Raw genomic sequence first — 94,531 nt, forward strand, 5'->3', positions numbered from 1 at the left:
GAAGGCCCGGAAGCCACCGAAAGCCACGCCAGCCTGTTTCGCGAAAACCCCTCCGCCGTTTTCCTCCGCCATGTCAAACAGGGGTTGCACTGGGAGGACGACCGTATTCCGCTCTATCATTATTGCGTCGTGGCGCTGAACCATGTGCTCGAAGTCGTCACCTCCCTGCCCCCGGATGTGGAAATGCAGGTGCTCTCCCCCGACGATTTTCCAGACGCTTCCGAAGCCTGAGCCATGACCCTGTCCACCGACCCGACAGCCCTGAAAGCGGGCAACCTCAAGGGCGCGCTCCTGATGGTGCTCGCCATGTTCTGTTTCTCGCTTGAGGATATGGCGATCAAATCCGTGGCGGCACATCTGCCGGTCGGTCAGGTGCTCACGCTTTTCGGGCTGGGAGGCATGGCGGTGTTCGGGCTGCTCACCGCGCGGCGGCGCGAGCGGCTGATCCATCCGGTGATGGCAGAGCGCGTGATGGTGATCCGTGCGGGGTTCGAGGTCACGGGACGGGTGTTCTTCACTCTGTCGTTGGCGCTCACCGCGCTTTCCACCACCTCCGCGATCCTGCAAGCCACGCCTCTGGTCGTGGCCGCCGCGGGCGTCGCACTGTTTCACGAGCGGGTCACCATTGGGCGTTGGGCCTTGATCGCGCTCGGCTTTGCCGGCGTGTTGCTGGTGATCCGTCCCGGCCTCGACGGATTCACGCCGCTGTCCATTCTCGCCGTTCTCGGCATGATCGGCTTTGCCGGACGCGATCTGGCGACTCGAGCAGCGCCCGCCGTTTTGTCCTATGCTCAGCTTGGGCTCACGGGCTTTGCCGCACTCGTGTTCTCCGGTCTTGCCCTCACACTGTGGAGCGGCGGCTGGGTCCTGCCCTCCCCCGTTGATCTTGCCACATTGGTGCTGGCCGTCAGCGTGGGCGTCGCCGCCTATACCGCCCTCACCATGGCGATGCGCATGGGCGAATTGTCGGTGGTCACGCCGTTTCGCTATGTGCGGCTCCTGTTCGCAATGGTCCTCGGTGCGCTGGTCTTCGGTGAGCGTCCCGATGCGTTTGAGTTGATCGGCGGCGCGGTAATCGTCGGCACCGGCGTGCTGTTGATGCTCACCGCGCGACGTTGATCCACCTCAGACAAGCGCCCGGCGATACAGGTGCCATGTCGCGTGCCCGAAAACCGGAAGCGCCACGAACAACCCCAGAAACAGAGGCAACATGGCAAGGAAGGTCAGCCCTGCGATCAGCGCCGCCCAGACCAGCATGACAAAGAGGTTTTCGCGCACCACCCGCAGCGAATAGAGCATGGCCGTGACGAAATCGACCTCGCGCTCCAGAAGATGCGGCAGGGAGGTGACCGTCAACGAAAACAGGATAAAGGCCAGAACGCCCCCCACTCCCAGCTCCACCGCGATCATGGCCAGCCCGTTCGGCGTCAGGAAGACCTCGTAGGACGAGGAGATATTGGTCATCACCGACAGCCCCATGAAGAGGGCGAAAATCATATGGGCGAGGAAGGACCAGAACAGCACGTAGATCACGATGATCGCCCCCATCCACGGGATTTGCCGGTCCCTCTCCGCCGCAACCGAACCGATGATTTTTCGCCAATCGAGCGGCTCACCCCGCTCCAACCGCCGCGACACTTCGTAAAGTCCGACGGCAGCGAAGGGCGCGAACATCGGAAAGGCCAGCGAAACCGCGAAGGTCCAGAGCACCGTCCCCGCTCCGAAGATCACGAAACCAAACCCGATCAGCACATAGATCGCCGAAAAGAAACATCCGAAAGAACAGGCCCGCCGGTAATCGCGCCATCCGTCGTGCAATGCCGCCCTGAGATCGGAAAGCGTCAAACGTGCCACATCGGGCAACGGGGCTGCCGCCACCGCCGTAATATCCGTCATTGAAATGTCCTCCCTGCCGGACTTGCTGCCCGGCCTGCCTCAAGGAGAGGACAAAATGTCGCACCCTGTCAAGCGTGTGCTGCGTCACACGAGAGATGTCAGACATCAGGCCAGACTGACTTTCCTGTCCCATCTCTGGTCCAGATTGCATATGGAACAGGAAAAGCGCCCGTTCGTAACCGGGGAAGAGAACGGCGGGAACGAGTTCATCTTGCTCATTCGTCATAGCCCAGAGAATGTCGCCTTCTCGCCGTTTCCGTGGAAAAACACCCGTTCGCTGGCGCAGAAATTGCGGCTTCCAAATGGGCGCAAGCGCCTTTCTGGTCAGGCTTTTCGCGGTTGCTGCGGTTCAGGAAAAATCTTGGCCAGCTTGCGGAGGCTCTGGGCGGCTGCGGCAAGGAGGAGTGAACCGGGACCGTGGCCCCGGTGGGGCCGCGTAAGCCCGAAGTGAACGTCATTTGCGCCACATGGTCCACGTAATCGGAGCCGGTTCAGGCCAAGGATTCTTTTGAGGTGGGCAAAGAGCATCTCGACCTTCTTTCGCAGCTTCATCGAGATCACATATTGCTCGGTTTTGGCGATCTCGCGAGCGACCTGCCGGGCATCTTCATGTTCTTCGCGGGTGATCGACCGAAAGTCCATGTTCGGGCCGCAGTCCATTGGTTGGCAGGGTTGGAATGGGACGTGAACTTGGGCTGTACCTCGCTGCCCGCACCAAACGCGGCCTCGTCCAGCGTGTCGAGATATTCACCAACGGCCCGGGGCGCGTCAACGGGATCGACCTGTGCGGGTCCCATTCTTCCTTCGGCGTCGGGTTCTGCTTGTTCGCGTCCGCCTCGATCAGGCTGGCGTCGATGGCCATGCGCTGCCCGCTGACAAGGCCTTCCTCAATGCAGCGTGCAACCGTTGTCTCGAACAAATGCCGTAGCAGTTCGCTGTCACAGAACCGTCCATGCCGGTTCTTGGAAAAGGTCGAGTGATCCGGGACCCGGTCACTCAGATCAAGGCGGCAAGGTAACTGCGGATTCCGGATAGACCGACGAACCGGTCGATGGAGCGAAGCAGATGGTTCTGGGGCACATGGTCCTCAAGCGAGAATTCATAGAACAGCGCCGGTTGCGCCGCCTGCCGCGGTCCCATCATCGCCAGATACTCCCACCCTATGCGGGAGTTGAATCAGCCAACGGCCCTTCGATCAAGGGCGAGTTATTCAACGAAATACGCCCACTGCCGCCGTTCACTCACTTCCTCCATGTTGCGCTGCGGCTTTCTAAAACCGGACGTTCGCTCACTACTTGAAAACCGGTCTCCTTGAGGGGGCCATCATGCGCCGCTACAGGCTCTCTCTACGACAGGCTGCACGCCATCCGTAGCAGTTTAACTGCGCCAATTGGCATGAAGCTGCCTGTTCACAAATCCGTGACTCGCCAGCCACATCTTGTCTCCTTACCCATTTTTGTGCCGGTTAGAGGCAATTGATTCAACCTATGCGGGAAAATCTCTCCAAAACATTCAAAGCCATGGAACCCTCCTGAGTACCTTCCAACGACTTGAAACAGAAATGACTGGAGTACTACAATGATCGCCTCCCCAACAGGAACCTTCGACGACTTTCTTTACGCTCTCAGATCTTTTGAGAGTGGCGTCGATTATGAAAGATACCAAGCAAGTGTAATCACAGAATGGCAAATCCGCGATTGGGTGGGTGAAGAGAACTGGGCGACCTATCAGGCTGGCGAACTGACCTGGACGGAGCTCCAGTATCGCTCGGAAAATTCTCTGGGTTTTGTCGGTTATCAGTTTGGCGAGGCCTTGTTGATCGACCTCGGATATTATGAAGACGATGTCTTTTACGGGAATGGTGCCAGTTCGAACACCTGGGACGGAACATTCACGGGAAAGAACGGCATCAATTCGCTCGATGATCTGAAAACCGAGTTGCAGGAGAAGGTCATCCTCGACGCGTTCGGATACAACCTGAATGTCATCGAGAACGGTCTGCAAAACTCCGGTCAGTCTCTTGACGATTTCATTGGGCAAACCTTCACCTATACGGATGTTGACGGATCGACAGTTTCGGTCGAACTCACCCTGACCGGCATTCTGGCCGCGGCCCATTTGCGAGGGGCTTGGGGAACGCTCAACCTGTTGCAGGGCGGAAATGCCTCGACAGACGAATATGGCACCTCAATCCTGAAATATGTCCAGCAATTCGGCGGATATGATGCTCCCAAGGTTGAAACGCTGATTGATGATTATCTGGCAGGTGTCAGCATGGCTCCAACGGGTGGAGATGACAGCGGTAGTCTCACTCTCGCGTGGGCCTGGGGGTCCCACGAAGTGATCGACGGATTTGACCCAGCGCAGGATCGGATCAATTTTGTCAACCAGTTCGGAGCAAACGACATCAGAATCACCGAAAACGGCGGGGATGTCGTGATTGAGGTTCTGTTCAGCGGCTCCGCGCAACAGAGTTACACATTGAAAAACGTGTCGTTGAACGATCTTTCGCCATCGAATTTCGTCAATGTGTCCGGGACCAGGGATTTCATCGAAGAGGCGTTTACTACGTCTTCCGACACGGATACGTCTGTCCCGGATACGGCTGAGGACACGGATAGCATAGTTCCTGTCTCGGCCCCCGAAGTAGCAGAACCGGAAGCTGCGGAGCCGGAACAGACTGAACCCGAACTGGCCGTTTCCGTTGAAAATCCCACCGATGTCACCGAAGAAGCACCTGTGGCTGGAAGTGGCCAGACCGTCACGATCACTTGGAACTGGGGGGCGAATGCGGTCATTCAGGCTTTCAACCCGGCGACGGACGTTCTGAATTTCGGCTGGATGCAACCCGGCAATCTGAACGTAACCGAGAATGCGAACGGGGATCTGGTGATCGAAATTCCTTCGAACAACCAGAGCTATGTGTTCGAAGGGATCAGCCTGTCCGATCTGAGCATGGATAACATCGAGGCTCTTGACGCTTCGATGACCGCATTCTTTGCCGAACGCGTCGGCAGTGGCGCCTCCACGGAGACCGGGGAGACGGTGAGCGAAACACCTGAGGCTGACAATGAGACCGGTTCCGGCAACATGAGCGAGGACATGGACATATCAGACGGCGGCAGCGATGCCGGCGGTGATACCACGACGGACGTTCCGGCGGCCGATCCGGTGGAAGATACCCACGACCATGGCGATGACATGGGAGATGAGGACACGAGTGGGGACACCGGCTCGGAGGTCGTCGAAGGCGGCACGACGGTCGGCAATCAGGACAGTTCCGGCTCGGGCGAAGACACGCCCTTCGTTGGTGGCGGCACGATCCATGCGGTGAATTCCAGCGGTGCGGACATTGAGGGCTTCGACCCGGCGACGGACCAGTTGGACTTCGGTTCGATCTCGGTGCATGGGCTGATCCTGACGGAGACCCCGGACGGCGAGGCTGCGCTGCGCAATGTCTGGGGCAGCGATGCACAGGTCCTCAAGGGGGTCTCGGTTGCCGATCTGACGCAGGAATCCCTCGGGGTCGTTGGCAATGAGCATTTGCGTGAGGATCTCGGCGGTATCCTGTCCTGGGAAAAAGGGATCGGCCCGCGCGATGCGGACACGGTCTATATCCTGTCACATCAGGTCGGGAAGGTGACGACGATCACCGACTTCGATGCGGCGACGGACAAGATCAGCTTTCTCTATTACGGAACGCGCGAGCAACTGACGGTCGAACAGGACGGTGCGGATCTCGTGATCTCTACCGGAACGACGGGGCAGACCTTTATCTTCAAGGACCTTAGCCTGCGTGACCTGACGCCCGGACAGTTGGAGTTCCATTTCGACCAAGTGATGGAGGACAATCTGGAAGTGCCTTTCGGTGTCTCCCAGGAAGATGTGTCGCTTGTCAGCCGTACCAGCCTGCTGACGCCGGATGCACCAGCGGGCGCGACCACCGATGGGCATCAGGTCCGTGAAGGTTCCACGGTTCCGATCGGGCATGATCCGAGCGGCGAGCAATCCACCCACGGCGATCATAATCATGACGACATGGATATGAGCGGTGACATGGACATGTCGGACAGCGGCAGCGATGCCGGAGGTGACACCATGACGGACGTTCCGGCGACCGATCCTGTAGAGGATACTTCTGACGACGTGGATTATGTCGGTGGAGGCGATACGATCACGATCACATGGAATTGGGGGCAACATGATGAGTTCGACTTCAATCCGGCGGAAGATATGCTCGATTTCGGCTGGCTGACATCCGACAATTTCGATGTGCAGCAGACCGCAGAGGGTATCCTGATCGAAGTCGTAGGCAATGATCACAGCTATCTGCTGAGTGGTTTGACGGCTGACGATTTATCGGCAGAGAATTACTCTGCCCTCAATACATCGGCACAAGCAGAGCTCGACGCGTTCTTCCTATAACTTGAGGTATGGACTGATAAGGAGATAGGGGCATTTGAGTTAATCATTCGGTGCCACATGACGAATCGTGACCTGGTCTTCTCGGGCAAGACCAGGCCTCGCAGGAGAATAAATTCACCGCACGACTTGTGAGCAACTGTAGGACCAACCGGTCGGTCACCCGAAAGCTGCGCCAGGCCAACGAGATCTTTCGCAAAGACGAACCAATGAAGTGCCACTGGTTCGCCCGCACTGGCTAACGCGTATTTTGCGATGGCTGAGCTTGTCTCATCGATCCGTTGGCTTCCGAGGCAAAAGGCAACCGCTGCCCGGCACCGCAAACTGAGCTGCTGCCGGTATCGTTGACGGCAACTTAAGCTTTCATAGTTCGCTCCTCGCATGTGATAGGGCTTAGATAGCCGATGGTCGAGTGCCTGCGCTTTGGATTGTAGAACCGCTCGATGCCGTCGAAGACATCTGCACGCGCCTGTTTTCGGGTCCGCTAGGTTTTCGTTTGACGCGTTCGGTCTTCAACGAAGAGAAGAAGTTCCATTGCGGCGTTCTGCGCCTTTGAATGATCTCCCAGATATTGCCAGAGCGGCTCATGGAACAGGTGATCCATGATCTGCCATCAGTCGCTGGAATGGCTCGCCGGTATACACACTGCGCACCAATGCCAAGGCCGAACGCTTCATTCAAACCCTTCTGCGCGAATGGGCCTATGGAGCCGCCTATACCACCTCCGCCGCACGCAACCGCGACTTGCCAAGGTGGCTTGACTGGTTCAATGAAAAACGCCCACACTCAGCACTCAAAGGCCAAGCACCGGCTCAAACGCTGAATAACCTTCCGAGGTTCCACACCTAGGAACCACTCAACGTCTGAGGGCGATCCGCACACCAGCGCCGCGAGAACTCCGTCGGAAAGCCCCGAAAACAGGCCCTCGCCCAAGCAAGCCCTGCTGTTCATGAAGTTTTCATGACAACGTCATGAAGCTTTCATTGCGATTTCAGGACTGGTTTGGCACCTGCTCCTAGATTGATCCTCAGTGAGGCGGGGGCGTGCTCAGTACGACCGCAAAGACCCCGCGACAACAACAGCCACAGAGGGGAGGTCAGCACCGTGCCGAAAGACGTAATCAAGAAAGTTCAGAGCGCCCCCGCGGCGCGGGTCGTTATCTACTCCCACGATACGCTCGGTTACGGACATCTGCGGAGAAACCTTGCATTGGCGCGGAAGCTCCGGATGCTCCCCGACGCACCGGATGTCCTCATGATTGCAGGCATGCGCGAGGCCGGCGCCTTCGATATCCCCGAAGGCGTCGACCTCGTCATCCTGCCCGCCTATGCCAAGGGACGCTGCGGCAACTACACTTCGCAGCACCTTAGCCTGGAGCTCGGCCAACTCGCGGAGCTACGGGCGGGTATCATCCGCGCTGCCGTGAAATCCTTTCGTCCCGACCTCGTGATTGTGGACAACGTACCTCAGGGCGCGCAGCAGGAACTGCGGCCAACGCTGAAATGGCTGCGTGGCGAACCGGCGCGTGTCGTGCTCGGGCTGCGTGACGTCATCGACAGTCGGGAGGTTGTGCGGCGGCAATGGCTCCGCCAGCGCAATGTGGAATCCCTGACCCGCTACTACGACGAGGTCTGGGTCTACGGGGACCCGGAATTCTACGATCTCGTCGAGGAATACGGCTTCGGCCCGACCATCGGCGCGAAGGTCCGATTCACCGGCTATCTCGACCGGTCTGGCCAGGAACGATCGGCCACCGCGCGTCAGGCCGGACTGAACGTGCTCGGCCGCGACCGCCGCCCCTATATCCTGTGTTCGCTCGGCGGCGGACGCGACGGGCTTGAGCTCGGCGCTGCCTTTGCCGCGGCACGCATGCCCAAAGGACAGCGCGGCATCCTCGTCACCGGAAGCCAAATGACGCGCGAGGACCGGCGGGCGATCATCGCCATCGCCTCGGCCAATCCCGATGTCGAGATCGTCGAATTCGTGCCCGAGCTCGCCGGGCTGATCGACGGCGCCGAACGCATCATCGGAATGGGTGGCTACAACACGATCTGCGAGATTCTGAGCTTCGCGAAGACCTCTCTCATCGTCCCGCGCATCCGGCCGCGACAGGAACAACTCATCCGGGCCGAACGCCTGGCCAACGCCCGGATGATCGACCTTCTGCATCCCGACGCGCTGTCGCCCGAGGCGATATCGGACTGGCTGTCCCGACCGACCGACGCAGGCCGCGGCGGGAGCCCGGATCTGTCTGGCCTCGACCGGTTCGCCGAACTGACCTCCGAGGCGCTTTCCGCCGTACGCCCCACCCGCATTGCCGCCTAGAAACAGGAGAGTGTTCATGTCCCATTCGCCCCCCCGCATCGGTTACGTCTGCAAGCGCTATCCGCGGTTTTCAGAGACCTTCATCGTCAACGAGATTCTCGCCCACGAGGCGGCCGGGACGGAGATCGAAATCTTCGCACTCCGCCCCGTGCAGGAGACCCATTTCCAGGATCAGATTGCCCGGGTCCGCGCGCCTGTGACCCGCATTCAGGACAAGGTCCGGACCCCCGACGCCTTCCACCGCCTGCTTCTGCGGACGGTTGAGGTCTTTCCCGACGCGGTCGAAACCCTTCTTTCGGAAGCCGCCGCAAGTGCGGATCTGGCCCAGGGCATGGAGCTTGCGCTGGCCTGCCACGAAAAGGAAGTAGCGCATCTTCACGCCCATTTCGGAACGGTGGCGACGACCGTCGCACGACTGGCCGCGCGGATCGCGGGGATCACCTACAGCTTTACCGCCCACGCCAAGGACATCTATCACGACTACGACACGCCCGTCGCACTCGGCCAGAAGATGCGCGATGCGGCTGCGGTGATCACGGTATCGGACTACAACCTCGATCATCTCTCGGCGACCTTCGGAATGGACGCCCGCAATGCGGTCCGGATTTACAACGGCCTCGACCTGACGCGCTTCGACTGGCACGCGCCAACCGCGGAAGCGACCGAGATTCTCGCGGTCGGACGACTGGTCGAGAAGAAGGGCTTTCATATCTTGATCGAGGCGCTTCTGCTGATGCAGGAGGCCGGACACCCGGTCCGCTGCCGCATCGTCGGCCAGGGCGAGGAGGGAGAGAACCTCCGCCACCAGATCGCAGCCGCCGGCCTCGAAGGGCACGTGACGCTGGAAGGCCCCCTGCCCCAGTCGCAGGTGATCGAGCTGATGCGCCGGGCGGCCGTCCTCGCCTGCCCCTGCATCGTGGGCCATGACGGCAATCGTGACGGGCTGCCCACGGTCCTGCTGGAAGCCATGGCGCTTGGCACGCCCTGCATCTCGACGGACGTGACGGGGATACCGGAACTGGTCCGGGACGGTGACACCGGTCTTTGCGTCGCCGAGGGCGACCCCAAAGCGCTGGCCGACGGCCTGACCGCAATCCTGTCGGACGCGGAGTTGCGAGATCGGCTGTCGCGCGCCGGACGGGCGTTGATCGAGGCCGAATTCGACGTCGGGCGCAGCGCTGCAGCCCTCCGGACGCTCTTTGCCCAGGCTGTCGCCAACGAGGGTTCTCTGCGGGGGGTGGCCTGATGCGTATCGCCTATGTCTCGACCGATCCGGGAATCCCCGTTTTCGGCTGCAAAGGGGCCTCGATTCATGTGCAGGAGATGCTGCGGGCCTTCCTTGGCTTCGGCGCCGAGGTGACACTGATCGCGCCGGAACCGGCCGATCCCGCACCCGAGGGGCTTGGTTCTGTCCGGCTCCGCCCGCTTCCGCCCGCGCCGAAGGGCGATGCGGAGGCGCGGGCGACAGTGCTTCTGAACATGAACGCAGACGTCGCGGCGGCCCTTTCAGCGGAAGGTCCCTTCGACTTCGTCTACGAACGCCATGCGCTTTTCGCACATGCCGCGATGGAATGGGCGGCGGCGACAGGCGTACCCGGCGCGCTGGAAGTCAACGCGCCGCTCATCGAGGAACAGATCCGACACCGCAGCCTCGCCCGCCTGTCCGAAGCGCAGGCCGTGACCCGGCGCGCGATGATCTCTGCCGACCAAGTGCTTGCGGTCAGCACTGCGGTTGCGGATTACGCGCGCGGCTTCGGCGCGCGAACCCCTCACGTCGTTCCCAATGCCGTGAATCCGGCGCGCTTCGCCGAACCCGCGCAGTTCGAGGGCCCGTTCACCGTTGGCTTTCTGGGCACGCTCAAACCCTGGCACGACGTGGCAACGCTGGTCGATGCCATGGCGCTGCTGGTGCGCCTGGAACCGCAAGCACGACTTCTGATCGTCGGAGACGGCCCCGAACGCGAGGCACTGACCCATCAGGTCGCGGAATTCGGCCTTTCGGGCTGCGCCGAATTCACCGGCGCGCTTCCCGCAAAGTCGGTGCCCGAGCAGCTTCGGCGCATGCATGTGGGCACCGCACCCTATCGGGGCAGCGATCCGTTCTACTTCTCGCCACTGAAGCTTTACGAATACATGGCCGCAGGCCTGCCGGTCGTTGCAAGCCGCGTCGGCACGCTTGACACGGTGGTGGCCGAGGCCCGGACCGGACGGCTGGTACCGCCCGACGATCCTGAGGCATTGGCACGCACGCTTGCCAATCTGGCGCAGTCACCACAGGCGCTGCGGAAAATGGGCGCCACGGCGCGGCACGATGTTCTTGCGCACCATACCTGGGATCGCGTGGCCGAACGCGTGCTGTCCCGTGCGGGCCTGACATTCGACGGGGCCGCGTGATGGCATCCCGCGGACATCGACAGACCCGTCTCAGAGACACCTTGCCGGGACTACGCAGGGTTGTGATGCGGATTGCACCCTACATGCGGCCCCATCGCGCGCTTGCGGCCGGAGGCGCAGCGGCGATGCTTGCCGCCGTCGCGGCGAAGCTTCTCGAACCCTGGCCGCTGAAATTCGTCATAGACCACGTGGTTCAGGTGGGCGGCGAGGCATCGCTTCCGTCGCTGCTGGCGACGCTGCCCGTGACCACGGTTCTGGCGATCGCCGCCGGCGGGCTGCTTCTGGTCGTCGCCCTGCGCGCGATCTTCGAATACGCGTCCACCATCGCCTTCGCGCTTGTCGGCAACCGCGTCCTGACCGCCGTCCGGGCAGATCTCTTCCGCCACCTCCAGACGCTGCCGCTTGCCTTTCATACCAAGGCCAAGACCGGCGACCTGACCATCCGGCTGATCTCGGACGTCGGCATGCTGAAGGAAACCGCTGTGACTGCGGCCCTGCCGCTTGCGGTGAACGGGCTGGTTCTGGCCGGGATGATCGCGGTGATGGTGGTGCTGAACTGGCAGCTTGCGCTGCTGGCGCTTCTTCCGCTGCCGCTCCTTTGGCTCGCCTCGCTCCGGATCGGGCGACGCATCCAGGGGGTGAGCCGGAAGGTCCGCAAGACCGAGGGCGACATGGCCGCCACCGCTGCCGAGGCGATGGCCGGCATCCGCACCGTTCAGGCCCTCGGTCTGGAAGAGCGCGTTTCGTCCGGCTTCGGCGGCGCCAATGCGAAAAGCCTTGCCCAAGGGGTGAAGGCCAAGCGCCTGGCCGCGAAACTGGAACGGCTGGTCGACGTGCTGGTTGGGGTGGCACTGGCCGCGGTCCTCTATGTCGGCACGCTTTTCGTGCTCGACGGGCGGATCACGGCAGGCGATCTTCTGGTCTTTCTGACCTATCTCAAGAACACCTTCCGCCCGGTCCGCGACTACGCCAAGTATTCCGCGCGCCTTGCCAAGGCGACGGCTGCGGGCGAGCGGGTGATCGAACTGCTCGACACACCTGCAACCCTGTCGGACCGGCCCGGTGCAGTTGCCGCCCGGATCGACGCCGGTCGTATCGACCTCGACACGGTCGGGTTCAGTTACGACGGACAAGCCGTCCTGAGGGACGTCACACTGTCGATCCCCGCAGGACAGAGCGTAGCCATCACCGGTGTCTCGGGCGTCGGAAAATCGACCCTTACGAGCCTTCTGATGCGTCTCTACGATCCCGACACCGGCCGCATCCTGATCGACGGACAGGATCTGCGCGACGTCTCGCTGGCGAGCCTGCGCAGCCGGATCAGCTTTGTTCCGCAGGAAACACTGCTGTTTCGGGCCAGCGTCCGCGAAAACCTTGCCATCGCCGCAGGCCGGGAGGTGACCGGGGAAGAGATCCGGGCCGCCGCGCAATTGGCTCATGCCGACGGCTTCATCGAGGCCCTGCCCGAAGGCTACGACACTGTGCTGGCCGAACGCGGCGGCACGCTCTCGGCTGGCCAGCGCCAGCGGATCGCCATCGCCCGGGCCGCGCTGCGGCAGGCGCCGATCCTGATCCTGGACGAACCGACCGTGGGGCTCGACGGCCGGAACGAGGCCGCCGTGTCCGACGCAATCTGGCGGCTGGCCAAGGGACGGACGACGGTTTTCGTGACCCACGACCTGTCACTGGCCGCACGTGCGGACCGCATTCTTTGCCTGGAGGGCGGAGGCATCGGCCAGGACGGGACACATGCCGAACTGATCCGCGAGCCAGGGCTCTACCGGACGCTTTGGCAGCAGCAGAATGGAGGTCGCGATGCCATTGTCGCCGCCGAATAAAGCTCTGGCTGCACGCGACCCGGCACTGCCGGGGCTGCGCCTCCTGCTCGACGACGCGGCATTGGCGGAGGCGCTCGGGCAAAGCAAAATAATCCATCGCTACTTGCGCTACAAGCCCGGCACCTCCTGCCTGCGCGGCATCGAGATTTCCGGGGAGGAGGGGCCGGAATGGTATCTCGTCTTCGCCTATACCGAGCCCCGGTTCGCCGAGGCCGCGGAACGCCCCAAGTGGAGACACGGACGCCATAGCGTGCAACTCTTTCCAGACCAATGCGTCGCAATCGTCCCCGCGCGCCGGGATCGCAAGTTGCGGGCGCTGCGGCGGTTCATCGACCCCGGCCGGAATACCCGCATCCTGTCGGTCTTCGGACCGGACGCGACCCTCGTACCGCTTCGATACAAGCCCGAACGACGGCTCGTCGGACGGGTCGAGACCCGTGATGCCGCCTTTCTGCTGAAGGCGCATGCGCCCTCCGGTTTCAACCGTGCGCTTCCGGGTGCAGTTGCCGCCTCCGCACTCGGCGGGCCTGCACTGGTCCATGCCAATCCATCGCTCGGCCTCATCGCCTGCGACTGGCTGGAGGGAGACACGCTTGATGCCACAGCCGGCTCTGACGCTTTCGCCGCTGCTGGTGCGGCGCTCGCTGCGATGCACGGACGTAGGGCGGTTCTGCCGCCTCTGGCGCCACGAAACCGCAGCATGGGGGACGATACGCTCGAGGCGATCTGCGAATCTTTAACTCTCGACCCCAAGAGATTGTCAAAAATAGACTTTTTCACATCCCGGATGATTGCCGAGCAACGCGGAAGCATCGGCCAGTGCCATGGCGATTTCAGCGCGGATCAATGCCTTCTGACCGCAAACGGCATCCGGATCGTCGACTGGGATTGCGCAGGGATCGGCGACCAAGGGGCGGATCTGGGCAGTTTTCTCGCCCGGCTGGACGCAGAAACCCTGGCCGGACGGATGCCCGTCATCACCGCTCGGAGGCTCGGCACATCCTTCCTTGAGGGCTATGCCAAAGAGCGCGCCCTGCCCCGGACGGTCGAGGCACAACGATTGCGGCATCTGTTCATGCTTTCGACGGAGCCCTTCCGCGAACAATGGAACAACTGGGACCGGGCCATTCTCGGGCTGGTCGACCATCTCGAAACCGCACTCTCATGCCAGACAGCAGAAACGCCGGGGCTTTCCGCCGCGCTGACGCCACAGAGCGCGGAACGATTCCTTCGCGATGCCACGGGCTACAGCCTTTCGGGCGCGCCAAAGCTTCTGCGGCACAAGCCCGGGCGACGGGCACTCGTGCGATACGATTGCCAAGAGGGCCCGGCCATCCTGGGCAAGCTTCACGCGCGCAAACGAGACTGGCGGACACCGGCCGTTCATGCCCGGATGCGAGAGCTCGGGTTCGACGGCACTGGCGCCGGCGAAGCGGCTGTACCAAAGGCCTGGCCAGCCCCGGGCGACCAGAACCTCTGGTTCATGGAGGAGGTGGAAGGCACGGCGCTTTCGGAATTCCAGACCACAAGTGCCGATCCCGCCGTGTTCCGGCGAACCGGCCAGGCGCTGGCAGAACTGCATGCCGCCCCTCTGGACCTCGACCGCAACTGGAACCACGGAAACGAGCTTTCGGTCCTCGGCAAGGCCCTCGACACGGCACGAGAGACGCAGGACCCGGTGCATCTGGATCGTGCGCACATTCTGGCGGCACAGAAGCTTGCCGCACTTCCACCTGTGCAGGAGCGACCGATTCACCGCGACTTCTACCCCGACCAGGTCCTTGTCGCGCAGCGCAAGATCTGGCTTCTCGACCTCGATCTCGCAGCGATGGGCGATCCTGCCATTGATCTTGGGAATTTCGAGGCGCATCTGATCGAATACGCACTGCGGAGCACCGGCGACCCCTGGGCGCTTCAGCACCATGCAACAGCATTTTTCGCCGGATATGCAGACATGCGACCTGCGCCCGATCCCCATCGCGTGCGGGTGCTCCGTGATGTCTCGCTGCTACGCCACGCCCATATCGCCACGCGGTTCCCCGACCGCCGGGCCTTCGCGCCCGGGATCCTGGAGCTATCGCTTGATCTGCTGTCCGAGGTCGGGACCTGCGAGGCATCCTGACGCAGCCATCTCAGTCCATGCGGTAGCCGACATGGCGGATGGTCACGATCCGCTCCCCTTCTTCGCCGAGCTTCCGGCGGAGGCGGCCGACATAGACGTCAACGACGTTGGTCAGCGGATCCGCACTAAGCCCCCAGACCGCGTTGAGGATACGCTCCCGGGCCAGTACGCGACCGGAATTCGACATGAAGAGCAGAAGGAGATCGCGCTCCTTCGCGGAAAAATTGATTTCCCGACCGTCCAATGACACCGAAAGCGCCACCTTGTCGAAGACGATCGACCCCAGTTCGATCCGATCTTCACGGGTATCTATGGCATAGCCGTTCGCGCGGCGGCTCAGCGCCTCAATCCGGGCGACGAGTTCGTCGAAGTCGAAGGGTTTCGGCAGGTAATCGTCTGCACCTGCCTTGAGCCCGCCGACACGCTCGTCGATCCCGTCGAGCGCGGTCAGCATCAGGATGGGCGTCGTATCGGACCGCGCGCGCATCAGCCGACAGACATCGAGCCCCTGCATCCCGGGCAGCATGAGATCGAGAAGCACGACGTCGTAATGGTTGCCGGCCAAAAGCTCGAGTCCCGTCTCACCGTCCATGGCGTGATCGACGCTCCAGCCCTCGCCGGCAAGCCCCCGGCGCACGAAACCCGCGACACGTTCCTCATCCTCGATCAGCAAAATGTTCATGAAGCTGGCCCCGTCCTGTCGTTCTGGTCCGAGCGCCGCAGTATGACAACGCTCAGATTGGATAACGTTTGGAGCCGCGTGTTATTCCAATCTGTTGGTCGAATATTTTCCACGCCGTACTACGCGTCCCTTCGACCGCTTGTATGCGTGGTTTTTGGGGCAGTTCCAAAATAATCCTGACGCCCCCAGTTTCTACATCCTTGATGCTGGCGCTTCCACCATGTGCTTCCACGATCGCCTTCACGATAGGCAGACCAAGACCGCTGCCGTCCTCGCTGCCGCGGCTGGCATTGTTCCCGCGAAAGAAACGCTCAAACGCGTGAGCCTTTTCCTGATCGGTCATTCCCGGGCCGTCATCCTCGACGGTGAAGACATGCGCCTCGGGACCTGTTTCGAGCCGCGCCGATATCCGCGGCCCTCCGTATCGCCGGGCGTTCTGGAACACGGCGAGAATGCACTGCCGGAGCCGGGTCTCGTCGACACTGGCGTATACCGGGTCGGAGGGGTAGGCGAGATCGATGTGGCCGGGAAACATTTCCACCGCATCCCTGAGAATCTTTCGCAGGTCCGTCTCGTGCAGATGGAGCCGGAGCTGGCCGGCCTCGCGCCGGGCGATGGTCAGAAGGTCGTCGACGATCTGGTTGGTGTGGCGCGCTGCATCCCTGATCCGGCCGAGCGAATCCGACAGGTCGTCGGGAAGATCGGCACCTGTCCGCAGCGCCACCTCGGCCTCGCCGAGGATGATGGCGAGCGGTGTGCGGAGCTCGTGGCTGATGTCGGCCAGAAGCTGGCGGCGGTTGGCCTCGCCGCTTTCGACCCGCTCGGCGATCCGCTGGAGTTCCTTCGCACGTTCGCTGACCTGGGTTTCGAGTTCCCGCTGGCGTTCCGCATAGATCACGTCGCGCGCCTTCAGCGACGACGACATGTCGTCGAGCACAGCGCAGAGTTCGGCGACTTCCCGGCTACCGCCGACCGGCCCGGCCACAGGATAGACGCCGCGCTTGAGGTCCGCGAGGCGGTTGCCGATCTGGAGAAGCGGTGCGCGGATCTGGCGGTGGAACGACCAGAGCGCCGTGACTAGGACGGCCAGCGAGACGATGACCAGAGCGAAGACGACACGCCTGTTCGCGGCACGGAAGGCAGAGGCATGGGCAAGAACCTCGGCCACCTCGGCGCGCTCGCCCTCAATGGCGGCTTCGATATTGCGCGTCAGCAGCACGTCGATCCGGCGGTCGAGAAGGTCGGTCAGTCGGCTCAGTTGAACGTCCCTGTTAATCGCCCCCCCGGAAACGGTGATCGCGGAAAGGGCCGTCGTGATATCCCTCAGCTCCTCCTCGATCTCGGCGAGCAGTCCGAGTTCCGCAATCTCCTCGTCACCGACCATTCTTATTTCCCGCCCGATGACGTTCCGGATCGCGGCGATCAGGTCGGAGATTCGTGTCATGAGCGCCTCTTCGCCGACACCGCCGTCGCGGTCGCCAATCAGAAGCGCGTCACCATGTTGTTTGAAGAGCCGAAACACCGCCGCCTCAAGTTCCAGGTGTAGCTGATAGGATTCATGGGCGAGTTCCGTACGTGCCTCCCACTGCCTGTGCCGCTCGATCCCGTAGAGCGCCGCCGCAGTCGAGGCGACGATCAGGAACGCGAGAAGTCCCGCATAAAAGGTAAAAAGTGTACTCGCTCTCATTTCGTCATCCCGAAATACAAACACGGCAGGCGCGCCGTAAGGCACAGTCTGACCACCCGGTATGAGTTTTGCCTGTCGGATGCATGAACGGCAGATGAACGCAGGAAGACCCGGATTGGACCCGGCCAAACGGAAGCGAGGGACACAAGGCTGGCGCTGAAGACGTCGAGGGCGGCGAAGGCCCCCGTCACGAACATTCCATCGAACACCAAAGTCGGGATACTGGCCGAAGCGGACAGCGTGGTGGCCGCTGCGAGGAAGAGGATGTGCTTCATAGCAAATGGACTCATCTGGACGGTGGATTGTGAAGAGTCTACGTCCGTAAGCTGGTGGTATTCCGCAGGCATCAATCGGCAACGGATGCGACACGGCTCCTGGCTGTTCCGAAGCCTACGCAACACCTAGATCGACATGGCGCGCCGAGCGAAACAGAGATCGATGTGACTGAAACGCCCGAAGCAGCGACGGTCGACAGAAACCGGGAATAACTTAAGCCCTAGCGCGTAGACATTCGGAGGGTAAGGAGACGCGTGATGGATGCGACCCAATTTAATGACGTGACACTCATGGCCTGTGCCAACGGAGAGCTCGACGAATTGACCTTCGCAAAAATCCGTAAGGCCGCCGCAGACGATCCGGCCATCACCGGGCGTATCGAGATGTTCGCACGAACTGCATCGGCGCTTGGCACTGCGGCGACGGCCTGACCGCTCGTTCCCCTGTCGCAAGATCTGACCGCCCGTGTTGAAGCGACATGTGAAACCGCTCACACGGCTCCGGAAAAGACGGTTGTGCCGTTCCCCGCTGCGCCCGCCCGCACCGCCCCTACCGCCCAATGGTGCTGGCCGCGAGCGTCGCGCTTCTGGCGGGCCTCGTCGGCGGTATCTTGGCGACACTGACCGTTCGCGGACCGGCGGAACCAGCAGACCAGCCGGTGGCGCTCGTCGACATGGCGGGCGTTTCCGATGCACTCGGGTCGCTCGCGACCGGAGGGCACGAGGCCGCCGGGGACGGCGAAATCGTGATCATCGCCTCGTTCGAGACCGGCGACGGAGATTTCTGCGGGGAGTTCGAATTCGGCACAATGGGCGACGACATCGTGGTGTCGGTGGTCTGCCGCACGGAAGACGGATGGTAAACCCGTTTTGCGATGATCTTCATCGACAAGGGCAATACGAGCTACGCGCCAGTCTTCTCCCTCAAACCCCTCGACACCTACCTGTCGGGCATCGCGCCAGCGCGCCGCTTTCCGTCGACGACAAGGCCGCACGCCTCGGTGCCGGAGCCGATTGACAGAAGCGACGCCAGACCGTCGCCGCCACGGCCTACCGGGAGAAAAAACACCGCCCCGCCTTCTGCAGGGCGGTCTGGTTTTCGGAGGATGCCGCTGCTATGAGCCTGCCTGGCGATCAATCGTCGTCGTCGTTATCCCCGTCGTCATCGTCATCGTCGCGGCTGCTATCGTCGTCATCGTCATGACCGCCGTAGCCGTCATCGTTGTTCCAGCCGCCGCGGTTGTCGTCGTCATCGTTCCAGCGGGAACGCGATGGACCACTGCCGGAACTCTGGAAGATCGAGTTCAGCAAACGCAGAACCGGATCGTCACCCTGCGCCAAGGAAGGCTCGGGTAATGCGGTCATGAGCGCGGTGGCGACAACCGTGGCTGCCAGCGCGGTTTTGAAGGTAGGCATTTCGGTCTCCTTTCGGTGCAGGCCCACTCTGCTCGGGCTTCACAGGGACAACGGACGGGACCGGCGTCTATTCCGAACCGTTCGAACTTTTTTGCTCCATACCGATCGGGACCCGCCCCGCAAGGCGCAGAAAGGCCCGGCGACCGAAGACGAGCACGGGGTACAGCCGCGCCGCGCGGTCGGGCGATGCGAAAAGCATCTTTTGGATGCGGTTCAAAATACCGGTGCCTTCCGACGACAGAGTCGCAAGCAGATGAACAGCGGCGTCACCGTAAAAGACCTGCCTCTCCCACAGGGCGATCATTCCGGCGTCGAGGTCGTAGCCTTTGGCGCAGAGCACGGCGACACGGGGATCGGTGCTGCGCGCGTCGACAAGTTCGACCCGGCCCACAACCTCCCGCAACCGCACCAGGCGCAGATAGGAGGCGCAAAACAGGCATTCACCATCGTAGATCACGGTCAGTCCCGGACCGGTCATGAAATGTCTCCAAAAATTGCTATCATAAGGGAATAACGTCCGGGCTGACCCGTTATTCCCAAGACAATATAGAACGGAGACCGCGCATGACCACAACCGATGGCACCCTGACCGACCGCCCCGATATCGCCGCACGGCTCAGGCCGCTCCGCGACGCTCTGTCCCGGCCCGTGTCGCCCCTGTCGCTGGCAATATTCCGGATCGCACTCGGCGCGCTTCTGTTGTGGGACTGCTGGCGGTTCATCAAATACGACCGCATCTACCGTTATTGGGTCGAGCCGGAATTCCATTTCACCTACACGGGATTCGGATGGGTCACCCCCCTGCCCGAGCCCTGGATCTACCTGGCCTGGCTCACGGTCGGGCTTTCGGCACTGTTCGTCGCGCTTGGCCTGTTCTACCGTGTCTCGATCGTGATTCTGACGGTGACGTTCGGCTACTTCTTCCTTCTCGACAAGGCGGAATACCTGAACCACTTCTACCTCGTCATCCTGTTCCTGATCCTGATGTGCTTCCTCCCCGCGCACCGGAGCCTGTCACTCGACGCGAAACTGTTCCCGCGCGTGCGTGCCACCCACATTCCCTATGCCTCGGTGGCGATCCTGCGGGCGCAAATGGAGATCATGCTGGTCTTCGCGGGCCTCGTGAAGCTGACACCGGACTGGCTGGCGGGCGAGCCCCTCGGCCTCTGGCTCAGGGCCCAATCGGAGGATTTCCTGTTCGGGTTCCTGTTCCAGTACGACTGGGTGATTCTGGCAGGAACATGGAGCACCGTAGCGTTACACATCTTCGGCGCACCGCTGCTTTTGTGGAAACGGACGCGGCTGGCGATCTTCCTCGTCTACTGCCTGTTCCATTCGGCCAATTCGGTGTTCTTCAACATCGGCATCTTCCCCTGGTTGACCATCGCCGCAACGACGATCTTCTTCGCGCCGGACTGGCCCCTGCGTTTCGGGCGCTGGCTGCATTCCTGTTTCGAAGATTTGCCGGAACCCAAAACAGACCCCGCCCCCACGCGTGCAAAACCGGTCGCGGGCATCGCGCTACTGGCCGCAGCGGTCTGGGTGGTGGTTCAGGTGGCGCTGCCGTTGCGGGCCGGGACGATCCCGACCGAAGTCCGCTGGAGCGGTGACGGACACCGATTTTCATGGCGGATGCGGATCTTCGACCGGAATGCCGACGGCGTCTTTCTGGTGACTGCCGGTGATCAGAGCTGGACGATCGAACCAACCGATTACCTGACCCCGAGGCAGACGGGAAAGATGCTGGTGCGCTCGGACATGATCCACCAGTTCGCCAGTCATCTGGAACGGATCTGGCAGGATGCCGGATATGGCAACGTCGAAGTGCGCGCCGAGATATTGAAATCGCTGAACGGCCGCCCGCCACAGCGCTATGTCGACCCGGCAATGGACCTGACAGCGGTTACGCTCTCCCATACAGGACCCGACGGTTGGGTACTGCCGCTGGAAGAACCCGTCTGGGGAGTGGTCCACAACGCAGACCGCTGAGACCCGCGACGGACAAAGGACTTGCCAAGCTACCACCACTACGCTTAGTGCTTTGGCCCGCCGAAGTCCCAAGGGGAACGAGCCAGATTGGCCCTCGGACACCTCGCGAAAGGGAGACAAGCGTGGTTCGCAGCCAAAAACGACCGACCGCGCCGCCTTCGATTTCGTTCATGTCTCTACTCCGGTATCCGGAGGCAGCCTCAACATCCTCAAATGCTGGGGCGACGTGGATATCCCGCCCAAACTGAGCCTCCCCATGTGAAATGGCCCACCGTTATGTCTAAAGCGTTTATATGTTGCACAGCGTTTTTCTTTATTCTCTGCCTCAGATAAAATGAAAAACGCTTTAGGAAACGGAGGGCAGAAAATTGTGAACACGCGGCACAAGCCCGAGAAAACATTCCCGAAACTGAGGCAGGTTGATGTGCTTGTCGGGCAGGGAATGGCGCGTGTGGATACGATCCACAAAATTCGCATCGCTGAACAAACCTTCCACTTCTGGCGCAAGCAGTGCGACGGAAGTGGAACGGCCCAACTCAAGAAATGAACTGATACGGTTGTCGAATCGCAGCTGTCGCGTCAAGCGGCGTGTCGCCGTTCTGTCCCTGATCTGCCGGATGCATGGTTGTCTTCATGGTCGGCATCTGCCGCCGCATCATGAAGATTCGCGGAAAGAACCTTCAATGTGGATGACGCACTCTGCAGCTTTGGCGGTGCAGCTGCATCAACGGAATGACTTGTCCCTCATCTTGGCAGGGGCGTTCCTGACGATCGACTTTGATCGCCTGTTTCAGCTCCTTATGCCACCTTTCCCAGCAAGAATCAAAACATGTGCCAGTCTTGAGCATCGAATGCATAACGATAGCCAACTTGCGGGCAACAGCGACCGCGGCGTGCTTCCCCCCCTCATACCTTCTGGCCAAAGCCCCAGATCGTTGTCGCGGGTCACCCGCGTCAAGATGGTCATTGCGTCTTGAAGAGTAGCCCATGCAAATTGCGGTCGCCCCGCCGGGAGATATGCCCGTCGTAATATATCTCTCCAGATTGGTATCGGCCCGTCGTCAGATCCACCCAAGCGCCAGTGGCTCTCGATGTCCGAAAGTTGCCGGGGATCAATATGAGCAGGCTGCAAACCTGATCCCTGCGAGCGGCGGCAACGAGTTGCCAGCCCAGCTCGGCAGCGCGCCTGCGGGTCTTGTCCCAGCCCTCCAGCCAAGGCAGGACGGAATTTCTTTGACCAGCAAACACAACTGAATATGGTCGCCTGAAACCAAGCAACAGCCTCCGGCGAACCCGGAGCGTTCATTTAAGAGAAAATTTGCACTGACCGGTTCAATGGTATGGCCCGCCCCCGCCCGGCGGCAGTGACACTTCGGCATCCAGAAGGTGAAAGAGCAGACATACCATGGATATCGTGAGCATCGGCCTAGACCTGGCCATGACTGTGTTTCAGATCCACGGCGCTGGCAGCAACGAGTAGACCTTGATGAGGAAAACACTACGACGCCGTGCTGTCGCGCCATTTTCTGCTCAATTGCCGCCTTGCTTGGTCGGCATGGAAACCTGCAGCGGTTCACATTTATCAGGCGCGGGTGCTGTCCGGGCTCGGACACGAGCTCAGGCTGATCTCGCAGCAATTCGTTACCCCGAACATTAAATCGAATAAGAATGACCGAATTGATCTGCGGAGCCGCTGGCCGCCCGTCGATGCGGTTCGTTCCACAAAAATCGCCGGAACAACTGGAGCTACAGGCTGTCCACCGCATCCGGCAGAGGCTGATCTCGGACCGGACGCGGCTTGCGAAGCAGATACGAGGCCTGTCAGCTGAACATAGTGTCGTGATCACCCGCGACATCAATCGTCTACGCCAAGCCCTTCGGCAGATCGTGGATGGGTGCGGCAGAGACGACGGCGTGCCGGATATGATCCGCAATTGCGAAGCTTCGGGCCCAACCAGATCAGGCGTTGTAATCAAACGGAGTCCATATACATCCAAACACGCATCGCCTTCCCTTTGAGAAACTGGGAAAGCTGCTTAGCGCGCAAGGGCAGAAAGACTGTCTGCCTCACTCTCGGCGGAGAGCGGCGGACCTGCGTCGATTGAGACCAGATAGGCGTCTAGCGCATCGTGCGAGGACGCAGGGGCATAACCGCCCGATGCGACATCGGCGATCACCGCGAAGCGTAATACCCAAGTGTCATCGCTGTGGCAGGCGACAGCGATATGCGCCCGCGCGCTCCCATCGAACTCGAACTCCCGGCAAAGCGTACCGTCCGCATCGCGAAACGAGGCAATTGCCCGCACGACGCCGCCTGCCACATGGCGTTCTGCGCCGGAGGGGAGATCATTCAGTGTGGCCCTGACCACCGACGTAGAGAGCACAGCGAGGTCCGCCACAGTTGTTTGCGGTGTCAACGTCCGGCTCAGTAGCAGGCCGCCACCGAGGCCAATGGCTAGTGCAATGCTCGCTGCCAGCGCCAACGGCTGCCATTCGGTTTTTCGGCGTTGCCGCAACGGCACGATCACCTCTGGCGCGGTCTCTGCATTGGCGAAGGCCCTGTCGATTTTCGCTTTGAGCGGCTGAGGCAACGGTGCCTCGGATCGTGCCAGTGCAGCCTGTTTTAGTATATGCTTGGTCTCGCCGAAGAGCGCGACACGGTCTGCCACTGAGGAGTCCGCCTGCATGGCCACTTCGACAGCGCGTGAGGTTTCCGAGTCCAGTTCACCATCGGCGTAGGCCATCAGGATTTCATCGCTTAGCTTGGGTTTCGTCATGTCGCTCTTGCTCCCTGTCCCCTCGTCTACGCACAAGGTGGCACTATATTCCCAGTTTTTTCGCCAAGGCCACGCGGCCCCGCGCCAGCCGGCTCATGACCGTCCCGCGCGGGATGTCCAGGATCGCAGCCGCCTCGGCATAGGACAGTTCCTCATAGCACACGAGCAGGATCACCTCGCGCTGATCGTCCGGAAGCTCGTCGAGCGCCTTTTCCGTTGCACTCAGCATCAGGCGCGCATCCGTGATCTGCCGCCCGTCGATCGCCGCCGCATCGGGCGCGTCACTGACATCGATCTCGGTGCCCCGGGTTCTTCGCCGCCGCAACATGTCGAGCCAGGCATTGCGCAGGATTCGGAACAACCAGGGTTCGATCCGCTGAGACCCGTCATAACGGTCGCAGGCGGCAATCGCGCGCTCTACGGTCATTTGGACCAGGTCGTCCGCCAAGTCGGGATTCCGGCAGAGCGATAATGCGAATCTGCGCAACGGGACGAGTTGGGCGACGATGTCTTGTTCGAAACGGTGATTCATACCCGCCTGTCCACTGTCTGTTTGCCGCCCAGGGCAGATGGAATTATCTCTGGTCACAACCGTAAGCATCGCAACCTGTTTTGCAATACAACAATGGGAATTCTCAGGATGTTAAAAAAAATTCTGCTTGCTCACTTGCTTGCCTCTGTCGTGTTGTTCTGCGTTGCCGAAGCGCCATGGCCCGGGCTGGCCACGCCCGCATGGGCCGATGACGATGACGACGACGGTAGTAACGATAATGGTGGCGACAATGATGATGATGATGATGACAGCCGTAAGCCAAGCGCGTCACACAGCGGTGGTAGCAAGGAGGGGCTTTCCCGCCTGTTTCGGCGCGCCCCTGCGCAACCGCAACAGGTGCCTCGCGCGGCGTCGCGCTCCGCCCCAGTGCCACCGCCGCCGGAGCAGGCTGCGGCAGAGATCGTCACCAACGGGCTTTCGTCCGCAGACCTGACCACGCTTGAAAGCGAGGGCTATCAGTCGCTCGAAGTCCGGCAGTTGGCGCGCCTCGGTACGGAGGTCCGCCGTCTCTCGATACCACCGGGGGTCTCTCTGACCGACGCGCGCATGCGGGTGGGGGCGTTGTCCTCGGTATCGACTGTCGATTTCAATCACTATTACCGCACCGAGCAGGGCTTTGCACCGGATTGCCAAGGCGGCGACTGTCCCGCGCGGCTCAGCATCGGTTGGCCGTTGCCGCCATCGCGAAGCGGATGCGGCAGCGGTGTAGCCATCGGCATGATCGACACTGGCATCAACGATGCGCATGAAACCTTCGCGGGCGCCGCTCTCGAATTGCACCGGCTCTCGGACGACGGCCTGACGCCCTCCAGGAACCTGCACGGCACCGCTATTGCTGCGCTTCTGATCGGCGATCCGGCAACGCGTTCTCCCGGGCTTGTGCCCGGCGCCTCGCTGGTCGCCGTGGATTCCTTTCACCGGGAGGGCCGCGACGAGCGCGCCGATGTCTTTACTCTGACCGACGCGCTCTCCTTTCTCGCCGAGCGTGACGTGCGGGTGATCAACCTCAGCCTCGCTGGGCCCGAAAACGCGGTTTTGGAAGAGATCACCGCGCGGCTCGTCGCAGAGAACGACATCCTGATCCTTGCTGCGGCGGGAAATGACGGGCCACGCGCCGGGCCACGCTACCCGGCCGCCTTCGATCATGTCATGGCCGTCACCGCCATCGACCGCGACCGACGCGTCTACCGGCGCGCAGTCCAAGGGCCGCATATCGACCTCGCGGCGCCGGGGGTGAATGTTTGGACCGCTGCCTCTGTCAGCGGTGCACGCTGGAAGACCGGCACATCCTTTGCCGTTCCCTTCGCCACAGCGGCGGCGGCGATGCTGCGCGAAACCCATCCGGAGAGCAGCGCCATAGAGATTGCGGAAGCGCTGCGCGCAGGCGCCACAGATCTGGGGGAACCGGGGCGCGACGAGGTGTATGGCCACGGACTGGTTCCGGTCATCGAAAGCTGTGGCAGTCCACTGAAGAACCAAGACGAACCGATGCAGTAAATTTTTTTGCCTGCGGCGGGAATAGGACGGCGGGTCGGGCGTAATCCTCGCAGATACCAACGCAAGGAGCCCTCAATGCCCAGTTCCTCCGCTTCGATTTTCCAGATCGGACAGACCTCCAGCTTCACCTGCACCAGCCCAGCCGGGCGGCTTTCCGCCCGGATCATCGTGCCGGCCCAGACCAGCGGTGAGGCACCGCTTCTGGTACTGCACGGAATTTCCCGCAACGCCCGGGAACTGACCGAGCTCTTCCGTCCCGAAGCCGAGCGGACAGGTCGGATGATCATTGTACCGCATTTCAGCGAACGCGATTGGCCGGTGTTTCAGCGCCCCACCCGAAAAGCGCGCCCGGATCAGGCGCTGCTCGCGCTGCTGACGGCTTTCGAAGCCGCCTTTCCTGACCAGGCCGGCCCGGTCAGCCTGTTCGGCCATTCGGGCGGCGCACAACTGGCGCACCGCTTCGCGATGCTGTTCCCGCAGCGTGCCGCCGATCTGCACCTTGCTGCGGCGGGCTGGTACTGCCTGCCAAACGAGACCATGGCCTATCCCTATGGGCTGGCCGATAGCGCTTCCCCGCGCGATCTGTTCTGGGCGCGCCGCCATGGCGCCGGGCTGCGCCGCTTCCTCGACCGTCCCATTCACATCTATGTCGGCAGCCGCGACACCGCCCGTGACGAGACGCTGCGCCAGACGCCGGAGCTAGACCGCCTTCAGGGCCACACTCGTCTGGCGCGCGCGCGTACCTATGTTCAGGCGCTGCGCATGGCCGCCGCCGCAGAGGGCTGTCCTCCCCGGATCGCGCTGCGCGAACTTCCGGGCTGCGCACATGATGTCGCTTGGGCCATCCGGCGCGCCGGGCTTGCCCGGATGGTGACCACGCCCGCGCAAACCGGTCTTTCCAGCGCTGCCTGAACTTCTTCCCGCTCACAAACATTTTTCCGATCCTTTGAAAGGAGACCTCTCATGACCACCGCCCTGACCTCCCAACTCGATAGCGCGAAATGGAGCTTTTCGACCCGCCGCGTCGATCGCACTCAAATCTGCGACCTCGATACACGCTTTGCCGAGGCTCGCGCTGGCGATCTGATCCTCGCGCAGGTCGATCAGATCGGCCAGCACCGGCGCATCCAGTTGCCCTCCGGACGACCGTCGGATCTGTTTCCCGGTGATCTCGTGGTGCTGGCCTGCGGCGCGCGCTATGCGCCCGACCAGTTCGAAGGAATCGCCGAGATCGCGCCTGACGGGGCTGACATGCTGGCGGGCGGTGGTTGCATCGGCCGCATGACTGCCCGCAACGAGCGCATCAAACCCGCCACGCGGCTGCTGCCCAAGGGGCGCCTCCTGGGCCAGAACGGCGTGCCGGTAAATCTGTCGCAATTCGCGCTGCCCGACCCTGCACGTCCCTCCGAAATCCCGGTGATCGCGGTTCTGGGCACCGCGATGAACTCCGGCAAGACCCTGGCCACCGCACAACTTGCGCTGGGGCTGCGCCGGGCCGGCTGGAAAACCGCTGCGATCAAGGCGACCGGCACCGGTGCGTTCGGAGACTACAACGAATACAGCGATACCGGCGCGCATTATGTCGGCGACTTCACCGATGCAGGCATGGTGACCACCTATCTCGAAGAACTGCCCCGCATCCGGAATGGTATCGACCGGCTGCTGGGCGAGGCGCAGCGTCGGGACTGCGAGATTGCCGTGATGGAAGTGGCCGACGGGCTGTTCCAGCGCGAAACTGCGCAGCTCATCGCCGATCCATGGTTTCAGAGCCGGATTTCGGGCCTGGTCTTCGCCTGCGGCGATGCGGTGGCCGCCGCCGGCGGCGTGGCCGAACTGGCGCGACTGGGGTTGGCCCCCGACCTGCTGACAGGCATGTTGAGTTGTTCGCCGATGGCCAGCCGCGAGGCGGAAACGGCAACCGGCATCCCGGTGCTGCGCAAATCCGATCTGTCGGACCCGGCCGAGGCCAACGGCTTTGCGCTGCAGGCTGGCGCGGACTGGTCGCGCGCCGCATGAAGCAGATGCCCCGCCTTCTCGCCCCCGGGCGGCGCACGCCGCTTGCCCGGGTGACGCTGCTGACGCTGGTGCAGGGGCTGGGCGCCGCCGCCGCGGCCTTTGCCACGCGCGCGCTGTTCGAGGCGCTGCATGCCGGGGCGCCCGATCTGCCGCTGTTTCCGATGGTGGTACTTGGCCTGTCCGGTTTGGTCGTCGCCACGTCTCGGATCGCGGCACGGGTGCAGAGCGAGCGTCTGGCCCAGAGCTATGTGCTCGACCTGCGCGCCGCGCTTTTCGAACATGCGGCGGGCATGGCGGCTTGCGATGTGGCGGCGCGGCGCAGCGGATATATGAGCCTGCGTTTCGTTGGCGACATGACCGCGTTTCGCAACTGGGCAGGGCGGGGTGTGCCGCGCCTTGTCGCGGGCGGGATCCTGATCCCCGCGACATTGGCGGTGCTGGGCCTGCTCTCGCCCGCGCTGCTGCTAGCGGTGCTGCCGCCACTCGGTATCGGGCTGGTGCTGATCCTCGCTGGCGGCCTGCGTCTCGCGCCACTGCACCGACGCCTGCGCGCCCGGCGCGGGCGCATCGCCGCCGAGATGGCCGAACGCATGACCCTTGCCCCCGATCTCGACCGGCTGGGGCGCCGGAACAAGGAGCTGCACCGGCTGCACCGGCAGTCGGGACGGATGATCGAGACCGCGCTTGCCCGGCTGCGGCTGGCCGAGACGCTGACAGCCATTCCCGAGATGATGGCCGGGCTGACTGCGGTGCTGATCCTGCTGATCGGTGCCCGCGAGGGGCTTGGCACCGGGACCATTGCCGCCGCGCTTTCGGCTCTGGGCCTGCTGCTTGCGCCGATGCGTGACCTTGCGACGGTCTGGAACCTGCATGCCGGGTGGCGCGCGGCGCAGGAGAAATGCGCCGCCGCGCTGGCGCGGCGTCAGCGCCCGCCCTATGGCACGCGCGGGCTGCCTAAAGGCCCGGTTTCGCTGCGGATTGAGGCGCTGGAATTGCCAGGCCACCCCAAGTTTTCCTGCACACTGGCTGCTGGCGAGGCAGTCCGGATTGCACTTGGTGAACGCGCCGAAACCGCACTCTTCAACATCCTCCTGGGACGCGATCCAAAACCCGCCGGGCAGATTCAGCTGTCGGGCATCCCGCTCGACGAACTGAGTCGTGGCGCACTGCGGCGCAACCTCTGCCGGATCGGTCCCGATGTGCCGATGCTGCAAGGCTCGCTGCGCCGCGCGCTCATCTTCGGGACCGGCATCTCGATCGACGATGCGGTCCTGCGCGACAGGATCCGGCACCTGCGGCTGGACGAGGTGCTGTGCCCCGATGGCGATCTCGACCGCAGGATCACGGAAGGCGGCCGGACATTGTCGCTGTCAGAACGCACGGCTGTCAGCCTGGTTCGCGCATCCTTGTGTCACCCGCGTATTTTGTTAATTGGTCAAGACTTCGCTGCCGCGCGACCGGAAGTTACGAATGCCGTGCAGCGCTGGATCGATGGGACAACAACTACCGTTATCTGGGGCGAGTTGCTGGAGGTTCCGATAACCACAGCAACGCATTCGACATCTCTCCAAGCGAATTCATAGAGTAGGTTGCACATCGACTGAACGACTACCGGCAGGCGCCGGTAGGATCAGAGATGTGGTTTTCGAGGTACTGAAGTACAATGTCTTCGGGAATGGCGCCGTTGGTGTTTGAAAAATACCCCCGTCCCCAAAACCGACAGCCCCAATAGCGCTTGTGGATATGCCGGAACTCCCGTTGCACCCGGTAAGACGAACGGCCTTCACAGCTGGCACATTTCGGGCCTTTGTGCTTAGGTCTTTAATTATTAATGACCGGTATAAACTACGAACTACGCTACGACCAAGGTGACCATGCGCGTCCAGCTGCAACGCCCCGTGTCCGCATAGATTTGATTCTGTTGAAAAACTCTTTGGTCCTGATGCGTCTTGGCAAGCTATCGCTTTGATTTTTGGATGTCGGGTTCCTCCTGCCGTTTCATCCCATTGAGGGAACCATCGGCCTGAGCTTGGCCAGCTTCCGGAGGTTTTAGGCGATTGCTGCGAGGGTGAACTCGTCTTGAACGCCGCATGGGCCGCGCAATCGGAGTCGTCCAAGGCCGAGAATGCGTTTGAGGTGGGCAAAGAACATCTCAACCTTCTTCCTTCGCGCCTGAGCCTTGGGATTGAACTCTGAGGCCGTGCATTGCCGAGCGAAGTCTCTGACGATCTCGTATTTCTCGCGATGAACCGCGCGGGCCTCGGAGTTGGGACAGCATTTTTCCTTCAACTCGCAGCCTGTGCAATCAGACTTCAGCGCCCGATACTTGCGAGCCTTCCAACTCGGTGCATTCCGGGCGGGGTCGGAATAGGTTCGCCAGATCTACCGCATTTCCTTGCCGCCCGGACAGATGTAGCGGTCGTTCTCATCATCCCATGTGAAGTCGGATCGTGAGAACGTTCCGTCGGGGCACATGGCCTTCCAGCGAGAACTCATAGAACAGCGCCGCCTGCGCTTCCTGCTTCGGTCCCATCATGGCTCATTCTCCCGCTCGTTGAGAGAATTGAATCAGCAGTCCATGCACCAATCAAGGAAGAGTTTTTCAACAAAATCAGCCCAAACTATCGCTGTGCAAAAGCTCTGCTGGACACCTGAATTGAGTTTCCCGAAGGGTCTTTTGCATTGGCAAAAACATAGCCATCAGCCTGATGGACTTTGCTGAACTTCAATCCCGCACGATTGGCAGAGTCGCAAAAGAGCGCGACATCTTCGACATCGAAAACGAGCTTTACGAGGGCTTGTCCTTCCTTTTGCTTGGCCGATGCGAAATGTAACAGTATCGCACTACCACCGGCTCGTGGCCGCAACTCGACGATGCGGTCGCCTTCGGAACGTAAACATGAAAACCCGAAGTGCTTGGCGTAGAACTCCGCCATTTGCTCTATCTTCTTAGTGTAGATCACTATTCGCCCGAGTTTTACGTCCATTTATGAAGCCCTTGAATAGTCGCGCTTAAGAATGATTAATACAGAATGCTGCTCTGCGGCAGCTTCGTCCGCATTTCTGCCATTCGTGCTACGCGACAAAGACAAATAGGATGAGACGGTGCGGTGGCCGTGTGTCGAAGGGAGAGCTTAGCCCGAGCGGAGGCATACGGCCGCCGCTTCGCCCGTTTTGGGGTCTATGATCGCGGGCGCCCCGTTACGCTGGTGGTTTGCAGGAATGGAGAACCACCTTTGTGCCGGGACGCCATGTAACCGATCAACAGACGAGACTTTTCATGAAGCTGGGACAAGATTACCCTATCGAAATCGCTGCGGCGAAGGCCGGGATGAGCCGCGTGGCCGGACGCTGGTCGAGAGCGCATGGACGTATCGCTACCCCGCGTGTGTCGGGAAGAAAGTCTACTCTGCCACGAAGCATATGCCCGAGGAGGTCAGGGAGACCGCATGGAAGGCACAAGCGAGCTTGACCAAGCGACACCGCGCGAATTGTGCGCAGCAAACGTAGCCCGGTGGCCATCACCCCGGTGGCGCGGCAACGACAATCGCTAGATAACTGTATCAGGGCAAGCGACTTCCCAGACTGTGCGAAAAATTTGCAACAGAACCATGCTTTCGCATCCCCTCCGAAAATCGTTCAGCCCCCGAAGTCATCGAGCATAATGTCCTCGCGGTCCACGCCGAGATTCAACAGCATGTTGATCACGGATTGGTTCATGATGGGGGGGCCACACATGTAATATTCGCAATCTTCAGGTGCCGGGTGGTTCTTGAGGTATTCCTCGAAGAGCACATTGTGGATGAAGCCGGTATAGCCGCCCCAATCGTCCTCCGGCAGGGCGTCAGAGAGCGCCACGTGCCAAGTGAAGTTCGGGAACTCTTTCGCCAGTTCGTCGAAATCCTCAACGAAGAACATTTCGCGCTTGGAACGCGCGCCATACCAGAAGGTGATCTTGCGATCACGATTCTCTAGGCGCTTGAGCTGATCGAAGATATGCGAGCGCATCGGCGCCATCCCGGCCCCGCCCCCGATGAAGACCATTTCCTTTTGGGTGTCACGGGCAAAGAATTCGCCGAACGGACCGGAAATCGTGACCTTGTCGCCGGGTTTGAGGTTGAAGATGTAGGACGACATCTGCCCCGGCGGAATGCCTTCGGAGCGCGGCGGCGGCGAGGCCACACGGACGTTGAGCATGATCATGCCCTTCTCGTCCGGGTAGTTCGCCATCGAATAGGCCCGCTCAATCGGCTCATCCACAATCGACTCGTATTGCCAGAGATTAAACTTGTCCCAGTCTTCGCGATATTCTTCCTCGATATCGAAATCCTTGTAGGACAGTTTGTGCGCGGGCGCTTCGATCTGGATATAGCCACCGGCGCGAAAATTCACGTCTTCACCTTCGGGCAGGTCCAGAACCAGCGCCTTGATAAAGGTCGCCACGTTGTGGTTCGAGCGCACGGTGCACTCCCACTTTTTGACGCCGAAGACCTCTTCGGGCACTTCGATCTCCATATCCTGTTTCACGGCCACCTGACAGGACAGGCGGTCGCCACAGGCGGCCTCACGTTTGGTGATATGGCTTTCCTCGGTCGGCAGGATCGACCCGCCACCCGACAGCACCCGCACCCGGCATTGCGCACAGGTGCCGCCACCACCACAGGCCGACGGCACGAACAGTTTTTGCCCAGCAAGCGTCTGCAGGAGTTTACCGCCAGCAGGCACAGAAATCGTCTTTTCACCGTTGATGGTGATATTGACGTTACCGGAACTCACAAGTTTCGAGCGCGCCGCCAGAATGACCGCCACAAGCGCGATCACGATCAGGGTAAAGAGCACAACGCCCAGACTGAATGTCATCATGATCCTGACCCTCCCTTACAGTTTCACGCCGGAGAAGGACATGAAAGCCATCGCCATCAGACCCGCAGTGATGAAGGTGATGCCCAGCCCCTGAAGCCCGTCCGGGATGTCGGAATATTTCAGCTTTTCGCGCACACCGGCCATTGCCGTGATCGCCAGCGCCCAGCCAAAGCCCGAAGACAGACCGTAAGTGGCGGATTCGGCGAAGTTGTAGCCCCGCTCCACCATGAACAAAGAGCCCCCCATGATGGCGCAGTTCACCGTGATCAGCGGCAGATACACGCCAAGCGCGTTGTAAAGCGGCGGGAAATACTTATCGAGCACCATCTCCAGGATCTGCACCAAAGCGGCGATCACGCCGATGTAGGAAATCAGACCCAGAAAGGTCAGATCGACATCCGGGAACCCGGCCCAGGCCAGCGCGCCGGGCGCGAGCAGTTTGGTCAGGATCAGGTTGTTCGCCGGCACTGTCAGCGCCTGAACCACCATCACAGAGATGCCCAAGCCCATCGCAGTCGAAATTTTCTTCGACACGGCGAGGAAGGTACACATACCGAGAAAGAACGACAGCGCGAGGTTTTCGATAAAGACGGCCTTGACCGCCAGTGAAACGAGACCTTCCATCAGTGGCCCTCCACTGTCTGGATTTTATATTCACGCTCTTCGACCTGTTCCGGCTTCCACGTGCGCACGGCCCAGATGATCAGACCGATCACGAAAAACGCCGATGGCGGCAGCAACAGAAGACCATTGGGCACATACCAGCCGCCGTTGTTCACGGTTTCAAGGATGGTGACCCCCCAAAGAGAGCCGGAGCCAAACAGCTCGCGGATCACCGAGACGACCATGAGCAAAAGCCCATAGCCAAGCCCGTTGCCGACCCCGTCGATGAAACTCGCAATCGGCGGGTTCTTCATCGCAAAGGCTTCGGCGCGGCCCATCACGATACAGTTGGTGATGATCAGCCCGACGAAAACCGACAGCGTCTTGGAAATCTCATAGGCGTAGGCCTTGAGCACCTGATCCACGAGGATCACGAGAGAAGCAATCACGACCATCTGCACGATGATGCGGATCGAGCTTGGGATCTGGTTACGCAACATCGAAATGAACATCGACGAAAAGCCCGTCACCAAAGTCACAGCCAGCGACATGACGAAAGCCACCTGCATCGAAGACGTCACAGCAAGCGCGGAACAGATGCCCAGAACCTGCAAGGTGATCGGATTGTTATCGACCAGCGGGTCGATCAGTTGCGAACGATATGTCTGTGCCATCAGTTCACCTCTCCTGCTTGCAGATGCTCAAGGAAGCTGCCGTAGCCCGCTTGCCCCATCCAAAACCGCACAAGGTTGTCCACCCCGCGCGAGGTCAGCGTCGCACCGGCCAGCGCGTCCACATAGTAATCCGTGCCTTCGGGCGGCGGTGTTTTCGCCACCGTGATCGCCAGATCGCCATCCTCGTCAAAAAGCTTTTTGCCGTTCCACAGCGCTTTCCAGCGCGGGTTGTCTACCTCGGCCCCAAGACCCGGCGTTTCTCCGTGCTGGTAGAATTGCAGACCGTAAATATCGTTGCCATTCTCTTCGAGCGCGATAAAGCCGTAGAGCGTGGACCAAAGCCCGTAGCCTTCGATCGGCATCACCACCTTGTCGAGTGCCCCGCTGTCGTCGCGCAGCAGGTAGACCAGACGGTAAGCCTGCATCTGACCGCCGAGCCCGGCCGGGTCTTCGTCAATCGGACGCATGATCGACGGATCTTTCGCATCGGCCAGCGCATCGAATTCGGAGGTCTCGAACGCGTCGGTGAATTCACCCGTGGAGAGATCGAGCACATGCGGCTCGAAGGCCTCAAACGCCTCGTTCACCGGCACGGTGTCGTCGTAAACGCCCGCGACCTGCAAAATGTTGATCCGCTTGTCGCGCAGCTTGTTCTCGTCCTGGATCGGACGCAGCGCCACCGCAGCGGCGGACACGACCATCGAGGCCACGAGACAGAGTGCCACGGCGACAACCACCGTCTTGCCCACACTGTCCGGCGGCGCGTCGAGGAAACGACGGATCAGGCCTTTGTTTTCATTCGCTTCAGACATTGCGCTTGGCCCTCCGTTTGATGTTGGCCTGCACAACGAAATAGTCGATCAGCGGCGCGAAGACGTTGCCGAACAGGATGGCGAGCATCATACCTTCGGGGAAGGCCGGATTCACGACGCGGATCATCACGACCATAAAACCGATGAGCGCCCCGTAGATGTAACGCCCCATGTTGGTATGCGCACCGGACACAGGTTCGGTCACCATGAAAGCGAGACCAAAGGCGAAACCGCCAGTCACCAGATGCCAGTACCATGGCATGGCGAACATCGGGTTGGTGTCGGAACCGATAAAGTTCAGAAGACCGGAGAAGGCCATCATCCCGGCCATACAGCCGATGATCAGACGATAGTTGGCGATCTTGGTCAGCAGAAGGAAGGCAAGGCCGATCATACAGGCGATGGTCGAGGTTTCGCCAAGCGATCCTTGGATCGTGCCGACGAACGCGTCCATCCAGCTGATGCCATGGGCTGCGAATGCACCGACGCCTTCTGAGGCGCCAATAGCCAGAGCAGTAGCCCCGGAGAAACCATCGACAGGCGTCCAGATCGAGTCGCCCGACATGTAAGCCGGATATGCAAAATACAGGAACGCCCGCCCGACCAGCGCCGGGTTAAGGAAGTTCTTACCGGTACCGCCGAAAACTTCTTTGCCGATCACGACACCGAAGATGATGCCCAAAGCCACCATCCACAAGGGCGTCGAAGCCGGCATGATCAGCGTGTAAAGCATGGAGGTCACAAGGAAACCCTCGTTCACCTCATGGCCACGCACGACCGCGAAAATCACTTCAAAAATCCCGCCCGCGACCAGCGTCACGATGTAGATCGGCAGGAAATACAACAACCCGTGCAGCATATTCGCAAGGATGTTGTTCGGATTGAAGCCGATGCCCAGCGCCTCGATGACACCCGCACGCCAGCCCGAGGGACCGTATTCGGCAATCGCCATATTGGTCTGAAGACCGGTGTTATAAAGCGCAAACAGGATCGTCGGGATCGTGGCGATGACCACATAGGTCATGATGCGCTTCATATCGACATAAGTTCGCGCGTGGGGCGCGACAGTGGTGACCGTTTTCGGCGTATAGATGAAACTTTCCACCATCTCGTAGATGGCAAAATATTTCTCATACTTGCCGCCTTTTTCGAAATACGGCTCGATCCGGTCGAAGAAATTGCGAAGACCCAAAGCCTTACCCCTCCTTCTCGATCTTGGTGAGGCTGTCGCGAAGCGCGAGGCCGTATTCATATTTCGCCGGGCAAGCAAAGCCGCAGAGCGCAACGTCTTCCTCATCCAGTTCAAGGGCGCCCAGCGCCTGTGCTTGGTCCGTGTCCATCACGAGCAGCGCGCGCAAAAGCTGCGTCGGCAGGAAATCCTGCGGCATCAACGCCTCAAAGGTGCCCAGCGGCACCATGGCCCGACGCCCACCGTTCAGGTTCGACGTCAGAGCATAAAACTTTTTGGAGAACGCAGAGCCCAGCATTGGCTGGCACGCATATTTTGACGGCATCGGGCGAATCCAGCCCATCGGTATTTGTTTGCGATCCTCTTCGATGAGGGTGATCTGACGCGCATAACGGCCAAGATATCCCGTCTGCCCCGCCCCCGCGCGCCCGCTCAGGATAGACCCGGAAATCACACGGATAGGCGTGTCAGATTTCAAATCCTCGGCGCAGAGATCCTCCATAGAGGCCCCCATGACGGTGCGCACAAGGCGCGGGTTCGAACACATCGGACCGGTGAGCGCAATGATGCGGCTGGCGTCGAGCTTGCCGGTCAGCATCAGTTTCCCGATGGCGATCACGTCATGATAGCTGATCGTCCAGACAGTTTTCAACGCCGTCGGCGGCTCCAGAAAATGCATATGCGTGCCAGCCAAACCAGCCGGGTGCGGACCGGAAAAGCCAACCGCCGTGATGCCCGCAAGATCGCTTCCTGGAATATCCGCGCCGATCTCCTGACAGAGATAAGTCTTGCCCTCAGTGAGCACAGCAACCGCAGCCAGACCGCGCGCAAAAGCCTCAGCGTCCTGTTGGATGATCAGCGCGGCGTCAGCCGAAAGCGGCTCGCTGTCCATCGCGGTCACATAGATCGCGGCAGGTATCGTGTCAGGCGCAGGCACTTTAGAGTAGGGCCGGGTGCGGAACGAGGTCCAAAGCCCGGAGGCGCAGAGTTTCTGCGTCACACCCTCGACCGTGCTGTCATCACCAATTTGTGAAAAGTCGACCGGCTCGGTCGCCGTCGGGTCCACCTCGATTTCGACAGAGACAAGGACACGACGCGCGCCGCGATTGATTGCCTTGATTCTTCCGGACACAGGGGACGTCACCTGAACCTCCGGCGTATCCTTATGCGCCAGAACCGGTGCACCAGCGGCAATCACATCCCCTTCTTCCACCGCCAAACGCGGTTTCAGACCGAGATAATCCTGCCCAAGCACGGCGACGGTCCGGACCGCTGCTGCCTCGTCGATCCTGGCGTCAGGCGCGCCAAGCACCGGAACGTCGAGACCCTTCTTCAACACATGTTGCTGCACGTCTTTTAAGCCCTGTCCATTTTCCGGCTACCTTATGCGATAATGAGCCAAGGTATGGAAGGCTTCCAGGCACAGTTCTTTTACTTTAGTGTTGAACCCAATGCTATTCTGCCGCAGAAGCATGCAGAACACCGCAAGATTGAAATATCGCAGCTTAGTGGAGCAGCCTCGTGTCCGACTCTTTCCTCCTTTCTCGCCGTAGCTTCATGGTCATGCCGATCTGCCTGGCCGCCTGCAAGAAAGGGTGGTCCGTTCTGGAACTCACCGGCCTCACGATGGGCACCAGCTATTCCATCGTCGCCGTCGATCACACCAAGGATGTGAAAAAAGCCGAGCTGCAAAAAGCTGTCGATCTGGCACTGGCCGAGGTCAACACCCAGATGTCGAACTGGGACGCCTCTTCGGAAATTTCCCGCTTCAATGCCGCCGCTGCCGGCGACACGTTGACCGTCTCCCCCGCGCTTGAACATGTGATGCTGGCCGCTAGTCATGTGCACGATGCCACCGAGGGCCGTTTTGACGTCACCGTCGGTGCGCTGATTGACCTTTGGGGCTTTGGTGCAAAGGGCACCCGCATGGATGCGCCGAGCGATGCGCAGATCGCGGACGCCATGGCGCGCAGCGGCCAGTCCCGCTCGCTGAAAGTCGAAAACGGCACCCTCACCAAGATGAACGACGGCGCAGAGGTGTACCTCTCCGCCATCGGCAAAGGATTCGGCGTCGATCAGGTCGCGCGCGCACTCAAGAGCTTTGGCATCACCGATTACATGGTCGAGATCGGGGGCGATCTTTACACTGCAGGCCGCAACCCGGAAGGCAAAGCCTGGCAGATCGGCATTGAGACGCCCGAAGCCTTTGATCGCGGCGTGGCGCAGGTTGTCGGCGTTTCCGACATGGGCATGGCCACCTCTGGCGATTATCGCAACTTTTTCGAAGCGGGTGGCCAGCGCTATTCCCACATCATCGACGCCACTACCGGCCGCCCGGTCACCCACAACACCGCCTCCGTCACCGTGATGACCGAGAACGCGATGCTGGCGGATGCCTGGGCCACCGCGCTTTTGGTGCTGGGTCGCGAACGTGGTCTTGAAATCGCAAATCAACGTGATCTCGCGGTTCTGTTCATTGACCATGTCGTGAAAGACGGCGAGCATGGTCGCGTGAGCTATGCCTCGGACAAGTTCACCGCGCTGACCGCGTGATCTGACGAATATTTAACAGGGGTCGATCCATGTCGACGTTCATTCTCGCCTTCGGGCTTCTTTTAATTGTGATGGCTGGTATGGCGCTTGGCGTCATGTTCAGCGGGCGCACGATCAAGGGAAGCTGTGGCGGGTTGAATGCGGTCGAAGGCGCGGATCATTGTCTGGTCTGCAAGAAAGAGATCGACCCGAACAGCCCGCTGCGCGAACGCCTTGCCTGTCCGCGCGCCCGGAAGATGCTCGATGAGATGGAAGAGGACGCCGCCTGAGGCGTCTTTTTTTCGGCCCCTAGCCCTTGACCGGCACCAGCCCCAAAACCAGCAAAATCACCGCCGCGATCAGCCCGAAAATCCAAAGCTGAACCCGCGGCCCTTCGGCTTTCCAGACAGAACGATAGCGATAGCCCGCGAGACAGGCGATCACGAACAATGTCGTGGCCATCAAAGGTGAAAGCGTCAGCGGCGATCCGGTCAGGTTTTCAATCAAGACGGGTCTCCCGGTCGGAAAAAGTTTACTTGAGCGCGAATTCCTCTACCCTGAAAGACAGTTCAGGGAGAAATTCACATGCCAGCTTCTTATACCCCAAAGACCCGAGGCGCCATGGCAGACCAGCAGAGCCATAGCCAAACCGTCGAAACCAACATGTCCGCAGCGCAGGCGACCGTCGGCGATGTTTTGGCGATAAAAGGCGGCGACATCAACGCCATTCAACCTCAAGACACTGTGCAACATGCTGTTGAGATCATGAGCGAAAATCGCATCGGTGTCGTTCTGGTCAAAGATGCCCAAGGTGCGCTTTGCGGCATCCTGTCCGAACGCGACATCGTGCGGCAATTGGCACAGACACCGGGTCAAACCCTGCCCAAAACCGTTGAAGCGCTGATGACCACGGATATCAAGACGACCACGGCAGACGAGACCCTCGTCACCGTCTTGCGGCGCATGACCGATGGGCGTTTCCGCCATTTGCCTGTGATGGAGGGCGATGCCCTCATCGGACTGATTTCCATCGGCGACGTGGTAAATTATCGCCTTACCGCGCTGGAATATGAGGCGCTTCAACTCAAACAGCTCATTGTTGGTTAACCTGCGGGACCCGGGAGGCTAACGAACCGATTTTGCACCGCCCTTGTCAGTCATGATTGCGATGATCGTGATCCATGACAGCGATCACGTCCGGCAGGCCACGAACTGGTGCTATACGATCAGCGCGCAGCTTTGGTTCCGGTTAATGGGTCTTAAGCTAGTCGGGAAATTTCCAATGTGTCAAGTAGACTTTACACCTTATCAACTTAGCTCGCCATGGCATAAGGATGCGCTTCGCTTCGAGCCGTTAGATGCGAAGCCACATGCCCTCATTCCCGTTCGCTACCTGCCACCCCCGTCCACACATCCTCCGACACCTCCTGCCGCAACTTCGGCCCCTGCGCCAAGCGACGACCGAGAGCTACGATAAATGCCTCGTATCGCTCCCCTGCTTTTGACCGCGCTGCCTTGGCCGCGAGTTCCGGCAGAGCCGGTGTTGTTGCGAGCCAGACCTGACGCGCGATACCACGCATCTGCTACATGATGCGGCATGCGGCGATTGCGAATGGCGCCGTCTTCCTCATCCTCCGGTCCAGTCTCGGATACTCGACCCGGCTCTTCGTCCTGCGCTGGGACTGCCAGACGGCTCCAGTCATCCTCCCCCGAGGCGCCCACGTCCACCAAATCGGGTGGCGGCAAGACCCGCTCAGTAAACCGCGCATCTTCGCAATACCGAGCCTTCGTCGCCCGGATCGGTGGTGTGCCGGCCACCATGACGATCTCGTCGGATGGCGGCAGCTGCATGATTTCTCCGGGGGTGAGCAACGCCCGAGCGGTTTCCGACCGGGACACCATGAAATGGCTGAGCCAGGGTGCCAGACGGTGCCCGGCATAGTTTTTCATCGCCTTCATCTCGGTGGCGGTGCCGAGGGCATCCTATTGACCGCAAGGCCTGCCTTACGCTCTTCCCGACAAAGGCATTCCGCGTTTCCATAATGCTGCCCTTTCCCGGGCGCGGGGCTTTGAAAACGATGGCAGCCAAGCGGAGCAGGACCAATATCGAGATAAGACCCTCGACCGGTCCGGAAGCGGATCGGAGTGATCCCGCGTGTAAGGACGCTAGCCTGAAAGCCCTTGCCAGTCTGATCGGCCGCCAGATTGCCCGAGAGCAAAGAAGCGCAGGAACAGAAAGCAAGCCGGGGCAAGGGGCACTCTTCGACTTGACCAACAGCCCCTACGGCTCCTACCGTCGGAGCCTTGGCACATTTCAGTTGATACCATTATGGTATCGTGATGCAGAGGTTTGAATGAGGATCATCGCCCGCCGCACGCTGCGGCAATTCATCGACAGCCTCGCGGAGCAAAAGGAGCAGTCGGCGGTCAAGGCCGCACTTGATGCCTGGTTCGACGAAATCAGCAAGGCGGAGTGGGCGAGTTCCGCGGATGTGAAGAGACACTATGCGACGGCCAGCATCGTCACGGCCGAGCGGTTCGTCTTCAACATCGAGGGCAACGACTACCGCCTCGTGGTGGCGGTCGATTTCGAGAAGAGCATCGTCTGGATTAAGTGGATCGGCACTCACAAGGCCTACGACAAGATCGACGTGACGGAAGTGAAGCATGGTGACTGAACTCAAACCCATCCGCACCGAGGTGGACTACAACGCGGCGCTTGAGGAAGTCGAACGCCTCTGGGGGGCGAAGAGCGGAACGCCCGAGGGCGACCGGCTCGACGTGCTGGCAACGCTGATCGATGTCTATGAAGCGAAGCACCACCCGATGGACCCGCCCGACCCGGTCGAGGCGATCAAGTTCCGCATGGAGCAGCAGGGGTTGAGCCGCAAGGACCTGGAGCCGATCATCGGGCCGCATGGTCGGGTCTCGGACATCCTCAACCGCAAGCGCAGGCTGTCGATCGACATGATCCGGCAATTGCACGAACAACTCGGCATCTCAGCGGACGTACTGATCCGACCGAGCCGCTTCGACAAGGTGGTATAAGGAATCCGGTCATGACCTGCGTCGCTCTCTACGCTCGCTATTCCTCGGACAAGCAGCGTGAGGCGTCGATCGAGGACCAGTTCCGGATTTGCCGGGAACAGGCGAGGCGGGAGAAGTGGAAGATCGTCGGCACCTACAAAGATGCCGGTATCTCCGGCGCCAGCATGATCCTGCGACCGGGCATCCAGTCCCTGCTGCAAGATGCTCAGGCCGGGAAATTCGACATCGTGCTGGCCGAAGCGCTGGACCGCATTTCGCGCGACCAGGCCGATGTGGCCACCTTCTACAAGCATCTGAAGTTCGCCGGCGTGCCCATCGTCACCCTTTCCGAAGGGGAAGTCAGTGAGCTTCATGTAAGCCTCAAGGGCACGATGAACGCGCTGTTCCTCAAAGACCTCGCTGCCAAAACGCATCGCGGCATTCGTGGCCGCGTTGAAAAAGGCAAATCCGGCGGTGGGCTCTGCTGGATATACGGTCGTCAAGCAACTCGACGCACGCGGCAATCCGGTCCGCGGAGACCACGAGAGCAACGAGGCCGAAGCGAATGTTGTCCGCCGCATCTTCCGGGAGTTCGCATCGGGGATCGGGCCGCGCACGATTGCCCGCACCCTGAACGAGGAAGGAATTCCGGGGCCCAACGGGAAGCAATGGGGAGATACCACGATCCGCGGTCACGTGAAGCGCGGAACGGGCCTCATCAACAACGAGCTCTATATCGGTCGCCGGATCTGGAACCGACTGCGCTATATCAAGGATCCGTCCACCGGAAAGCGCGTCTCCCGCCTGACCCCGGAGAGTGAATGATTGATCCGTGAGGTACCCGAGCTGCGGATTGTCGATGACCCACTCTGGCAAGCAGTGCGCGAGCGACAAGCCGTGATCGCCGACAAATACGCAAATGTCACCGAGGCGGTCCGCAAGCACCACAAGAAGAACAAGCTCAATGGCAAACGTCGGCCTCAGTCTCTTCTGTCCGGCCTGGTCTATTGCGGGTGCTGTGGCGTGACCTACTCTCTACGTGGCGCGGGCCGCTTCGCCTGCTCGAACCGCATCAGCAAAGGCACCTGCTCCAACAGTCGCACCATCCGGCAGGAAGAGTTGGAGGACCGTGTGCTCTCAGGGCTCATGGATCGCATGATGGCACCGGAGATCGCGGCCGAGGCGATGCGTGCCTATGCGGAAGAGACCAACCGCTTGAACCGCGAGCGGCGTTCAAATGGCGATACCTGGCAGGCGGAACTGGCGAAAGTCGAAAAGCAGATCGCTCAGATCGTCGAGGCCATTGCCGACGGCATGTACCACCTTCGATGAAAGAGAAGATGACCACACTCGAAGCTCGCAAGGCCGAGCTGACTTCGCTTCTCGCTGATGCATCGGATGACAAACCAGACCTCCTGCCCACGGCGGCGGCAATTTCAGTGTCGGCATATTCAGTCCTTATCATCTCTGCCTCGGATTCGGGCAGCTCAAATCTTTGGGCTATTGTGCATGGTGGATGATTGAGGGCAGGCGGCCTCGGGCAGCGACATCATGTTGCCCTTCCGCCACAGCCTTTTTGCGTTTCATTTGCTTCCACGGCGCTTCCATGAGCAAATGCGCAACGCAACACACCGCCCTGAGGCGGCTGGCAAGCATCTGTATTTGTGTGGTAATTTTTGGTTGCGGGGGCTGGATTTCATCATAACTTGCGCCCCGAGCAAGTAAAGATGGTTGCGGGAGGGCGCAACCATCTTAACTTGCGTTCCGGTGGCGGCAGACCTTTGCCTGTCGGCGCCGCATCAAACGCTGGAGTAGCGACTACCGAAGGGTGCGGCTTCCTTTCCGCCTTATTCCGAGCAGCAGCGTAGGAAACGAACGCACCTTTGCCAAGGTTGTGGTCGAAGCAGACAAGCCTCCCCATTGAGAGCCCACGATTCAGTTGCATGGATGTTAGAATTTACCCAACGCGCGAATACGGATAGGCGTTCTTAATATAGGTATTTAGAAACTGCCCTTTAGACGGGGCGGCCATGAGTTGCTCATACAGTCCGGCGGATACATTGAAATATTGGTATATCGAGCCATTTGTGAACTCGACCTCCAGTGTTTCACTGCCGGGATCATAGCCTATGGATGCAATATTGCTTGAGGCGACGGGGTCTCGAATCATAGGTCTTCCTACTGTTCATCTTCGTTGATGGGGGTCCGCGTAATCGCAATATCTCGCACAACGGCTGTGGTTCGTTGTGCTCGCCACGACGCCACCATGCGATCATAGCCTTCTGCCACGCGGCGGGTCCGCCAGGCTGCGCTGACTTCGGGATCTGAACTGCGGGGCAAGCGATCCGCGGGGGGAAGCGATACGCGGCAGCGCACGGGTAGTCGTGCGGCTTCACCAGAGATGATTGTCTCACCCGTCCGCAGCACTGGCAGAAGATCCATAAGGCCCGATAGATTATCGGGAAGTGCGCCCTTCACGCGCCCGCGATCCGCTGGGTTGGATAGCCGCAGCGCTATGAGCGTGCCGCACTGAGAGAGGATGGTCTCATCGATCTCAGACGGACGTTGAGAGACCAGCATGGCGCCAACCCCGTACTTGCGACCTTCCTTCGCGATGCGTTTCACAATGTCCGCGGCGACATTGCCGCTATCGGGGCTGACGTACCGGTGGGCTTCTTCCATCACCACAAGCAGAGGCCGCAGTACGCCTCCCTCGGTCTTCTCCCGGCTCCAATAGAGCGCTTCGTAGACAACACGGAGTATAGAGCCAATCAGCCGGACCAGGACGCTGCTAGGCACGCCGGAGAGGTCGAGGATTGTGATTGGACGGTCGTGGCCAAGCCAGCCGCCCAGTAGTGTATCAAGGTCCTGTGCCGTCTGTCCGGCGAGGTCGGGCTCCCAAGGACCGGGATGAAGGATAAAATCGTACCGTCGGTCCAGAAGACGAGAGCGCAGCAAATTGAGCGGTCGGCGGATGCCTTTGGCGGCCTGATTGAGGAATGGCCCAGCCGCACCCATCGCGTGCGGTGTATAACGAGGAGCAGTTAAGGTCGCTGGGTCGCCCGCAGCCTCGAGAGCAGGCTGGTCACGCTGCGGCCCGGTGAATGTGGCCGTCTCAAAGTCGATCAAATCATACCAGAGCTTCTTCAGTGAAAACGGGACAGGACTGTCAACCGTGAGGGATTGAGGGTCGAGACCCGGAAGCGCACCAGCGCCGAGCCGGTTTTCCTTCAACTCCTGGATCTTATCAGTAAATGCCATCAGATGATTGTCGCTGAGTTCGCCAGCGATAAAATCAAGTAGCTCTCCGGCCTCCAACGCCCAGTACGGAACGAACAGAGGCTCTTCGTCGGGAGACGGCGTAGCACTGAAGGTTTTGGCGAGATCTCCAAGTGCCGTAGAGTATTCCCCATGCACATCCAATAGAAGGATCCGCGCTCCGCTAGCGGCTACACTTTCGGAGGTGCTGACTACTGAACGAAGTATGCTCGCGACGGTGGTTGACTTACCTGATCCCGTCGAACCGACGATGGCACTGTGCCGAGTGACAAGCGCATCGAGTGACAAACGCACGATGATATTTTCGGCGCTCGAGAGCGTCCCAATTTCGACCTGATCTTCCTCTTCGCCGCCATATATGCGGCGAAGATCCTTCTGGGTGACTAAGTGGACCGCATCGTCGACATTGGGATGTTGACTGAGGCCACGCTCAAAGTACTCGCCGGTCGCCTCGCCTGCCAACTCCACGCGCATCCAGCGTCCGGTATCTTGGCCATCCATCTCTGCAACGGCGACGGGTTCAGGCGCAGCGGCGGCCCCAATCTCGGCGACGACACCGTAAAGATCCTGATACCCGAGAGGGATACGGACGAAACTGCCGACCTGGCCCACGCGGTAGGTATGGCCATCGATCATAGCCAGACCGGACGATAGAGACTCGGCCAGCCTTACCGTGATGGTGGAGCCTGAAACCGCGCTCACACGCCCGAGATAAGTCGGATCAGTCGCAGTCATGCCGACACCGCAGCCGGTTCGGTGGCATCGATCGGAACACCTGCGTCGGTAGGGCGAGCGAGGTCGGGCGAATAGGAGAGCGCACAGAAGCGGCAGAAGCTCGCAAAGTCGCCCAAGAGGAAGGCGTCGCCGCCGCCGCGCTTGCCCCAGAAGCTTGAACGAATTTCCCCCCAGTTCTTGGGCAAGTCACCCAAACGCCACTGACCAGGAATACCGCCGATTACAGCAGCATCGCTGGCGTAAACTGAAAGGTTCGGATGTTCGAAGGCAAGCTTCCGGGCAGGCTCCTCTTCCGCAAGAGTTTGGAATTGCAACGCGATGACTGCTGCGTTGGCATTCATGGCGAGCGCCTCGCCTAGCACCGCGCAGATGTGCGCATCACGGAACGAAAAGCCAGTGGTCAGAAGCACTGTGTCGGGCGTCAGCAGAAACCGCTTCAATCGCTCGAACAGCGCAGCATAAGGCTGCTTCTGAGTCAGATCGTACTTGAGGTGGTCGGGGTAGACGAGTTCGGTGGAATCCGTGCCGCCGCAGCGGACCACTGTCCCGCTGTCACTTTTCCAACCCAGTGAGCCATGAAGTTTCCAAACGCGCGACCAGCGCGGGGGCAGATCGTTGCCCGCCACCGTGACCGGATCAAAGAAAGGAGCATGCCCGCCTGAAAAACCATCGAAATACGGTGCTTTTGCGTGCTCGAATGCGGATTCTATTAGCAAGTCGTAGTTTGTGGTGAATATCTCGACCGGATGTGCTCGCTGTGTCCCGCTTACCCACGAGACTAGCTCGTGATATGGGGTTCGCCCTTCGGGTAGCTTCGCACCGACGATCTCGCCGATCGCGTCGCAGATCGCTGTTCCCAGCGCGGCATATCCGGGGCCGTCAAGGCCATGCATTGGCGTGTCGCCGAGCGCAGTCTGGAGGAGACGAATCTTGGACAATATCGTCTCGATGTTGCCGCCATCTGGCAGGGATGCACGGATTGCAGCCGCCGCGGCAGCTTCTGTTCCTGTCAACTTCAGCAATGCCTGGTCGGTCAAATCGTTTACGCCCGGGATCAACGCCTGACCATTTGGGTCAAGCTTGCCAGTCGCGTCCACTCGCACGGAGAGAGGACCGCCGGCACCGATTAGAACGCCAATACGCTTACGTCCCTGCGATAGGATCTGCCGAAGATCGGCCATAAAACGATCCGGATTATGTACTGTGTCCAAAACGCCCCCCTTCTGGATATGCCCAAAACATCACCGCTATCAGGAATGAATTCTAAGCGGGAGTATTTGCGGTATTGAGATCGACATGCGAGTCGGTATGGGCGCGGCTCCGCATCTACTGAAAGCTGCGGTCCTCAGTCGTGGTGGGCGATTGGTCCCAGTAAGGTACGACATGGGTCAGGCGACCTCGTTCTCAGTCGGTATCATTGGCAGGACGGAAATGACGGCGCCAGAGGTCATCAGCACGATCAGTCCGCGCTCGGCACCGGTCATATCGAGATAGGCGCGGACCTGAGCCCGATAGTGGTCGAGCGTCTGAGCCTCGGGATTCACGTCGCTCTTCCAGTCGACGACCACGAACGGCCGGCCATCCTCGCCGACAGTCAGGGCGTCCGCGATCCCAGCCGTTGCCGTTTCCACGCCGTCGGTCGCCTGTGCAGAGTAGACGGGAAATTCGGCCAGAAGACCCGGCCGCAGGGCCGCAATGTCAGGTAGAGCGAGGGTCCGAGCCACACAGGCGGCCAGTTCCTGCGCCGACAGCCCCGTCGCGGGGTCGGCGACCGGAGACTGGCCGAGGGCGCGGATGAGGTGGCCAGCCCGTTCGGTCAGGGCGGCTTCCGCTTCCGGGACTTCGCCGGTCAGCACCTCTTCCATGAGTTTGTGGAGGATCAGCCCGCGCTCGCGGCCGCCCTGCACGAGGACGGCTGCTTCCAGCTCGGGGGGCTGATCGTCGGCCGATCCCGTCCAGAGCGCGGCTTCTTCTTCCCGCAGCACGGTCCCGGCGGCGTTTTCGTCACGGCTGGGCGCGAGCCAGGTCAACCGCGCCTGCGCGGCCGCGATGGCTTCGGCTTCGGCGGCGAAGCGCGCGCGCGTCTGGGTGTTGCCCGCGCCTGCACCTGCGGCCGCGAGATCGGCAGGCAGGTGAGAGACGTCTAGGCCGGGCAGGTCGGCGAGCGACAGATCGACGAGACCGATCCAGGCCGATTTCGACGGCGCGGCGTCGAGCCGGGGCAAGACGAGGAGTTCGCGGGCGCGGGTGGCCGCGACATACCAGAGCCGGATGCGTTCGCGGTCCAGCTCCTCCTTTTCCGCTTGGCGTGCGGTGTCATAGCCCTCGGGCGTGACACCCAGGACCGGGCAATAGAAGGTCTCGGTCTGTCGGTCGATGACGGCGCTGTCGGGCGCCATGACCCCGGTCATGGTGTTGATTGGAATGACGATCGGCCATTCCAGCCCCTTGGCCGCGTGCATGGTGAAGAGCGCGACCGCTTCCTCCTGCGCGTCGGGCCGTCCCTCGACGGCGCGGGCCTCGTCGGACCACGCCGCTGTCATCGCCTCGGCGAACGCGCGCAGGCCGCGCACGGCGTAGCCGGTCGACAGGCTGAGATAGAGATCAACATTGGCGAGCGCGCGTTCGGCCTGGCCGCGATGGCGCTCAAGAAGGAGTGGGCGGACGCGCATCACGTCCACGGCCTGCGAGAGCAGTGCGTGCGGTATCGTGCTGTTGCCGCGCCGGGAGAGCGATTGCAATCGCTCGATGACTTCGCGCGCGAGCGGGTGCGCGATAACGGCAGGGTCGACGCTGAGATCGAGACGCGGAATCCGATTTGGCTGTTCCTCCGAGCGCGGAAGCGCCCAGATGATGTCCAGCAGGTCTTCCTCGGTGAGGCCGACCAGAGGCCCGCGGAGCAGCGCGCCGAGCGCCAGCGTATCGCGGCGATCGGCGAGCACGCGGGTCAGCGCGATCAGGTCCTGGATTTCCTGGCGGCGGAACAGCCCCTTGCCGGCCTGGGTCGCCACAGGGATGCCGCGGCGCTCCAGGGCTTCCTCATAGCGCCACAACTCCGCGCCGGTCGGTGCCAGCAAGGCGATGTCGCCCGGCTGGCAGGGACGTTCCGCGCCGCTGCGACGGTCGATGATGGGATGGCTTTCGATCAGCCGGGCGCATAGCTCGGCGATGGCATCGGCTTCGGCGTCGCGCTGCTGCTCGGCGCTGGCCTTGCCGTTTTCATCGGCCACAGCGATGTCGAGGGCCGCCACGCCAAGGCCGCTCCGATCGTCATGGAACGGGTCGAGAGCGGTGAAGCCCGGCTGGCCATCGGCCGAGAGCACGGCCTCGAAGCGCTCGTTGACGAAGGTGAGGATCGAGGCGCAGGAGCGGAAGTTCGTGGAGATCGACAGGAGGCTGTCAGGGTCCTGGGCGCTGAAGGCGTCGCGCGCCTGCACATAGGCGCCGACATCGGCGCCCCGGAAGCGATAGATCGCCTGCTTGGGGTCGCCGACCAGGAAGAGCGCGCCTGGCCGGATTTGGAACCGGGTCCAGTCGGCATCGCCATCGACCGGCTCGCCGCACAACCGCCAGAAGATTTCGGTTTGCAGGGGATCGGTGTCCTGGAACTCGTCGACGAGGACATGGGCGAAACGCTGTCCCAGCGCACGGCGCACGGCATCATGGTCGCGCAGCAAGTCGCGCGCGGCGAAAATCAGATCGTCGAAATCGAGCTGAGCGCTGGCGCGCTTGTGCTCGCGATAGCGTTGCAGGATCGGGCGCGCTTCGTCGATCAGCGCCGCCAGGGCATGGCCGGAGGCGGCCTGCGTCAACCCAACCCAGGCGTCGCAGCAGGTGGTATAGTGGGTCTCGGCGGCGTCGTTCAGCCGGTCGCCGTCAGCCTTGGAGAGACCGGCCTGCTTGGCCGCGGCGGCCCATTTGCCCTTCTTGCGATAGGAGGCGAAGGCGCCGGCCTTGGTGCAAAGGTCCGGGTGGGGCCGCGAGGTCAGGAGCCGAACGAGGCCCGCAGGCGTCGCGGGATCGGGACCGTTCGCCACGGCGGTCGCCATTTCGGCGAGCCGCTCGACGATCGTCACCGTTTCTGGCTCGGCCGCTGCCACACCGTCCATGAAGCCTGCGAAATCCGCGGCGGCCTGCCGGAACGCCGTCAGGTGTCCGCCAAGCGGGGAGACGGACGGGGCCGCGAGCGTGGGGCGGCGACGCAGATTCTCGGCGATCTTATGGATGAGCGCCACGGTCTCGCCGGGGCTGTGCAGAACCATCTCGGCCAGGATGCCGCCCTGGCCGCCGGATAAGCGTTCGCGCAGCCAGCCATCAACAATCTCGAGGAAGGTGAGATCGGCCTGGTTGCGATCCATGACGCCGGCGCCGGGATCAATGTCGGCCTCTGCCGGATAGGGCTTAATGAGGCCCTGGCAGAAGCCGTGGATGGTCGAGCAGTTGATCTCGTCGATCGCGGCGCTCGCGGCGGCGAGATTGTCGCGATGGGCCTGGGTCAGCCCATCGGGCAGCGCCACGCGCAGTTCGGTCGCGATCGTGCCGGTCGAGAGGTCGGCGACGAACTCGCGGACACGCGACAGCAGTTCGCTCGCGGCGAGTTCGGTGAAAGTGACGGCGGCGATGGAGCGCGGCGCTACGCCTTCGGCCAGCATGGCGGCGATGCGGCCAGCCATGACGGCGGTCTTGCCTGAGCCCGCGCCGGCCTCGACCAGGATCGAGCGATCATGGAGGCTGATCGCATCGCGGCGCGCGCCGTCGTCCTTCAGTACCTTGGACACGCTGCTCATCATTCCGCCTCCCAGACCTGAGCGACTTCGCCAAGCCGCTCCGTGGCGGCCGGCATTTTGCGTTTGCAATAGGTGGCGCTTGCGTTGGCCGGCAGGGCGAAGGCGAGGTCGTCATAGTCGCCGCCGGTATCCGGGCCAGGCAGGGCCGCGCCTCCGGCGAGACTCGACCGTGCCGCGCGCAGATAGCCGGTGATCTCTTCCAGCACGGCCTCGGGATCGTCGAGCTGAAGATCGACGGGCTCGCGCGGGTAGAGCAGCGAGGCGCTGATGGCGACGTCGTCGCCGAGGAGCGCCTTCACCGCGAAAGCATAGAGGCAGCGTTGAAGTTCGCGTCCGCCGTTCAGCCGGATCTCACCGCGCGGCGGGCGGCCGGTCTTGTAGTCTCGTACCAACGCGCGCTTGCCGTCGCCCGAGATGTCGAGTCGGTCAATATAGCCGGCGATGTTGAAGCCCGTGTCAGGGATCGTGACCGGCGTGGTCGTATCCCAGGGCGTTTCCGCGGCGGATTTCGGTTCCGAGCCGCCGAAGGGCACCTCACCGTAGGAGCGTGCGCCCGGCAGGACATCATCGCCATAAGACAGGGCGCGGCCCGCCATCACGCGAGCGTCGTCGACGGTGCGCCCCCAGATGACGGCCGGCGGAACCGGACGCTCGCTCTCCCAGTCGGCGGCGACGGCCTGCGCGGCCTGCGCCACCGCCGCGTCAATGGTTCCCGCGTCGGCCGAGGCAAGGCCGCCCCCGGTTTCGAGGTCGCGCAAGGCGCGATCGAGAACCATGTGGACGAGATCGCCGATCCCGAGCGCATCGAGCACGAGCGGTTCGGCGCTGCTCTGCGGTTCGCGCCATCCGAAGGCATAGACCCACACGAAGCTGAGTGGATTGCGCAGCAGGCGGCGCAGCGAGCTGGCCGACTGGGTGCGGCCGAGGATGGCGAGAACGAGCGGATGATCCGCCCGTACGAGCCCGTCATGGGGAGTAATCTCGGCCTGCCGCCAGTCGCGCCAGCAGCCCTGCGCACCGACCGCTTGCGGATCGGCTGCGAACTCTCGGGGCCGGGCCATGAGGCGGTCTGTTTCACTGAAAGCGTGCGCCGGAATCGCGTTGCGGCGCAGATAGATTTCGTCGCCACGCCCGGCGAGCAGAGGGCTGCGACCCAGCAGACGCCCGTCGCTGTCGCGCCGGGCGCGCGAAAGAACGACGGTCTCGGCCGTCGTGGCGAGGATCGTCTCGAAGTCGCGGCGGTCGGCGAGGTTGACCGGCAGCGGGTCGAGCACCGGGGTCGGGATGATATGGTCCGGGATCAGCCGGTCTTCGGCAATCCCGCGCGGCCAGCGCGAGGAATTAAGCCCGAGGAGCCGCACGAAGCGGCGGGGCGACGCTGCGAGCGCGCTGGCGGACATCCAGGCGACGCAGACGCACGCTTCCAGTCCGTCGTCCTGCTTCAGGGTTTCCAGCGTGGCGTCGATCGAGGCGGCGGGGCCGGCGAGCAGAGCCTTGCGCCAGATCGCCAGCGCGCGGCCCTTGAGGAAGGCTTCTCCGATCTCGCTGGCGGCCTCCGATCCTTTCACAAGGGTCTCGACCGCCCTGCGCAGCGCGGGAACATGGTCGGCGCCGTCGGGCCAGTCTTCCGGCGTCAGCCGGGCCAGCAGGCGGTTCCAGGCACCCGGAGTCGAGAGCGGCGCATCGGTCGGCAGCACCCGCAGCCAGCCTTCGGGCAAGGTCTCGAAAGGCCCGCTGTCCCGGCAGAGCGCCGCAAGGCGGCGCAGCCGAGACTGCGACAGGCCGCGAACCACGATGTCGGCCAGCGCCGCAGCCGCCTGGCCCTCGCGGGTGGCGACGGTGCGGACGCCGTGGACGAAGTGCAGGTCGATGTTGGCGTCGGCGCGCAGGGCCAGGAAATGATCGTCATAGTCGGCGGGCGAGGCGGTCGCGATGGCGATCTCCGAGGACGAGACGCCAGTTGCGAGCAGGCTGCGCACCCAGCGCATCGCCTCGATGGCCTCGTGATAGGCGGTCGCGGCGCTGACAGCGCTGATCCCTGGCGTTTGCGCCGGTGCGCGCGTGATCGTGACGCCCGTGCCGTCCAGCCATGCGGGAACGCTCCTCGGTCCGGCCGTCCACTGCACCGGGATATGGACGGTGAGGGCCTGGAGCAGCGACCGCCAGCAGGGCGAGAGTTCGGTAAGGCCGACGATTTCCACGGGGCCGAGGACCGCCGGCGCATGAGCAACGCGGGCGGTCGCGGCGGTGACAATGTCGAGAGGCCGCATCATGCCGGGCGGAAGCTGGTCGAGGACGGCCGCTTCCAGGCGTGCGATAGCGTCGAGGCGCGAATGATCCGCCGCGCGTGCGGCAAGATCGATGCCCGCGCGCCAGGCTTTGTGGAGCGTGTCGGCTGCCGCGTCGATCATGCCGGGAAGAGCCTTAATGCTCTCCAGCTCGCCCATCGGCGTGGCAGGCAAGGCCGCCTGGATGGCAGCGCGCAGGCTCTCGTCATCGATAGGGCGGGCGAAGCCGCCCGCCAGCCGGATGGCGGCCTGCTCAAACGACATGATCTGGAGGCCGTGACGACCGTCACGACCCGCCGCCAGGCGGCTCTCCCGCATGGCGAGGCGACCGTGAACGACCAGGGTGGATCGATGCGCGATGGTCATGGCCGTACTCCTTCCGGGCGCCGTCTATTGAAGGGACGTTGGATCAACACCGCCTTAGCCGCCACCTTCGGCGGCCGCGCCGTTGTTACTGGGATTGCGCAACACCTTTGGGACGGTGCTGGCCGCCTGCGTACTGGTTACAGCACCTTTCGAACCGCGTTTCGGCATGTCCCGCCCCCCCGGATTGCCATTGACGAGCACCCAATATGGGAATAATAATTACATGGGTAGCTTCGATATGTCCATATAGTTTTTATGCTCACCGGCGCTTAGAGGTAGAAGACGATGCGGAACGTCGAGACGGCGCTGAAATGGGGAGTCGAACGCCGACTCGAATTTATCGAGTTCCGTCTCTACTGGGAGGGCGGCGTAAATCGGTCAGATATCGTCGAAGCTTTCGACGTGTCTGTGCCCCAGGCATCGAAGGATTTGACGCTGTATCAAGAGCGGGCTCCACACAATGCTGTCTATGACAAGAGCGCGAAACGCTATGTCGCTAGTAGCGAGTTTCAGCCCTGCTTTCTGAAGCCAGATGCCGGACAATACCTCAATCAGCTCAGATCCGTAGCCGAAGGCATCTTGGCGTCATCTGAATCCTGGATTGCTCGTTCGCCCCCCTATGCCGGACCGCCTGTGCCGGCCCGCGGCGTCAAAAACGACACGTTGCGGACGGTGCTTGAGGCGATCCGGCATAACGAGGCGGTAGAGATCAAGTATCAATCGCTCTCCAGCGACGATCCTCGTTGGCGATGGATCGCGCCGCACGCGATCGGCTTTGATGGATATCGCTGGCACGTTCGCGCCTTCTGCGACGTCGACAAGACTTTCAAGGACTTCCTGCTGTCCCGGGTCTTGGAGATCAAATCGTTTCGACCAAGCGAGGTGTCGCCCGAAGATGACGCCGACTGGAACGAGTTCATCACGCTGGAAATAGGACCGCACCCTGATCTCTCCGAGAGCCAGAAGAGGATAATCGGTCTGGATTACGGGATGCGCGGCGGACGTGCGCGGCTCCGGGTTCGGAAAGCGCTGCGGTACTATGCTCTGAGGCGATTGGGGCTCGACACACCGCCAGAAGCTCGTCGCCCGCAAGATCAGCAAATCGTGCTCTTGAATGAGGGGGTTGCCGATGAAGATCATCGATAACACCTCGCAACTGTTCGGCGATGATCTGAAAGCGGCGGTGAGGCGTGGCGCTCGGTTGAAGATTGCTGCGTCGTGCTTTTCGATCTATGCCTTCGAGGCGCTGAAAGCCGAGCTTTCCAAGGTCGAAAGCCTTCAGTTCATTTTCACCGCCCCGACGTTCGTGCCAACGGAGGTCACGGATCGCCTGCGCAAGGAACGACGAGAGTTCTTCATCCCGAAGGCTCAGCGGGAGAGCGGTCTCTATGGAACGGAGTTTGAAATCCAGCTCCGCAACAAGCTGACGCAAAGGGCCGTCGCGCGCGAATGTGCCGACTGGATACGCAAGAAGGCCAGGTTCCGGTCGAACACAACGAAAGCCCCGATGCAGCAGTTCATGCATGTGGCGGGCGATGACGGCGGGATCGCCTACATGCCGATCAGCGGCTTTACGGCCGTCGATCTCGGCTACCAGAAAGGTGATGCCGTCTCGAATTTCGTGACGCGGTTCGACGACCCGAATCACACGCAGATGTACCTTCAACTGTTCGACCAAATCTGGTCAGACCCGGAGAAACTCAATGATGTGACGGCCGCGATCTGCGGCCACATCGAGTCGGTCTACCAGGAGAACTCGCCCGAGCGCATCTATTTCATAATGCTCTACAACATCTTCCACGACTTTCTGGACGAGATCGATGAAGACGTCCTGCCGAACGACCTGACCGGCTATCAGGACAGCGTGGTCTGGAACAAGCTCTTCAACTACCAGAAGGACGCCGCGACCGGCATCATCAACAAGCTCGAAACCTACAACGGGTGCATCCTCGCCGACTCTGTCGGCCTCGGAAAGACGTTCACCGCTCTGGCGGTGGTCAAGTACTACGAGCTGCGGAACCGGTCCGTTCTCGTGCTCTGCCCCAAGAAGCTCGCGGACAACTGGCGGAACTACAACACCAACCTGACCACCAACATATTCGCCAAAGACCGGTTCAACTACGACGTCCTCTGCCACACCGATCTGTCTCGGACGTCAGGCGAATCCTTCGGCATCCCGCTCAATCGGGTGAACTGGGGCAACTACGACCTCGTCGTGATCGACGAGTCCCACAATTTCCGCAACAACGACGTCTACAAAGACCGCGAGACGCGCTACCAGAAGCTCATGAACAAGGTCATCCGCGCCGGCGTGAAGACCAAGGTTCTGATGCTCTCAGCAACCCCGGTGAACAACCGGTTCACGGATCTGCGCAACCAGCTCGCGCTCGCCTATGAGGGGCAGTCCGAGGCGCTCAGCAAGAATCTGAAGGCCCAGACCAGTGTCGAAGAGATTTTCCGACGAGCCCAGAAGGCTTTCAATGAGTGGTCTTCCCTGCCGCCGGACGAGAGGACGGCCGCTTCGATCCTAAGGGCGCTCGATTTCGACTTCTTTGAGCTTCTCGATGCCGTGACCATCGCCCGGTCACGCAAGCACATCGAGACCTTTTACGACACCAAGGACATCGGGAAGTTCCCCCAAAGGCGCAAGCCGCTCTCTTATCATCGCCCGATCACCGAGCGGTCCGACGTCATGGGGTTCAACGACATCTTCACTCAGCTTTCGGTGCTAAAGCTCGCGGTCTACGCCCCGATCAGCTACATCCTGCCCAGCCGTCTGCGGAAGTATGAGGAGATCTACGACACGCAGGTCGAGGGCGGACGCGGCAAGCTCAGACAGGCCGATCGTGAGCGCAGCCTCCAGGCGCTCATGACAACCAACCTGCTGAAACGCCTGGAGAGCTCTGTCGCCGCGTTCCGCCTCACGCTTCGGTCTCTCGGCGCCAACATCTCGCGCACGCTCGATGCGATCGACGAATTCGAGAAAACCGGACGCGGCGACAGCGTCAGTGACTACCTTGCAGACGTGAGCGACTTCGACCCGGAGGACGATGACCTCTCCGGCCTCGACGAGTTCACGGTCGGGAAGAAGGTCCAGATCAGCCTCGCCGACATGGACCTGCCATCCTGGAAGCACGACCTCGCAGCGGACCTCGTCCTCATCGAAGACCTCATCGCCTCGATGGACAAGGTAAAGCCGACTGACGACGCCAAGCTTCAGCATCTGCTTGCCATGGTCAGGCAGAAGGTCGACGAGCCTCTGAACACCGGAAACCGCAAGGTGCTGGTCTTCACCGCCTTCGCAGACACCGCCAACTACCTCTTCGACAACCTGGCGCCCTTCGCACAGCAGCTCGGGCTGCATGTCGCCAAGGTCACCGGGTCGGACGCGCCCAAGACTACGCTCAAGAAGTCCTACGACTTCCAGAGCGTCCTGACCCTGTTCTCTCCGCGGTCGAAGGAAAAGGCCATCGTCCTGCCGAACGAGCCCGGCGAACTGGACATCCTCATCGGCACCGACTGCATCTCGGAAGGCCAGAACCTTCAGGACTGCGACTTCCTGATCAACTACGACATCCACTGGAACCCTGTCCGCATTATTCAGCGGTTCGGCCGGATAGACCGGATCGGATCGCAGAATGCCCAGATCCAGCTGGTCAACTACTGGCCGGACATCACCCTCGACGAATACATCAACCTCAAGGAGCGCGTCGAAAATCGGATGGTGATCGCCGACGTGACAGCGACCGGCGACGACAACGTGCTGACCGCCAAATCCAGCGACATCGCTTACCGCAAGGAACAGCTCAAGCGCCTCCAGGACGAGGTGATCGAGCTGGAGGACGTAAAGGCCGGCATCTCCATCACCGACCTTGGCCTCAACGACTTCCGGATGGACCTGCTCAATTACGTCAAGGAGCATGGCGAGCTCGACAACGTGCCCTTCGGTATGCACGCCGTGGTCCCCGCGCAACCGGAGCTGGGCTTGCAGCCCGGGGTCATCTTCGCGCTGAAGAACATCCATGACAGCGTGAACGTCAACCAGCAGAACCGGCTGCACCCGTTCTACTTGGTCTACATCGACGACGACGGCCGGATCGTCGCCGACCACACCGAGGTCAAGCGCCTGCTCGACTTGATCCGATCCAGCTGCAAGGCGCGGATCGAGCCGATCCACGACGTTTGCCGCATCTTCAACGAGCGCACCGAGGACGGGCGCAAGATGGGCCGCTATTCCGACCTGCTCTCAAGCGCGATCCGATCGATGATCGAGGTGAAGGAAGAGAAGGATATCGACAGCCTGTTCAGCGGCGGCCGAACCACGGCGCTGACCCATACCATCAAGGGGCTGGACGATTTCGAGCTGATCGCCTTCCTGGCCATCGAAGGGGGCGCGTCATGACCCTCTACGATTGGCCCCGCGCCGCAGCCTTCGGGCGCGTGATCCCCAAGAACAAGATCTACAAGCACGCCGGGGCGAACACGGGCCTCAAGGACCTCTTCGTGCGCGAGGTGGACCAGATCGTCTGGTCGCACAAGCTGGCGCCCGAGACGGTCAATCTGGCGGCCACTCGCCAAGTGGCCGAGATACAGGTCTTCCGCATCGCCGCACGCACCGCGACGCTGGACGCGGCTGTGCTGCGCGCCGTCGACAAGGCCATCCCCTTTCCGCTGATCTTCGAGGTGGCCCATGGCGGCCGCGTCAGGTTGGCCGCGGCCTACAAGCGGCCTAGCGAGGCCGACAGCGCCCGCTGGGTGGTGGGTGACTATTTCCAGGGGGAATGGCTGCCGGAAGACCTGCCGCGCACCCCATTGCCGGTGGCGCTGAACATGGGCGCGCTGTACGAGCGGCTGCTCGAGCCGCTGGTGGCGGGTCAGACGGCCCGGTTGGTCCCGGGCATGGGCGAGGCCCAGCAGACACCCTTCACCCCTGCCGAGGCGGAGCACCCCGTGTCGCTGGCGGAGCGCATCGCGCAGGCCGAGGCGATCAAGGCGCAGGCGCGTGAGGTCGAGCGGATCAAGGCGCGACTAGGGCGTGAGAAGCAATTCAACAAGCGTGTGGCGATAAATGCCGAGCTTCGCGCGGCAGTGAGCCACCTGCAAAAACTTCAGGCTTCCGGCGATATCCAGATAGGTCAAAATCATGGAGATTGATACGATATATTCCTATCCCGATCTCGACGTATTGAACGAGATCGTTTCCGGCCCGCAAATAGAAGTGGCTTCGCCGTTCTATTCATCAGCCTCACTTAAGTTGGTTACCAAGGGCGGTGTAAAACGAATGGCGCTAATCACGCGCCTGCCAACTCAGTACATAATGCCCTCAGCATTCATTGAAAACGATCCGAAGCCATTGTCGGCCCTCTTCAGCATAATGAATGATCGACTCAGAGTGTATGCGTTACCATCTCTTCATGCCAAGCTATACTTGCAGGATAGTCTTGCATGGGTTGGAAGCGCCAACATGACCTTAAACGGGTTTTCCGGAAAGCCTGAGATTATCATTCGATTTAAGGACCGAGAGAAGTATTGGAGAGGCATATTTTCTGATTATCGTAACCTCGCCAATCCGGTCAACAAGGCCAATCTGGAGAAACTCCAAAGATGGATTGACCTTGGACTCACAAAAGTGAGGAGCCAGGAGAATACCGCCGAAAGGCCTTCAGGGGAGACCGCTTACGCACCACTCACTTTTGAAGATTTCGTTGAGTGGTTGGCCGAACCAAGTCAGCCACACCCATCAATCCGAAAGCACATACTCGACCGAGTGAAGGGAAAAAACTTCATGAGCGGTCACGTACCGCCAGCATTTCATGGGGCAATGGCGTTTCTACGTCTGAAAAGCGAGTACCGAAGTCGCTTAGTAAAGACCAACGATACGTCTATCCCCTCGGACATTATTTCTGACTTCGCGTCCTTTGTTGAAAAACATGGAGACGAATATCGAGGGCCACAAGGCGGGTATTGGCGAAGTTATCTCTCAACAAGGCTTGGAGGCGCGCAGCGCAGTGGAGGTGCGGGAGACACCGTTGCGAAGAAATGTCTCGTACTGATTCCCGCTTATGTCAACGCGCGACGACAGCCACAATTCGGATAAGGACAGAACGCATGGAAAAACTGAAGATGCGAACGCGGAGCCTGAGTCAAGAGCAGATCAAGGCGATCAAAGATGTATTCCCGTCCTGCGTTCGAGAAGCATACTTCGAAGCAACAGGGGAGAAGCGGCTACTTGTTGACTTTGACGAGCTCAGACAAGAGCTGAGCGACCAGATAGTAGATGGCCCCCAAGAACGATTTCGACTGGATTGGCCTGGAAAGCGCGAAGCGCTTGCGATGGCCAACATGCCGATCGAAAAGACCCTACTTCCTTGCAGGGAGGAGAGCGTCAATTTTGAGGCGACGCAGAACCTCTTTTTGGAGGGGGACAATTTCGAGGCACTCAAAATCATCGAGGAGACATTCCTGGGATCGGTCAGGATGATTTACATTGATCCTCCATATAATACGGGAAGGAACCTAATATATAGGAACGATTATAGTGAGAAATCTGCTGATTTTCTTGAAAGGTCCGGACAAATCTCCGGTGAAGGCGGGCGACTAGTTGCCAATCCAGAGACAAGTGGGCGCTTTCATTCCGATTGGCTGTCGATGATGTATCAGCGCTTGAAGGTTGCAAAAAACATCTTGGCAAAGGATGGGGTTCTCGTTTGCGCAATAGATGAGAATGAGTTTGGAACTTTGTCTGTACTGATGAAAGAAGTATTCAGCGGTGCGGCGTGGGAGCACGCTTACGTAAGCGTTATCCACAACCCGCGAGGCCAGCAGGGAACAAACTTCTCTTACATCAACGAGTACCTGATCTTCGTCTATCCGAGCGGCACAAAATCCATAGGCGATCGTAAAATCCGTGAGGAGGACGTGAACTGGTCTCAGTTTAGAAATTGGGGTGGAGAGTCGGAGCGTACCGATGCAAAGAACTGCTTTTACCCCGTTCTGGTCCAAGATGAGAAAATTATAGGATTTGGAGACGTCTGCCCCGATGACTTCCACCCCGAGCAGACCGAGTGGAGGGATGGCGTCGCGTACGTCTATCCAATCGACAACTCTGGCACCGAGAGGAAGTGGCGTTACGCCCGCCAGAGCGTAGAAGAGATCGCCAGCATGCTAAGGGCGAAGCGCTCTGGAGACGGGTATCAGATTGAAATTGGAAAGACATTTGGTCTTTACAGGAGCGTTTGGACCGATAAACGCTATGATTCGAATGAATACGGTACTAAGTTGGTGAATAGTCTTGTTGAAGGATCAGGATTTACGTTCCCGAAGAGTCTTTGGGCTGTGTATGATCCGATTGAAGCAGTGACCGGGAACCACAAAGACGCGATCATATTAGACTTCTTTGCTGGGTCTGCGACAACTGCACACGCTGTCATGCAGCTCAATGCCAATGATGGCGGAAACCGGCGTTTCATCATGGTGCAAGTGCCGGAAGCAATCGACTCCTCGCTTCCACCTTACAAGCGTGGCTTCACGACCATCGCAGAAATTTCGAAAGAACGCATCCGCCGCGCAGGTGGAAAACTCTTGGAGGGCGAATGTCACCCCGACTGGAACCGCGATGTCGGCTTCCGGGTGCTCAAGGTGGACACATCGAACATGAAGGACGTCTACTACCGTCCCGACGAGCTAAAGCAGTCCGACCTGCTCGACATGGTCGACAACGTGAAGGACGGCCGCACGGCCGAGGACCTGCTGTTCCAGGTGCTGCTCGATTGGGGCGTGGACCTGACGCTGCCCATCCGCCGCGAGATGGTGCAGGGCAAGACCGTGTTCTTCGTCGACGACAACGCCCTTGTCGCCTGCTTCGACCGCGGCATCACCGAGGATCTGGTGAAGGAGCTGGCCGGCCACGAGCCCCTGCGCGTCGTCTTCCGCGACAACGGCTTCGTCTCTGACGCCGTGAAGATCAACGTCGAACAGATCTTCCGCCAGCTCTCACCCACCACCGACGTCAAGTCGATCTGAGGGGGCCCGATGAAGCTCAAGTTCAAGGTCCAGCCCTATCAGACCAATGCCGTAAACGATGTGGTCGACTGCTTCGCCGGCCAGCCCATGACCTCTGGCCTGACCTACCGCATCGACCCCGGCCGCAAGGCGCAGACCAGCGCCTTCGAGGAAGGCTTCAAGAACGCCGACCTCGCCCTGAGCGACGTGCAGATCCTGGAGAACATCCAGAAGGTCCAGCGGCGCCAGAACCTGCCCGTCTCGCAGTCGCTGACAGACTTCACGACCTTCAACGCCCGGGGCGAGCGCGTGCCCGTCTCGGCCACCTACAGGCGCGACGCACTAGCCGCGACCCGCGTTCACCTCGACGTCGAGATGGAGACCGGCACGGGCAAGACCTACTGCTACATCAAGACCATCTTCGAGATGAACAAGCGGTACGGCTGGTCGAAGTTCATCATCATGGTGCCGTCGATCGCCATTCGCGAAGGAGTATACAAGTCACTGCAGATCACGGCTGACCACTTCACCGAAAGCTACGGCAAGAAGGCGCGGTTCTTCATCTACAATTCCAAGCGCCTGCACGAGTTGGAGAGCTTTTCGTCCGACGCCGGGATCAACGTGATGGTGATCAATATCCAGGCGTTCAATGCGAGCGGCAAGGACAACCGGCGCATCTACGAGGAGCTGGACGATTTCCAGTCGCGCAAGCCCATCGACGTGATCGCCTCTAACCGGCCGATCCTGATCCTGGACGAGCCGCAGAAGATGGAAGGCGCAGCGACGATGGAGGCGCTGCCGAAATTCAAGCCGCTGTTCATCCTGCGCTATTCGGCGACCCACCGGACCCAGCACAACCGCGTTCATAGGCTGGACGCGCTGGACGCCTACAACCAGAAGCTGGTCAAGAAGATCGCGGTGCGCGGCATTCAGACCCGCGGGCTGGCCGGCACCAACGCCTATCTCTACCTCGAAGGCATCGACATCTCGAAGAAGGCCCCCGTGGCGCGGATCGAAATGGAGGTGAAGCTGAAGTCGGGCGAGATCAAGCGCCAACTTCGGCGGCTCGAGTTCCGCGACGACCTGTTCGTGGAGTCGGGCGAGCTGGACCAGTATCGCGGCTTCACGATCAGCCAGATCGACGCCATCAACGACACGGTTGAATTCACCAACGGGGAAGTGCTGAGGGCTGGTGAGGCGAACGGCGACGTCTCTGAACGCGACATCCGCCGCATCCAGATCCGCGAGACGATCAAGGCGCATCTGGACAAGGAAAATCAGCTGTTCGCACAAGGCATCAAAGTCCTGTCGCTCTTCTTCATCGACGAGGTGGTGAAGTACCGGGACTACGATCAGGCTGACGAGAAAGGCGAATATGCCCGGGTCTTCGAGGAAGAGTACGAGTTGCTGAAGGCCGAGTACCTTTCGGAGCTCGCAATCGACAACGAGGCGTACCGGAAATATCTCGCCAGCATCGATCCCGGCAAGACGCACAACGGCTATTTCTCGATCGACAAGAAGACGAACCGCCTCAAAGACCCTGCCGTTGGCGCCCGCTCGGTCGATTCCGACGACGTGGACGCCTACGACCTGATTCTGAAGGACAAGGAGCGCCTGCTCTCCTTCGCCGAACCCACACGGTTCATCTTTTCACACTCGGCGCTGCGCGAGGGGTGGGACAACCCGAACGTCTTCGTCATGTGCATGCTGAAGCACAGCGACAACACCATTTCCCGCCGCCAGGAAGTGGGGCGCGGCTTGCGGCTGAGCGTGGATCAGCACGGCGACAGGATGGACCACCCGGCGGTGGTGCACGACATCAACGTGCTGACTGTGGTGGCGAGCGAGAGCTACAAGGACTTCGTGGCCGGTCTGCAGAAGGAAATCGCGGAGACCCTCTCGTCGCGCCCGCGGCAGGCAACCGAGGAGTACTTCACGGGCAAGACACTCGCGACCGAGCATGGCCCGGTTGAGGTGACTGCCGCCATGGCCAAGCAGATCTACCGCTATCTGGTGAAGAACGACTACACCGACGATTCGGACCAGATCGCTGACGCCTACCACGAAGCCAAGGCGGCTGGGAAACTGGCCGACTTGCCCGATGAGCTCAAGCCCCACGCAGAGCAGGTGTTCCAGCTCATCGACAGCGTCTTCAGCGACGCGCAATTGCCCAAGGTCGATGACGGCCGCAAGCCCAAGACCAATCCCCTGAATGCGAACTTCGAGAAGAAGGAGTTCCAGGAGCTTTGGGCGCGGATCAACCGCAAGGCAGTCTATCGGGTTGAATTCGACTCGGCGGAGCTGATCCGCAAGTGCGTCAGTGCGCTGGACAGCCAGCTGCGGGTCACGCCCCTGCAGTACACCGTTAGCGTCGGCGTGCAGAACGACGGTTTGACCGACAACCAGCTTCGCAGCGGTGATGGCTTTACAGTCACCAGCACCACGACCGAGCACGGAGACTCGATCCACTCTCTCGTAAAGTACGACCTCATTGGCAAGGTGGCCGAAAACTCACAGTTGACGCGAGACACGGCGGCGACCATCCTCGGCCAGATCGAGCCGGTGGTTTTCGAACAGTTCACGAAGAACCCCGAACACTTCATCTCCGAGGCCTCGCGCATCATCACCGAGCAGAAGGCGGCTATGGTGATCGAGCGTCTGTCGTATGACGGCCTGTCCGAGTGCTACGACGTCGACATTTTCACCGCCAACCAGACCGGGCAGGACTTCTCCAAGGCGAGCGCGAAGCTGAAAAACCACGTGTACGATTATGTCGTCACGGACTCGGAGATCGAGCGGCGCTTCGCCGATCAACTCGATGCAAGCACCGAAGTCGTGGTCTATGCGAAGCTGCCTCGCGGGTTCCTGATCCCCACGCCCGTCGGCGACTATAACCCTGACTGGGCGATTTCCTTCAAGGAAGGAAGCGTCAAGCACATCTATTTCGTCGCCGAGACCAAGGGCAGCATGTCGTCCATGAAACTGCGAGAGATCGAAAACACCAAGATCGCGTGTGCCCGGAAATTCTTCGACGAGATCGGCCGTCGGGTCACGGAAGACCGGGTCAAATACGACGTTGTCACCAGCTACGAGAAGTTAATGGATATTGTCGGGCGCACGGGAGCCTGAGAAAATCGACATTACGGGGGATCGAATGAAGATTTCGACGATACTGGATCACATTGATAGCGGGCACATGGCCTTGCCAGAATTCCAGCGCGGCTATGTGTGGAACCGTGATCAGGTCCGGGGCCTGTTCGATTCCCTTTATCGTCGGCATCCAGTTGGTGGCTTACTCGTCTGGGCCACCGAATCGAAGACGGCGGCTCACCGGGGCGACGGTACATTGGCGGCGGGCATCGTCAAACTGCTGCTCGATGGACAGCAGCGGATGACGACGCTCTATGGCGTCGTTCGAGGAAAGCCGCCGAAGTTCTTCGACGGAAATGCCCAGGCATTCACGGGTCTGCGATTCCACCTCGGCACGGAGACCTTTGCGTTCTACCAGCCAGTCAAGATGCAGGACGATCCCCTCTGGATCGACGTGACGAGCCTGATGCAGGCTGGAACGGCCGGGCTCGGCGCGTTCGTTTCAGAGCTATCAGCCGTTCCGGAACACGCCGCCAACGTCGGTGCCTATGTCGGCCGCCTCAGCGCCTTGCTCGGTATCACCGACATCGATCTCCACGTTGAGGAAGTTACTGGAGCGGACAAGACGCTCGACATCGTCGTGGACATTTTCAACCGGGTGAACAGCGGCGGCACCAAGCTGTCGAAGGGCGATCTCGCCCTGGCAAAGATCTGCGCCGAGTGGCCGGACGCGCGGGATTCCATGAAGGCTAAGCTCAAGGATTGGGCTGACGCCGGCTATAACTTCAACCTCGATTGGCTGCTGCGCTCGGTGAATACGGTCCTCACCGGCGAGGCCAAATTCAGCTACCTCCACGACAAAGGCGCGCTCGACATTCAGGACGGATTGAAGCGCGCCTCCAAACATATCGATACCAGTTTGAACCTCATAGCAGGGAGACTTGGCCTCGATCACGATCAGGTCTTTTTCGGTCGCTTCGGCGTTCCGGTTATGGTTCGATTGATGGACCAGAAACAGGGCACCCTCGATGCCGTTGAACGCGACAAGCTGCTCTTCTGGTTTGCACAAGCAGGAATGTGGGGTCGATTTTCGGGATCGACAGAGACTATTATCGACCAGGATTTGGGAGCCCTTGAAGGTCCAACCGGCGGTCTCGACGCGCTGCTGGAGCGGCTTCGGCTCTGGCATGGCGGCTTGCGGGTGGAGCCAGGCCATTTCACAGGCTGGAGCCTCGGAGCGCGCTTCTATCCGGTCCTCTACATGCTGACCCGCATGGGCGAGGCGCGAGATTGGGGGACGGGACTGGCCCTTAAGGCGAACCTACTGGGTAAGATGAGCCGGCTGGAAGTCCATCATATTTTCCCCAAGGCACAGCTCTATAAGAGGAATCATAGCCGGCCAGAAGTTAATGCGCTGGCGAATTTTTGCTTTCTGACAAAAGATACAAATCTGAGCATCAGCGACCGCTTGCCGGAGATCTATTTCGCGGAGGTCGAGACGAAGCATCCAGGGGCGCTGGCGTCCCAGTGGATCCCCACCGACCCCGCACTGTGGAAGATCGAGCGCTATCGCGACTTCCTCGAGGCGAGGAAGGAGCTATTGGCGGCCGAGGCGAATAAGCGCTTCGAAGAGCTGCTGCACGGGGATTCCAAGTGGTTGGGCGCGCCGATGTCGCCTGTCGTCTCAGCAGAACCTCCATTTGTCGGCGGTGTGACGAGTGAGGCCGAAGAACTGGAGCTCGAAGCCATCAACGACTGGGTCGAGGGAGAAGGGTTACCGCGCGGGCAGGTCAGCTACGACTATGCAGACCCTGATACAGGTGACCAGAAGGCCGTGTTCGATTTGGCTTGGCCCGACGGCCTCCAACCAGGACTGACCGGTCCGGTCGCGGTGCTGCTGAACGAACCCATGGATGTGTTGTCATTGGCAAGCGCTGCCGGCTTTCGCTGCTTCACCTCAGCTGCCGAGTTTCGAAGTTACGTGGCGAATGAGATCCTGAAGCTGGAGGCAGCTTGAAGAATTCTCCCCGCAGCTCATCTCCGGCAGCAGAAACGTGGGCGAACTCAGGGGCGATTTTAGCCCTTTTCAGGCGGCGGCCTGGATACGCGAGGGGTTTGGTCTATGGTGCGCGCCAGACTCAGCAGCCGCCGGCATGCGGGGTTATCGTTCCGCGCGGACCAGATCATGCTGAAAGGCAAGACCTCACCCGCGAGTTCCCGATAGGTGATTCCGGGAAATTTCGCGACGATCGTGGCTTCGCTCGTTAGTGTGATGCCGCGGCCGACAGCGACGAGCGACAGCATGTTATCGCGGCCAACGTGGTGGGACTGAATGTCGGGGTGAGAGCCCAGATCGGACAGGTGCGCGACCAGGAAGTTGTGGACCTCTTGGCCAGGCGCCACATCGCTTACGATAAACCGTTCCGCCGCCAGGTCGGGCCAACCGATTTCGGCCTTGTCTGCCAACCTATGATCGTCAGGCAGTACAACAAAGACCCTCTCGCACCACAGATGCTCGGTCTCACAGTCGTCCCAGGTCTTCGTGCCGGTGATGAAGGCAACGTCGAGATGCAGTCTCCGGACAGCGGCGACGTGCTCAGCCGGATTTCCCTCGACGGGATCGACCCTAACGTTCGGATGAAGCTTCCCGAATTGCCGCAGGAGGTCGAACAGAAAGCCGGATGCGAGCGACGAAAAGACACCGACCCTGACGTGCCCCTCTTCCGATCGCCCGACCGCAGCGACATCGCTGGCGCCCGTGTCGATTTGCCGGAGGGCCTTGCGCGCCGGCCCCAGGAATCTCTCGCCGGCGATCGTCAAGCGGACACCTCCCGCGTGGCGCTGGAACAGCGATGCGCCGAGCTCGTCTTCCATGTCCCGAATGCGGCGGCTGATCGCCGATTCTTCGATATCGAGTGCTCGGCCTGCCTTGCGGAAGCTGCCATGCTCCACGGCCGCCACGAAATACCGGAGGTGGTGGAGCTTGATGCGACTGCGCGGCAGCTCAGGTATCCGGATTTCATCTGGAGCCTTGTTGCTCCGGCGCGGACCAATGTCATCCGGCCCATCCACGATCAACTGTTCCCGTCTGCCCGTCGCGCCCCATCCGACGCCTGAGGAAGCCGAGCGCCACCTTTGATGCCTATCGAGGCTCCAGCCGCGTCATTATCCCTGCGCTGTGTCGTCATGGTTCGCTCACGCAAGAAACTTAACATTATTCAGTTTACGGTATCGTGCCGCTTGACAGCGCAGTCGTCAATGAAAATTAATGGCATTAAGTAAACTCCGGTCAGCCGTCCGCCAGCAGGAGAGAAGCAATGTTCCTTCCGAAACGATGATGCCCTGGTCCTTGGAACCGCAGTCGGCACCCGGGGCAGTCCGACCGCAGCGCGGGCGGCATTGATGGCCCGCCCGAAGAAGGAAGACGCGCTCGACATTTCCCGGAAAGCGGTCGAGGAGACCATCCGGCTTCTTGGCGAGAGGGACGATTTCGATGTGCCGCTGACGGCCGTCGCCGAGGCCGTCGGCTGTACCGCACCCGCTCTCTATGGGCATTTCCGCAACAAGGACGCGTTGCTGCGCGCCGTCCATGATGCCGGTTTCAGGCGGCTCTATGAAGAGAAACGGGCGCGGGCCAAGCACTTCAGGGCAGACCCCCTCGCCTATCTGCGCGCGTGCAGCCATGCCTATGCCCAGTTCGCGTTCGACAATCCGACCCTGTACCGCCTTATGTTTTCCCCGCCACCGAGCCTCGCAGTGGACCAGGGGCCGCTCTCGACCGATCTTGGCCGGTCGGTGCTGGAATTGGTGGTGAAGGCCATTCGCGCCTGCCAGAAACAGGGCCTTCTGCCGGGAGCGGACCCGAAGCGCTATGCTTTCACGTTCTGGGCCGCTGTTCACGGTGCAGTCTCCCTTGCGCTCCAAAACCGCGCCCCGGATGAAAAGATCAGGCAGGACGCTGCGCTCGTGGTGGTCGATACGCTCCTGGAGATCATCGCGGCCACCGCTCCTGATCGCAGCTAGTACAGGTCATTGGTGGCCGCCCGACCTGCTCCGCTTCTCCTTCGCGAAACCCCGGTCTGTGGCGATGAACCGCTCGAGCATCGGCACGATCAACTTGACCGGGTCTGTGGCGCGCTGACCGGACTCGCGCGCCAGGACCTCGGCATAAGCGACGAGATCGCGATGAAGCGGTCCGGGCAGTTCCACCGTTACCTTGACCGCTCTGTCCTCGACGATGGGTCCGAGTTTCAGCTTCGCCATGGTCAACTCCTGTAGGGTTCGAGAACGAGGTCGCGGGTGACGATCACCCTGACCGGGAAGCCCGGCCGGACGGTGAGCGTCGGCGCAACTTGCAACTGGCGCTGGATGATCTGCTGGCCGGCCTGATTGATGGTGTCCTGTGCCCCATCGCGGATGGCGCGGATCAAGCGATCCTCGTCGTTCGTGGCGAGCTCCGTCCCCACCGCAAGCAGGGTCGATAACCCCGCTGCCTTCATCAGATCCCACCAGTGGTAATCGACGCCATCTTCAAGACCGGCAAAGCCGCTGGCGTCCGCACCGGGCTGACGTTCCAGCACGATGGAGCGGCCATTGGGCAGGATCAGACGGTTCCAGACGAGCAGGACGCGTCGCTGGCCAAAGGTCACGCCGGCATCGTATTGCCCGACAATGCGGGTGCCTTGCGGGATGAGGAGCAGGCTTCCGGTCGGGCTGTCATAGACGTTCTCCGTGACCTGGGCGGTGATCTGTCCGGGCAGATCGGACCGGATGCCGGTGATCATCGCGGCCGGGATAACAGCTCCCGCCTGAAGGATGTAGGGCGACGCCGGCGCCATGATGCGATCGAGCGCAACCGTCTGGCGGTCCACAGGGCCGTTGAGGAAAGCCGTGTGCCGATCCTGTCCGGCCGTCGCGCCGGTTTGCGAGCCAAGGCCGAGACCGGCCAGACCTGGACCTTCGGTGGCAGTTGTCGTGCCCGGACCGGTTTGGAAGAAAACGCGGCTGAGGCGCGCCGCTTCTTCCTCCGCAAGCCGGCGCTGCTCCTCCGGGTCGACGGCCGGCGCCGCCACGACAGGCGGTGCGACCGGCTGTCCCCGGTTTTGCGCGTCGAGGATCGGGCCGCCGAGATCACCTGGCAAAGGTGGTCCAAGGACCGGGCCGGTATAATCCCTCGGCAGGCCGGACAGGCCATCGGCCGTGGGCCGGTTATCGGTCGAATAGAGCTCTTCGCCGCTCGTCCCCATGTCTCGGGTCTGGAGGGCGTAGACAAGCGCCCCGCCGATGCCGAGCAACGCAACGGCGCCGACGGCGGCGACCATCTTGCGGGAAAGTCGCGTGACACGGGGCGGATCGGCGCGCAGCCGCATGGGCGCGACGGCTTCCGTGCTGGTAGTGGTGGCTCTGTCCTCGGTCATGATGGCGAGTCTCCGGTCTCGCGGGCCGGCTGGGCGGCAGCCTGTCGCTGTTCGATCCGGACGATCCGGACTGTCTGTTGGCGCTCGCCACTTCCAAGGCGAAGCTCGGCTGCACCGAACAGGCGGTCGACGATCAGGATGTTCTGGCGGATGCGGCTGTTGACGATCTGCGGCTCGCCATCCGAGCCGAGCACGAAGATCGGCGGCATCTCACCCTGGACGATACCGCGCGGGAAAACGACGTAGACGTGCCGGCCATCGTCGAAGACCGAGATCGGCCGCCACGGCGGGCTGTCGCCGGTCAGGCCGTAGCGATAGTTGCGCGCCGCCTCGACCGGGATGACGGGTGCAACCGGGACCGACCGACGCTGCCCCGCCGGCGGCGCGGGATAGGCCCACGCGACGGCAGGCATGTAGAGCTCCTCGCGGGCGCGAAGCTCGATCATGTAGATGCGGCGATCGGTAGTGATGACCAGATTCGTCGAGATGTCCGGCCGCGTCGGCTTCACCAGCACATGAACCCGCCGGTGCGCACCGCTACCGCTCTCGGTATCGCCAATGATCCATCGTGCGGTATCGCCCGCCGCGATCGGCCCGGCGCCAGTCAGGCCCTCACCTGGCTCCAGGGCGATATTGGTGATCTGCCCCGGCGCCGCATAGACCTGATAGAGGGCCCCCTCGGACCACGGGTAAATCTGGATGGCGTTGTAATAGCCCTCGCGGCGCGGCTCGACGCGGGCGGCGGCATTGGCGTTCTCCACCCGTCCCGCAGGCGTGCCTGCGGCTGCACCGCCCCGCGCCACGTTCCAGGAGGGAGGCGTGTGCAGCGGACGCGGCCGGTCGTCGGTGACAGGTGCCTGTACGACGGGCAGCGGTGGCACGTCGGCATCGTAGCTGAACTGAGGAACCCGATTGGTGGCACATCCAGCCAGCGCCGTCGCGGCCAGCAAGGCCAAGATCGCGGGTTTGCAGAAAGCCGGAAAGCCGGACTTACGGATCGGCGTGCGGGTCATTGGCTCATCTCCCGCGACCAGTTGATGGCGTTGACGTAGATTCCGAGCGGATTGGCACGCAGCCGTTCGGCGTCGCGCGGCGTCTGGATCACGATGGTCAGGATCGCGGTCCAGCGCTCGGTGGTGGAGAGTTGGCCGTTCTCGTATTGGCGTTCGGTCCAGGCGACGCGGAAGGAATCCGGTGACGCCCGGATCACCGAGGAGACCTCGACCGCCACCTGCTGGCGACCAACGCGAGTGAAGGGGTCATTCGCACGGGCATAGTCGTTGAGCGCCGCCGCTCCCCGGTCGGTCGTCCATTCATAGGCGCGCAGCCAATTCTGGCGGACAATGATCGCGTCGGCCGGAATGGCCCGCACCTGCTCGATGAAGCGGCCGAGATGCCATGCGATCTGCGGGTCTGTCGGGCGATAGTCTGCGGTTGCGGGCGCTACGGTCTGCGCCTGACCGAGATTGTCCACCTGCACCACCCAGGGCACGATCGTCCCCTGCGCCGACTGCCAGACCAGGGCGGCGGCGAAGCCGGCCGAGAGGACCAGCGAGCCGAAGGCCATGTAACGCCAGTTCCTTGCCTGAACGCGAGCCGAGCCGATGCGCTCGTCCCAGACCTGCGCGGCCTTCTGGTAAGGGGTCTCGGGTTCGGGTGTTTTGCCGTAATGTGTCGATGATCGTTTGAACAGATTCATGAGCGGTCGCTTTCGGAAAGATTTACTGAAGAGCCGGAGCCGTGGCTGTCGCCGGAGCGCACGGCATGGCCCGCCATGGTCGTGCCGTGGCCAAGCGCCTGTCGGCGCTGCATCTGCTGCGCCCATGCCGGAGGACCGCCAGCGGAGGCCGAGGCCGATGCGGCGGCGGCATCGCCTGCGCCGCCGACGGTGCCCATGGAAGATGACCCGCCTGTCGCGCCGAACCCGGCGCGAACACCATCGGAGAAACTGGACCTGACGCTCTCGTTTGCCCTGGAGGCGGCGCGTTTCAGCGGCGAGGCGGCGGCGGAACCGGCTGCCCGGGCGACACCTCCAAGACCGGAGACGACACCCGCCGCACCGGACTGGCCCAGCGATCCGACGCTATAGGCGGCTGTGGCGCCTCCCGCGGCGGTCGCGCCGCCACGGACGGCCGCGGCTCCTCCCGACAGGGCTGCCGCGCCTCCCCTTGCGGCCATGCCTGCGGCGGCGCCTCCCGCCAGCACCATACCACCGGCGGCAAGCCCGGTGCCGACAGCCGAGCCGGCTCCGAGCTGCGGCCCGCCCGAGACAAGGCCCGAGGCGATACCGGGGCCGAAGATGCCGAGACCGAGAAGGGAGAGAGCGGCCAGCACGATCGCCATGGCATCGTCGATGGTAGGTGTCGCGCCGCCAAAGCCTGCGGTGAACTGGGAAAACAGCGTCGAGCCGATGCCGATGATGACGGCGAGGACGAGCACCTTGATGCCGGAGGAGACGACGTTGCCGAGCACACGCTCGGCCATGAAGGCGGTCTTGCCGAACAGGCCGAAGGGAATGAGGACGAACCCGGCAAGCGTCGTCAGCTTGAACTCGATCAGCGTGACGAAGAGCTGGATGGCAAGGATGAAGAAGGCGAGCAGCACGAGCGCCCAGGCGAACAGCAGGCAGGCGATCTGGATGAAATTCTCGAAGAAGGAAACGAAGCCCATCAGATCCGAGATCGCATCAAGCAGCGGTCGGCCTGCATCGAGGCCTGTCTGCGCGACGCGGCCGGGGCGCATCAGATCGGCAGCGGAAAAACTGGTTCCGGAGGCTTGCAGGCCGAGTCCCGCAAAGCTGTCGAAAACGATCTTCGCGAGATTGTTCCAGTTGCCGATCAGGTAGGCGAAGACACCGACGAACAGGGTCTTCTTCACCAGCCTGGCGATGATGTCGTCGTCGGCACCCCAGCTCCAGAACAGTGCCGCGAGCGTCACATCGATGACGATCAGGGTGGTGGCGATGAAGGCGACTTCGCCGCCGAGCAACCCGAAGCCGCTGTCGATATAGCTCGTGAAGACGCCGAGAAAATTGTCGATGACCCCCATCCCGCCCACGGCTCATCGCTCCCCTTCGACTGCCGGGGCGGCGGGCGCCGGAGAGCGGCCAAGGAAGCGGTCGCGGGACTCTGCCCAGGCCGAAAGGCACTCGGCATCGGTGGTGGCGGCTTCTCCGAGCCGCTGGCATCGCCGAAGCGTCAGGCGCAGAGGATCCGCCTCGGGCTGGAGCTCCGGCGCGGACCTCACCCGCGCCGGTTCCTCTTCCCGGGTCATCTCGATCACCGTGGCGGTGATCGCTATGGCGATGAATATGATCGCCCCGATCCGGGCCAGCATTTTCCCGTCCATGGGACCCCCTCCCGGGATCAGTTGCCGCTGTTGAACATCTGCGCGTTGCCCGGCTGATAGCCCGAGCCAGGTGTCAGAAAGCGCTCGCGCTGGATGCGGCCCTGTTCGGCGGCCGTCGCCCGGTCGGCCTCGTGCATGGCTGTGGCGCGGCCATTGGCGGAGATCACCGCGATGAGGTCCGAAAGCTGCTGCGATTGCAGTGCGAGAAGCTGGTTGCCCGCCTGCGTGGCTTGCAGCGCGCCGACCGCATTCTGGCTCTGATCGACCAGCGCAGACATCGCGCTGCGATTGCTGTCGATATTGCCGACCACGCCGGCCTGGACGCGCATGGCGTCCTGCAGCCCGCCGACGGTGTTTTCCCAGCGCGAACGGGCATCGGCGATCAGCTGCGCGTCGGTGGCCGAGATCGAGAGCTTGCCGTAGTCCTGCTGGAACATCCGGTCGATCTGCTGGACGTCGAAGGCGATGCTCTGAGCCTGGTTCAAGAGCTGCTGGGTGCGCTGGATGTTTTGCTGAAGCTGCTGGAGCGATGAAAACGGCAGACTCGCGAGATTACGGGCCTGGTTGATCAGCATCTGCGCTTCGTTCTGAAGCTGGGCGATCTGATTGTTGATCTGCTCCAGGGATCGAGCGGCTGTCAGCAGGTTTTCGGCATGATTGGTGGGATCGTAGACGATGCGGCCGAACCCGCCGAAGAAGGCATGTGCGGGTGTGGTGAGCACCGGCGCAAGCGGCGTCGCAAGCGCCAGGGCGAGCAGCGAGACACGCGTGAAACGGTGCATTTTGGGAAAGGTCACAGGTCGATCTCCTCTTGGCTGAACTCTTCATCGATTGAGAATTCGTCTTGGGGCCCGGCTTGGCTCGCGATGCCTGGTGCCGGCTCATCCTCCGGGTCCGAAGGCGGCCCCGGGACGAGATTGGTGAGGCGGGGGATCAGGTCGGCGGCCCAGTCCACGCCGCGATGGCGCAGCCAGACGGCGAGGAAGTCGCCGGTCCCATGCTCGGCGTGGATGCGCTCGATGGCGGCCTGATCGGATTTGGAAGATGCGGCGCAGAGCGCGAGTCCGACCTCGCTCAATCCCAGCTCGAACAGCCGGTTGCCGCGTCGCGACTGGCAATAATAGTCCCGCTTCGGGGTTGCCCGCGCGAGGATCTCGATCTGCCGGTCGTTGAGACCGAAGCGGCGATAGATGGCCGTGATCTGCGGCTCGATCGCGCGCTCGTTCGGCAGGAGCAGCCGCGTCGGGCAGCTCTCGATGATGGCGGGCGCGATCGCGCTGCCATCGATGTCCGACAGGCTCTGCGTGGCGAAAATGACCGAGGCGTTCTTCTTGCGGAGCGTTTTCAGCCATTCGCGGAGCTGGCCGGAGAAGCCGTCATCGTCGAGGGCGAGCCAGCCCTCGTCGATGATGAGCAGAGTCGGGCAGCCATCGAGCCGGTCGCCGATCCGATGGAACAGGTAGGACAGGACCGCGGGCGCCGCTCCCGTTCCAACAAGGCCCTCGATCTCGAACGCCTGCACGTCGGCGGAGCCGAGATGCTCGGTCTCGGCGTCAAGAAGACGGCCATAGGGACCGCCGACACAATAGGGTCGCAGCGCCTGTTTGAGGTCATTGGATTGCAGCAGCACGGCGAGGCCTGTGATGGTGCGTTCGCCGGGGGGCGCGGACGCCAGCGAGGACAGCGCCGTCCAGATGTGTTCCTTCACCTCCGGCGTGACGGCGACACCCTCGCGCGCCAGGATCGCGCTGATCCAGTCGGCAGCCCAGGAACGCTCATAGGCATCGTCGATGCGGGAGAGCGGTTGCAGCGACACCGAGGCGTCCGACCCATCGGTCAATCCGCCGCCCAAATCATGCCAGTTCCCGCCCATGGCGAGCGCCGCGGCTCGGATGGAGCCGCCGAAGTCGAAGGCGAAGACCTGGGCTTTCTCGTAACGGCGGAACTGGAGCGCCATCAGCGCCAGCAACACCGATTTGCCCGCGCCGGTCGGGCCGACGACGAGCGTGTGGCCGACATCCCCGATATGGAGGGAAAGCCGGAACGGCGTACTTCCCTCGGTCTTGCCATAGAGCAAGGGGGGCGCACCGAGATGGTCGTTCCGTTCCGGCCCTGCCCACACAGCACTCAAGGGGATCATGTGGGCAAGATTGAGCGTCGAGATCGGCGGCTGCCGGACATTGGCATAGGCATGACCGGGCAGAGAGCCGAGCCAGGCATCGACCGCGTTGACGGTCTCGGCCATTGCCGTGAAATCGCGGCCCTGAACGACCTTCTCGGCGAGCCGCAGCTTTTCGTCGGCGATGCGCGGATCGGCATCCCAGACCGTGATCGTGGCCGTGACATAGGCCATGCCCGCCATGTCCTGCCCGAGCTCCTGCAGGGCCATGTCGGCGTCTGCGGCCTTGTTGGACGCATCGGTGTCGACCAGCGCGGACTGCTCGTTGGTCATCACCTCCTTGACGATCGCGGCGATCGACTTGCGCTTGGCGAACCATTGCCGACGGATTCTGGTGAGCAGCCTTGTCGCCGCGAGCTTGTCGAGGAGGATCGCCCGCGTGCTCCAGCGATAGGGAAATGCCAGCCGGTTCATTTCATCCAGCAGGCCGGGCGTCGTGGCGGTGGGGAAGCCGATGATGGTGAGGACACGCAGATGCTGATCGCCGAGGCGCGGCTCCAGCCCGCCGATCAGCGGCTGGTCGGCAAGCAGCGCATCGAGATGCATCGGCACCTCCGGCACGCGCACGCGATGCCGGTTGGTGGAGATCGTCGAGTGGAGATAGGTGAGCGTCTCTGGGTCATCGAGCCAACGGCATTCAGGCATGAAGCCGTCGAGTAGGGCCAGAACGCGGTCGGTCCGATCCACGAAGCCGCGCTGCAATTCCCAGGGGTTCACGCCCGATTGCTCGCGGCCCTCATAGAGCCAGGTCTCGGCACGCGCGGACTCCTCGGCCGGCGGCAGCCAAAGGAAGGTCAGGAAATAGCCGGACACGAAATGCGCGCCGGCCTCCTCGAATGCGGCCTTGCGCTCGGCGTCGACCAAGGCCGATGCCGGGTCGGGAAACAGGCTTTCGGGATAGGTCGCGGCCTCGCTGCGCTGAGCCTCGACAAAGATCGACCAGCCGGAGCCGAGACGACGGAGGGCATTGTTGATGCGGCCAGCCACGGCGACCAGTTCGGCGGCGACCGACGAATCCAGATCCGGCCCGCGAAACTTCGCCGTTCTCTGGAAGCTGCCATCCTTGTTCAGCACCACGCCGGAGCCGGCCAATGCGGCCCAGGGCAAATAGTCTGCCAGGCGAGTGGCGGTGCGGCGGTATTCGGCCAGGTTCATCATCGCCGGGCCCTCACACCGCCAGGAAAGCCGGGATGCGCAGATGCCGGCGCCCGACTTCGACGAAGAGCGGGTCGCGCTTTGCCGCCCAGACGGCCACGAAATGTCCCACCGCCCAGATCGCCAGACCGACCAGCCAGAGGCGCAGGCCGAGGCCCACCGCCCCGGCGAGCGTTCCATTCAGGATCGCAATGGAACGGGGAGCGCCGCCCAGCAGGATGTGTTCGGTCAGCGCCCTGTGAACCGGGATGGTGAAGCCTGGCACGGCATCGAGCTGTTCGAGAACAGCCGCCATCAGATGAGCGCCCCGCCGCCGAACGAGAAGAAGGATAGAAAGAAGCTCGATGCCGCGAAGGCGATGGAGATGCCGAAGACGATCTGGATCAGTCGCCGGAAGCCGCCAGAGGTGTCGCCGAAGGCCAGCGTCAGGCCGGTCACGATGATAATGATGACGGCGATGATCTTCGCGACCGGTCCCTCGATCGATTCGAGAATGCTCTGGAGCGGCGCCTCCCAGGGCATGGATGAACCGGACGCATGCGCGGCCGGGGCCATGAACAGGCTGACATAGGTGACGGCCGCGGCTGTCGCGACGTGACGGCGCATGCGCAAGGCGTGACGGATCATTCGGGCTTCCCTTCTGAACTGGTTGCGGGGGTGATGCGGTAGTCGCCGTCAGGGCCGAGCCCTTCGACGCGCGCGAGTTCGACAAGCCTTCGCGCGGACCCGCGTCCGGCGAGGACCGCGACCAGGTCGATCGTCTCGGCGATCAGGGCGCGCGGCACGGTGATGACGGCTTCCTGGATGAGTTGTTCGAGGCGGCGTAGCGCGCCGATGCCGGAGCCGGCATGGATCGTGCCGATGCCGCCCGGATGTCCCGTCCCCCAGGCCTTGAGCAGGTCGAGCGCTTCGGCGCCGCGCACCTCGCCAACAGGGATGCGGTCCGGGCGAAGCCGCAGAGAGGAACGCACGAGGTCGGAGAGAGTCGCCACGCCGTCTTTCGTGCGCATGGCGACGAGGTTGGGCGCGGCGCATTGCAACTCGCGCGTGTCCTCGATGATGACGACGCGGTCCGAGCTGTTGGACACCTCGGCAAGAAGAGCGTTGGTCAGGGTCGTCTTGCCGGTCGAGGTGCCGCCCGCGACGAGAATATTGGCGCGCGTCGCCACCGCCTCGCGCAATGTCGCGCCCTGCTCGGCCGTCATGATGCCTGCGGCGACATAGTCGTCGAGGGTGAACACGGCGACCGCCGGCTTGCGGATGGCGAAGGCGGGCGCGGCGACGACAGGCGGCAGCAGGCCTTCGAAGCGTTCGCCGGTCTCCGGCAGCTCGGCCGAAACCCGCGGCGCTCCGGCATGCACCTCGGCGCCGACGTGATGGGCGACGAGCCGCACGATGCGTTCACCATCGGCTGCGGGCAGAATCTCCCCCGTATCGGCCAGGCCCTCGGACAACCGGTCCACCCAGATGCGGCCATCGGGATTGAGCATGACCTCGACGACCGCGGGGTCGTCCAGAAAGCGGGCGATGGCGGCTCCGAGCGCGGTGCGCAGCATGCGCGAACTGCGCGCGCGTCCTTCTGGATTGTTATGTGAAGCCGCCATCTTGTCCCCGTTCTGGCCGGGAACAATTGGGTCCTGCCCCGACGGGGACGATTAAAAGAACCCGAATTCGGGTGGATTCAACAACTCTCTTTCAGAGTAGTACTGTAGCGTGCAAATACAGGAAATCGGCGGGATTGCCCGGCACTGTCGGCTTGCTGGTCGGCCCCTATGATGGTTCCGATCGCGCGGGGCTGATATCCTCGCTGATCTCCTGCCGGAGCTGCGGTCCCGCCGCGAGGCGGCGCCCGAGCGCACGGACGAAAGCTTCATAGCGTTCACTCGCTTTCGCCCGCGCCGCCTGGGCCGCAGGCTCGGGCAGCGCCGGCGTGCTGGTGAGCCAGAAGCGCACGAAGACGGCCAGGGTTTCCACGGAGATCCCGACATCCCGTTCCAGCCTTGAAATGCGCCGGTCGATCTGGTCGAGCCGTTTGACGATGGCCGCTTCGCGACGTTCGTCGGCATCCGGCGACAGAAAGGATGCGATCGCGGCTTCCGCGATCATCGATCGGGACTGACCACGGCGCGCGGCGAATTCCGCCAACATCGTCATGATCTCGGGGTCGAGATAGACGGAGACCGGAGATTTCTTCTTGCGTGCAGTCATGGCGATCAGAGGTCCATCCCGTCGCCGGGATCCATGCTCACCTGACGCGCCACGTTCAGCCCCATCACCTGCGTGAGGCGCCGGCTGCGGGTTGCATCGTCCTCACCGTCCTCATCAGGCGGATCGAACTCGTTCTCGATCGGCTTCCTCTTGTCGATCGGATTGGCATGGCTCAGCTCAGGCTGATGCCGGCGCTCGGAGCCGGTCGGATCTTCATCCGGATCGCCGGACGTCTTCGTGGCCGTGTCGAACGGCGGACGTTGCGGCACCGGCAAGGCGCTCCAATCGTCGGACTGTGGCTTGCCGGATCGGACCGATTCCGGGGGCGCGAGGATGCGCTCCTTGAAGCGCACATCCTCGAAATAGCGGGCCTTCTTCGCGCGGATCGGCGGGGTGCCTGCCAGCATGACGATCTCGTCGGAGGGCGGAAGCTGCATAATTTCGCCGGGCGTGAGCAACTGGCGCGCCGTCTCGGAGCGGGAGACCATGAGGTGCCCGAGCCAGGGCGAAAGCCTGTGGCCGGCATAGTTTTTCATCGCCTTCATTTCGGTTGCCGTGCCGAGCGCATCGGACACGCGCTTGGCTGTTCGCTCGTCGTTGGTGGCGAAGCTTACGCGCACATGGCAATTGTCGAGGATCGAATTGTTCGGGCCGTAGGCTTTCTCGATCTGGTTCAGAGACTGGGCGATCAGGAAGCTCTTGAGTCCGTAGCCCGCCATGAAGGCCAGGGCGCTCTCGAAGAAGTCCAGCCGACCGAGAGCCGGAAATTCGTCGAGCATGAGCAGGAGCCGGTGCCGACCTGCCTTGGTCTGCAAATCCTCGGTCAGACGGCGCCCGACCTGATTGAGGATGAGGCGGACAAGGGGCTTCGTCCGATTGATGTCGGACGGTGGCACGACGAGGTAGAGCGTCGTGGGCGTTTCGCCCGCCACCAGGTCGGCAATGCGCCAGTCACAGCGGCGCGTCACCTCGGCGACGACGGGATCGCGATAGAGACCGAGGAACGACATGGCGGTAGACAGCACGCCCGAGCGCTCATTGTCGGATTTGTTCAGAAGTTCGCGCGCCGCGCTGGCGATGACGGGATGCGGCCCGGCTTCTCCGAGATGCGCGGTCTTCATCATCGCGTCGAGTGTCGCTTCGATCGTGCGCCTGGGGTCGGACAGGAACGAGGCCACGCCGGCGAGGGTCTTGTCAGGTTCGGCATAGAGAACGTGCAGAATGGCACCGACCAGCAAGGCATGACTGGTCTTCTCCCAGTGATTGCGCCGCTCGAGGCTGCCTTCGGGATCGACCAGGATATCGGCGATGTTCTGGACGTCGCGGACCTCCCATTCACCGCGCCGAACCTCAAGCAGCGGATTATAGGCCGACGAATCCGGATTGGTCGGATCGAACAGAAGCACCCTGCCGTGCCGGGCGCGAAAGCCCGCGGTGAGCTGCCAGTTCTCGCCCTTGATGTCATGGACGATTGCCGAACCTGGCCAGGTCAGGAGCGTGGGCACCACCAGGCCGACGCCTTTGCCGGACCGCGTCGGTGCAAAACACAGGACATGCTCTGGCCCGTCGTGACGAAGATAGGCCCGATCGAAGCGCCCGAGCACGACGCCATCGGGATCGAGGAGTCCCGCGGCCTTGACCTCATCGGGTCGCGCCCATCGGGCGGATCCATAGGTCTCCGCGTTCTTTGCCTCCCGCGCTCGCCAGACCGACATGAGAATCGCGACGGCAATGGCGATGAATCCGCCCGATGCCGCGATCATCCCTCCCGTGGCAAAGATGCCCGGCGCATAGGCTTCGTAGAAATACCACCACCAGAAGATCGCGGGCGGATAATAGACCGGCCAACCGCCGACCCGGAACCATGGCGACCCGAGCTGCGCCTGAAACCCGAGCTCCCACGCCACGTATTGTGTCGCCGCCCATGTCGTGACGAGGACGATCAGAAAGACGGTGATGATCTGGCCCCAGAGAATTTTCGTCGCGGACATGGTGGTTCCTTCCTTTGAGTGTCAGAGCCCGAGGTCCCGTTTGCGGCCGACGCTCCAGTCGACGCCGCCGTCGCCCCGCGCGACGCCCGAGACGTGGCGGCCGAGATTCTTCTCGAGCGAAGGGGACCAGGGCACGAGCTGGAAGCCGAGGCCGTCGTCGATCATGGCGAAGCGGCCGGATGCCAGCGCCAGTCGCTGCCGGTAGGTGCCGGAGACATATTCGCCGCCGGCAGCCCGGTTGAACGGCAGGCCGGTCTCATCCGCCAGCTTGCCGCCAATCGCGTCGAGTTCGCGGCGCCGCAGCGTGTCGATCAGGTTGCGAGTGAAGACGATGCGTCGCCCCTGACGCTCCGCCAGCCCTTCCTGCAGAAGGCGCTCGGCGCGGCGATCCATCGCTTCGCGAACCTCGGCGCCGAAGCCACCGGAGGAAACATCGATCCGCTCGCGCGCGACGGCCTGCCGGTCCAGCCAGGTCGCGCCGGACGCCGAGATCTGGCCTTGCAGGTCGAGATCGGAGCGGACGGCAATCGCCACGCGGCGCTGCCCTCTCGCATCGTCGAAGCCGCGAAGCTCGACGATCGATCCGGGAGCGCTGTCGCCCGCGGCATCGAGATCGGGCAGCTTGATATGATGGGTCCGGCCATCGACGCCATCGACCACCGCATAGGCAGTCCCTTTCAGCTCGTCATCGAGCCCACGCTCGACCAGCCGGCCGATGACCGGCGTGTCGAGACTCTCGGCGGCAAGCACATAGCCTGCGGCGCCACGCTCAATCCCCTTCTCGGTCAGAGCCCGGTGCATGCGCTTGATGATGTCGCCGCGCTCGCCCAACTCGCGCAACGTCGCCTCGGCATCGTGACTGATCGACCATTGCCCGGGGCCGACCTGGTCGGCGAGGCCGAGCGATTCCAGTTTCCGGAGCCGCCCGATTTTGAGGGCCTGGTATTCATCGGGCTGACGGTCGGGTTGCGGCGCCAGGTCGATCGCACCGGCATCGCGAGCATCGCGGACGAGCTGGCGGTCGAGCTGGGTCCAGCGCTCCGCCTCGATCTGCCGCTCAAGCGCGCGCCGGATGTCGCGATCGGTGCGCGGCCCCAGTTCCATGGTGATGAGATCGCGCGCCCGATCGCGCATCCCCTCCTTGATGTAGTCGCGCGAGATCACGAGGTCCTGCCCGTCGTCCCGAACGCCGCGGACAATCAAATGGACATGGGGATGCTCGGTGTTCCAGTGATCGACGGCCACCCAGTCGAGGCGCGTGTCGAGGTCCTTTTCCATCTGCCCGACGAGATCGCGCGTGAAGGTTTTGAGATCCGACATCTCGAGCGCGTCGTCGGGTGAGACGATGAAGCGGAAATGATGCCGGTCATCGCCGCAGCGCTCGGCGAAGGCCCGCCCCTCGGCAGCCTCCGTCTCCGGCCCGAACAGACGCGCCTTCTCCCCGTCCCGGGTCACACCGTCACGGCTCAGGTAATCGAGATGCGTGCCCAGGGGCGCGGTACGCCCGGAGTGGCGCACGACGCGCGCCTTGACCACCGCGCCCCGTGACCGGGCGGTGATGAAACGATTGGCCTGGATGCTGGCCCGCTGCCCATGCCCGAAGCGCGAACGGTTCCCGGAAGTGACGCGGCCAGAACGCGACACCGTTCCCCCGGCCTTCTTGGCCGCCGCGAGTGCCTGGGCGATGAACGGGCGCACATGCTGTGCCCGCATCGAGCGGATGCGGCCAGGGCGGATGCGGAACTCGTGCTCACCGGCCATGACCCTGCCCCGCAATGTGCGAAAAGCCGAGCAATTCCGGGCAGGTAAACCGTTCCGGCACATTGCGCTGAGACGCCGCAATGTGTGAAACGCGCTGGAAAACCCAATAAAAACAACCGACCGCCCGGCCCACAATGTGCGGCCTTTTATCCTGCCATCGTCCGGTCGTAGTGCCCGCACCCGACCCCTTCGCCCTCCATGGTGCGCAAAAGCTCGCCAGAGCACGATACAGCGTTCGGCCGGTCATGGCGCATCACCCGTGGCTTGAGCGGCAACGAAAATGCCCTCCGCGGCGCCCTGATCCGCTCCGGGAACGAGGGAATGGGCGCCTTCCTGCGGCGCATTGTCCGCAGCTTCGCGGCTTATATCGCGCGCCACGAAGAGTGGCGCTTCGCGCCAATCGGGCGGCGGTGCGGGCGCGGCAGGAACGGCAACGGGCAGCGCATCCGCGCCCAAGATCGGCGCGAGGGTCGCAACATAGGCGCGTGTCTCTGCGGGCAGATTGCGACCGTCGGAAAGGTATTCTTCGTAACGGCCCGGTCCGCCATTATAGGCCGCCAGCATGGCCGCAATATTGCCGTAGCGATCAAACATCTCGCGCAAGTAAGCCGCACCTGCGAGAATGTTGTCGCGACGATCGAAGGGGTCACGGCCGAGCCGGTGACGTTGGCGGAGTGCGGCCCAGGTATCGGGCATGATCTGCATCAGGCCCATCGCGCCGGCCGATGACACCGCCCGCAGATCGCCCGCGCTTTCGACGCGCATCACCGCGCGGATCCAGTGCTCCGGAATGCCGAAGCGGAGCGACGCTTCCGCGACATACTGGGCGTTCGGATCGCGCAGAATGGCCTGAGCCGCGGGTGCGACCGGGACCTGCGCCAGTCCAACAGATGCGAACGGGATCGACAGGCCGAGAAGGAGAAGTGAGACAGTGCGCCGGGCGACGCGAAGCCGCCCGAACACATGACCCAGGCGACGCCGGAAGCAAAGCTGCGGCATCGCTCAGTCCTTTCCGTCGCGCTTTGGCGCGCGGCTCCAGTGCAGCGACCACGACGTCGCGTCGGCGCCGTTCTGGAACAGGGCGGCGCGCATCGGATGCGGCAGGGCGGGATCGTCGATCAGCACCGAGAGATAGTCTCCGGCTTTCTCGCCGATGCGCGACCAGCCGGCGCCGACCTCGGGGCCGCTTTCATCCGGGCCGAGGTGAACACGGTGATCGGGCGCGTTCTCTACCCCTGCGGTATCGACAGCGACGATGGCGATCTCGCTGTCGAGTGTGAGGGTCTGGATGCGGCCGGAGAAGCCGGATTTCTGCCGGGTGAACTCGCCGATTTGCGGCATGGGATTTTCCTTTCCTGTGCGGCGGAGTAGGCCGGGAACGGGCGGCATGTCCGCTCCCGTGCAGGCGTTCACCGCGTTGACGCCTGCCGTTCGAGGCGACCGTCGCCGTTCCCGTCGGTCCAGATCGGCTCGACGCGCGCAGTGACGGATGCGAGGGGAAGCGGCCCGAAATACCGGCCGTCCATGCTGTCTTCAGTGTCCCAGTTCATCAGGAACACTTCGCCATTGGAGATCACCCGGCAGCCCTGCCAGGAAGGCAGTTGGCGGCCTCGGCTGTCGCGCTCGCGGGCTTCGCCATAGGCGTGATCGTAAGCAGTGATCTGCGCGCCATTCCGGCACACTTGCGTGCCGGGGAGCGCCAGAACGCGCTTGATCAGGAGAACGCCGCGCGGGAGATAGCCGCGGGCGTCGAGGAAGTCCGAGAGATCGTCCGGCGGCATCACCGCGACAAGATCGCCGACCTCGAGCCGCCCCACAGGGCGAACGGAATAGAGGCCGATCGGCGCGCTGGCCGAGGCATTCCAGATGAAGCGGGGACCGTGGCCGGTCAGATGCGGCGCGACGATGAGCGCGCCCGCCGCCGACATGGCCCAGACAATGGCGCGGCGGCTCATGGCTGGACGCTCCGCCGTTTCAGCCAGGCGCGGTGCTGGGCTGGCGAATAGGGACGCGGCCGCTCGCCGGCGGCGAGCCGGTTGTGGACGTGCCGCCAGTGATCGGGCGAAACCTCTACGGCATCGATACCCGCCGCTTCGATCACGTCGATGATCTGAAGCGTACGCTCCACCTTGGGCCAGCCATGTGTTCGCAGGAGGAGGACGCCGCCGGGATCGACGAACGGCACGGTCTGATAGGCTTCACTCGCTCGCGGGGCGCACAGGATGTCGAGCCGGGACTCGACCGTTCCATGTTCGTTGGCGGCCCAGCGAACGAGCGCGAAACTGGCACCCGGCCGGAAAGAGAGGACACGCCGGCGGCGGTCCAGGATCTCCTCACGGACAGCCATGCCGAACCTGGTCCAGTGTTCGACCGACTTCTCGACCCAGGTCAGTTCAACACGAGTGAACCGGTCGGCCATTTGCGCGGAGCGCGCCTGACAGGGTGTCGTGCTTGGGGTCATTCGCCATCTCCGCTGGTTGGGGGAAACTCCCGCGCGAGGAGCTCGCGCAGCATGTCGGCGACGGTCATGCCGCGCCGGAAGGCGGCGATCTTGATCCGCCCCCGCAACTCGGGCGTCACGTCGATGGTCAGGCGGGCGGTGTTCGTGGCCGCTTCGTCGCCTTTCGGGGGCGGTCCGGCCTTGATCCATTGTTCGGGATCGGCGGGACGGGTCGCAAAGCCCTTCCTGTTTGCCCGGGCGCTCATGATGCGCTCCGGGGATTGCCGAGATGCGTCACCTCGGCAACCAGCGCGGTGATCTCGCGCGCGGCCGCGCTCTCATGGTCGAGTTCCCGGACGATCCGTCCGGACTGCGCAGCGGCGGCGAAAGCAATGCGCTGACCGATGCGACTGGCCAGGGCCGGTGGGTCATGATCCGCGAGCGCTTCAGCGGTATCGCGCGCCAGCACAGTGCGCGCCCCGCATCGGTTCAGGACGAAACGGGCCACCAGTTCCGGCCGGTAGATGCGCGCCTCCGAGATCAGCGCCAGCATTTCCGCAGACGCCCAGCCGTCGAAGGGCGACGGCTGCACCGGGATCAGCACCATGTCCGTTGCCAGCAGCGCCGAGCGCATGAGTCCGGCCACACGCGGCGGCCCATCGATGACGACGAAATCGGCATCCCTGGCAAGCGCGGGGGCTTCGCGATGCAGTGTGTCTCGGGCGAGACCGATCACGCTGAACTGGCGCGGCAGCCCCTCGCGAGCGCGCATCTCGGACCAATCGAGCGCCGAGCCTTGCGGGTCGGCGTCGATGAGGATGACACGCCGTCCTTGCATGGCCCACTCGCCCGCAACGGCGAGCGCCAGCGTCGTCTTCCCGACGCCGCCCTTCTGATTGAGCAAGGCGAGGATCATTACGCGCCTCCCGAGGGGTCGTCGGAAGACGCCGTGGGAGTGCGACGACGGACGGTGAAAGTGTCAGCGGTGGCGCTCCGATCCTGTGCATGGCGCTTGTCGCCGGACGTTACTTTCAGCGCATTGCCGACCTTCACGATGAGCTTTTGCACATCGCGTCTGCGCTCTTCAAAGTTAGATTCTTCGTTAGACTCTAAGTTAAGGGCGCGATTTTCGAAGCGATTTCCGGGCTTTACGCCCTGTTTGGGTTCCTGATAGCACGAGCCCTGGGTTCCCGATAGCACGATAGTCCGGGTTCCCGATGGCACGAGGCCATCCACAGGTTTTCCACAGGCTGGGCTGGGCTCGAAGGCCAGCAACATCCGGCCGCCGTATTCGATCTCGGTGAACAGCGTGTAGCCGGGGAGCGGCTGACGCCGGATGATGTCGCGCAGCTCGAAGGCGAAGCGCTTGAACGGCGACAGGCTGCCCGATTTCTGGTGAAGGTGGCGGAAGTCGAAGCGCCAGCCGTCCTTCTGCCGGCCGCCATGCTTGCGGACGAGACGGTAGAGCCAGCGTTCGAGTCCGCCCGTCAAATCGAAATAGGCCCGGTCGATCGTGAGGATGAGCGCGTCATCGAGGACGGCCTGGTAGAACCAGTCCGGGACGATCATCTCGACGCCGTCGGGTCGGCCCTTGTGGTTGGTTCGCTCCTGCCACTCGTTGATCCAGGAGAAGCGGTGGCGGCGTCCTTCGGCCGTCTGACGCAGCGTGGTCGATATCGTTGTGGATTGCAGCCGGTCCAGTGCGGCCTTCAGGCGCCGGTAGTCTCGCAGGCTGGTGCCGCGGCCGATGAAGGTGAGAATCTCGTAGGGCGTCGCCATCATGAGCCGCGAGGTTCGCAGTCCGGCATCGCGTGCCTCCACGATCTGGCTCGCGGCCCAGATCAGGATGTCGGCGTCCCAGATGGTCGCCATCCCGTGATCGGGGACCGCCTCGACGCGGATCGAGACGGCTCCCGCGCTGAAGTCGATCGGCGCAACGCGATGGGACTTTGAAAGGGAGAAGAAGGGATAGGCCATGAGATCCTGCGCGTCTCGTGGCGCGAAATCTCCCGGAAGCGCTCTGAACAGATCGAGCTGCCCGCGCTCCGACAGGGTTCGACGCCGTCCTGTCATCAGCGGGCGGAGCGAACCGCCCGCGGTGAGGCCGGCGGCATCTGCCGCTTGGGCGGAACCAGCTGGCCGCGCGGATCGGTGGTGGAGGTCACCGCGCCGCGGTCGGCCCAGGCTTTGAGATCATCGACGGAATAGACGACGCGCCCGCCAAGCTTGTGATAGGCGGGACCAGTACCGTAGGTGCGGTGTTTCTCGAGTGTCCTGGCGGACAGGCTGAGAAATGCAGCCGCCTCTTTCGTCCGTAGGTAGCGCGGCGGCAGAACGGCGGGATCAGGATGCATGGATCGAGCCTCCGTGGGGTTGCGGGACGCCGCAGAGGACCAGCGGCGATTTGCGACAACGGTGGCGGAGAAAGATCGGCGGGGTGGATGGGGAAGATTGGAGGCGAAGAATCCCCACCCCCCCCGGGCAGAGTGGCAGGTTCAGGCCTTGCGTTTGTGCCGGAGCAACCTTCGGTAGCCGCCTTCGATAAGGGCGGAGGCGCTCTCAATCAGCCCAATAACCGTGTCGCGGAGCGCGGATGTTCGCCAGGGCTCCGAGGCGATGCGCTCGGAACCGAACATGGCAATTGCGATTTCCCGGTAGGTGGCGCCGTTGCTGCGGCCATCTGCCGCCTGCATCATCTGGCGCATCCGCCGTCGCTGATAGGGTGTCACGCGCGCGTCGTGCGGGACTGGCCCTGCGTTTGCGGCATGCCAGAGACGGAGAACGGCCTGAAGTCGGTCGGGTAGATCGCTGTCGAGGGGCAGAACGATGGAGGATGCGCGGTCGAGCTCGCAGCCGGTCAGATACAGGATTTGCGCGTCGGTATAGGCCTCGTGGATCGAATACAGGCCCTCGGGGCCTTCGCGGCCGTCAGCAGGCGCGAGCGGAGGCGGTGACGGCAGGAACGACGGCGCGGAGTCGATGAGTAGAACGGCCGGATTGACGAGCGGCGACCAGAGGACCTGTTGCTCGAGCACGGAAAGGCTCGGTCGCGCCGGGAAATCGCAACCCCCATAGATGCTGGGCGTCATCGGTATAGGGGTTTGCCTCCGCATTCATGGCGGCGAGTTCGGCGAAATGCTCCTGATAAGGTTCGGAGCGGCGCAGGCATTCCCAGGCAAGGCCCTCGACCGAGAGGCTGTCGTAGAACTCGTAACGATCACTTTCGCTCCACTGGGATGTGTCTGGTCGCATCCTCCCCTCCTCGCTCTGTCGGAACGGTCGAGTTGTTCAACGATTCCAGCATCATCCGCATGCGGGAAGATCGAGGGATGGCATTGAGCGATGCCGGTTTGGCATCGCTTCACGGCCCCGCCTCACGGGTCAGTGCCGGGGCGCGGATTGCCACAGGAGGTGGCGATATCCGGTTCGGGTCATCCATCTCGCTCGCGCCAGATGGCTGTCATGGACGCGGCGCGCGCGCGCCGGCTCGAGGCGAGGGTCAATCCCGAACAGGACTTCCACCGCTTCGGTCCACTCGGCACCGTCGGCGGCGGCGTCCAGGAGCCGCATGTAAAGCTTGATGTGCGTCCGGTCGTAGGCGGTCAGTTCCTCGACATCGGGAGCATCATCCTCGAATGGTTCGATCATCGAGGACATACCGGCCGCTCCACGGACAAAATAGCCGTCGGGTGAATGGCTTGCGAGCGGCTACAGGTTTTAGCTGACTGCGAAAGACGCGCTCGCGCGGGCCAAGTATTCCCCGACCCTCTACCGGCGTCCTTTCTCGTCGCGATCATGAACAAGCAGCACCCCCTGTCCGCGTTCGGTTGACAGGAGAACTATTCCAGCCGCTTCAAGAGCCCGGCGAACCTGATCGCGCGTAGTTTCGTAAACCTCGAGCCGGCTTTCGGATTCGAGGCGCTTTAGCGCTGTCAATGATACACGGGCCTTATCTGCGAGCGTCTCCTGTGTCCAACCCAGTAACGCGCGTGCGGCCCGCGACTGTCGGGAGGTGATCATGCATGATCACCTCCCATCGCGACCGGCGCGCATTCCAGAACTACGACTATAATAGTCGTTCTGCTCCGATCTTCTATCTGAAATCGCAGATCCCGAGCCCGGCTTTGCGTGCGTCCTCGCTCAACGCTTCCGAATCGATTCGGCGACAGCGGCCGGGGGGTGACGGCTTTCCTGCGAGCAGGGAGAAGGCCCCGACCTCTCGGCCGGGGCCTTGTGCGCCTTAGTCGCCGTTGCGGCGGTTTGGCCGGGACCAGATCAGGGAGTAACCCTCGCCGTCCTCGTCATCGAAGAGGTTGGCGTAGATCGGAGCGGTGAAGCTCGGATCGTCCAGCTTGAGGCCCAGATAGTCGCGGCCCTCGTTGGAGCGCTTGGACCAGGCGGCGCCGATCTCGGCGCGGCCGACTAGGACCCGGTGGCTGGGGGCGTTCTCGCCGGTGGCGCGCTGGTCTGGGACGATGCGCACGCCTTTGGCCTGGACGCTGAGGGTGACGATTTCGCCGGTGAATTCGTTCGAGCCGGTCTTCTTGAAGGTGCCGATGGTCGCCATTTTAAGTCTCCGTTTTCCGTTTTCGAGCCCGCACCATTGCGGCCTCGATGGCGATCGACAGGACGGAGACGATCGCTGGCGCACCCCCGCGCAGCAGGGGGCTGGACAGCAAAGGAGGAACTTTCTTGTTCCGCGAGGAATGACGGTGCCTGCACCGGCAGGGGAAGAAAGTTGTGACGGCGCTGTTGCGCCGAAGCGGTCGAGGCAAAGCCGGTCTTCGGCCAGATCAGGCCATTGAAGAGGCCGTTTGGAGCGGTTGCAAGACGGGCATGGAACGGAGGCGATGGCGCCCAAAAGGAACCAGGAAAGTGGACCGGACCGGCATCACGGCACGCTCGTCTCCCCGCGTCCCAGGCGGTGCGCGTTCTTCGACCTGACCGGTTGCTCCGGCATCGTCCCCGTCACCGGGTTTCAAGTTCGGCAGGCGAGTGCCGGGGCTGACATCTTGCGCTCCCGTTTCGGCCGCGCCCGGGCCTCACGCCGATCCGAACCACGTCCGCCGACACCCCCCATCCGCCTCCTGACGGGGATGGCCAGTGTCACGCTGCCCTGGCTGTCCGCCCGGCTGCCGCTACGCGTCGTCACGCGCTCGCAAGGTTCCGGTCTGCCGGGTCGGCAGCCGCCCATCCCGCGAGCCGGAGGAAAGCCGTCACGCCCACGGCGATCGCGCCAATGGTCGCAAAGACGAGCTGCCAGGTCTCGGACGGCATCGTGAGTTTGACGATGCCAAGCGTGGCATAAAACCCCGCCAGGACAGCGGGAGCGACAAAGATCAGGGCGATCAGCACACGCGCCCAGAGTGGGCGAACGAGCATGAGCAGACCCTGCGCAACGGCCAGGGTCAGCCCCGCCGCGAGGAGGCCGACGAGCCCCGCGCCGAGCCATCCCGCACCTGTGCCATAGGCCCAGGTGCCGGCATTCACACCGATGAAGAACGGCAGCGCGAAGATCGCGAGGTTGAACAGCAGCCAGCACATCGTGCCGATGGCCGCAATGGAAACGAGGATGCCCAGTATGATCATGGTGGCGGCTCCGTGCAAATGGTTGAACGGTTGCGCCTGCCACCACCTCCACGGCGCAAACCGGAATATGGCATGAACATGCCTGTCTCGGCGAGACGGAATGCCAGGTCCGCTCCCGCGACTTCGACAGGACAATGTTGGAGGGCAGCGCTCATGCGCTGCCCGTACCGAAGCGATAGACCGGGATGCCCATCTTGCGGGCCTTGTCGGCCAGATTGTCCTGGATGCCGGTTCCGGGGAAGATGATGACGCCGATCGGCATCGTGCTAAGCATCTGGTCGTTGCGCTTGAACGGCGCGGCCTTGGCGTGTTTCGTCCAGTCGGGCTTGAACGCGACCTGCGGCACCTTGCGGTTGTTGGCCCAGGTGGCGGCGATGCGCTCAGAGCCTTTCGGCGTGCCGCCGTGCAGGAGCACCATGTCCGGGTGCTTGGCATGGACCTGATCGAGCTTGCCCCAGATAAGCCGGTGGTCTGTCGTGTCCCCGCCCGAGAAGGCGATCTTCGGCCCTGCGGGCAACAGCACCTCGTTGTCGGCCCGGCGCTTGGCGGCTATGAAGTCACGGCTATCGATCATCGCCGCAGTCATCTGGCGGTGGTTGACCCGTGAGCCGGAGCGCGGCGACCAGGGCGTGCCGGTAGTGCGCAGGTAGATGTCGGCGGCGGTATCGCGGAAGATCTCCATGCTGTCGCGGCGCTCAATGAGGCTCTGGCCGATGCCGATCAGGGTCTCGAGCTGGACGGATTTGACCTCCGAGCCATCCTGTTCCCGCTGAAGGCGCTTCTGCGCCTGCTCGTTGTCGTCCAGTTTGCGCTCGATCCGCTCGACGGCGCGGTGGAAGGTGTTGACGGTGGACCACATGATCTCGTCGAGGTCGAAATCGAGGCTGGTGTCGGCCATGCTGGAAATCAGGGCGTCGAAGATATCGGCGACAGCGGCCCGGATGACGTGATCCTCAGGGGGGATCCGGGGATCGGCCTCGTCCTCCGAGGGACGATAGCCATAGAGTTCGAGATCCTCGATGACATGGCCGGTCGGGGAGGTGCTGTGATCGGGTTCGAGTTCGTCATGAGCGTCCATGGGGTGCGTCCTTCGGCTGGACCGCGACCGTCGCGGCCTTCATGGCGACGACAAGCCCACGGGCGATTCGGTCTGGCAGCCCGAGCCCTGGCGAGGGCCTCGATGGCAAAGCCGGACTATTTTGCCTCGCGCTGCAAAGCCCCGAAGGGGCGGCGGAAAATAGTCCGGCGGCGCCATTGCCGGGCCGGACCGTTTGTGGGCCGCTCGCCCTCTCGAAGGCCGAGGCGCGGTCCCCTTGCCGTGGGGTGTAGTCCCATATGCCCATGACAAGCCGGCCCCCGCCTGATCACACCCCCTTTCCGGCTAAGCAGCGAGGACCATGAAGCGGCTGACGTCCTCGGGGGCGAGTTGCACCCGCACCTCCGCCCGAAGCGCAGCCAACCCGCGCATGACGAGATCTTCGTTGAAGTCCCCCAGCATGGGCGAGAGCGTGATCGCCTCGATCCCGGCCCCGCGTGCCCGGTCGACAAGGCTATCCCGCGCGCCGTCGCCTGCCGGATCGTTGTCGCGGACGATATAGAGCCTGCGCAAATTGGCCGGAAACAGGATGGCGGCGAGATGCCCGGCAGAGAGTGCGGACACCATCGGCATCGGGGGCATGGCCTGCCGCAGGGACAATATGGTCTCGATGCCCTCCCCCGCCGCCATGACATCCTGCGCCTCGCCAAAACGGACGGCATTGCCGAGCAGGTCGCCCATCGCCTTGCGCGGCGGATCGATGGGCGCCTTGGCCGAGCCGTCACGGGCGAGCCAGGTCCGGTGCGCGCCGGTGACCTTGCCATTGAGGTTGGTGACCGCAGCGATCATCGCAGGCCAGGTCTCGGTCGGCCCATCGCCCTCGGGCCGCCAGTAGCAGTTCGGATGGAACCGAAGATTTGCGGTTCCGCGTAAATCCGTAATGCCGCGCTTGCGCAAATACGCTTCTGCGACGCTGCCCGTGATCGGCTGCGTCATGCGCCAGAGCCTACGCGCGGCCTCGGACGAACCCGATGGCACGGGTGGTGTTCGCGCTCGAAATGTGACCGGTTCCGATTCGGGTTGCGGCAGGCTGAGGAACCGTCGGGCCTCCTCGGCCACATCCGCGAAGTCGCTCAGGCCGAGCGATTCCCGGATCACGTCGAGCAGGTCGCCATGCTCGCCGGTCGCCGGGTCGGTCCATTTCCCGGCGACACCCTTGGCGCTGTCATGCAAGCGCACGAACATCGAGCGCCCGGCGGTGTTGCGGACGTCACCGACTTGCCAGTAATTGCCCTGCTTGCGCCCGTTCGAGAGATAGAAGCGGCAGACCGCCTCGGCCTGACGGCCGAGACGCTGCGCGAGATCAGTGGCGTCGAGACGGGACATTACGCGGCCTCCCGCTCACCGATGCGCTCGACCGGGAAGCGGTCGAGGAGCCTGGCCGCAATCTCCGGTCCGGATGCGCCCACCGGCACGAAGAAGCGGAGCTTCCACGAGATGATCTCGCTGAAGAGGCCATAGGCGCGCAGGCGCTCCCGCATCGACTCGGTGAAGCCCGAAAGCTCGATGCGGTTCGCACCCATCACGCGGGCGCGGCGCAGCTGCAATCCTTCGGCGAGATCGAAGACCGTGCGGCCTTCCAGCAGTGCGGCATAAACCGCATCGGACGTCAGACCGGCGGGGACACCGCTGGTCGAGGCGCTGGCGGCCCATGCGGGAGAGACGCGGCGGCCGATGATCCGTTCGCCCTCATCGGTCTGAAGGCGATAGACGCGGGAAGACTCCTGCGGCAGGCGCTTCCAGATCGGCAGCAGCAGACCTGTCACCATATGCAGCGTGCTGTCGGTGAATTCCGGCACCTCGGCGAGTTCGGCCCTCCAGGCCGCGCCGAATGTCTCCCCATCGACCTCGACCCAATGGGTCTCGCCCATCATGCGCAGGGGGACGTTCTGCGCCTCCATCGGCCGGATCAGCCGGACGCGCCGTTCGATCTCGCCATCGTCCAGCATGACGCTGGTGGTGGGGATCTGGACAGCGGCACGGCCGGAACGCTCATTGACCAGCAGCTTCGCGCGGGGATCGTCAAGTTCGGCCGTCGCTGCATCCAGCGAGACCGGCCGGTTGCGCTTGCGCTCGGCGATGGTCAGGAGCCGGGTCTCGGCGCCGGTCGCCGGATGGGTGTAGATTACCTGCCGGTCGGAAACCGTAAAGCTCTCGGCCCGCAGCGTTTCCAGCCCCATATCATAGGTGCCCGAGGCGATGGCCCCGTCGATCCGGGCCTCCAGCAACTGCTCGAAGGCCGAGAACAGGATGCCCTGGAGTTCGATGGTCAGTGCCAGCAGACGGTTGAGGAAGGTGGTGATCGGTGGCAGGTCGTCCTTGATGCCATTGCTGTCCATCAGCTTGAGACCGGTGGCAGATTCAAACCGCTCCAGCGGGCAACCCTCCACCTTGCCGCGCACTACAGCCAAATAGAGCTGGCGCAAGGCGTCGCGGGCATAGCTGGATTCCAGATTGTCCTCGGGCCGGAACAGGCCTTGCCCGCCAGTCTGGCGCTGGCCGCGCGTGATGGCGCCCAGCGTATCGAGACGTCGAGCAATGGTGCTGAGGAAGCGCTTCTCGGCCTTCACATCCGTTGCGATGGGCCGGAAGAGCGGCGGTTGCGCCTGATTGGTGCGGTTGGTGCGGCCCAGGCCCTGGATGGCGGCATCGGCCTTCCAGCCGGGTTCCAGCAGATAGTGAACGCGCAGGCGCCGGTTCCTGGCCGAGAGTTCGGCGTGATAACTGCGCCCGGTTCCGCCCGCGTCCGAGAAGACCAGGACGCGCTTCTGGTCATCCATGAAGGCCGAAGTCTCGGCAAGATTGGCGGAGGGAGCGCGGCTCTCGACAGCGAGGCGTGCTGCCGGACCTTCGCCCCTGCGCACGATCCGCCGTGAGCGTCCCGTCACCTCGGCGACCATGTCGGTGCCGAAATGCTGCACGATCTGGTCGAGCGCGCCGGGAACGGGCGGCAGGCTGGTGAGCTGCTCGATCATCTCGTCGCGCCGGGCCACGGCCTCGCGGCTTTCGACCGGCTGGCCATCGCGAAAGACCGGGCGCGACGACAGATTGCCCTCGCCATCGGTGAAGGGTTCGTAGAGCTGCACCGGGAAGGAATGGGCGAGGTAATCGAGAACGTAATATGCCGCGTCAGCATTATGCTGAGTTCGGGGCTTCAAGCTGTTGTTCTGGTGATTCATTTTCAGGTTTCCGCTTTGGATAATCATGATGCC

Annotated in this window: 86 protein-coding genes and 7 pseudogenes (1 of these 93 only partly in view); 34 read left to right on the forward strand and 59 right to left on the reverse strand. The window is 62.3% G+C overall.

Going from position 1 to position 94,531, the window contains the following annotated elements:
- A protein-coding gene (locus C8N42_RS07405; protein ID WP_107815926.1) for a hypothetical protein crosses the window boundary here: on the forward strand, positions 1-231 show its final stretch. It extends 273 nt beyond the left edge of the window; only the last 231 of its 504 coding nucleotides appear in the window; its start codon lies off the left edge, out of view; it ends in the stop codon at positions 229-231.
- A 3-nt stretch (positions 232-234) separates the two neighbouring features.
- A complete protein-coding gene (locus tag C8N42_RS07410; protein WP_107815927.1) occupies positions 235-1,119 on the forward strand; it encodes a DMT family transporter in 885 nt (294 codons plus the stop codon).
- 6 nt (positions 1,120-1,125) lie between these two features.
- On the opposite strand, the gene C8N42_RS07415 is transcribed toward C8N42_RS07410, so the two are convergent.
- Both C8N42_RS07415 and C8N42_RS07420 read right to left on the reverse strand, forming a co-directional pair.
- Complete coding sequence (locus tag C8N42_RS07415) at positions 1,126-1,896, reverse strand: DUF2189 domain-containing protein (protein ID WP_107815928.1); 771 nt, start codon at positions 1,894-1,896, stop codon at positions 1,126-1,128.
- A gap of 324 nt (positions 1,897-2,220) precedes the next feature.
- A pseudogene (locus tag C8N42_RS07420) lies at positions 2,221-3,039 on the reverse strand (hypothetical protein).
- A 435-nt stretch (positions 3,040-3,474) separates the two neighbouring features.
- On the opposite strand from C8N42_RS07420, the gene C8N42_RS07425 reads away from it, so the two are divergent.
- Positions 3,475-6,321, forward strand: coding sequence for a hypothetical protein (locus C8N42_RS07425; RefSeq protein WP_107815929.1), 2,847 nt, complete (start codon positions 3,475-3,477; stop codon positions 6,319-6,321).
- Between the two features lie 352 nt (positions 6,322-6,673).
- On the opposite strand, the pseudogene C8N42_RS07430 reads toward C8N42_RS07425, so the two are convergent.
- Positions 6,674-6,965: pseudogene (locus C8N42_RS07430) on the reverse strand (IS3 family transposase); the annotation flags it as partial.
- 40 nt (positions 6,966-7,005) lie between these two features.
- Here C8N42_RS07430 and C8N42_RS07435 point away from each other — a divergent pair.
- The 6 genes from C8N42_RS07435 to C8N42_RS07460 all read left to right on the forward strand — a co-directional run bounded on the left by C8N42_RS07435 (position 7,006) and on the right by C8N42_RS07460 (position 14,997).
- The gene (locus tag C8N42_RS07435) at positions 7,006-7,167 is read left to right on the forward strand and encodes an integrase core domain-containing protein (protein ID WP_425430518.1); all 162 of its coding nucleotides are present in this window, start codon (positions 7,006-7,008) and stop codon (positions 7,165-7,167) included.
- Between the two features lie 153 nt (positions 7,168-7,320).
- A complete protein-coding gene (locus C8N42_RS07440) occupies positions 7,321-8,643 on the forward strand; it encodes a glycosyltransferase family protein (protein WP_146168249.1) in 1,323 nt (440 codons plus the stop codon).
- Between the two features lie 16 nt (positions 8,644-8,659).
- Positions 8,660-9,889, forward strand: a complete 1,230-nt coding sequence (locus C8N42_RS07445) for a glycosyltransferase family 4 protein (protein ID WP_107815932.1) — start codon at positions 8,660-8,662, stop codon at positions 9,887-9,889.
- On the forward strand, positions 9,889-11,037 hold the full coding sequence (locus tag C8N42_RS07450) for a glycosyltransferase family 4 protein (RefSeq protein WP_107815933.1): 1,149 nt from the start codon (positions 9,889-9,891) through the stop codon (positions 11,035-11,037). The genes C8N42_RS07445 and C8N42_RS07450 overlap by 1 nt, the downstream gene beginning before the upstream one ends.
- A gap of 65 nt (positions 11,038-11,102) precedes the next feature.
- Positions 11,103-12,875, forward strand: a complete 1,773-nt coding sequence (locus tag C8N42_RS07455) for an ABC transporter ATP-binding protein (RefSeq protein ID WP_211309155.1) — start codon at positions 11,103-11,105, stop codon at positions 12,873-12,875.
- Positions 12,853-14,997 carry an aminoglycoside phosphotransferase family protein gene (locus C8N42_RS07460; RefSeq protein WP_170109241.1) on the forward strand — a complete coding sequence of 715 codons (2,145 nt, stop codon included), beginning with the start codon at positions 12,853-12,855 and terminating at the stop codon, positions 14,995-14,997. The genes C8N42_RS07455 and C8N42_RS07460 overlap by 23 nt, the downstream gene beginning before the upstream one ends.
- A 10-nt stretch (positions 14,998-15,007) precedes the next feature.
- Here the strand turns inward: C8N42_RS07460 and C8N42_RS07465 are convergent, their stop codons facing one another.
- Genes C8N42_RS07465 through C8N42_RS21585 form a run of 3 tightly spaced genes read right to left on the reverse strand, consistent with a single transcriptional unit; the run spans position 15,008 to position 17,641 of the window.
- Entirely contained in the window at positions 15,008-15,679 is a 672-nt protein-coding gene (locus tag C8N42_RS07465) for a response regulator transcription factor (protein WP_107815936.1), read from the reverse strand.
- 52 nt (positions 15,680-15,731) lie between these two features.
- On the reverse strand, positions 15,732-17,390 hold the full coding sequence (locus C8N42_RS07470) for a sensor histidine kinase (RefSeq protein WP_146168250.1): 1,659 nt from the start codon (positions 17,388-17,390) through the stop codon (positions 15,732-15,734).
- Positions 17,363-17,641, reverse strand: a complete 279-nt coding sequence (locus C8N42_RS21585; RefSeq protein ID WP_170109242.1) for a hypothetical protein — start codon at positions 17,639-17,641, stop codon at positions 17,363-17,365. Before C8N42_RS21585 ends, C8N42_RS07470 begins: the two co-directional genes overlap by 28 nt.
- A gap of 258 nt (positions 17,642-17,899) precedes the next feature.
- Here C8N42_RS21585 and C8N42_RS21590 point away from each other — a divergent pair, with 258 nt between their 5' ends.
- Together C8N42_RS21590 and C8N42_RS07480 are read left to right on the forward strand one after the other, a co-directional pair.
- A complete protein-coding gene (locus C8N42_RS21590) occupies positions 17,900-18,073 on the forward strand; it encodes a hypothetical protein (protein ID WP_170109243.1) in 174 nt (57 codons plus the stop codon).
- 179 nt (positions 18,074-18,252) lie between these two features.
- Complete coding sequence (locus C8N42_RS07480) at positions 18,253-18,504, forward strand: hypothetical protein (RefSeq protein WP_146168251.1); 252 nt, start codon at positions 18,253-18,255, stop codon at positions 18,502-18,504.
- Positions 18,505-18,775: 271 nt separating this feature from the next.
- On the opposite strand, the gene C8N42_RS07485 is transcribed toward C8N42_RS07480, so the two are convergent.
- On the reverse strand, positions 18,776-19,057 hold the full coding sequence (locus C8N42_RS07485) for a hypothetical protein (protein WP_107815940.1): 282 nt from the start codon (positions 19,055-19,057) through the stop codon (positions 18,776-18,778).
- 67 nt (positions 19,058-19,124) lie between these two features.
- The gene (locus C8N42_RS07490; RefSeq protein WP_107815941.1) at positions 19,125-19,535 is read right to left on the reverse strand and encodes a DCC1-like thiol-disulfide oxidoreductase family protein; all 411 of its coding nucleotides are present in this window, start codon (positions 19,533-19,535) and stop codon (positions 19,125-19,127) included.
- Positions 19,536-19,621: 86 nt separating this feature from the next.
- Between C8N42_RS07490 and C8N42_RS07495 the strand changes: the two genes are divergently transcribed.
- Positions 19,622-21,046: an HTTM domain-containing protein gene (locus tag C8N42_RS07495; RefSeq protein ID WP_107815942.1), complete on the forward strand. Its 1,425-nt coding sequence runs from the start codon at positions 19,622-19,624 to the stop codon at positions 21,044-21,046.
- A gap of 334 nt (positions 21,047-21,380) precedes the next feature.
- On the forward strand, positions 21,381-21,593 hold the full coding sequence (locus C8N42_RS21370) for a hypothetical protein (RefSeq protein ID WP_146168252.1): 213 nt from the start codon (positions 21,381-21,383) through the stop codon (positions 21,591-21,593).
- A 286-nt stretch (positions 21,594-21,879) separates the two neighbouring features.
- Here the strand turns inward: C8N42_RS21370 and C8N42_RS21850 are convergent.
- The 3 genes and pseudogenes from C8N42_RS21850 to C8N42_RS07520 all read right to left on the reverse strand — a co-directional run.
- Positions 21,880-22,285: pseudogene (locus tag C8N42_RS21850) on the reverse strand (transposase); the annotation flags it as partial.
- Between the two features lie 797 nt (positions 22,286-23,082).
- Positions 23,083-23,823, reverse strand: a complete 741-nt coding sequence (locus C8N42_RS07515; RefSeq protein ID WP_107815946.1) for an anti-sigma factor family protein — start codon at positions 23,821-23,823, stop codon at positions 23,083-23,085.
- 43 nt (positions 23,824-23,866) lie between these two features.
- Positions 23,867-24,355 (reverse strand): RNA polymerase sigma factor, encoded by a 489-nt coding sequence (locus C8N42_RS07520; protein WP_107815947.1) that lies wholly within the window; start codon positions 24,353-24,355, stop codon positions 23,867-23,869.
- Between the two features lie 108 nt (positions 24,356-24,463).
- Here C8N42_RS07520 and C8N42_RS07525 point away from each other — a divergent pair, with 108 nt between their 5' ends.
- The 4 genes from C8N42_RS07525 to C8N42_RS07535 all read left to right on the forward strand — a co-directional run bounded on the left by C8N42_RS07525 (position 24,464) and on the right by C8N42_RS07535 (position 29,472).
- Positions 24,464-25,873: a S8 family serine peptidase gene (locus tag C8N42_RS07525; RefSeq protein WP_107815948.1), complete on the forward strand. Its 1,410-nt coding sequence runs from the start codon at positions 24,464-24,466 to the stop codon at positions 25,871-25,873.
- A gap of 75 nt (positions 25,874-25,948) precedes the next feature.
- Positions 25,949-26,785, forward strand: coding sequence for an alpha/beta fold hydrolase (locus tag C8N42_RS07530; protein ID WP_107815949.1), 837 nt, complete (start codon positions 25,949-25,951; stop codon positions 26,783-26,785).
- A gap of 51 nt (positions 26,786-26,836) precedes the next feature.
- Complete coding sequence (locus tag C8N42_RS21600) at positions 26,837-27,889, forward strand: P-loop NTPase family protein (RefSeq protein WP_170109245.1); 1,053 nt, start codon at positions 26,837-26,839, stop codon at positions 27,887-27,889.
- A 5-nt stretch (positions 27,890-27,894) separates the two neighbouring features.
- A complete protein-coding gene (locus C8N42_RS07535; RefSeq protein WP_170109246.1) occupies positions 27,895-29,472 on the forward strand; it encodes an ABC transporter transmembrane domain-containing protein in 1,578 nt (525 codons plus the stop codon).
- A gap of 25 nt (positions 29,473-29,497) precedes the next feature.
- On the opposite strand, the pseudogene C8N42_RS07540 reads toward C8N42_RS07535, so the two are convergent.
- The 9 genes and pseudogenes from C8N42_RS07540 to C8N42_RS07585 form a co-directional block, all read right to left on the reverse strand.
- Positions 29,498-29,674 (reverse strand): annotated as a pseudogene (locus C8N42_RS07540) (transposase); the annotation flags it as partial.
- A gap of 264 nt (positions 29,675-29,938) precedes the next feature.
- Positions 29,939-30,355, reverse strand: a pseudogene (locus tag C8N42_RS22160) (transposase); the annotation flags it as partial.
- 155 nt (positions 30,356-30,510) lie between these two features.
- Positions 30,511-30,876, reverse strand: coding sequence for a VOC family protein (locus tag C8N42_RS07550; protein ID WP_107815951.1), 366 nt, complete (start codon positions 30,874-30,876; stop codon positions 30,511-30,513).
- 652 nt (positions 30,877-31,528) lie between these two features.
- Positions 31,529-32,752, reverse strand: a complete 1,224-nt coding sequence (nqrF, locus tag C8N42_RS07560) for an NADH:ubiquinone reductase (Na(+)-transporting) subunit F (RefSeq protein ID WP_107815953.1) — start codon at positions 32,750-32,752, stop codon at positions 31,529-31,531.
- Between the two features lie 15 nt (positions 32,753-32,767).
- Positions 32,768-33,376, reverse strand: a complete 609-nt coding sequence (gene nqrE / locus C8N42_RS07565) for an NADH:ubiquinone reductase (Na(+)-transporting) subunit E (protein WP_107815954.1) — start codon at positions 33,374-33,376, stop codon at positions 32,768-32,770.
- Positions 33,376-34,029, reverse strand: coding sequence for an NADH:ubiquinone reductase (Na(+)-transporting) subunit D (locus C8N42_RS07570; RefSeq protein WP_107815955.1), 654 nt, complete (start codon positions 34,027-34,029; stop codon positions 33,376-33,378). Before C8N42_RS07570 ends, nqrE begins: the two co-directional genes overlap by 1 nt.
- Positions 34,029-34,841, reverse strand: coding sequence for a Na(+)-translocating NADH-quinone reductase subunit C (locus tag C8N42_RS07575; protein WP_107815956.1), 813 nt, complete (start codon positions 34,839-34,841; stop codon positions 34,029-34,031). Before C8N42_RS07575 ends, C8N42_RS07570 begins: the two co-directional genes overlap by 1 nt.
- Complete coding sequence (locus C8N42_RS07580) at positions 34,834-36,033, reverse strand: NADH:ubiquinone reductase (Na(+)-transporting) subunit B (RefSeq protein ID WP_107815957.1); 1,200 nt, start codon at positions 36,031-36,033, stop codon at positions 34,834-34,836. Before C8N42_RS07580 ends, C8N42_RS07575 begins: the two co-directional genes overlap by 8 nt.
- Before the next feature lie 4 nt (positions 36,034-36,037).
- Positions 36,038-37,381 (reverse strand): Na(+)-translocating NADH-quinone reductase subunit A, encoded by a 1,344-nt coding sequence (locus C8N42_RS07585; protein ID WP_107815958.1) that lies wholly within the window; start codon positions 37,379-37,381, stop codon positions 36,038-36,040.
- Positions 37,382-37,551: 170 nt separating this feature from the next.
- On the opposite strand from C8N42_RS07585, the gene C8N42_RS07590 reads away from it, so the two are divergent.
- Both C8N42_RS07590 and nqrM read left to right on the forward strand, forming a co-directional pair.
- Entirely contained in the window at positions 37,552-38,583 is a 1,032-nt protein-coding gene (locus tag C8N42_RS07590; protein WP_107815959.1) for an FAD:protein FMN transferase, read from the forward strand.
- A 29-nt stretch (positions 38,584-38,612) separates the two neighbouring features.
- Positions 38,613-38,852, forward strand: a complete 240-nt coding sequence (gene nqrM / locus C8N42_RS07595) for a (Na+)-NQR maturation NqrM (RefSeq protein ID WP_107815960.1) — start codon at positions 38,613-38,615, stop codon at positions 38,850-38,852.
- A 19-nt stretch (positions 38,853-38,871) separates the two neighbouring features.
- Here nqrM and C8N42_RS07600 read toward each other — a convergent pair whose 3' ends face one another.
- Positions 38,872-39,069: a hypothetical protein gene (locus C8N42_RS07600; RefSeq protein WP_107815961.1), complete on the reverse strand. Its 198-nt coding sequence runs from the start codon at positions 39,067-39,069 to the stop codon at positions 38,872-38,874.
- A 78-nt stretch (positions 39,070-39,147) separates the two neighbouring features.
- Here C8N42_RS07600 and C8N42_RS07605 point away from each other — a divergent pair, with 78 nt between their 5' ends.
- Complete coding sequence (locus tag C8N42_RS07605) at positions 39,148-39,669, forward strand: CBS domain-containing protein (RefSeq protein ID WP_107815962.1); 522 nt, start codon at positions 39,148-39,150, stop codon at positions 39,667-39,669.
- A 269-nt stretch (positions 39,670-39,938) separates the two neighbouring features.
- On the opposite strand, the pseudogene C8N42_RS22125 reads toward C8N42_RS07605, so the two are convergent.
- A pseudogene (locus C8N42_RS22125) lies at positions 39,939-40,545 on the reverse strand (type IV secretory system conjugative DNA transfer family protein); the annotation flags it as partial.
- A 371-nt stretch (positions 40,546-40,916) separates the two neighbouring features.
- On the opposite strand from C8N42_RS22125, the gene C8N42_RS07625 reads away from it, so the two are divergent.
- The 6 genes and pseudogenes from C8N42_RS07625 (at position 40,917) to C8N42_RS21880 (ending at position 43,109) form a co-directional block, all read left to right on the forward strand.
- Positions 40,917-41,240 carry a type II toxin-antitoxin system HigB family toxin gene (locus C8N42_RS07625; RefSeq protein ID WP_107815964.1) on the forward strand — a complete coding sequence of 108 codons (324 nt, stop codon included), beginning with the start codon at positions 40,917-40,919 and terminating at the stop codon, positions 41,238-41,240.
- The gene (locus tag C8N42_RS07630; RefSeq protein ID WP_107815965.1) at positions 41,230-41,610 is read left to right on the forward strand and encodes a helix-turn-helix domain-containing protein; all 381 of its coding nucleotides are present in this window, start codon (positions 41,230-41,232) and stop codon (positions 41,608-41,610) included. The genes C8N42_RS07625 and C8N42_RS07630 overlap by 11 nt, the downstream gene beginning before the upstream one ends.
- Before the next feature lie 11 nt (positions 41,611-41,621).
- Positions 41,622-42,044 (forward strand): annotated as a pseudogene (locus C8N42_RS21865) (recombinase family protein); the annotation flags it as partial.
- A gap of 19 nt (positions 42,045-42,063) precedes the next feature.
- The gene (locus C8N42_RS21870) at positions 42,064-42,414 is read left to right on the forward strand and encodes a recombinase family protein (RefSeq protein WP_245889998.1); all 351 of its coding nucleotides are present in this window, start codon (positions 42,064-42,066) and stop codon (positions 42,412-42,414) included.
- On the forward strand, positions 42,415-42,921 hold the full coding sequence (locus C8N42_RS21875; RefSeq protein ID WP_245889993.1) for a recombinase zinc ribbon domain-containing protein: 507 nt from the start codon (positions 42,415-42,417) through the stop codon (positions 42,919-42,921).
- A gap of 8 nt (positions 42,922-42,929) precedes the next feature.
- Entirely contained in the window at positions 42,930-43,109 is a 180-nt protein-coding gene (locus C8N42_RS21880; RefSeq protein WP_245889994.1) for a hypothetical protein, read from the forward strand.
- A 437-nt stretch (positions 43,110-43,546) separates the two neighbouring features.
- On the opposite strand, the gene C8N42_RS07645 is transcribed toward C8N42_RS21880, so the two are convergent.
- The 5 genes from C8N42_RS07645 to C8N42_RS07665 form a co-directional block, all read right to left on the reverse strand.
- On the reverse strand, positions 43,547-43,759 hold the full coding sequence (locus C8N42_RS07645; protein WP_107815966.1) for a KTSC domain-containing protein: 213 nt from the start codon (positions 43,757-43,759) through the stop codon (positions 43,547-43,549).
- Positions 43,760-43,767: 8 nt separating this feature from the next.
- Complete coding sequence (locus C8N42_RS07650) at positions 43,768-45,603, reverse strand: ATP-binding protein (protein ID WP_107815967.1); 1,836 nt, start codon at positions 45,601-45,603, stop codon at positions 43,768-43,770.
- Entirely contained in the window at positions 45,600-46,784 is a 1,185-nt protein-coding gene (locus C8N42_RS07655; RefSeq protein WP_107815968.1) for an SIR2 family protein, read from the reverse strand. The genes C8N42_RS07650 and C8N42_RS07655 overlap by 4 nt, the downstream gene beginning before the upstream one ends.
- 207 nt (positions 46,785-46,991) lie before the next feature.
- Entirely contained in the window at positions 46,992-50,393 is a 3,402-nt protein-coding gene (locus C8N42_RS07660) for a UvrD-helicase domain-containing protein (protein ID WP_211309156.1), read from the reverse strand.
- Positions 50,390-53,044, reverse strand: a complete 2,655-nt coding sequence (locus C8N42_RS07665) for a PD-(D/E)XK nuclease family protein (RefSeq protein WP_107815970.1) — start codon at positions 53,042-53,044, stop codon at positions 50,390-50,392. The genes C8N42_RS07660 and C8N42_RS07665 overlap by 4 nt, the downstream gene beginning before the upstream one ends.
- 285 nt (positions 53,045-53,329) lie before the next feature.
- Here C8N42_RS07665 and C8N42_RS07670 point away from each other — a divergent pair, with 285 nt between their 5' ends.
- From C8N42_RS07670 to C8N42_RS07700, 7 genes are read left to right on the forward strand one after another with little or no spacing between them, the layout of a single operon-like run.
- Positions 53,330-54,190 carry a helix-turn-helix transcriptional regulator gene (locus C8N42_RS07670; protein ID WP_107815971.1) on the forward strand — a complete coding sequence of 287 codons (861 nt, stop codon included), beginning with the start codon at positions 53,330-53,332 and terminating at the stop codon, positions 54,188-54,190.
- A complete protein-coding gene (locus tag C8N42_RS07675; RefSeq protein WP_107815972.1) occupies positions 54,174-57,446 on the forward strand; it encodes a helicase-related protein in 3,273 nt (1,090 codons plus the stop codon). The genes C8N42_RS07670 and C8N42_RS07675 overlap by 17 nt, the downstream gene beginning before the upstream one ends.
- Positions 57,443-58,198: a DUF4391 domain-containing protein gene (locus tag C8N42_RS07680; RefSeq protein ID WP_107815973.1), complete on the forward strand. Its 756-nt coding sequence runs from the start codon at positions 57,443-57,445 to the stop codon at positions 58,196-58,198. Before C8N42_RS07675 ends, C8N42_RS07680 begins: the two co-directional genes overlap by 4 nt.
- Complete coding sequence (locus C8N42_RS07685) at positions 58,188-59,141, forward strand: phospholipase D-like domain-containing protein (protein WP_107815974.1); 954 nt, start codon at positions 58,188-58,190, stop codon at positions 59,139-59,141. Before C8N42_RS07680 ends, C8N42_RS07685 begins: the two co-directional genes overlap by 11 nt.
- A gap of 11 nt (positions 59,142-59,152) precedes the next feature.
- A complete protein-coding gene (locus C8N42_RS07690; protein ID WP_107815975.1) occupies positions 59,153-61,066 on the forward strand; it encodes a site-specific DNA-methyltransferase in 1,914 nt (637 codons plus the stop codon).
- Positions 61,067-61,075: 9 nt separating this feature from the next.
- A complete protein-coding gene (locus tag C8N42_RS07695; protein WP_107815976.1) occupies positions 61,076-64,174 on the forward strand; it encodes a type III restriction-modification system endonuclease in 3,099 nt (1,032 codons plus the stop codon).
- A gap of 25 nt (positions 64,175-64,199) precedes the next feature.
- On the forward strand, positions 64,200-66,152 hold the full coding sequence (locus C8N42_RS07700) for a GmrSD restriction endonuclease domain-containing protein (protein WP_107816020.1): 1,953 nt from the start codon (positions 64,200-64,202) through the stop codon (positions 66,150-66,152).
- Between the two features lie 59 nt (positions 66,153-66,211).
- Here C8N42_RS07700 and C8N42_RS07705 read toward each other — a convergent pair whose 3' ends face one another.
- Entirely contained in the window at positions 66,212-67,207 is a 996-nt protein-coding gene (locus C8N42_RS07705) for a LysR family transcriptional regulator (RefSeq protein ID WP_107816021.1), read from the reverse strand.
- A 330-nt stretch (positions 67,208-67,537) separates the two neighbouring features.
- On the opposite strand from C8N42_RS07705, the gene C8N42_RS07710 reads away from it, so the two are divergent.
- Complete coding sequence (locus C8N42_RS07710; RefSeq protein ID WP_107815977.1) at positions 67,538-68,158, forward strand: TetR/AcrR family transcriptional regulator; 621 nt, start codon at positions 67,538-67,540, stop codon at positions 68,156-68,158.
- 6 nt (positions 68,159-68,164) lie between these two features.
- On the opposite strand, the gene C8N42_RS07715 is transcribed toward C8N42_RS07710, so the two are convergent.
- The 31 genes from C8N42_RS07715 to C8N42_RS07870 all read right to left on the reverse strand — a co-directional run.
- A complete protein-coding gene (locus C8N42_RS07715) occupies positions 68,165-68,398 on the reverse strand; it encodes a DUF2274 domain-containing protein (protein WP_107815978.1) in 234 nt (77 codons plus the stop codon).
- A gap of 2 nt (positions 68,399-68,400) precedes the next feature.
- On the reverse strand, positions 68,401-69,552 hold the full coding sequence (locus tag C8N42_RS07720; protein WP_107815979.1) for a TraB/TrbI/VirB10 family type IV secretion system protein: 1,152 nt from the start codon (positions 69,550-69,552) through the stop codon (positions 68,401-68,403).
- Positions 69,549-70,565: a P-type conjugative transfer protein TrbG gene (gene trbG, locus C8N42_RS07725; RefSeq protein WP_107815980.1), complete on the reverse strand. Its 1,017-nt coding sequence runs from the start codon at positions 70,563-70,565 to the stop codon at positions 69,549-69,551. The genes C8N42_RS07720 and trbG overlap by 4 nt, the downstream gene beginning before the upstream one ends.
- A complete protein-coding gene (gene trbF, locus C8N42_RS07730; protein ID WP_012112711.1) occupies positions 70,562-71,251 on the reverse strand; it encodes a conjugal transfer protein TrbF in 690 nt (229 codons plus the stop codon). The genes trbG and trbF overlap by 4 nt, the downstream gene beginning before the upstream one ends.
- Positions 71,248-72,609: a P-type conjugative transfer protein TrbL gene (gene trbL, locus C8N42_RS07735; protein ID WP_107815981.1), complete on the reverse strand. Its 1,362-nt coding sequence runs from the start codon at positions 72,607-72,609 to the stop codon at positions 71,248-71,250. The genes trbF and trbL overlap by 4 nt, the downstream gene beginning before the upstream one ends.
- Before the next feature lie 3 nt (positions 72,610-72,612).
- On the reverse strand, positions 72,613-72,900 hold the full coding sequence (trbK-alt, locus tag C8N42_RS07740) for a putative entry exclusion protein TrbK-alt (protein ID WP_107815982.1): 288 nt from the start codon (positions 72,898-72,900) through the stop codon (positions 72,613-72,615).
- A gap of 17 nt (positions 72,901-72,917) precedes the next feature.
- Complete coding sequence (gene trbJ / locus C8N42_RS07745) at positions 72,918-73,682, reverse strand: P-type conjugative transfer protein TrbJ (protein ID WP_107816022.1); 765 nt, start codon at positions 73,680-73,682, stop codon at positions 72,918-72,920.
- A gap of 11 nt (positions 73,683-73,693) precedes the next feature.
- Positions 73,694-76,237, reverse strand: a complete 2,544-nt coding sequence (gene trbE, locus C8N42_RS07750; RefSeq protein WP_107815983.1) for a conjugal transfer protein TrbE — start codon at positions 76,235-76,237, stop codon at positions 73,694-73,696.
- A gap of 10 nt (positions 76,238-76,247) precedes the next feature.
- Positions 76,248-76,529: a VirB3 family type IV secretion system protein gene (locus tag C8N42_RS07755; RefSeq protein ID WP_012112716.1), complete on the reverse strand. Its 282-nt coding sequence runs from the start codon at positions 76,527-76,529 to the stop codon at positions 76,248-76,250.
- Complete coding sequence (locus C8N42_RS07760; RefSeq protein WP_012112717.1) at positions 76,529-76,861, reverse strand: TrbC/VirB2 family type IV secretion system protein; 333 nt, start codon at positions 76,859-76,861, stop codon at positions 76,529-76,531. The genes C8N42_RS07755 and C8N42_RS07760 overlap by 1 nt, the downstream gene beginning before the upstream one ends.
- On the reverse strand, positions 76,858-77,790 hold the full coding sequence (gene trbB, locus C8N42_RS07765) for a P-type conjugative transfer ATPase TrbB (protein WP_425430516.1): 933 nt from the start codon (positions 77,788-77,790) through the stop codon (positions 76,858-76,860). The genes C8N42_RS07760 and trbB overlap by 4 nt, the downstream gene beginning before the upstream one ends.
- Positions 77,791-78,004: 214 nt before the next feature.
- The gene (locus C8N42_RS07770; RefSeq protein ID WP_107815985.1) at positions 78,005-78,442 is read right to left on the reverse strand and encodes a ribbon-helix-helix protein, CopG family; all 438 of its coding nucleotides are present in this window, start codon (positions 78,440-78,442) and stop codon (positions 78,005-78,007) included.
- Between the two features lie 5 nt (positions 78,443-78,447).
- Complete coding sequence (locus tag C8N42_RS07775) at positions 78,448-80,433, reverse strand: conjugal transfer protein TraG (RefSeq protein ID WP_107815986.1); 1,986 nt, start codon at positions 80,431-80,433, stop codon at positions 78,448-78,450.
- A gap of 21 nt (positions 80,434-80,454) precedes the next feature.
- The gene (locus tag C8N42_RS07780; RefSeq protein WP_107815987.1) at positions 80,455-82,194 is read right to left on the reverse strand and encodes a relaxase/mobilization nuclease domain-containing protein; all 1,740 of its coding nucleotides are present in this window, start codon (positions 82,192-82,194) and stop codon (positions 80,455-80,457) included.
- A 243-nt stretch (positions 82,195-82,437) separates the two neighbouring features.
- Positions 82,438-83,193 (reverse strand): lytic transglycosylase domain-containing protein, encoded by a 756-nt coding sequence (locus C8N42_RS07785; RefSeq protein ID WP_107815988.1) that lies wholly within the window; start codon positions 83,191-83,193, stop codon positions 82,438-82,440.
- A gap of 3 nt (positions 83,194-83,196) precedes the next feature.
- A complete protein-coding gene (locus tag C8N42_RS07790; RefSeq protein WP_107815989.1) occupies positions 83,197-83,535 on the reverse strand; it encodes a DUF736 domain-containing protein in 339 nt (112 codons plus the stop codon).
- 68 nt (positions 83,536-83,603) lie between these two features.
- Positions 83,604-84,149, reverse strand: a complete 546-nt coding sequence (locus tag C8N42_RS07795; RefSeq protein ID WP_107815990.1) for a S26 family signal peptidase — start codon at positions 84,147-84,149, stop codon at positions 83,604-83,606.
- Entirely contained in the window at positions 84,146-84,655 is a 510-nt protein-coding gene (locus C8N42_RS07800; RefSeq protein WP_107815991.1) for a DUF2840 domain-containing protein, read from the reverse strand. Before C8N42_RS07800 ends, C8N42_RS07795 begins: the two co-directional genes overlap by 4 nt.
- A complete protein-coding gene (locus tag C8N42_RS07805; RefSeq protein WP_107815992.1) occupies positions 84,652-84,900 on the reverse strand; it encodes a ribbon-helix-helix protein in 249 nt (82 codons plus the stop codon). Before C8N42_RS07805 ends, C8N42_RS07800 begins: the two co-directional genes overlap by 4 nt.
- Entirely contained in the window at positions 84,897-85,550 is a 654-nt protein-coding gene (gene parA / locus C8N42_RS07810; protein ID WP_107815993.1) for a ParA family partition ATPase, read from the reverse strand. The genes C8N42_RS07805 and parA overlap by 4 nt, the downstream gene beginning before the upstream one ends.
- Positions 85,550-86,611, reverse strand: coding sequence for a replication initiator protein A (locus C8N42_RS07815; protein WP_245889995.1), 1,062 nt, complete (start codon positions 86,609-86,611; stop codon positions 85,550-85,552). The genes parA and C8N42_RS07815 overlap by 1 nt, the downstream gene beginning before the upstream one ends.
- 95 nt (positions 86,612-86,706) lie before the next feature.
- Positions 86,707-86,988 (reverse strand): helix-turn-helix transcriptional regulator, encoded by a 282-nt coding sequence (locus C8N42_RS07820; RefSeq protein WP_107815995.1) that lies wholly within the window; start codon positions 86,986-86,988, stop codon positions 86,707-86,709.
- 141 nt (positions 86,989-87,129) lie between these two features.
- A complete protein-coding gene (locus C8N42_RS21885; protein ID WP_245889996.1) occupies positions 87,130-87,669 on the reverse strand; it encodes a DUF2285 domain-containing protein in 540 nt (179 codons plus the stop codon).
- Positions 87,563-87,886, reverse strand: coding sequence for a transcriptional regulator domain-containing protein (locus C8N42_RS22165; protein ID WP_281029388.1), 324 nt, complete (start codon positions 87,884-87,886; stop codon positions 87,563-87,565). The genes C8N42_RS21885 and C8N42_RS22165 overlap by 107 nt, the downstream gene beginning before the upstream one ends.
- A 129-nt stretch (positions 87,887-88,015) precedes the next feature.
- On the reverse strand, positions 88,016-88,291 hold the full coding sequence (locus C8N42_RS07835; RefSeq protein WP_107815997.1) for a DNA -binding domain-containing protein: 276 nt from the start codon (positions 88,289-88,291) through the stop codon (positions 88,016-88,018).
- Positions 88,292-88,402: 111 nt separating this feature from the next.
- Positions 88,403-88,654 (reverse strand): helix-turn-helix domain-containing protein, encoded by a 252-nt coding sequence (locus C8N42_RS07840; RefSeq protein ID WP_107815998.1) that lies wholly within the window; start codon positions 88,652-88,654, stop codon positions 88,403-88,405.
- Between the two features lie 220 nt (positions 88,655-88,874).
- Positions 88,875-89,201, reverse strand: coding sequence for a DUF736 domain-containing protein (locus tag C8N42_RS07845; protein WP_012112733.1), 327 nt, complete (start codon positions 89,199-89,201; stop codon positions 88,875-88,877).
- A 581-nt stretch (positions 89,202-89,782) separates the two neighbouring features.
- The gene (locus C8N42_RS07855; RefSeq protein ID WP_107815999.1) at positions 89,783-90,223 is read right to left on the reverse strand and encodes a hypothetical protein; all 441 of its coding nucleotides are present in this window, start codon (positions 90,221-90,223) and stop codon (positions 89,783-89,785) included.
- A gap of 151 nt (positions 90,224-90,374) precedes the next feature.
- Positions 90,375-91,301, reverse strand: coding sequence for a DUF2493 domain-containing protein (locus C8N42_RS07860; RefSeq protein WP_107816000.1), 927 nt, complete (start codon positions 91,299-91,301; stop codon positions 90,375-90,377).
- Between the two features lie 303 nt (positions 91,302-91,604).
- A complete protein-coding gene (locus C8N42_RS07865) occupies positions 91,605-92,645 on the reverse strand; it encodes a DUF7146 domain-containing protein (RefSeq protein WP_107816001.1) in 1,041 nt (346 codons plus the stop codon).
- A partial coding sequence (locus tag C8N42_RS07870; protein ID WP_211309157.1) for a strawberry notch C-terminal domain-containing protein occupies positions 92,645-94,531 on the reverse strand: 1,887 nt, incomplete at its 5' end. The genes C8N42_RS07865 and C8N42_RS07870, both read right to left, overlap by 1 nt.

The sequence above is a fragment of the Celeribacter persicus genome (assembly GCF_003050785.1).
GTDB classification, from domain to species: domain Bacteria; phylum Pseudomonadota; class Alphaproteobacteria; order Rhodobacterales; family Rhodobacteraceae; genus Celeribacter; species Celeribacter persicus.

Coding starts and splice junctions, on each gene's coding strand:
- C8N42_RS07410 (WP_107815927.1), top strand. CDS start 235: ATGACCCTGTCCACCGACCCGACAGCCCTGAAAGCGGGCAACCTCAAG.
- C8N42_RS07415 (WP_107815928.1), bottom strand. CDS start 1,896: ATGACGGATATTACGGCGGTGGCGGCAGCCCCGTTGCCCGATGTGGCA.
- C8N42_RS07425 (WP_107815929.1), top strand. CDS start 3,475: ATGATCGCCTCCCCAACAGGAACCTTCGACGACTTTCTTTACGCTCTC.
- C8N42_RS07445 (WP_107815932.1), top strand. CDS start 8,660: ATGTCCCATTCGCCCCCCCGCATCGGTTACGTCTGCAAGCGCTATCCG.
- C8N42_RS07450 (WP_107815933.1), top strand. CDS start 9,889: ATGCGTATCGCCTATGTCTCGACCGATCCGGGAATCCCCGTTTTCGGC.
- C8N42_RS07455 (WP_211309155.1), top strand. CDS start 11,103: ATGCGGATTGCACCCTACATGCGGCCCCATCGCGCGCTTGCGGCCGGA.
- C8N42_RS07460 (WP_170109241.1), top strand. CDS start 12,853: ATGCCATTGTCGCCGCCGAATAAAGCTCTGGCTGCACGCGACCCGGCA.
- C8N42_RS07465 (WP_107815936.1), bottom strand. CDS start 15,679: ATGAACATTTTGCTGATCGAGGATGAGGAACGTGTCGCGGGTTTCGTG.
- C8N42_RS21585 (WP_170109242.1), bottom strand. CDS start 17,641: ATGAAGCACATCCTCTTCCTCGCAGCGGCCACCACGCTGTCCGCTTCG.
- C8N42_RS21590 (WP_170109243.1), top strand. CDS start 17,900: ATGGATGCGACCCAATTTAATGACGTGACACTCATGGCCTGTGCCAAC.
- C8N42_RS07485 (WP_107815940.1), bottom strand. CDS start 19,057: ATGCCTACCTTCAAAACCGCGCTGGCAGCCACGGTTGTCGCCACCGCG.
- C8N42_RS07490 (WP_107815941.1), bottom strand. CDS start 19,535: ATGACCGGTCCGGGACTGACCGTGATCTACGATGGTGAATGCCTGTTT.
- C8N42_RS07495 (WP_107815942.1), top strand. CDS start 19,622: ATGACCACAACCGATGGCACCCTGACCGACCGCCCCGATATCGCCGCA.
- C8N42_RS21370 (WP_146168252.1), top strand. CDS start 21,381: ATGAAAAACGCTTTAGGAAACGGAGGGCAGAAAATTGTGAACACGCGG.
- C8N42_RS07515 (WP_107815946.1), bottom strand. CDS start 23,823: ATGACGAAACCCAAGCTAAGCGATGAAATCCTGATGGCCTACGCCGAT.
- C8N42_RS07520 (WP_107815947.1), bottom strand. CDS start 24,355: ATGAATCACCGTTTCGAACAAGACATCGTCGCCCAACTCGTCCCGTTG.
- C8N42_RS07525 (WP_107815948.1), top strand. CDS start 24,464: ATGTTAAAAAAAATTCTGCTTGCTCACTTGCTTGCCTCTGTCGTGTTG.
- C8N42_RS07530 (WP_107815949.1), top strand. CDS start 25,949: ATGCCCAGTTCCTCCGCTTCGATTTTCCAGATCGGACAGACCTCCAGC.
- C8N42_RS21600 (WP_170109245.1), top strand. CDS start 26,837: ATGACCACCGCCCTGACCTCCCAACTCGATAGCGCGAAATGGAGCTTT.
- C8N42_RS07535 (WP_170109246.1), top strand. CDS start 27,895: ATGCCCCGCCTTCTCGCCCCCGGGCGGCGCACGCCGCTTGCCCGGGTG.
- C8N42_RS07550 (WP_107815951.1), bottom strand. CDS start 30,876: ATGGACGTAAAACTCGGGCGAATAGTGATCTACACTAAGAAGATAGAG.
- nqrF (WP_107815953.1), bottom strand. CDS start 32,752: ATGATGACATTCAGTCTGGGCGTTGTGCTCTTTACCCTGATCGTGATC.
- nqrE (WP_107815954.1), bottom strand. CDS start 33,376: ATGGAAGGTCTCGTTTCACTGGCGGTCAAGGCCGTCTTTATCGAAAAC.
- C8N42_RS07570 (WP_107815955.1), bottom strand. CDS start 34,029: ATGGCACAGACATATCGTTCGCAACTGATCGACCCGCTGGTCGATAAC.
- C8N42_RS07575 (WP_107815956.1), bottom strand. CDS start 34,841: ATGTCTGAAGCGAATGAAAACAAAGGCCTGATCCGTCGTTTCCTCGAC.
- nqrM (WP_107815960.1), top strand. CDS start 38,613: ATGTCGACGTTCATTCTCGCCTTCGGGCTTCTTTTAATTGTGATGGCT.
- C8N42_RS07605 (WP_107815962.1), top strand. CDS start 39,148: ATGCCAGCTTCTTATACCCCAAAGACCCGAGGCGCCATGGCAGACCAG.
- C8N42_RS07625 (WP_107815964.1), top strand. CDS start 40,917: ATGAGGATCATCGCCCGCCGCACGCTGCGGCAATTCATCGACAGCCTC.
- C8N42_RS07630 (WP_107815965.1), top strand. CDS start 41,230: ATGGTGACTGAACTCAAACCCATCCGCACCGAGGTGGACTACAACGCG.
- C8N42_RS21880 (WP_245889994.1), top strand. CDS start 42,930: ATGACCACACTCGAAGCTCGCAAGGCCGAGCTGACTTCGCTTCTCGCT.
- C8N42_RS07645 (WP_107815966.1), bottom strand. CDS start 43,759: ATGATTCGAGACCCCGTCGCCTCAAGCAATATTGCATCCATAGGCTAT.
- C8N42_RS07650 (WP_107815967.1), bottom strand. CDS start 45,603: ATGACTGCGACTGATCCGACTTATCTCGGGCGTGTGAGCGCGGTTTCA.
- C8N42_RS07655 (WP_107815968.1), bottom strand. CDS start 46,784: ATGGCCGATCTTCGGCAGATCCTATCGCAGGGACGTAAGCGTATTGGC.
- C8N42_RS07660 (WP_211309156.1), bottom strand. CDS start 50,393: ATGATGAGCAGCGTGTCCAAGGTACTGAAGGACGACGGCGCGCGCCGC.
- C8N42_RS07665 (WP_107815970.1), bottom strand. CDS start 53,044: ATGACCATCGCGCATCGATCCACCCTGGTCGTTCACGGTCGCCTCGCC.
- C8N42_RS07670 (WP_107815971.1), top strand. CDS start 53,330: ATGCGGAACGTCGAGACGGCGCTGAAATGGGGAGTCGAACGCCGACTC.
- C8N42_RS07675 (WP_107815972.1), top strand. CDS start 54,174: ATGAAGATCATCGATAACACCTCGCAACTGTTCGGCGATGATCTGAAA.
- C8N42_RS07680 (WP_107815973.1), top strand. CDS start 57,443: ATGACCCTCTACGATTGGCCCCGCGCCGCAGCCTTCGGGCGCGTGATC.
- C8N42_RS07685 (WP_107815974.1), top strand. CDS start 58,188: ATGGAGATTGATACGATATATTCCTATCCCGATCTCGACGTATTGAAC.
- C8N42_RS07690 (WP_107815975.1), top strand. CDS start 59,153: ATGGAAAAACTGAAGATGCGAACGCGGAGCCTGAGTCAAGAGCAGATC.
- C8N42_RS07695 (WP_107815976.1), top strand. CDS start 61,076: ATGAAGCTCAAGTTCAAGGTCCAGCCCTATCAGACCAATGCCGTAAAC.
- C8N42_RS07700 (WP_107816020.1), top strand. CDS start 64,200: ATGAAGATTTCGACGATACTGGATCACATTGATAGCGGGCACATGGCC.
- C8N42_RS07710 (WP_107815977.1), top strand. CDS start 67,538: ATGGCCCGCCCGAAGAAGGAAGACGCGCTCGACATTTCCCGGAAAGCG.
- C8N42_RS07715 (WP_107815978.1), bottom strand. CDS start 68,398: ATGGCGAAGCTGAAACTCGGACCCATCGTCGAGGACAGAGCGGTCAAG.
- C8N42_RS07720 (WP_107815979.1), bottom strand. CDS start 69,552: ATGACCGAGGACAGAGCCACCACTACCAGCACGGAAGCCGTCGCGCCC.
- trbG (WP_107815980.1), bottom strand. CDS start 70,565: ATGACCCGCACGCCGATCCGTAAGTCCGGCTTTCCGGCTTTCTGCAAA.
- trbF (WP_012112711.1), bottom strand. CDS start 71,251: ATGAATCTGTTCAAACGATCATCGACACATTACGGCAAAACACCCGAA.
- trbK-alt (WP_107815982.1), bottom strand. CDS start 72,900: ATGGACGGGAAAATGCTGGCCCGGATCGGGGCGATCATATTCATCGCC.
- trbJ (WP_107816022.1), bottom strand. CDS start 73,682: ATGCACCGTTTCACGCGTGTCTCGCTGCTCGCCCTGGCGCTTGCGACG.
- trbE (WP_107815983.1), bottom strand. CDS start 76,237: ATGATGAACCTGGCCGAATACCGCCGCACCGCCACTCGCCTGGCAGAC.
- C8N42_RS07755 (WP_012112716.1), bottom strand. CDS start 76,529: ATGGCGGCTGTTCTCGAACAGCTCGATGCCGTGCCAGGCTTCACCATC.
- C8N42_RS07760 (WP_012112717.1), bottom strand. CDS start 76,861: ATGATCCGTCACGCCTTGCGCATGCGCCGTCACGTCGCGACAGCCGCG.
- trbB (WP_425430516.1), bottom strand. CDS start 77,790: ATGCTGCGCACCGCGCTCGGAGCCGCCATCGCCCGCTTTCTGGACGAC.
- C8N42_RS07770 (WP_107815985.1), bottom strand. CDS start 78,442: ATGACTGCACGCAAGAAGAAATCTCCGGTCTCCGTCTATCTCGACCCC.
- C8N42_RS07775 (WP_107815986.1), bottom strand. CDS start 80,433: ATGTCCGCGACGAAAATTCTCTGGGGCCAGATCATCACCGTCTTTCTG.
- C8N42_RS07780 (WP_107815987.1), bottom strand. CDS start 82,194: ATGGCCGGTGAGCACGAGTTCCGCATCCGCCCTGGCCGCATCCGCTCG.
- C8N42_RS07785 (WP_107815988.1), bottom strand. CDS start 83,193: ATGCCGCAGCTTTGCTTCCGGCGTCGCCTGGGTCATGTGTTCGGGCGG.
- C8N42_RS07790 (WP_107815989.1), bottom strand. CDS start 83,535: ATGCCGCAAATCGGCGAGTTCACCCGGCAGAAATCCGGCTTCTCCGGC.
- C8N42_RS07795 (WP_107815990.1), bottom strand. CDS start 84,149: ATGAGCCGCCGCGCCATTGTCTGGGCCATGTCGGCGGCGGGCGCGCTC.
- C8N42_RS07800 (WP_107815991.1), bottom strand. CDS start 84,655: ATGACCCCAAGCACGACACCCTGTCAGGCGCGCTCCGCGCAAATGGCC.
- C8N42_RS07805 (WP_107815992.1), bottom strand. CDS start 84,900: ATGAGCGCCCGGGCAAACAGGAAGGGCTTTGCGACCCGTCCCGCCGAT.
- parA (WP_107815993.1), bottom strand. CDS start 85,550: ATGATCCTCGCCTTGCTCAATCAGAAGGGCGGCGTCGGGAAGACGACG.
- C8N42_RS07815 (WP_245889995.1), bottom strand. CDS start 86,611: ATGGCCTATCCCTTCTTCTCCCTTTCAAAGTCCCATCGCGTTGCGCCG.
- C8N42_RS07820 (WP_107815995.1), bottom strand. CDS start 86,988: ATGCATCCTGATCCCGCCGTTCTGCCGCCGCGCTACCTACGGACGAAA.
- C8N42_RS22165 (WP_281029388.1), bottom strand. CDS start 87,886: ATGCGACCAGACACATCCCAGTGGAGCGAAAGTGATCGTTACGAGTTC.
- C8N42_RS07835 (WP_107815997.1), bottom strand. CDS start 88,291: ATGTCCTCGATGATCGAACCATTCGAGGATGATGCTCCCGATGTCGAG.
- C8N42_RS07840 (WP_107815998.1), bottom strand. CDS start 88,654: ATGATCACCTCCCGACAGTCGCGGGCCGCACGCGCGTTACTGGGTTGG.
- C8N42_RS07845 (WP_012112733.1), bottom strand. CDS start 89,201: ATGGCGACCATCGGCACCTTCAAGAAGACCGGCTCGAACGAATTCACC.
- C8N42_RS07855 (WP_107815999.1), bottom strand. CDS start 90,223: ATGATCATACTGGGCATCCTCGTTTCCATTGCGGCCATCGGCACGATG.
- C8N42_RS07860 (WP_107816000.1), bottom strand. CDS start 91,301: ATGGACGCTCATGACGAACTCGAACCCGATCACAGCACCTCCCCGACC.
- C8N42_RS07865 (WP_107816001.1), bottom strand. CDS start 92,645: ATGTCCCGTCTCGACGCCACTGATCTCGCGCAGCGTCTCGGCCGTCAG.